The following is a 115343-nucleotide window of genomic DNA, read 5'->3' as shown; positions in this document are numbered from 1 at the left end:
GCCGGACGGTTCGCGAGATCATCAGTGCCGTTCAAGCGTTTGGGCATCGCCTGATCGTGGGCGCACCCGAGCAGATCGCGGATTCGATTGAGGCATGGTTCCGCGCCGGTGCGGTCGATGGTTTCAATATCATTCCGGACGTGCTGACGGATGGCACTCCGGCCTTTGTCGACAATGTGGTGCCCATCCTGCAGAAGCGCGGACTGTTTCGCAGAGAATATCGGGGGCAGACACTGCGAGAGCATTTCGGGATTTCGATTCCTTTCGAGCCGGCAAGAGCCACAGCTGGCTCACCGCTGTGACATTTCCTCAACACCAATGCTCCGGAGCCTGGATATGCTTTTACCGACTGCGCGACCCACGAGGCGCTTCACTGGCCAGTCGAGCCATCTAGCAAGAAAGATGGCGGTTACCCTTGCCGTGCTCTCAGGCCTGTCTCAATGGGCACCCAGCGTTCGTGCTCAAGAAGGGGTAGCCGTGAAGCGGGGAGGCGTTATCCGTTATGGGCATTTTCAAGAGCCTGCCTGCCTGTTCGGCGGGTGGGTGCAGCAATGGTACCTGCAACGCCAATACAGCGACAATCTGGTTGCTCGCAGCGACGACGGCAAGATTGCGCCATGGTTGGCCGAGTCCTGGACCATCTCCGACGACAAAAAGGTGTACACATTCGAGATAAAGCCGAATGTGAAGTTCACGGACGGGACTGCTCTCGATGCGCAGGCCATCGCTGACAATATCAACGGGTGGCTCAGCAATGACCCCGATCTTCGCAATCCCACTGCTGCTCCCTATCTTAGCGACAGCTTCGAATCGGCAAAGGCAATCGCTCCTCAGAGGCTGCAGGTAACCTTGAAGACGCCGTTCCAGCCCTTGCTCAATGTGTTCGCCCAATCCTCACAAGGCATTCTGTCGCCATCCGCGCTCAAACGTGGACTTGCGGTGAATTGCGAGAATCCGGTCGGCTCGGGTCCTTTCATCGTCGACAAGTGGCGCCATGGGCGGGAAGTCACCTTCCGCCGCAATCCTGACTACAATTCGGCGCCGGCCACCGCGAAACACCAGGGCCCGGCTTACGTTGACGGAATAAGCTGGAAGTTTCTGCCAGATCAGACTGTCCGATACGGCTCGCTGATCACAGGCGAGACCGATGCCATATACGATATCCCGGCCATTGCATGGAAAGACGCTAATTCCCGCTTTGGAATATTGCGGCATATTACCGGCGGCACTCCTCTACGCCTTGCGTTGTATGCGGCCAGGCCTCCTTTTGACGACGTGCTCGTCCGCAAGGCTTTCGCTTATTCTACTGATCGAAAGGCCGCGGTTGACACATCCTTTCTTGGCTCTTTGCCATTTGAAGGCAACGGTGCGCTAAGTCAAAGCTCGCCGGAATACCTGCACGAGCTCGGGCGGGCGTATACGTACGATATTCGGCAAGCCAATCAGCTGCTTGATCGGGCGGGTTGGACTGAGCGCAACCGTAACGGCATCCGTGTCAAGAACGGCAATTCACTGACGGTGCGCATTTCCTATTCGAACGCTATTCTGAAGCCCGATGGCGAGCAAGCCTTGCAAGTAATCCAGCAGCAGGCAAGGGTGGCCGGTTTTGACGTACGTCTTCAACCCACTAATCCCGCTGATTTCTTTGCCGGACGAAATCTCGGCCCCGACGATTATGAAATCGTGCTGCTCTATTGGGTTGCACCCGGCGCCGAGATCTTCCGGATTTCATGGAAGCCGGACCAGAATGGTGAACCCAATCGATTCAATCCGTCGCGCTTCCAGGATTCGGCGCTTTGGGAGGTGATCCAAAGGGCGGAGCAGGATTTTAGCAGCGCTGAACGTGCCGGTCTTTATCAGCAGGCGGAATGGAAGATCGTGGATGAGGCTCCTGTGATTGGCTTCACGGTGCTGGACGTGACTTTGGCCACCAGCCCCAATCTGAAAGACGTATGGCTGGACCACGGGTCGGTGGGCGAGCCCGTCTTCTATGACGCTCATTTTGATGAAAGGAAATGAGGCCGTGAAGCTCGTAGCCCAAAATCCGCTTGTTTGGTTCGCGCGCCGCATACTCTCCGGCGTGGTTGTCGTGTGGGCTGCAGCAACGTTTGCGTTCCTCACGCAGTGTTTGCTGCCAGGCGATCGCGCGCAGATCATCATCAATGTACGGAGTGGTAACGTTGGGCCGGCGCCTCCGGCAGAGCTCGCAGCTGTCAATGCGCAATATGGATTTGATCAACCGCTCGTGGTTCAGTATGCGAATTACATATGGCGAATCCTGCACGGAGATCTTGGTGAATCATACCAGCAGCATCGACCCGTCGTAGGAATCATCGCAGAGCAGATTGGTCCGACTATTGTTCTGGCGATCGCCGCGCTGCTGACGGCATGGGCTATTGCCATCTTGGCCACCCTGTTGATCGCCGGCAGAGACAACATATGGTCGAAGCTGCTCAGCGGCGCGCAAATCTTCCTGGCAACCGTACCGCCTTACTGGCTAGCTACAATTCTGCTCGTCGTCTTTGCGGTGAACTTGCGGATCTTTCCCGTTGTTGGGGAAAGTACTGCCATGGGACTCGTTCTCCCAACCCTTGCGCTGGCTCTCGAACTGTCGGGCTTTTTCGGACAAGTCGTTCTGAACGAGTTCACGCGCGTGCTCGAGCAGCCCTTCGTTACGTCCGCGCGAGCTCGAGGTATGAGTGATTTCGGCGTCAGACTTCACCATGTCCTGCGTCATGCCGCATTGCCCGGCATTACGTTGTCAGGTTGGGCTCTTGGCAAGCTTCTGTCGGGGGCGATCTTGATAGAGATCGTTTTCGCCCGCCAAGGCCTGGGTGGAGTTCTCGTCGCAGCGACGTCCTCGCGGGACGTTCCGATTGTCTCGGGAGCTGTTTTGATCTCGGCGGGCCTATTCGTTCTTCTTAGTGTGATTGTCGATCTAGCTTACCGGATGCTCGATCCGAGGATGAAGCTGACATGAGCAGGTTCGCGGAAGTCACGGTGTCTCAGCCGCTCAGAGAAGTCTTGGAATTCATCTGCAATGTTCCCTTCCGGGTTGCTGCCTCGCTTGCCATCATTGGCTTCTTTGTCCTCGCGGCCATCGCGCCAAAGGTGCTGCAGACGCACGACCCACTCGCTATCGATTTGAGCTCGTCATTGCAGTCGCCTTCGACCGTCCATTGGTTGGGTACAGATCAATTGGGCCGGGATCTCTACTCCCGTGTGCTGGAGGGGGCTGGCCAATCGCTTGCCATCGGACTTGGTGCGACCGCGCTGAGCATATCCGTTGCACTCATTCTCGGCGTCGCAGCCGCACTTTTCGCTGGCGTGGTCGACAGCATTCTCACCCGGATTTTCGACGTGCTCTTCGCAATTCCCACGCTCTTGCTCGCCCTGGTGTTCGTCACGGTCTTTGGGCCGTCGGTGCTGACTGAGGTCATAGCCGTCGGAATCGCCACGGCGCCAGGCTATGCGCGCATGATCAGGGGCCAGATGCTTTCTATCAAGGGTACCGGGTACGTGGAGGCAGCCAAGGCGCTCGGACATCCGTTTCCCCGTATCGCCTGGAGGCATATTCTTCCGAACACGATGAACCCCCTGACAGCTATGATGACAATCGGCGTCGGTCAGGCGATTATCTGGGCGTCGGGGCTAGCCTTTCTAGGTCTTGGCGTTGCTCCCCCGGCCCCTGAATGGGGCGCGCTGCTCAATGCCGGGCGCAACTATGTGATCTATTCCTGGTGGCTTGAGGTCATACCCGGACTGGCCGTGACGATCTTTGCCCTTAGCCTCACCATTGTCGGAGGCCACCTGCAGGACCGTCTGGAAGGAAAGGCTTGAATGTTGCAGGCTCCTCCCAGGCCGGTCTCGCAGCAGGCAGACCTCCTCACGGTCGATTCGCTGCGTGTCTCCTTCGGGCGCGACATCGCCACGAAAGTGGTCGTGCGCAATGTATCTTTCTCCTTACAACCGGGGCGGTGCCTCGCGATCGTCGGTGAGTCCGGCTCAGGAAAGAGCGTGACCGCGCGGGCTCTCATAGGCCTAGCCGGTCGCCACGCCAGGGTCCATGCACGCCAACTGAGCTTCGATGGGACGGACCTGATCGGCCTTAACGATCGTGGCTGGCGGCGCATTCGCGGCAGCGGGATTGGCTTCGTACTACAGGATGCACTCGTTTCGTTGGACCCGCTTCGCCGGATCGGCAAAGAGATTGGCGAGGGCTTACGCCTGCATGGTGCCGTATCATCACGCCAGGAACTCGCACAGCGCGTGATTGCTCTCCTCAAGCTCGTCGGCATCCCTGAGCCCGAGATCAAGGTTCAGCAACTGCCGCATCAATTGTCCGGCGGTCAGCGCCAACGGGCTCTCATCGCTGGAGCACTTGCGCTCGAGCCACGCGTCCTCATCGCCGATGAGCCGACCACCGCTCTAGACGTGACAGCGCAAGCTCAGGTGCTGGCACTGCTTGAGGAAACCAAAACCCGGGGTAAAGCTCTGATCCTGATCAGTCATGATCTGGCGGTGGTCTCCCGCGTGGCGGATGAGGTCCTCGTTATGCGTCAAGGCGAGGTCGTCGAACGCGGTACCGCCGCTCAGATATTTGCAGATCCACGACATTCCTATACTCGTCAGCTGCTGGATGCCGTGCCATCAGGCCGGCCGCGCGGCTCACGCCTCTCACCATCGACCATTGGCGGACGAACGCACCCACCCGTGCAATTGCTGCCGAGATCTCGTCCCATCGTGCTCGAAGCCACAAGCCTCGTGAAGCGGTTCAGCGGCCCGGATGGCGCTTTACGGGCGGCCGTCGACGGTGTCTCCTTCGAATTGCGATCCGGCGAGACATTGGGCATCGTGGGTGAGTCCGGGTCGGGAAAGTCCACGATGGCGCGCATGGTCCTGGCCCTCGAGGAACCCGACGAGGGCGCCGTTCAGTTTGAAGGAAAGGCTTGGACCAAGCTTGCCGAACGTGAACGGCGGGCTCGCCGACGGTCGATATCGATCATTTATCAGGATCCGCTTGGCTCGTTTGATCCACGTTGGACGGTCGGCGGCATCTTATCCGACAGCCTTTCGAGCAACGTCGAGACGTCGACCAAGCGTCAGGAGCGCGTCATCGAGCTGCTCGATCTAGTCGGATTATCCCAGAGCCTGCTCGACCGGCGACCGATCGAGCTCTCGGGCGGTCAGCGCCAGCGCGTCGCGATCGCCCGCGCGATTGCACCAAATCCTGCCGTGATCGTCTGCGATGAGCCGGTTTCGGCGCTAGACGTCTCGATCCAGGCCCAAGTCCTGGACTTGCTCGGCGATCTGAAGGCTCACCTCGGCATAAGTTATCTCTTCATCTCCCATGATCTCGGCGTTGTTCGTCATATCAGCGATCGCGTCATCGTGATGCGCCAGGGGAGAATTGTCGACTGTGGCGATACTGAAGAGATATTTCTCAATCCACTATCTGAATATACTAGGAGCCTTATCGCCGCCATGCCCCGTCTTGTGCGCGGTCCTGAGATAAGTCGTTCGTCAACGATTCTCGAAAGAGGCATCGCGTGAATGCTGCCGAATTCGACTTTCTGGATCATAAATAGCCGATCTTCGATCGCCGAAGTATTACCATTTTGCGCGCCAGTTTGATCACGATTGCGGGCTCGTTCATCGCTCCGCCGGCACAGTGTGTGGTACGCGGTGGGTCGGCCGGCGCACGGAGCTGGCCAGTCGCGCTCGTACACTCCCTGTTCGCGAATCGACGGTTGGAACGTGCCGAATCCCTTGACTATGTGCCCCTTCTCGGCCATCGCGCGTCTCGCGAGCGAGCTCGGAACTTGGTTTTTCGATATCCTTGCGAACCTGGTGCGATCCCCGACAAGAGACGGCTTTTGTCGGGTTCAAAACACTTGGCGTCGATCCGATGATCTCGATTTCATCGCATTTATTCAGCCCCTTATTACAGCTGATCGGGTGGCACGGTCATTGCTCAGGTAATTCCGAGTACGGCGCTACATAAGCGATCACTTTCGGCCCCAAGCCGTGGCTTCATTTTGAGAAAGAAGCAAGAACGAGAACTTCGCGCATTCGGTTGACGGATGCATTTGCCGGGAGAGAGCCGTATCAAGCCAAATCGCGTCTTTGGGCATATTTGCATAGTCGTTGAGCTTGCGTCGTTGACGTTGGCGGGCCCGGTGAATCATCGCAACAAGCAGTGGTGGAGGGGCCATGGTACATTCTGTCGACGCGCGCACCACCGCGGCTGCGAAGGCCCGCCGCACAATTGCTGCGTCATCGACCCATCGATTCGCGGTTTGGCAGACCCCCGGTGTGACAATCGCTTAAGCTTACCCGCACTTGCCGAGTGACAAGAGCTTCACAACGAGAAGCCGACTCGCAATCCGGGCAATATGGAATCGTCGACATGTCGCAAACGATCGACGCTAACATCGAGTGCAGCGCAAATGAAGAATCAGAGAACTGGGCCGGGCCGATAAAAAACGTTTCATCCGATGGAGAATTTGTTCGATACTGGAGCCGAGCTTCTGATCGGCCGCGCGCAGTGGCGGCCGTTGCGAGGCGAACTGAGGAGGCTATCAGAAGAACGGGGATTGGCCTGCAGCTATCCTCCGAGAACTTCAGTGGTCTCGACCTATCCGATTTCCCCTTGCGGCGCTGCACACTCAATCGCGCGCAACTCTACGGAGCAACGTTAGATCGGGCAGACCTTTCAGGGGCGAACCTTATCTGTCCCGGGCTAGAGAGAGCAAGCTTCCGTGGCGCCAAGCTCGATTGTGCGTATATGCACGCGATTGCAGCACAAGTCTGCAACTTCGATGATGCCAGTCTGCGCAATGTAGTTGATGCGACCGGCAGTCTGTTTCACGGTTGCAGCATGAAAAGAACGCGTTTTGATAACGCGATGCTCAGTGGACTTCTCGCCTATCAATGCGACGCGAGTTACGCTGTATTCGATGGGGCGGAACTGCAAGGCTCGACTATTAATGAGTGCTTCCTTTCTTCCGCTTCTTTTCGCTTTGCCAAATTGAGCCAGGTCACGATCACGAAGACGTATCTTGCGGCTTGCTCTTTTTTTCAGTCAAAGGGTGACTGCTTATCGATCGTGCGTCCCACGTCGGTCGACGGCCTTGTCCTGGAAGGCGCTCATCTTCCGTATCTGAGACTCTCAAAGGTGAGCGGCCGGATTACGGCGAGAGCACTGAGCGCCCCATTTGCTGATCTGCATCTGTCAAATCTTTCCAGGATGGAGCTTGAACAGGCAGAATTGACCGATGCACGGCTCCTGTCCGTAAACTTGTCCGACGCGAACCTCGTCGGTGCCGTGTTGAACGGTGCATCTATTCGTTCCTGCCAGCTCGATGGAGCGGACCTGTCCCGGGCATCAGGCGAAAGCATTTCGATAATAGAAAGCACCATGCGAGCCGCCAAGTTTGTGGGCTTTCGTGGCCGCTGTGCGTTTATGCGCGACTGCGATCTTGAGAATGCAGACCTATCTCAGGCTTACCTCTACAGGTCGATACTTACCGGTGACCCCCCGCAATCAATGGCATTGGATCGCGCAAATCTCGAAGGATCCAATCTAGTGCAGGCATATCTCGCTGCGGGAATGACCGGCAGTAACCTCGAGGCTGCGCGCCTGGCATACATTCGCATGAATCAATCTTCCTTGCGCGACGCGAACTTGAGTGGAATATCCCCCTTTCAGGCAAGCTTCGTAAAGGTCGATTTTGCGGGCGCAACGATAACCACATTCGAGCCGCCGTTCTTTGCAGATAGATGTCCGGGACTACAGACCGCTCTGAAGGATGGTCCGCCGCGCGAGCCGGAAACCTATCTGGCTGAGTTGTCGTCGTTGATGAGACGTGGTCGAGCTGGATCGACCTGATTGTTTCAGAGGGCGCGAAATGAAGACCTGGGAAATACAATGTCAGGCAGACTGGGTCGATTGGGACCGAGCCCTTTTGTGAGGTGAGACATGAAACTCTCGTCGATGTTAGCTGACCGTGCGCGGTCGATGCGGCGCTCAGGCCAAGTCTTCCGTAGTCTGAGCGATGGGACAAGGCCGTCCTTGTGTTCAGAAGAACTGGATCAAGTCACATGCATCTAGATTCCCTTTCAGCAGGCAGGGCCTTCCTCCGGGAGGTCGCGAGAACAGGCCAGACGATTGGCACGGTGCACACTTTGGGCGCTCTGCACCGCGGCCATGCAGAACTCATCAGAAGGGCGGCAATTGAGAATGACGTTGCAATCGTCACGGTCTACCCGAACAAGAGCCAATTTGAACCCGGAGTTAGCTACGAGTTCAATCTGGACGACGACATTGGGCTTGCGCTACGCGCGGGAGCAACCGCCGTGCTTTCGTCCAGCGATGCCGAGATGTTTCCGGCGGGCTATCGAACGTTTCTAACGCAAGACGACTATGATCTGCGTCTGGACGGGCCCGAGGAACACTTGAAGGAAGCTGTTACCGGTTCCATCCGCTGGATCTGCTATGCACGCCCCACTCGCAGCTATTTTGGCTTGAAAGATATCGGTCAGGCGATCTTGGTAAAGCGCGCCGTCGCAGACCTGCTTCTTGACTGCGAAATACGATTTGTGCCGACGGTGAGATATAGGAACGGAGTCCCGATTTCGTCGCGGCTACGACGCTTTAGCCGCTCTGAGCTCGATGAGCTTTCGTGCCTCTTCATGGCACTGAACCATTTGAGGAAAGAGATCGCTAAAGGGACGTCCTGCATCAAGGATCTGATAGCATCAGCCGCATCTCTGATCACATTCCGACAGTTTAAACTCGATTTCGTTCGGATCGTAGACGCTGATAGCTTCGAAGATCTGGAGCAGGTCAAGCTCCCTTTCATAATCATTGGTGCGGCAATGGCTCATGGCCTCAGGGTCTTTGATAGCATCTACGTTCCCAATCAGGATACGCTCCTGGAAGGTCCCGCGGATATTTGGATTGATTTGCCTGAGGAGCCGTAGCCGAACCATCCTGCGTGGAAGCAGCATGCGTCGCCATCGGCGCGTTGCAAATCGACTCAATCGAGGTGATCGAGCCGAATCCGTTCGCTCTCTCCTCTCGGATCCTGGTCATGAACGCGCCGCGACCCACTCGAGCCATGCTGGAGCGCAGGGGGCTGTGTTATGAGTGCGCATCCTGGCTTCGCCGGCGAATTGGCGCCACCAGATGGTGAAAGACGCGCGCTTGAAGCACCACTCGGGTGGAGTAAACGCCTCGTTCTTGGCATTCTAATCGAGTCCGGGTTTCCTTGTATTCGGCCTCGAACACGTCGGATGGCTTGTGAGGGCCTATTGCGGCGAGGTCCCCGAAAAGGTCTCCAGGTTCTTGTATTCACCAGCTAGCCGCACGGCCGTCGGCAGATGCTCATCCAGCTTCAACGCCGCGTAAACCGCCGGCACGATGCCGGCGACCAGCGCCGTGGTGGCCGTGAAGTATTCGTACTTGTTGTCGCCTTTTAAGATTTCCCAACTTGCAAGCGCGCCAAAGATGATCGGCATTACAAGGAACACAATGCGCGTAGCGCCAGCGCGCGCTAGACCATGAGGGTGTTTGACGTATAGGCACCCTATTCCTAGTATTTGCTGCACGCCCCACTTCGCGGCGAAGCGCTCAAGTGCCGCCGGATGAAGGACAGCCTAGCTCTGCACTTGACGGAACCCTTCCGTCCACTTGACTTGCCCCCGCAAGCGACCGGGTTCGCACTCGTCGTGCTACGGACCAAGCGGATCCGGATCCAGCGTCAGGAATCTATCGTCGACCTCGATGCCGAAGCCGTCGGGCGTCTTGCCGTCGGTAAAGTTCTCGGCCGCATGCGCCATCCAACCCAACGAGATGTCAAAGAGGCGGGCTTCGTTTTCCGGATAGCTACCGCTGACATCGGAGTGGTTTCCGGCGAACCACACCTGCTGCAGCCAATCCGGATGCTTGAAATGTCGCGCAAGGGCTGCCCCGCACATTCAGTGCGAGAGCGGGCCTTTGTCGGCACTTGCTGCGCCGATTGTCGGTATTGAGACTCAACGCCAGAAACCTGACACTACGCGCCGCTACGGAGTGCCTGCTGGGCCTGCGAATTCACTTCGGCACGCGATTTGCTCTGTTCACGCATCATCACCAATCGCAGTGCGATGGTCTTCGGGACGGACACGGCGCTGGCGCTGGTCAAGCTGGAGCTCAAGGCGGTGTTCGGTTCGATCTTCCAGCGCTTTTCCGCGCTCCGTCTGACCGTGGCGCCTGAAGAACTGAAGTTGCGCAAGGAGATCATCCTGGCGGATTCGAGGAGTTGCCGGTGCTCTGGTGATGTGGTGGACGCCCCCGGGAATCGCGATCTTCTCCGCAATTTGCCGGCGCGCATGGCGCGCGCCGATCAGCCAGCCAACAGGTAACCAGGATGGACGTGCAAGAAACCACGGCAACATGCGGGGACGCATTCGCTGAACTAGCGTCGCCAGCGTGCATGCACGACCCGTATCCGTTCATGCGCTGGTTGCGCGAGCACGATCCGGTGCATCGCGCGGCGTCGGGCCTCTTTCTGTTGAGCCGCCACGCCGACATCTATTGGGCGCTCAAGGCCACGGGCGATGCGTTTCGGGCTCCGGCGCCGGACGAACTGGCGCGCTATTTCCCGCGTGCGGCGACCAGCCTGTCGCTCAATCTGCTGGCGTCCTCGCTGGCGATGAAGGACCCACCGACGCATACGCGTCTGCGCCGGCTGATCTCGCGCGATTTCACCATGGGCCAGATCGACAACCTGCGGCCAGGCATCGCGCGCATCGTCGCCGCGCGCCTGGACGGCATGGCGCCCGCGCTGGAGCGCGGGGAGGCGGTGGACCTGCATCGGGAATTCGCACTGGCGTTGCCCATGCTGGTCTTCGCCGAACTGTTTGGCATGCCCCATGACGACATGTTCGGGCTCGCCGCCGGCATCGGTGCCATTCTGGAAGGCCTGCGCCCGCATGCCAGCGATCCCCAGCTCACCGCGGCGGACGCGGCCAGCGCCAGGGTGCAGACCTACTTCGGCTACCTCATACAGCGTAAGCGCACCGACCCGCGCCACGACATCGTGTCGATGCTGGTCGGCGCACATGACGATGATGCCGACATGCTGTCGGATGCGGAGTTGATCAGCATGCTGTGGGGCATGCTGCTGGGCAGCTTCGCCACCACTGCTGCGACCATCGACCATGCGGTCCTGGCGATGCTCGCGTATCCCGAACAGCGGCACTGGCTACACAAAGACGCCGTGGGGGTGAAGGCATTCGTCGAAGAAGTCCTGCGCTGCGACGCGCCCGTCATGTTCAGCTCCATTCCGCGTATCGCCCAGCGCGACATCGAACTGGGCGGCATGGTGATCCCGAAGAGCGCGGACGTGCGCATGCTGATCGCGGCCGGCAATCGCGACCCCGACGCCTTCGCCGATCCCGACCGCTTCGATCCCGCGCGGTTCTACGGTACCAGTCCTGGCATGTCGACCGACGGGAAGATCATGCTGAGCTTCGGCCACGGCATTCACTTCTGCCTCGGTGCGCAACTAGTCCGGGTGCAGTTAGCCGAGAGCCTGCCGCGAATCCAGGCGCGCTTCCCCACGCTGGCCTTGGCCGAGCAGCCGACCCGGGAGCCCTCCGCGTTCCTTCGGACGTTCCGCGCGCTGCCGGTGCGGCTGCATGCGCGGGGGAGCTGAGATGCGCGTCGTGGTCGACCAGGACCTGTGCGGAACCAGCGGGCAGTGCGTGCTGACGCTGCCGGGCACCTTTCGCCAGCGCGAACCAGACGGCGTGGCCGAAGTGTGCGTGGCGACGGTCCCGCAGGCGCTGCACGCCGCCGTGAGGCTCGCGGCGAGCCAGTGCCCGGTCGCCGCCATTCGGGTCATCGAAAGCGACGCTGGCGATGGCGAGCGCGCCGGTGCCGACCCTGCGCCTTCTCCAGCGGAGGGCCGAGCGCCATGCCGCGAGAGACCAATGCCATCCAGGAGGACACGATGGGACGGTTTGCAGACAAGGTGGCCGTGGTGACCGGCGCAGGCATCGGCAAGGCATGCGCCGTCGCTATCGCGCGCGAGGGAGGCAGAGTGGTGGTCGCCGACATTGATGGCTCGGCGGCCATCGCCTGCACTGCGCAAATTGCATCCGAAGCGGACCGCGCGCTGGCCTCGGCCACAGACATCGCCGACGCGCACGCGGTGGCAGCGCTGTTCGAAACGGCGGAGCGCCACTTCGGTGGGGTCGACCTGCTGGTGCATCTGACTCCGCGCGACCGCGGGATCCTCGACCTGGACCTGGCGGTCTGGGATCAGACAATGGCGACCAATCTGCGCGGCACGTTGCTCTGCTGCCGGCAGGCCATCCCACGGATGATCGGCCGCGGTGGTGGCGCGATCGTCAACACGTCGTCGTGCCAGGGGCTCAGCGGTGACACCGCGCAGACGTCCTACGCCGCGTCGAAGGCGGCGATGAACATGCTGTCCGCCTCGCTCGCCACCCAGTACGGTCATGCGCAGATCCGCTGCAACGCGGTTGCACCGGGTCTCATCATGACCGATCGTCTCCTCGCCAAGTTGGACGAGTGCACGCAACGGCATCTGCGGCGGCACCAGCTCCTGCCGCGCGTCGGCCGCCCCGACGATGTGGCTGCGCTGGTGGCGTTCCTGCTCTCCGACGATGCTGCGTTCATCACCGGCCAGGTCGTGTGCATCGACGGCGGCATGCTGGCGCATGTGCCGACGTACGCCGACGGTGGCAACAGCCGCGCCGCGCGGCCTTCCGGCGAGACCGCCGAAGCGGACACGTCGCCGCGCTGCTGATGGACATGATGCTCAACCCGCTGAACCGTCGGCATCGGCTACGGCACGACATCCCGGTCGTGCCCGGCGCTTTCCCCTTGGTCGGTCATCTTCCCGCCGTCGTCTGCGACCTGCCGCGCCTGCTGCGGCGCGCGGAACGGAGGCTGGGCAACCACTTCTGGCTGGATTTCGGCCCTGCCGGACACCTGATGACCAGTCTGGATCCGGATGCTCTCGCACTGCTCCGGCACAAGGACGTATCCTCGGCGCTGATCGAAGACATCGCGCCCGAATTGTTTGGCGGAACGTTGGTTACCCAGGACGGCATCGCGCACCGGCAGGCGCGCGATGCGATCCAGGCGGCGCTTCTGCCCAAGGGGCTGACCCAGGCCGGCATCGGCGAGCTGTTCGCGCCCGTCATCCGGGCGCGCGTGCAGAGGTGGCGCGACCGCGGCGACGTAACCATCTTGCGCGAAACCGGCGATCTGATGCTTAAGCTGATCTTCAGTCTCATGGGAATCCCCGCGCAGGACCTGCCGGGATGGCGTCGCAAGTACCAGCAACTGCTGCAGTTGATCGTCGCGCCCCCGGTCGACCTGCCCGGACTGCCCTTGCGGCGCGGCCGCGCCGCCCGTGACTGGATCGATGCGCGGTTGCGCGAGTTCGTCCGCGCCGCGCGCGAACATGCCTCGCGCACCGGGTTGATCAACGACATGGTGAGCGCCTTCGATCGCAGCGACGATGCGCTTTCCGATGACGTCCTGGTCGCCAATATCCGCTTGCTGCTGCTTGGTGGTCACGACACCACCGCCTCGACGATGGCCTGGATGGTGATCGAGCTGGCGCGGCAGCCTGGGCTGTGGGACACCCTGGTCGAGGAGGCGCAACGCGTGGGCACGGTGCCGACCCGGCACGCGGACCTGGCGCAGTGTCCGGTCGCCGAGGCGATGTTCCGCGAGACGCTGCGCGTGTATCCGGCGACGCCGCTCCTAGTGCGTCGCGCACTGCGTGAATTGAGACTCGGCCAACGGCGCATTCCCGCGGGCACCGATCTGTGCATCCCACTGCTGCATTTCTCCACCTCGGCGCTGCTGCACGAGGCGCCTGATCAGTTTCGGCTGGCGCGGTGGCTGCAACGCACCGAGCCGATCCGGCCGGTGGACATGCTGCAGTTCGGTACCGGCCCACACGTCTGCATGGGCTACCACCTGGCATGGCTGGAACTGGTGCAGTTCTGTATCGCCTTGGCGCTGACCATGCACGAGGCCGGGGTGCGGCCGCGGTTGCTAAGCGGCGTCGAAAAAGGCCGGCGCTATTACCCGACCGCACATCCGTCCATGACGATCCGCATCGGATTCTCATGAGCTGGCATCGCATGCCCCTGTGGCGAGCCAACGGCGCCGGCGACGCGCAGCATTGCTGCACTCGGTGCGACGCCGACAACACCCTGGCGGCGGGGCTCGCCGTGGCGGTCTCCTGTCAAGGACAAAAACAACATGCAGACCGGTTCCAGGCCACAGGACGACAGAACTGATGATTCCGCGCCCGGCGGATCGGGCACGCAGGCGCGCGGCGCATCCGGCTTGCTGCTCCCCGAGATCTGGATGCAGGACGGCGCAAAGCGGGTCGAACTGGAGCTGGCGCGTCTTCTCTGCGCCGAACATGACGGTGAGACCGAGCTGATGGCGGCGATGCGCTACGCCACCTTGCATGGCGGGAAACGTACCCGCGCCTTGCTCTGTCTGGCTGCCGGCGCATTGGCCGACACACCGGCGCACATGCTCGACAACGTCGCCGCCGCCATCGAGATGATGCACGCCTGTACCCTGGTTCACGACGATCTGCCCGCGATGGACGACGACGTGCTTCGCCGCGGCCGTCCGACCGTGCACGTCAAGTTCGGCGAAGCGACTGCGATCCTGGTCGGCGATGCGCTGCAGGCGCACGCCTTCCTGACCCTGGCGAGCCTGGATGCGCCGGGCGACAACCGTATCGCGCTCGTGCGCGAATTGGCGCAGGCGGTGTCCGCCGAGGGTGCCGCAGGCGGGCAGGCCATGGATCTGTCGCTGGTTGGAAAGCACGTCGAGCTGGACAGGATCGTGACGATGCACCGGATGAAGAGCGGAGCGCTAGTGCGCGCGTCCGTTCGCATGGGCGCGCTATGCGCAGTCGCGGATGATGCCGCGCACGCTGCGCTGTACTGTGCGCTCGATCATTACAGCGCTTGTTTCGGCCTGGCGCTGCAGGTGATCGACGACATTCTCGACGTGACAGCGGATACCGCGGCGCTGGGCAAGACCCCCGGCAAGGACGAGGCGGCGCAGAAGCCGACCTGCGCGTCGTTCATGGGGCTGCAGGCAGCACGCCAGTTCGCGCTGGATCTGTTGCGCGATAGCGGGGAGGCTATCGCGCCGCTGGGGCCGCGTACGGAGCGGTTGGCGCAAATCCTACAGCGGACCAACGCGTATCTGTTCAAGCACGCGCCATCCGCATGAGCGCGCCCGTTCGCATGGAGGCGCCCCCGTGGCGTTGCGATCGGCCGGCGGCAGCGGTGCATGCTGCACTGTGTCCCGAGTTCGCGCCGCTGATCGCAGCGGTTGGCCAGCATTGCCGCGGCGCACGTGGCGCGCGGCGCGCAAGCCTATGCGGCCGTCCGGCGCTGCTGAGGCGCCGGACCGCGACGGGCCTGCGGCGACGTGCGCGGCGTCTGCCCGATTCTGGTTCCCGTCAATCGTTTGCAGAAGGAACATCCTGCGTGAATGCGCTGTCCGAACAGATTCTTTCCGAATTGCGCCGCCTGCTGAGCGAGATGAGCGATGGTGGCCGCGTCGGTCCGTCCGTCTACGATACGGCGCGAGCGCTGTGGTTCCACGGCAACGTCACCGGTCGGCAGGACGCATACGCGTGGCTCCTCGCGCAGCAACAGGCCGACGGCGGTTGGGGAAGCGCGGACTTCTCGCGGTTCCGCCATGCGCCCACGTGGGCGGCGTTGCTGGCATTGCAGCGCGCCGGTTCTCTTCCCGGCGTTGCAGACGCAGTCCAGGCTGCAACCCAGTTCCTCCAGCGCCAGCCCGATCCCTACGCGCATGCGGTGCCGGAAGATGCGCCCATCGGCGCGGAGCTGATCCTGCCGCAGCTTTGCGGCGAGGCCGCATCCTTGCTGGGCGACGTGGCGTTTCCGCGCCACCCGGCGCTGTTGCCGTTGCGGCAAGCGTGCATGGTCAAGCTGGGGACTGTGGCAACGTTGCCGAGCGGCCATCCATTGCTGCACTCCTGGGAAGCCTGGGGGACGTCGCCGACCACCGCATTCCCGGATGACGACGGCAGCATCGGCATCAGTCCGGCGGCCACCGCCGCGTGGCGTGCGTACGCCGTGACACAGGCGAGCACGCCGCAGCTCGGGCGCGCCGATGAGTATTTGCAGATGGCATCGCGGGCGACGCGCAGCGGCATCGAAGGTGTCATTCCCAATGTCTGGCCGATCAATGTGTTCGAGCCATGCTGGTCGCTGTACACCCTGCATCTGGCCGGGCTGTTCGCGCATCCCGCGCTCGCCGAGGCGGTGCGCGTGATCGTCGCGCAGCTCGACGCCCGCCTGGGCGTGCGCGGTCTGGGCCCGGCCTTGCACTTTGCGGCCGATGCGGACGACACCGCCGTTGCGTTGTGCGTCCTGCGCCTTGCAGGCCGCGACCCGGCGGTCGATGCGTTGCGCCAATTCGAAATCGGCGAGCTGTTCGTCACCTTCCCCGGCGAGCGCAATTCCTCCGTGTCGACCAACATCCATGCCCTGCATGCGTTGCGACTGTTGGGAAAGCCCGCCGTCGGCACCAGCGCCTACGTCGAGGCCAATCGGAACCCGCACGGTCTATGGGACAACGAAAAATGGCACGTTTCGTGGCTGTATCCCACCGCGCATGCGGTCGCTGCGCTGGCCCAAGGCAAGCGCCAGTGGCGCGATGAGCGCGCGCTGGCGGCGCTGCTGCTGGCGCAGCGCGACGATGGCGGCTGGGGCGCGGGTCGCGCGTCCACGTTCGAGGAAACCGCCTATGCGCTGTTCACGTTGCACGTGATGGACGGGAGCGAAGAGCCGACAGGGCGCCGGCGCATCGCGCAGGCGGTGGCGCGTGCGCGGGAGTGGATGCTCGCCCGCCATGCGGCGCATGCATTGCCGCAGACGCCGCTGTGGATCGGCAAGGAATTGTATTGCCCCACACGGGTCGTGCGCGTCGCCGAACTCGCCGGGTTGTGGCTGGCGCTTCGTTGGGGGCGGCGCGTCCCGGCCGAGGGAGCGGAAGCGACGCCATGATCCAGACCGAACGCGCGCTGCAGCAGGTGCTGGAGTGGGGGCGTTCCCTGACCGGATTCGCCGACGAGCATGCCGTGGAAGCGGTCAGGGGTGGCCAGTACATCCTGCAGAGCATCCACCTGAGCCTGCGCGACACCAGCGCCCGCACCGGCCGCGATCCGCAGGACGAAACGCTGATCGTGGCATTCTATCGCGAACTGGCGCTGTTGTTCTGGCTCGACGATTGCAACGATCTTGGCCTGATCGCGCCGGAGCAGCTAGCCGCGGTAGAGCAGGCGCTGGGGCAGGGCGTGCCGTGCGCGCTTCCCGGATTCGAGGGCTGCGATGTGCTGCGCGCTTCGCTGGCCGCGCTCGCCTACGATCGTCGCGACTATGCTCAGCTTCTCGACGATACCCGGTGCTACTGCGCGGCGCTGCGCGCCGGACACGCGCAAGCGGCAGGGGCGGAACGCTGGTCTTACACCGAATACTTGCACAACGGCATCGATTCGATCGCCTACGCGAACGTGCTCTGTTGCCTGTCGTTGCTGTGGGGGCTGGACATGGCGACCTTGCGCGCGCGTCCGGCGTTTCGCCAGGTCCTGCGGCTCATCTCCGCGATAGGGCGCCTGCAGAACGACCTGCATGGACGCGACAAGGACAGGTCGGCCGGCGAGGCCGACAACGCGGCGATTCTCCTGCTGCAGCACTATCCGGCTATGCCTGTGGTGGAGTTCCTCAACGACGAGCTGGCCGGCCATGTGCGCATGCTGGACCGGGTGATGGCGAAAGAACGCTTTCCCCCGCCCTGGGGAGCGTTGATCGAGGCCATGGCGGCTATCCGCGCGCAGTACTACCAGACCTCGACCAGCCGCTACCGCGGCGACGCTGCGGGGGGAGGCTAGCGTGCGCCGGCTTCGTCAACGGCGAGATCAAGCGGCGGACCGAAGTGGTCGGCATCTTTCCCAATGAGGACGCCATCACCCGTCTGGTCGGCGCAATCCTGTTCGAGCAGAATGACGGGCGGGGCGTCGAGCGTGGACGCTACATGACACTGGGAACCATCGCCCCGTTGGGCGATGATCCCGCCGTGAGCCTTCCGGCTATCGCCACTGACCGATCCGGCCCATGCCGGCACCCGCACTCAGCTACACCACGCCACGGGGCACGATCATACAAGAAGGCTCAAGAACGCCCACAGAACCGTTCTTCGGGAGGTTCCTTATCGATTTCCGGCCATGGGGCAGCCTGCGTGTCCGCTGCAGGAAGTCGGCTGCTCCGCGTCAGGTTCTCGACAGATATCGCACATAGAGCAGGGTTTCCAGAGGCGATCATAGCTGGCGATCGCTGCAAGAAGACTGAAGCGCGCGGTCGGAGTGCTTCGACGCGGCATTTTGGGGCGTTCACGATAGTTTTCTGCTGGGTTCGATGCCGCCGAGTCGATTCCGTGGCAAATCACAACCGACCTCAGGCTTCAAATTGGCCTATAGTCCGAAAGTGAGAACGAATGAAGTTCGAATCCACCAACTGGGTGCGTCAACAATCGGACACCGCGTGCCCGAGCTCACCGGCTCCGTCCACAGATGCGGCGGCCTTTGAGCAGCAGCTGAGCGAGATCGCTGTCCCGTCTGCTCCCGTGCTCATGCAGGTCCGCGCCCATCAAGCGGAGGCATCGCGATCTGAGGCGCATGCCGGAAAGGATGAGGCGGTGCTGGGCGCCGCAGCGCTCCAGACCGCTCAGTCAAATTGGGTCTTGGTAGGTCGCAGCAAGGATCCGCTTTATGCTAAGGATGCGCGCCTTATTTCCGGCCTTAAGCAGGCGCTCCTGGGAGCCGCCGAGAGCACTGCCACGAGCTACGTCGGTTACCTGCTCAGCTTGAGCCGCTGGCTCTTTGCAAACAACAAGCCGGGCATCGCTGATCGGCTTCATGACGAGTCGATGGACAAGAATGTCGAGGAGTTCATAACCAAAGGTGGGGCGGCGAACGTCCGTTGGGCACTAGCTCATCTGCGGACCTCTCAATTGACGGGGGGAGTCGTACCGATCGCAGGCCGCCCTGACCTCACTCCTTATCCCAAGGACGGAACTCTCATCAAAGAATACAGACAGCAAGCAGTGGCGGCCGGAACTTCAAGCACCGCCAAGACCTATGCATCCATTCTCACGGATTTCAGCCACTACCTTCGTGCAAACAACAAGCCTGGCATTGCTGCTCGGCTTCAGGACGAGAAATGGAACGAGGACGAACCGCTCAATGAAGAGATCAAGCGCTACAAGGACGCCGGGGGTAACAAAAGTATCGGCGCGGCACTTGATCATCTCCGTAATGGAGCGAGAAAACTCAACGGTCCGCCTTTTCATCCCGAAGACGCGCCCTTGATTTCCGGACTTCAAGAAGCACTCGTTAAGGCTGGGTACGAGGAGATCACCGTTAAGACGAATTATGTTCGTCCTCTTCGCAGATTCAGCCAGTGGCTCTTTGCAAAAAACGAGCCGGGAGTGGCTGCTCGGCTTAACGACGAATCGCTCAGCAGCGACGCTGCGATCTTCGATCAAGGTCGCAGGCACCTCGTTCTTACCGCACTAGATCGTCTCCGCGCCTCTCAGTCGCCGGGCGGAGTCGCGTCAATCACTGCCCGGGCAGGGGGCATTGAGGCCGCGGCTAAGCAGGGCGGGTCGCAGCCCGCCTTCAGTTGGCCAGCGGCACTCGCTGAGGGGGATGATCGAGAGTTATTCTTTGGGACGGTCGACGAAGCCGGTGCATCGTCGTGTCTTCAGCCACCGCGGGATAGCCTGGCATTGAATCCTGCAGAGTCCCCTCATCCCGTGAACTGGCGCCACCAGGACGACGAGCTGACGAATGAACGTTACCGCGACATCCTCGTGCCAGGCGAGCAGATTCCCATCATGCGGGCGAGCGGGCAGCCATCTACGCCGCTTCCGCACGGTCAAGGCGGTGGAACGATGCTGAATGCCTCGGCGCTACCGCCCGGCCATGCAAAATTGGTTTTCGCAGGTAGCAGCCTAGATCCTGTTTATTGCGAAGATGCCTCTCTTATTGAGGGGCTGAGGCCGGCACTCATCAAAGCTGGGGCCTCCGAGAGCACGGTCGGTCGCAATCTACGTGGTCTTTTCAGCTTGGGGCATTGGCTCGTGAAGAACGACAAGCCGGGCATTGCTTCCCGGCTTTACGACAAGTCGCTGGACAAGGATGCCCAGGAGTTCGCCGAGAAGGAGGAGCAGGCCATCGCTGCCCCACTGGATTATCTTCGAGCCTCCCAATCGCCGGGCGGCATCACGCCGTTTGCAAGCCGGGTAGAGCAGAATCCCTATCCCCAGGATGCGGATCTCATCAAAAGGTACAAGGAAGAAGCACCCCCGAGCACCGCCAACACCGCCAGGAGCTATGCAACTCTTCTTATCGATTTCAGTGATTACCTCCGTGAAAACGATAAGCCCGGCATTGCTGCTCGGCTTGGCCACGGCTCGCTGGATAAAGATGTCAATCGGTATAAGGAGGTGGACCCCCATGGCCGCAGTAAAGCCGGAGCCGCACTGGCTCATCTCCTGAAGTCGCCGGCGGGTGCTACAGCGATCGAACTCCTGCGTCATATTCGCCCCCTGCCTGATCTCGAAGACGCGGTTCGCGCCGAGATGAAGCCGACCCTCTCCGCGGCTGCGCAGCACAGCGGGTCGAACGGAGCTGTCAGCTGGCCGAAGATTCTGCCTGCGAACCAGCAGGATCTGCCTTTAGAGACGATGGACGGACCCAGCCCCTCGCCGCCTCCGCAGGGCGACGCGGTTGAGCGGCCGCTGATGCAGATCCCATCCCATCAACTGGCGACGTCACCAGCGCAGAGACAAGCTCCGGCGTCGTCGCCGGACGAGCTGATCGGCGAGCAGCTTCCGGCCGAAGACGCGGAACTCTTGACGAGGTTTCGCGTGCACGCCGAGAGGCGCAAGCTTACCCCAGGGGCCATCAACAACAATGTTTCCGGACTTGGGACTTTTGTCCGCTGGGTTAACGCAAGTCATCGGGGCCCTGTAGCTTCTCGGCTGCGAGACGGTTCATCGCTCGATGAGGAAATAGCGAAGTACAGGAGCTTGGGCCGTGACCCCCAGAACCGCATTAGGTCGGCTGTGGACGTTCTCCGGCGGCTGCTGCGTGGGGGGGAAGAAGTCGAAGCACCCGAACCCCGCGTCCTCGGTGCCCCCCGTCGCCTAGTTCCTCATCCAGAAGATGCGCCCCTCATCGAGGGCGCGCTGAGCCAAGCTCTGAAAGATCTTAAAACTCCGACTGCGAAGCTGAGGCAGTCCGCGCAACAGCGGGCGAGGCGTCTTCGTGCGCTGAGTGCGTGGCTGAGAGGAAATGGCAAAGGGAGCATCATCGGGCGGCTAAACGGCTCCAGCAGGCAGCAGGTATCCCTCGACAATGACGTAGTAGCATTCCAATGGACTGGAGGCAGAGTACACGGTCCCGATCTGTCGCATCTTCGCAGCTACTTGAAACTCGTCGAGGCGAACCGAGAGCTGGGGCTGCCAGGCCCTGAGCAGCCGAGCTCGCCGGCCGCGCAGGGCGATCGGTTTTCCGGCTCTTCGCGGGATCTTCCCTCAACGCCGGCCAGCCTAAGCGCTGGAGCTTGGGTTTGGTTGAGTGAACAGTTGCAAGAACCAGGATCACCATCCAGGCCCGCGTCAAATGCTAAGGGCAGGCTTGAGCCATTTGTTGATCTGAATGCGCCACCGCCGTCCGAGTTGCGCGAGGATGCTCAGTTTGCGCCAGCCGATCCTTCCAGGGTTCGCTCAGACACCTACGCTGGTCTTGAGCCATTTGTTGATCTGAATGCGCCAACGCCCTCCGAGTTGCGCGAGGATGCTCAGTTTGCGCCAGCCGATCCTTCCAGGGTTCGCTCAGACACCTACGCTGGTCTTGAGCCATTTGTTGATCTGAATGCGCCAACGCCCTCCGACTTGCGGGACGATGCTCAGTTTGCGCCAGCCGATCCTTCCAGGGTTTGCTCAGACACCTACGCTGGTCTTGAGCCATTTGTTGATCTGAATGCGCCAACGCCGTCCGAGTTGCGGGACGATGCTCACTTTGCGCCAGCTGATCCTGCCAGGGTTCGCTCAGACACCTACGCTGGTCTTGAGCCATTTGTTGATCTGAATGCGCCAACGCCGTCCGAGTTGCGGGACGATGCTCACTTTGCGCCAGCTGATCCTGCCAAGGTTCGCTCAGACACCTACGCTGGTCTTGAGCCATTTGTTGATCTGAATGCGCCAACGCCGTCCGAGTTGCGGGACGATGCTCACTTTGCGCCAGCTGATCCTGCCAGGGTTCGCTCAGACACCTACGCTGGTTCTGTATCATTTGTTGGTCGGGATGCGCCCAGACCGCAGGTGATTGATCTAAATCCGCCCACGCTGCCGGAGCTGCGTGATGATGCTCGTTCTGCGCCTTTCCCGCGCACATCCGCCGATGCTCAAATCGGGGCTATGGATCCGACAGCCTCCTCCTACGGCCGCAGTAGACTAGAGCTCGGTGCCAAGGAATGGCTGGGCGACAAGCATATCAACAGGGATTACGAGCTCCTAGCGGAGGAGTTGCGGCGGAGCCGTCCGGAACTCGCCGCCCTGACGCAGTTCGTGGACCCCCTGATAGCTCACTATCGACTGCGCTTCGGCGCCGAGCCCGACATGCTCCGCGCGTTGAAGCGCATCGGCTACGATCCAAATGGTAATGGTCCCGACTTCCTGTTCCTGCCAGTGAACGACGCTATGGATCCTAATCGCCCCGGCACGCATTGGTCGCTGCTGCTCCTTGATTGCCACACGCAAGGAGAGCCGGTTGCCTATCACTACGACTCTGTCCGGGGACACAACCACGAGGCGGCAGCGCAGCTCGCACGACGGCTGCGTGCCCGCCTGGAGTCACCCAGCATGGCCCAGCAGCGGAACAGCTATGATTGCGGCGTCTTTGTGGTGGACGGCACGCGGGCGCTGGTTCGACGATTGGCCCAAGGAGAGCGGCCAGCGCACGAGCCGCTGCACCTTGACAACCTCGTCGCCAATCGGCGGTCCCTCCAGATTCGACTGGCTCATCCCGGCTTGGGCTAATGGAGCTGGCTGGAGTGGCTCTCCCGGACACTACACCGGGGGGCTCGCCCAAGCGAGCCGCCTGTTTGGCCGCGGAAGCCGAAGCCCAGGGGGCCTTGCTGATCGAGAAGCTCAAACTCACGATCAAGAAGCTCCGCCACGAGCAGTTCGGACAGTCCTCCGAGCGACGCGCATTGCTGGAGCAGCTCGAGCTAAAGCTCGCCAAGGTGGAGGAGACCGCGGCGCAAGCTAGAGCATTCGCCGATCATGTTGCAGCGTATCCTGCGGCGATGAAGTAGTTGCGGCATTCGGTTGCTGTGAAGCGATCAATGATGCCACCTTCGCGGTCCAGAGGCCTTCGACGGTTCGTTTTGCGGCCTGACGCAAGAGCGCTTTGAGCTTGGCGAAGGCATTCTCGATCGGATTGAAGTCAGACGTACGCATCCGGCGACGGCCCTGGTCAGGTCGCTTTGGGCGGATCGCCGATTGCGATTAGGCGGCGTGAGCGATGCGCGGAGGGCGCCAGTTCCAAGGCAGGAGTTCGTGGATATGCCTGGAGGGATGATCTGGCAGGCGGGCCAGTAGGGAATCGAACCTTTGACGGCGGTCTGAGGCCTCTATCAAGGTCCATCTCCCCGTGCGGAACTCACAGCCGCCTTGATCGCGCTTGCGACACGCGCCACATCGGTGCGCTTCAAGCCGGCGACGTTGATGCGGCCAGATGTCGGCATGTAGATGCCGTGCTTTTCCCTTAGTTTCAGCACCTCGGTCTGTGAGAGGGGCAGAATGGAAAACATGCCCTCTTGCGAGCCGATGGCGACGGCATTCGACCATCTTCCTCCCAATGCGTCGACGAAAGATTTTCGCAACGCGAGGAGGCGATGACGCATCGATTCCAACTCTTCACGCCAGTCCCGGCATAGTTCGGGGGAGCAGAGGATGGTCTTCACGATTGCGGCGCCGTGATCGGGCGGCATTGAGTAGCTGGCGCGGGCGATAGCAACAAGATTGGACCGAGCAGTCTCTGAAGCTGATTGCAAAGACGCGACCGCAAACACCGCGCCCGTACGCTCGCGATATAGTCCAAATGATTTCGAGCAGGACACCGCGATAAGCGCCTCTGGAACGGCAGAAATTGTCGAACGAAGCGCGGCGACGTCTTCGTCGAGCCCGGCACCGAAACCCTGATAGGCAAGATCAATCAACGGCGTAAGCCCGCGCGCAGCGATCATCGCGGTGATCCGACGCCAGTCGTCCGCCGTCAGCACAGCGCCGCTCGGGTTGTGACAACAAGCATGGAGCAAAACTGCGTCGCCGGGCTCGGCCTGTTGTAGTGCATTCATCATGCTGTCAACTAGAATGGTCTGCGAGGCAACATCAAAGAATGGATAAGTCTCGACCGAGAGACCGGCACCCGAGAAAATTCCTGCATGATTTGGCCAACTCGGTTGACCTAGCCAGATCTTACCCTGTCCGGTCCCGCGAATCAGATCGGCAGCGAGCCGCAAAGCACCCGAGCCACCGGGTGTCTGCACACCAGAGGCGTGGATGGTTGCCGTATGCCCGCCAACCAACGACCACAGCAAATCAAGGAATGTTTGATCACCCTCCGGCGCCACGTACGCCTTAGTGTTCTGGGTCTCGCAAATCAGGTGCTCCGCAGCCTTTACGGCACGAAAGATCGGCGAATGACCGGCCTCGTCGCGATAGACGCCGACCCCAAGGTCGATCTTGTCTGGTCGGGGATCTGCGTCAAAGAGCCCAATCAGCGCAAGCAGGGGATCGTTGGGTTTACGGCTTAATGTTTCAAACATTGTCGGCTTTCTTGATCGAGCGGAAACCGGCCGCATTTGACCGGATGGTTGGCTGCGTTCAGAAGTCAGAGAGTCGCGGCGCAAAGCCACGCGTCATAGTCGCGCGTACTCCTTGGCGCGACGTCCGTTTTGCAGGACGAAGTTTTCGAGTTCTGGCCGCCCAGCGCCCGCGCACGACAACGGTCCCGGCTTGCGACGGGCTGGGTCGCGATGGCCCACCACGCATCAGTTCGGGTTCAAGGTGTTGCCAAATCGAATCGCTGCCGAAATCGGAAGCTTCCGCAGCTCGGGATGGCTCTGCCCGCGATGGCGCGGGTGCGATCTCCTGCCAAATCCGATCCTGGTCGTAATCGGGGGCTTCGGCCAGCGCCTGCAATGCGCTCGGCTCATGCTCAAAGCCCGCTGAATCGGAGGACCGTGGTGCGTCGGGCCGTGGGCTCGTGTTCGCTGGGTCTGTTGGGTTGAAATCCATGCTGTCTATCCTCTCAAATGACTGAGCCGCGCGAGCCCTCGTTCGACGAAGGTCGTTCGCGTTGCGACCTGCGGAAAACTATTTCAAAGGCTCGCGTTGAGCGCCGGCCTCCGAGTTACGGCCAAATGGTGCCAAGCACGCTTCCGGTCGAGCATCGAGTACCCCGAAAGGTGCACGTCCACTGCGTTCACTGGACGGCATCGCCGTCTAGGCATCCGCGCTTTCATGGTGTGGCGCTCAGCTTTCCAGAAGCTGACGGGCAGATGGATTTAGGCCGATAGGACAAGACTGATTTTCGTCGTAAACTGCGCAGTGCCACGGTGAGTAGGCCGGGGAACTCTTGCCACCGGCACCGGGTCACCGGAGGCGGTCGTCCCGCCCCCGGTTTCCAGAACGTGGCGTATGGATTTACCGTACCGACGCTCTTCGACAGTTGGGTCACAGCACTGCAAGCGCCTGCAGCTCCCCACAAGGGAGGCGTAGCCTTCCGCCACTGGCATGCACGGCGCCGATATCGGTATGTTGCACTCGATCGATTGTAAGAATCGATTTGTTGCACACTTCAATCCCTGATCGCCGCGTAACTAGCCTCGGCATCCTAGAAGAGGTGCCGTTCGCGTTTTAGATTTCATTTCGCGGAGGTTGCGCCTCCTCGTAATCACCGATCTTGCGTAGCCCAGAGTGCCTTCCAAAAGCAAAGCCGGAGTGTCAAACGCCATCCGGAACTGCTCCCTCATATTGCCTTAGATGAGAATGTTACCGAAGCGCACCCTGGTGTCTTCTGGATCGCGTGACGCGAGTCGGAGCAAGCCGCTCGCGAAGCGCGCCCTCCAGATCGCCCGGAGCGAGCGGCTTGCGGTGATTCGGCGAAAGAACCTGTCGGCATTAGATAGTAAGAGACGAAGCTTGGACCGATAGTTTGATCTCTGTGCTGCTGATGAGCTGTCGAGCGGAATTTGATCGCCAGTTCTTCACCAATCGCTGCACCGTACGCCGCTGATGGCGGCCGAACCGACCGGGCGCATGCGCTTGCAGGCGGGTGAGAAGATCGACCGCGGACAAGTGCGGAGCCGCGGTGAGCCATTCCTCAATGATGGGAATGTAGGGGTCGAGCATCGATGGCCGACGTGGCACAGGTTTGCGCCGCACGTAGCGGCGCCGATGAATACCCCGCTGCTCACCCTGTTTCCAACATCGCCGAGCTCGCGGGCAAAGCCCGCCAAGTCGCTTTGCACCGGCGCGACAGCCATCGTTAGCTTTCCAGCCCGCTGATCAACGCGCTTGCGCGGCTCATTTTGAGCATCCCGCGTCTGTGCCAGCAATGCCACCGGATCAGGCGTGCGGTAAATTTCCCGCAGCCGACGTTTGAGTGCCTCATCGAGCCGCGGGTGGACCAATGCTCCCTATGGGAGTCGAATCGGTTGATGTTGGATGACGTCGCCTCTTCAAGACCTCTTACAAATAGCAAAGGCCTTCTCGAATTGCTCTTCTTGCCCGGTGGCTTGCTCGTCATACTGAATGTGAGGTGCGGGTACTTCTTTCATCTTCGCATCATCCGCTTGAAAAGATCGGCCGCGAGACGTCGGAAGATGCTAGATATGCACGAAATACCTCGCGCGAACACGACTTGTATGATGGCTATCAGATCCTGCAGTATCATCTCAAGCAAATGCGGTACAGATCGTACGTAGATCCATCTGGCTCAACGGGACCGAGTCTTCTCTGAGAAGCTCCAACGATACGCCTGCGCTATCAAGATCGACCTTTGAGCTGTCGATTCCGCGTATATTTATTTCTTGCAGGCTAAGTGGACTTCGCAGTGCCATTGCCCTCGGCGCTGCTGCCTTGGCGGCGGCCCTGTCGTGCTCTCTACACAGCAGGCCGCTCGCCTACTCGACGCCGATGCTGAAGGGGCAGATTGGCGGGAAGTTGCGCGCGTTGTTCGCCGCGAGCCTCACAGCGGTGCGCAGCGCCCGCAGGACCGTCGCCACGCACCACTTCGGCCACGTCGTCCGGTTCGCGCTGGCGAAATTCTTCGCGATCACCACGCCACCCAATTCGATGTCGCGCTGGCGATACGCGGAATGGAGCTGAACATCGCGGGCGCGTCGCACGGCTTTTTTGCCGCTGTCGCGCCTGGACGGACTCAAAGAAAACGGCCCCGGCGGGGCGGGCCAGGGCCGTCAACTTGGAAGGTGCGTCAGCCAAGTGGGGTCAAGGAAGACGCGAAAACAGTTGTAGCGATCAACCGACCTCATGTTCAACTATATCAAGGTTTAGAGCTGGTGTAGAGCCGTAAGCCTCCTGTGCCGGCCGGCCTGCCGTCCTTCCTCAGGCGGCGTGATGGAGAGCCCTGTCGACGTGCTTCTTGACTTGCCCGCGCATGTCTGTCGTAACCCTCTGGCCGAGCTCCCACAATTCCTTGTTCTGGTCGAAGGCCTTGCGGGCTCGCTCGGTGGACAAGGTCAAGACCTCGGACGCCGATCCGCTGCCAAGCAGATGGGCGAACAAATCGAACGCGAAGGCGGTATTGGCGTGAGAGATTTCGAGCACCTTGAGCCCGTAATCGGTCGCGACGCCCGCGTTGCGCGAGTACGTTTCGCTCAACGCCTCGGTCATCTGTTTAGAGGCTGTGCGCGCTCGAGCAAAGCTCTCCACAGCTAGATCGCCGACCACTCCGGGCAATGCGATCTTCGAGAAACCCAACAACGGCATTCCGAAGATGTTCGTGCCGTTCACCGTGACTTTCATTTCACTTTCACTCAAGGCGCAGTCCCCTTCTCGCGCGAAAGCATCGCTCGCAACGCTTGCATGCGTCACGACAGCGCTGACGCTCCGTGTTAGATTCTGAGTTTTGGGTGAGCTTCGATCCCGCCCCGACACTATTCTGCGGGACGAAGGCGCCACTGTCGGTTCGGTTTGCGACTCTCGCGGAGAATTTCTTGAAATTGTCAAATCAAGCCAACGTATATTTATGGAGAGTGTTGTGCATAACGTGCGTGCTGTGAGCAGCGGAAGGCTCCTGTATCGGCGTGAGGTTGTGCGAAGTATCATCGGCATTGGCTGCGCTACCAGGCAGTTTGCGCGCAAACAAAAACCCTGGCATCGCTGCCGGGGTTTTGCATTTCTTGGATCGCTTGAGCGCGGACTTTAGAAGTCCATGCCGCCCATACCGCCGCCCGGAGGCATCGCGGGGCCGCCGGCGTTCTTCTTCGGCAGTTCGGCAACCATCGCTTCCGTGGTGATCAGGAGCGCGGCAACCGAGGCGGCGTTCTGGATCGCGGTGCGTACGACCTTGGTCGGATCGATGATGCCCTTGCTGACGAGATTGACGTACTCGCCGGTCTGACTGTCGAAGCCGAACGCGTACTGATCCTTCTCCAAGATCTTGCCGACGATGACGGAACCATCCTCGCCCGCGTTGATCGCGATTTGGCGGGCCGGAGCCGACAGCGCCTTGCGCACGATCTCGACGCCGGTCTTCTGGTCGTCGTTCTTGGTGCGGATGCCCTTGAGGTGCTCGGAGGCCCGGAGCAGGGCGACCCCACCGCCCGGCAGGATGCCTTCCTCGACGGCCGCGCGGGTCGCGTGCATCGCGTCATCAACGCGATCCTTGCGCTCCTTCACCTCGACCTCGGTCGCGCCGCCGACGCGGATCACCGCGACGCCGCCTGCGAGCTTGGCGAGGCGCTCCTGCAGCTTCTCACGGTCGTAGTCCGAGGTGGTCTCCTCGATCTGCGCCTTGATCTGGGCTATGCGGGCGTCGATGTCGGCCTTCTTGCCACTTCCGTTGACGATCGTGGTGTTCTCCTTGTCGATCATCACCTTCTTGGCGCGGCCGAGCATCTGCAGCGTGACGTTCTCGAGCTTGATGCCGAGGTCTTCCGAGATGGCCTGGCCGCCGGTCAGGATCGCGATGTCCTGCAGCATGGCCTTGCGGCGATCGCCGAAGCCCGGAGCCTTGACGGCCGCGACCTTCAGGCCGCCACGCAGGCGGTTGACGACGAGGGTGGCGAGGGCTTCGCCTTCGACGTCTTCGGCGACGATGACCAGCGGCTTGCCGGTCTGCACCACGGCCTCGAGCCGCGGCAGCAGCTCGTTCAGCGACGAGAGCTTCTTCTCGTTGATGAGGATGTAGGCGTCGTCCATCTCAACGCGCATCTTGTCGGCGTTGGTGACGAAGTAGGGCGAGATGTAGCCGCGGTCGAACTGCATGCCCTCGACGACGTCGAGCTCGGTCTCGAGCGACTTGGCTTCCTCGACCGTGATCACGCCCTCGTTGCCGACCTTCTTCATGGCGTCGGCGAGGAACTTGCCGATCTCGGCATCGCCGTTGGCCGAAATGGTGCCGACCTGGGCGATCTCCTCGTTCGAGGTGACCTTCTTCGAGTTCTTCTGGAGGTCCGCAACGACGGCTTCGACCGCGAGATCGATACCGCGCTTCAGGTCCATCGGGTTCATGCCGGCGGCGACCGACTTGGCGCCTTCGCGCACGATAGCAGCCGCAAGCACGGTCGCGGTGGTGGTGCCGTCACCGGCAGCATCCGCCGCCTTGGCTGCGACTTCGCGCACCATCTGGGCGCCCATGTTCTCGAACTTCTCCTCGAGCTCCACCTCCTTGGCGACGGCGACGCCGTCCTTGGTGATGCGGGGCGCGCCGAACGACTTCTCGAGCACCACGTTGCGGCCCTTCGGACCGAGGGTGACCTGCACGGCGTTGGCGAGAATGTCGACGCCGCGCAACATGCGGTCTCGCGCTTCTACGCCGAACTTGACTTCCTTGGCTGACATAATCGAACTTCCTCAGTTTAATTTCTCATCCTTCCTTCGACGCGCCCGGCAAGGCGTTCGTCAGGGGGAGTGGTGGCGAGCGCTGGACTAGGCGGCTTTCTTCTTGGAAAACACATCGGTGAGAACACCCATGATGTCGCTCTCCTTCATGATCAACAGCTCCTGACCGTCGACCTTGACCTCGGTGCCTGACCACTTTCCGAACAGCACGCGATCGCCGACCTCCACGTCGATCGGAATCAGCTTACCGGTCTCGTCACGGCCGCCTGGGCCAACCGCGACGACTTCGCCCTGCGAGGGCTTTTCCTTGGCTGTGTCGGGAATGATGATGCCGCCAGCAGTCTTCTCTTCGGCGTCGATACGCTTGACCACGACGCGGTCGTGAAGCGGACGGAAATTCATGCGATCCTCCTTGGCTTTTGTGATTATTGTTGGATTGGCAGTCGCAATAAGCGAGTGCTCACCGCTTCTCACATAAGTCTGTGACACTCCGGCGCAAGAGCTTGGACCATGTCGCCTGTTCGCCCTTGGTGTCTGAACCGTGCCCCTCACTTTGCCGGGGCTGTTTTGGGCAGGATCGGACGTGGCTGCGGGCATACTAAATCGACGCACCAACGCGGAAGTAGGTCCTAGCCCAGCATAGGCCCAATATGCTTTGATGCGCCGGTTGGGACTGAGACGCATGGGTGGCTGATGTACATCTTCATTCGAACGTACACCAAGGTTCGTTCGGTTGCGGATGCTGCTCGCCGCGCCAAAAGCGGGATCGGTCAGATCCTAAGGGAATCGCACGGATTCAGATCTTATTACGTATTGGATGGGGGCGATGGCGTCGGTGTCGCTGTGATGATATTCGAGGACCGCGAAAGCGCCAATGCTGCGAACGATAAAGTGCTGGATTTCGTTCAAGCAAGCCTGCATGACCTTAATCTTGGAGACCCCGAAATCATCGCCGGGGAAGTTTTGGTGAAGATAGAATCTGATGCGTAAGTCTTTCGCGTTTCGGTTGTCGCGAGAGGACCGGACTTCTCCGTGTGCGGTCCTCTACCGCCGCTCGTGACCCGAGGCGACAGCCGGGAGGCCGATTCATTGGTGCAAACGACGCATTCTTTGAAGCGACGCTCCTCGGTCGTAGGGGAGGCCTAAGAGGCGGCGGGAGTTCACAAACTTGTCGATCGACCGGAGCAAGTGGTCGGCAGGGACGTGTCTTTCGACCAAGAACTCATAAAACAATGCAGCCTGTTCCTCCGTCCCGTCGACGTAAAAGTTGACCCTGAAACGGCGACGTCGACCGGCATGGCCGGTTCTGTTGCGGAAGGTGACAACATAGGCAGGTGGGGCAGCGTCGGCCCGTCCAGCCGCGTTCCGCCGAACTCGAGTTCCTGGTCCGGTCGTGCAGGACCGCGAGCGCGGTATAAAGGGATCGCCGCTACGTCCGCGGTTGTCCCGGACTGCGTCACCTGTTCCAGCGCTCTTCCAACCTAGGGCGTCCTATCCATGCCCTGTTCAGACACCGGGTTGTCCAGCCCAGCTGCGGCGTTCCCTGCAGTCGTGCTCGAGCTTCCTGGTAGGGGCCGACGTAGCGAAGCTGGGTCGGTATTTTGGGATAGATGCGACGTATTCGTGCAACGGCACGCTCTGCGGCCTTCCTGTCGCGCTCGTCACAGGCAAATCCAAAGCCGGTGCGCAACCGGTCCGGTAGCAGCTCGGCACTCAGGGTTTGATACCAGCGCGGCGGCCGCAACCATGGTCGCCCGCCGGCGAAGATCTGTCGGGCCACCTCGCGCGCGGCGGTGCTGACGGACAATGTATCCGATTGCATTATCGCCGCGGTGTAGGCGGCGAACGCGTCCCAATCCGCCGGCAAGTCGCTCGACGTCAGCCCGAACAATGCCCCAAACAGCCGGCTCTCGGCCCAATAGCGCTCGCGCTCTTCGACCGTGAACGGAGGCAGGATCAGGTCATGGACGGCCAGAGCGGTGTCGACGAGGGTCGCGTGAACCCAGCGCAACGCTGCGGCCTCGTTGGCGCGGTAGGGCGAGCCGCTCTCGAACGGACCGATTGCTTCGGGCAGGCGGCCGACGATCATGGTATGGCGGTGGTGCAGGTGCCGGGCTGCGGTAAGGGCCGCATCGAGCGAGCCGAATACCATCGTAAACACTACGTCAAAGGTTCGATGGAAGCGACCGATCGGATCCGCGAAGGTTCGCGAGTGCTCGGCCACGGCGGCGGCGACCCAGGGATGCGCCAGCTGAAGCAGCAAGGCACGACCGGCGCCCAAAAAGGTGATGGCTTCTCGGTCGATCCGCCAGGTCATCGACCCTGGACCAAAAATGCCCTCGACCGGTCCGGCGGCCCGAGCCCGGACGAAATCAAGAGCGAGCTCAAGGTCGCTTTCGGAGACCAAATGCGCACCTTCCGAAGCAGACAGGGGGCATTCCAGCGGTCCGTGCAGTCTATCGCAATTCAGCAAGCCATAGCTCTCTCAACGTTGTCGCATGATGTCCACCCGCGCGGAATACGGGGGCCTGACATTTGGTCGAACCCCATGCGGGTAAGACTGAGCCGGATGCAGCGGCTGCTACGGCTCGTTTGCTGAAGAAACTGCCCCGCCGCCGCCGTCTTTCATACTTCCTCTCGAAAGCGTATTGTTTCGATCGAACGAGCTCACTTGGCAGCGCTGTCGTTCAGAGTATCTTATTCTTACGGGGCGCTCGAGAGCGTTTTTGATCTGCTCGGCGATTGGTCGTCAGGCCATATTGCAGGTTGATGCCTGCGCGTGCTGCGCAGGAAGCTGCCGCAGGTAAGCGGCCGGCGTGCTAACCTGGCTTGCAAGCTGGCCGAAGCTCCAGTGGGGCGGCGCGCTGGCGTGTCCGATAGGTCCCAGGAACGAGCTTTCGTTGTGGACGTAGACCAGCCAGAACATCCGATGCCCTCGTCGATAAAAGGCCTCGCGTGCGTTGCGTTCGTCCTCGCTGATCGAGGTGTGCTGCAGTTCCAGAATAGCGGCCATAGTGGTGCCGCTACCGACTAGTACGTCGGCGCGATGAAGCTCTCCGGTCATCGCATCGCGCAAAGCGATCTCGCGACACGATATATCGAAAAGTTCTTTCCAGCCGAGATGCCAAAGTCCTTCCGGCTCACTCCAGGGGTCACAGTCGCCCGCCTTGTGCCGCCAGTGGGGGTGTTCTCGACCGGCATGACGGCGGTGAGCAGACCGCCGCGGTCGCGGCACGTCGTGCGCTCTCCCTTCGTGATGGGTGCGCGTTTCTGGTCGCCGACCCAGGCATAAAGCATGGCTATCGCTCCCCGTTACGCATCGGCTGCTTGAACCCGAACCGCTTCGAAGCCGCCGTCACAGAAGTCTTCGTTGCCAGCTAAGGCTCGATAGAGCTTGGTGAGCCAGTAGTTCGGACCAGACACTTCCTCGAAGTCTTCTGCTCCCTCGATCAGCTTTTCCGCGACGCGCTCCGCATCTTCACCCGTGCCGTAGGCGCGGCGAAGCGCCGGATATTGGCCTCCCAAATGCTCGAGGCCCACCGGCGCGATCGAAGTCTCGCGATCTCATTTGCGGCATTGGGTGATGCCCACGGAGCATCACCCCGAGCGCGCTTTGTTCGAAATCGTGCTGCCGTTGAACCGCTGACCATTTGCTCCGCCGGTGCATTCGGAATGCGCCTTTTTGACCGTAAAACAGCCATTTCCCTGCATTCTCAAACAAAAATCATACGAGACGCGACGCGCGACAAGGCCAAAACTGCTTGCCGCTGGAGCATCACGGGTGCTTCCTGCAAACCGACCCGATCGGAACGAAGGGGCCGTATCAATCTCTATGCGTATGCTGGGAATGATCCCGTAAATGGCGTCGATCCATTGGGGCTTCATGCGATCTCCCCTGAGAGAATGTCTCATATCAAAGACGGGCACGGGGCCAATACGCCAATCTCAGCGGAACGTCGCCGCAGCCTTTGTGACAAAAAAAGGCAACCTGACCTCCGACGGAGTGTGGACCTATACTGATCCGGCTAACGCCCTAGACATCCCGCTTTCCCATTGGCCGGCCTTGTCGAGGGGGACTGGTCGCGTCGACCTCAGTACGCTGCACAGCGCAAAGGGAATCTGCGACCCAAATCGCGTGCCCCTCGCCTGGAAAGAGGATGTTCTCCGGCCTGACGTCGCGGTGGATGATGCAGGCCGCGGGAGCGGCCTGAAGGCCACGGGCGATCTGGATGGCGACCGTCAGCACGTCGTCGAGCCTGCCCCGGTAGCGGTCCACGGCTTTGGTAACCTTGCCGCCCTTGGCGCGCGGCATGACAAGGTTTTGCTGCGCGTCGTCACCGGGAACGGCATCGAGCGCGGAGTGATCGAGCAGCGGCACGATGTTAGGGTGCGAGAGTATCTTGATCGCGTCGACCTTGTCGCGGAAGCGCTCATGGCGCTCGGCGTTGAACACGCGCTTGAGGGCACAGGGCCCTTGGTATTGTCCCATAAGATCTTCGACGAGAATAACCTGGGTCTGGCCACCCTGATCGAGCGTGTCGCCGCTGTTCCATCGGCCGCCAAGGGCCCTTTGTTTTTCCCATGGGCTTGTTCCCGCTAGACCAGCCCCAAGGCCTTCAGCCAGGCCTGCACCTGTCCGAAAGCGTCCTGTTGCCATTGATCGGGGGTACGGTCTCCGAGGAGATTCGTTTCCTCGACGAACTTCCGCACCGACGTTGGGCCGTAGGCATCTTCCTTGACAAACTTTCCGGCGATGTGGGCGTAGCCTTGTTTGCCTTCCGCCAACTCGAGCAGCGGCTTGCAATCCGCGGCGAGCGCCTGCAGCCCGCCGGGGTAATTGCGGATGCAGTAATAGATATCGTAGGCGTCCTTCTGCTTATGCCGGTTTTGGATGGCATAGCCCTTCATGGCCAGAAGAGCCGAGATCGAGGCGATCGCGATCTCGACGCGGTTCTTGCCGCCCGAGGGCATCGAGCCGTCGATCGCCACCATCTGATAAAACTGGAGCGCAAGATCGGCGCCGTCTGCGCGCTGAACGGCCAAATTCTCAATGAGGGCTGGCTTGTTCTTGGTGAGCTCGACATGGCGCGGCATCAGGAAATCGACGATCACGTCGATGGGCGGGCTGCCGTCGTTGGGGACGACCTGTCGCACGAGCTGAAACTTCTTGAGCTCGGTGCGCTGGTCGTAGCCGTTCTCCATTAGGCTTTCGATGAGCGCCTTGTATTCGGCGTCGTCCTTGAGGGCTGCGGCATCGAGCGCGATGTCGATATCGAGCGTGCCGACATGGGCCATGTCCTCGTTCTCAAGCAGGAGCCAGGGCACAGCGCCGCCGATGACCGCGAACTTGCCCTTGAAGCTGCCGAGGATCTGGCCCATTTCGACCAGCACGGATTTCACGGCCGCCGTGGTGCGCTCGTCGTAGTCGGCAGCGGACTGCGGCTCGGGCTTCACTTCTTTTGCCATTGGAGCTTTTCCTCGCGGAGATGCTCGGCGGCTTCCCTTCCGCGCTCTCCGGCTACGTAGAGGTCAAGGTAGGTCTGGACGGGGCTCGTGCACCGGACATACGGCGCGGGCTCGATGGAATCCCGAAAGAGTCCCTCGTCCTCGACTTGCAGGACGCTAACATTCTCACCGCGTGCCGGGGAGGACAAATCAAGGCGCTCTTTGAGTACCGAGAGGCCCTTCTCATCGGCGTAAAAATAGTTGGTACTTATACGGGCGTATGGCGCGAGCCACTGCGCCGCCGAGAAGGAGGCCAGCATGGCCTCACCCTTGCGGCTGGCCTCTTCGAGGACGTTCGGCAGGCGCTGTTGCAAGGCGCTGCCGTGTGAGGTGGTGTAAAAGAGAAGCTGCTGGCCTGGTGGCTTTTCATAGACCGCCCGCCAGCTATCGAGCAGCGCGTCGGGACGAATAAGGCTAAGCCCTTCGCGGTCGGTGCTTGCCCATTCGCGGTCAATCAAGGCATGGCGGACATTGCTGACATGGCCGAGGCTCACATTAGCTTGTTCGGCAAGCTCGGCGACCTTCCAGGCACGTTTGGGATCGCGTAGCAGCAGACGGAGAATCTGGGCGGACTTTGGTGCAAAGATCGATTTGATTTCGCGGCGCTCGGTCGCGGGCTTGAGAGGAACCGCGCGTTCGATGAACACGCCCCCGAAGACCAGACGGCAATTGCCTTCAAAGTCTAGGAAGCCAATATTCTCTTCACGGCAGAGGCCCTGCGCGGCGGGCGACAGGTAGGGCGCGATGACGACGCCGTACGCGCCCTTGTCGAGGCTCTTTACGTAGTGCCGGAGCTGGTCAATCGCGGCCCGCACGATGCGCGGCTGGCCATTGCTCTTGAACTCGCAAACGATCTTCTGGGGGCGTCCATTCGACTTGACTTCAACGAGCAGGTCGAGCTCCCGGCGATGATCAAGGTCAATGACGTTCTGCTTGACGGCCACCACGGAGAGGAACGGGACTTCGGCCAAAACGGCTTGCAGCCGGTGGGCGGCTTCCTTCTCGAATTTCACTGTGGGGTATGGTTTCAGCATTTGCTGAAAATAGGTATACCAGTGAAAATAGTCAAGCAATTTTCACTGAAAGTTTATTTTCAGTATTCGCTGAAATGGCGATTTCGAATGAAAATTAGTTATAACCGATTGACTCTCTTCGACTCCATACGCACTCAGATCCTCCCCCGTCACCGCGCGATCGAAGCCCAAAGGTTCGAGACGACGGCTCGCGTGAGCCCGGTCCCGCTCGCGGGACGCGCCCGATGGCTCGGAACCCACAGAACTCGCGGAAACGGTTTCCCTTCGGCCCTTCGGGTGCCGGATCGGCAAATCCATCCCGCGCGGCCGCCGCTGCCGGCTTCGCTTCCCTTAGCTGCCTCCCGATAAGGTCGAGGTAGATGTCCGCCAATCAGCGTGCCGTTATCGAGCGAATGCTTGCGAGCGGCGAAAGCTGCAATCAAGCCTCGTCCGGACCCGCTTTTCTTTCGCTAAGCGAAGGCGAATTCGGACACCACCTGAAGGCAATTGATAACAATCTCGGAGAGCAGACGGCCATCGTTGCCGACGCATTTTCCAAGTACCTGAAGATGGGCGAAGTCCCGGCGCCGTACTATCCCTGGCGCATTGCCATCATTCTACGGCGCGAAAAGAGATTTGATTTAGAGAAGCTGTTCCTTGCCGCGTGGTGCGGGCATTTCTCCGACGGAAACGGTGTCCGGTGCGCTCAACTAGCCGATCGACTCCGAAAACTGACATAATCGCATCTGCGATTAGCAGTGTGGCTCCGGAGCACCAGCTGCTGCAGTGCTATCCTAGCTTTCGCTCCAGTTCGCTGTCATTTTCCAGCAATGGCACCTCCAAACTCGGAATCTCCGGCATGGCTTTTCCAGCGATGGCCTGAAGGTCGCCGATCATTCCCACCGTGGAATCGATGACGGCCAGTATCTGGGTCTCCCGCTTGGCCCACTGGCGTCCCATAAATTTGCGTTCCTTGTCGAGATCTTCGCGCATGTCGTTGAACTTCTCGACTACGGCGTCGACACGCTGCCGAAATTTCGTTCCCGTCAGGTAGTGGTAGACCTGCTCCATTTTGGTCTGTTGACCTTGTTGGACGAGGCGCGAGGTGCTCACGTCGATCAGCGCTTGGCGGAGCGCAACCGCTACGGGCAATGCGCAACGCGGATGAGCCACCCAGATGCCGTCGACCAGGTCGAACTGCTCGATATGTTTAGGCAAGACATGGGAGATGATCAAGGCGACGTCGGCGCCGGAGCGGCGCTGGTCGTCCCGCAACTTCGCAAGCCAGCCGTCGCTCCACGCCTTGGTACGCTTCGTCTCCCAGAGAATAATGCCAGCAGGCTGGCCAATCGACCCGTTGACCTGCTGGATCACGTCGGCGCCAAGCTCGCCTTTTCCGACCGGCTCAATCGTGTCGGTCGGAAACCGGCCGCGAAGTAATTCCTCCAGCTCAAGCTCCAGCACCTCGCCCTGGGACTGCTGCGATCCTTGTTCAGCCTTGCGTTTCAGCTCCTCGATGGTGCGCGTCATTGATTCAATGGTCTGGTCCTTTTCGGCGACGCGCAGCCGTGCCGCCTCGTCGGCCTCCTGCCTGGCCTTGATCTGGATCGGGTCAATCTGCGCCTGAACGCGTTTCTCAATGGTCAGGTCAAGCTCGCGCTTCTCTTCATCGAGTGCGCGTTGCTTGCGGATGAGTTCGGCCTGCGCCTGCTGCGCCTCCGCCAATTTGGCGTTGTTCGCGTCGAGCATTTGGCGAAGCTCGGCCGCTTCGTTCGTCCGGGCCTGGACTTCGGCCGCGGCTGCCTCGCGCGCCTTTTTCGCTTCTGCGGCGACGAGTTGGCTTCGCTCCGCCGCCAGTCGGCTGGCGACCTGGTCCTCGACCTGTTCACGATCCTTTTGAAGCTTCTCGCGCTCCTGTTGGAGTGCTTCGGTCTTTCGTGCGACCTCGGCGTCCTTGCTGGCGAGTTGTTCCTGGAAACGCTGCCGGGTATCCGCGAGGAGGGGAGCGGCGAGCGATTCGGTGAGCCGAATCTCGTGGTTGCAATTGGGACAGCGAAGGGTAGGTTCATGCGCGGCCCCAGCCGCGGTCGCTTTGAATGTCATGACCCCTCCCGTTCAGCAGTTGTACTAGGCCGGAATGAATGTGATCCGGCCGACCTCGCCACGCTTCCGATGTGGCTTTACCGTTATTTCGACATCCTGATCGAACGCTGTCAGCATCCGCAGCAGCTTTTCCACCGAAACCAGCTTGAAATGCCCCCGAAGCAGTTTGGACAGGTCCGGCTGCTTCATCTCGACGAGTTTGGCGGCTTCGGTCTGGGTAATCTCCCGCTCCGCCATCAACCGCTTCAGCTGGACAACGAGAGCAGCCTTGAGCTGGTGCTCCTCGGCGTTCGGCAGGCCGAGATCGGCGAAAATGTTGCCGGAGCCCCGGCTATGGGCGGGCAGCTTCTTCTTCGTGCTCATCATCGGTCTCCCTTTGTTGCCCTGTGAATGGCCTCGGCGTCGCGTAGGCGCTGCCGGACCAGGTCAATGTGTCTTTGCGGTGTGGCAATGCCGCTGGTGGACTTTTTCTGGAATGCGTGCAGGACGTACAGGACGCCCTCTAAACGCGTTGTGTAGACGGTGCGGTAGGTATCACCGTCGAAATTGTCGCGAATCTCCAAAACCCCGCCAAAGCCTTTAGAGGCTTCGCGTTGCGCGGGTATTCGCCAAGCTGCGCTTCGAAAAGGGACTGGCCGATCTCGCTTCGGACGGCCGCGGGAAATGCCCGCAGGTCTTTCTTGCTCGAACCCACGAATACGGTGGGTTTGATCGTGCGCAGTAGATCATTCACACAATTATAGTAATATACCTATAGTCGCTTGTCAACATCCGCCTACGAAAGGAGCCATCAGGGGGGCGTGCAATTGCCGTCGCCACTATCGGCACAGCCGGCGTAGCCCAGCCAAGTGGCTGGCATCGACGATCTCCATCATGTTGATCAGCGCTGCTGCAGCTGCCCTGCGCTCTTCCAGCCTCATGGACGAAAACCCGATGAGGTCGTCTATGCTCAGGACCATTCAGATGGATATCGATGAGCTGAGAGATGCAGGAATACGGCTACATGGGCTAACCAAAGCCGACAGCGTTTATACATCTTATCACGATGAAACCGATATATCCGCAGATTGCATCTCGTCGATGATGGTCGCCTGAATGTTGCGGAGCTGAAGGTATTCGTCTTGGGCGGTGCTGTGCATGAGGGCGAGCCGCGTCCCATAGAGATCCAGTCTCTTCGCGAAGCAATGCGCATTCAGAAATCGGCGCCTGAAATCAAGCTGGAGCATGTGGCCAGCCGACACGTTGGCCGGAGCAATTGAGGCTCTACGGCGAACCGTGCCTTTGAACTATGCATTCTCACTCTGGACAGGGGTATCCCACCCAAGATCGGTGAACCGAGCGATTTCGTTAAGCAAAAGGCGCCAGACCGCGTCGATCTCGACAATCCCTTCCAGTGTGACAGGCCCAAGCAGGTCTTCGATCGGAACACGCGCGACATCGCGGCGTCACGCAGATCACGCGGCAGTCTCCTGGAGGAAGGAAGAAGTTCCCTTAAGCGGGTCTCGAGCAGCAACAGATCAGCAAAGCGACCGCCGTCATGGGGAAGGGATCAAAGGTCGATGTCCGCACGCCACACCGCATCGAGCGCCTGATGAACGGCGCGGGGCATCCCCGGCAGGCTCGGGACGTTACCGAGGTCCTGGAAACTTCCGGCGGCCAATGCCGCCTGAATCGCAGGATAGAGGTCTCCAGTCGTTACCGGGGGTATAAAACCGCCGGCGAGACCTGGGGCGACAAGTGGAAGGGTAAGGATTTCACGTCCGATGTTTCCCTGGCGCGCCGCCGCAAGACGCTGCATTCGTGTCGCCGATGGCCCGTGTACGACGAGGGCAGATCGGACGATCATCGAGCCAGATCCTGTAACAAGTCGTCGGTCAGGCTCTCTTCGGCGATCGCAAGACCGTGGGTTCGCATCGATGCTGTCAAAGCATCGTCCCATAAGGCGTGGACCTCGAGGCCGGCTAATGCAAAGCCGGGACGCGGCGCTCGTGCCACTGCCGCCTCATATTCCTTGGCCTCGAACCGCCAGGGTACGGCCCCAAACTCACGGATGACGTGATTGGCGATGCGCAAGCCCGGCCAATCAAAATCTCCATGATAGTGCAGGCGGGCGCCCGCGATTACGAGTTGCTGCAATATAGTGCGTTGGGCGGCGGCAGGCATTCCCTCAGTGCACACCATGGGCGCACAGTTCACGCCAAGTTCGTCGGCTGCGATCGCGAGAACATTCGGGTTTTCACAAACGTAGATGTCTTGTCCTTTGGCCATCCAGAGGGGATCGGACCGCAACAAAAAGCGCAGTGAGGCGTAAGTTGGCTCGCCTGACGGCAGCGGCAACAAGCGGCCGCTGCTGATCTGGAGGTTCAAAAACAGGGCAGGCCGTGCGAGTTCATTGACCAGAATTCCGGCCTTGGCCCAAATGTCACGAATCCGCTCCTCGCCATTGTCGCGAACCCTGGCGCTCTCAAGCGCTGGCGCGTCGTCGCAAATGTCCCGGTCAAGATTCACCTTGCGCCAAATCGCGAGTACCAACGTCGCTACGGCTTGTCCCGTGTCGAGCGCGTGCGCGTCGCCAAGGCTTTTCGCCGCCAGCTGTGCCCGGGTCATACCCTTGGCTGGTAGAAGCTTGAGCACAATATCTGCCTGCGAGCAAAGTCGGGTGGCGGCGTCTGTGTCACCGTTCGAGAGCCGCTTCACCAGGCCCATCCCGAAGGGCGTTTGGAGAAAGCTCGAAAGATCCTGATGGGTTGCGCCAGACAGCGCCTTCGACCATCCTGCTCTCAACTCGGCCCGAGCCGTCTCTGCGTGAATGATCGGACCGTCTATTGATTCCAGCGCGTCGCGTAGTGATGGTGCGACACCTGCTCGGCTCAGGGCGGCGTCGATCATTTGCACATCGACCTGCATGGAACTTGAGAAACGAGCCGGTCGACCCATCAGCCCGGCAAGTGCCGCATGCTCGGCGCTGCTGAGATTCGAAAGCCGAAGCCCCTGTATCTTTCCATCCACGGGGCCTCGCTCGAAGCGCTGTCGAAGACGCTTTCTAAGTGGAGCCAGCGCATCGCCGCCGAGCAGACGCTGGAGACGGCCGTCCCCGTCAATCATGCGCCTGCAAACCTTCGATTTGGATCATTTTCACGCTGCTTGGCGCGGCCATCCCAGGTCCAACGGGAGACGTGTACTGCATCGATATTCTCAATTCTCTGAAGGTGGCAGATCGAGACGCCGGGTAGTTCAGCATAGCACCCCCACTCGCGTTCGCTTGTTACGACGAAATCGAGGTCGAACTCACGAATCAATGCCATGCAGTGGGCCCGCGCAGAATCGTCAATGCCGGCAAAAACCTCGTCGAGCAACACGAGGCGCGGAGAGTGGGGCGAGCCGCTCTGGCTATAAAAGCTGGCGACCGCCGCGAACAACGGGACCGTCAGGCCAAGCGCGCGTTCGCCGCTCGATGCAGGCCCGGACAGCTTGCGCCACTGCTTGTCCTGCCAACGTTGGACGGTGAACCGGTGCCAATGACGATAGTCGAGAGCTCGGCTCAATTGATCGAGAAGGCTACCGCCCGTCGTCGAATCCGCATTCGCCCGCTCGATATCGATTCGATCCTGCAACATGGCTCCGACCACGCTGCGGTCCTCGGGACTCCAAAGATCCGTGCTTGTGTTCAACAGCCGCTTTCGGGCAGCATCCAATCCAACGGGCGCCCCCTCGGCCCCCTCGGCCAGCGGAAGCCACTGCAGCCTGAAGCGGACTCCGGTCGACGTTGGTCGCTTGTACAGCTCCTCGTTGATGGCATCGACTTTCCGAGCTGCATCCTGCATCAATCGCTGGATCGCCGCGGCAATCTCGGCCTGGAGGTGATTTTCCAGTATCTCTCGCTCGCGTGCCGTCAGCAGCTCTCGACGCTGAGCAATTTCATACTTGAGCCGTTCCGTAAGCCGATCCGGCCTTTCCGGCCGATTTTGATAGACGACAGTGACCACCAGTCCATAGTCGGCCGTTTGGTCCATTTGCGCCTGGTGACCGAGCGCGCTAAGGGCGCGGCTGAGTTCGGTGTAATCCACAGAGAGATGACTTTGGATCCGCTTCCACGCCTCATCATCATGCGGAACGTCTGATAGGGCCTGTTCGGCTCGGCGCGCGAGCGTCAGCGCCGGCTCAATCGTCCACGCTGCTCGAGAGTCAGGTAGGTCAATTTCAGGAAGGGCGATCGGCAGAAGGTCGGTTGCAGCAAATCCCTGCAATCGAGCAACGGCTTGTTGACGCCCTGCAATCCGCTCCTGCAATAGCTCGTCGGCTGAGGTCACTTTTTGCTCCGCCCGCGCCCGTTCCTCACTCGCGCTTCGGGCAATTGCTCCCTTTCTCTTCAAATCAGCTTCGCTGAGCTCGAGCGCGGTTCGGGCGGTCTCAAGCTTGGCTTGTAATTCGGCAACCTTCGCGCCTACGGTTTCTTGCAGCGTCTCCAGCCGTATCCTCGCCTCGCTGGCATTGCGCCCCTGCTCGATTGCGTGCGCAATATTTGCGTCCGCTTCTTGTTTGGCATCTCGTTCACGGTTCTGTTGTTTCAGCAATTCCGATTGAGCCTGGCGCAACTCGCGAGCCGCATGAGCGAGCGCAAATACCTTTTCCGTCAGCTGCGCAAGCGTGGTGTCGACGGCGTTCAATTGAGCGTAGTCGTCGGGAAGATGCAGGTCCTGAGCGTCCTTATGCAGGATCGAGCGCGCACTGCTTCGGCGCTCGACAGATTCCGCCAGTCTTTGCGCGGCTTGCTCGAGCCGACCGGAAGCCGAGGTAAATTCACGGGCAGCCGATGTTACTTCGGCGTGGCAGGCTCGCAATGAATCGTCTCCAGGGGCACCACGCCACTCCTCCGCGGCACGCTCTTGGTCGCGCGCTTGCTCCGAAAAACGATCTTCCAGAGCAGCTCGTGCTTGAGCGAGCTCCTCAAGCCTGACCGAGATAGCCTCAAGCCGGCGCGCGCGAGCCGCGGCGCGGGCAGCATAACCTATATAGATTGCAACGGGTTTGGACCAGGCGCCGGAGAGCGCGCCAATTCGGAAGCATCCGGTCGGCGATAGCCAGGTCTCCGCCTCGCCGCTATCTTGCTCCGTGCAGCTCATGCCAAGTAGCAGGCTTGTGACAATGTCCGCCGAGACTTGATCTCCCGCAGGCTGCAGCCAGTGCGCCAACGTTTCCACCTGACACGGACGTCCTACCAGTTCCGTATCATGGAGCCGTCGCGGCCCACTCGGAATGTGCACAGTTCCGTCAGGCTCGACCCATGCATCGAGAAGTCCCGATGCCTCAAGTGCGGCTTCGAGGCCGGCGCGCTCCGAGGCATCAAGACGCTCGTGGAAATCAACCAGCTGCCACAGAGGCGCGCCACGGCGGTCAACTCGAACCCCCGCCGCGCGAAATGGCGGAATGGACGGTACAGCGTCCACGCCTTTTTCAAGGCGCTCACGCTCGGCCGTTAGATCCGCCTCTTCGTTCTCGATTGCCCGTCGTTCAGCGACGAGCGCCGAACGGCGCGTGGCGAGGCGCTCGCTGGCGACCTGCTGAGCTTCTTGCAACGAACCGCGCGCCGGGTTCTCCCCCTCCAGGGTAACAACCCACGTCGCGAGCAAGTTCAGCGATCCTTGTGCATCTCGCAACGTCAATTGCTGCAGCGTACCAAAGTGCGTCGCCCAGGCATCAAGATGTGCACGTCCCTCACTTTCCACGGCCTGATCCGCTGCATCACGTCGGGCCTGGGCTGCCTTCGCTTCCTCCTGCCGCTCCTGATGTGACCGATCCTTCGCGTCATGATCCCGCTCGGCCTCGTCGACGGCTCCCCGTAGACTCCTCACATGCGCAACCTGTCCACGACGTCGCTCAATGATTTGCCGCAGATCGCTTTTTGCAGCTTCGCAAGCCAGCTCGTTCAATTCAGCGAGCTCGGCGATATCCGACCCGGTCAGAAGTCCCTGGTTCCACTGTTGGTCGGTGCCACTGAGCTGAGCGAGCGGCAAGGCGGCCTTTCTAACGTCAAGTACCTGGCCGCCTATGCTGGCGAGGCGTTCGCCCCGTTCAAATGTAGCGCCTTGTTCGCTGACAAAGCGGCTCTTCGATGCCGTTGACCTTGCGTCGGCCTGTTCGGCCTCACGTTTGCGATCGCTCGCTTCTCTTGCGGCAGAATCCAGTCGATTTGCGTCCTTGTTCGCCGGGTCAGATAGCAGCACTTCCCAGCGCGTTCGGTTTGTGGCCACGATCTCTTCTGCAGCGCTATGGGCGCCATTAGCCTCTTCCTCCGCCGCTTCTAGAGCTGCGAGCTCAGAGCGAGCTTCATTAGCTGCACGACTGGCATTGTCGAAGCCTGTTTGCGCGCTACGCAGGCCTCGCGCCTGTCGTCGTGTTTGCGTCCTAGCGTAAGTCCGATACCGATCCGTAAATTGACCGACATAACGAGCGAGCGCTTGGTAGTCCTGCAGCTGGCGACGGTCTTCCTCAAGTTGATTGAACGCATCGGCCACGTCGGTCAAAAGATCGGTGGACAGGGGAGGGAGTGCTTCCGTCAACGCGGCCGACAAACTGCCTTCATCCGGCTTTTTCGATAGCTGCGGTTGCCGAAGCTGGATCAGTGTGTCCATCAACGCCGAATAGCGCGCATGACCCAATTGGAAGAGATGTTCGTCCACCGCACGGCGATAGCTGGCCGCCGTGTCGTAGACTTGCCCATGATCGGCCAGCGTCTCTCGAAGCTTCTCCTTGGTCAGCACAACACGCTGCGGGCTCGTGAGCCACACGTCTTCACCAATGCGCTGACCGTCAAGAATGAAGAACCAGCTATCGACGTTCGGCCGTGCCGCGACCGCCAACAAACCACTGCCCAGAGTGAGATACCGTGGCTGTCCGTCCTCTGACAAGCGCCCGAATTCAATCCAGGTGTAACCCATCCGGCGCTCGTGCTTCCCGAGCAGCAGATTCCAGGCCATCTTCTTCGTCGCGTCGCCGTCCGGTTCGACTCTGGACGATTTCAGCTGGGCATCAAACAGAAATGGAAGCGACAAGGAGAGCACCTTGGACTTTCCGGTCCCGTTGTTCCCACGAAGCAGCAGGTGTCCATCGCGAAACCAGAACTCCTCGCTGTCGTAGTGAAAGAGATCGACCAATCCGAGGCGAAGCGGCTGCCACCGCTCGCGGGCGGGAGCGGGCAGGTCCGGCTGGGCTCCGTTATTGCGCATCGTGATCTTGCTGGCCGGCTGATTTGCGCGCCGTGCCGGCCTCCCGAATCTCCGCCTGTCCGACGGCGAAGCGACTTATTGCAGGCAACGGACGGACACCGTTCGCCGACATAGAGATCAGACGAAGCTTGCGCAACCGCTCCAATGCGATACGTGCCAGTTCACGCTGCGTGCCTGGTTCCCGTGCAGATTTTCGCCAATAACGGCCATAGCGTTCTCGCGCCCTCTCTATGAAATTCGTGATGTCGACTTCAGTTGAGATCTGATGTTCAGGCTCGCCTCCATCGCGGAGCGTACCCGCAAGATGCTCGGCTACCAGGAGCGTGACGTGCGCCTCGGTGCCTTCCGCCGGCATGGAAAGATCGGTGAGCGTTCCGGTCTCGTCAGCAAGCGCCAATCCCTCCGCGCGCTGTTCGGGAACGAGACCAGCAGCTTCCGCAAGGCGAGCTCCCATCGGGCCACGCTGATTTAAGAAGTACGCGCGCGTCACTGGATCGAGTGAGTCGGTGTACACGACCGGATCGTCGAGGAGGCGTCGCGACAGGTCACGCCGTGTAGCGGTCCTGCGGCCGTCGTCGCTGTCCGGCACATGTTCAGCGGTAAGGGATTGCAACCGCTGTTCTACATCCCGCGGCGCTTCTTCTGCGGCCCATGTTGAAGGACCGCGTACTGCGGCAAGAATCCCGGCAAGGACGCGACGCTGGATGTCATAGAGCGCATCATGCAGATGTTCGGAAGTCTCGGAAATGTGATGCACGAAGCCCTCTTCCTCACCCGCGACGCGAACGAGAACACCAATGTCTAAAAGATGGCGACAGACGGCCACAAGTTCGCGTCGTTCGTGGTGCGTCTGCAGCGTAAAACTGAAGGCAAAGGCATTCAGTGAAGGCTCCGCGGCGAATGCAAGCAGCCGATCGCCAAGAACGCGGAGCGTGATCTGCGGATCAGCGCGCTCAAGGACGGCGCACGCCAAGCAGAACAGGATATAGCGGCGTCTATCGTAATCCGGGAAGCCACGCGTGGAATCGAGAAGATCAGCAGGACGCTTGAAAAGACGAGCGCAGTCGCGCTCGACATTCAGTATCCATCCCGTTTCGCGCGCGAACCATTCTCTGAGGGTTTCGGAATGTCGACGTACAGCCGTGAAATCAGGATGCGCTGACGTCATCAGCGGTGTCATTAAGAGAGCGCGAAGCGCGGTTGAAATCTCCTCTCGCACGTAGCGTGCTTGATGCAGTCCAATGTGCTGGCTCTGGACGCGGGTCGCCTTGCCATCCGGGCGTCCGGCGTCGCCACGCCGGATTTGACCGTCCTGCTGTTCCGTCACGCTACTCATGTCGCGCTTCCATGGACGTCACGGTGAGAAGGTGGTCGCGACCGGTGAACAGCCCTGTTTCGGTTGCGATCTCTGCAGTCGAGTCTGCGTCGAGCGGCTCCAGGCGAACCCGCAACAGGCCGTCGCCAGTTTGTCGTTCGACAACCTCGTCGGGGTGCGTCTGCGCTGGAAGCGTTTCACCTAGCAGGGTGAGAAACAGCTGGAACCCGTGACGATCGAGCTCGCCGAACTCGGACAGACGCGTGGGCTCGCCGCTCGCGAGCCGCGCGCGCGCCTCCTGGATTTCACGATCTTCTTCCGTCAATTGCGCCTGGAGTCGTTCTCGCTCGGCTTGACGGTCCTGCACGCGCGGGAGCGGGCCACGCGGAGCCATCTCGCCATATTCGCGCAAGCGCGGGTGTATGCGCACGGGCGGAGCATCATTCCAAGGCGTCGTAGCCGGCAGATCGCTTGTTTCCGCGCCGATCAGGAAGTGCCGGGCCGGATTGAGTGCGAACGCAGCGCGGGCAAGCCGATGTGCCTCGTCCTCGCTGGCGCAATCCGCAAACCAATGGGCAAGGACACGAAAGTCCGCGGATCGATCGCTGCGACCGCTGCGGCGTTCGTTCAATGCAGCGATGACCGCGAGCAGATGCGGGATAGCAGATCGAGCCCTCGATCTTAACACTTCGCCTTGCGGCGGATCATTTCCCGCGCTGACAAACCATCCTCGCAGTCCCTTCCATCGCTCTGTCCAAGCATCAAGCGACTGCGTTGAAGGCTTTTCCTGTTCGTTTTCTTGTACAGGAGCCGCGTCTCGCGATTCGCGTTGTGACGCCTGCTGCAGAAGGGGGCTAATGACTGGGTCAAGCGCGACAAGATGCTGCGCAATACCACCCGAGCGGCTGACAAGGTCACCGATGAATCGATCAAGATAGTCAATCAATCTCTTCTTGTAGGCGATAATTGCGTTTGTATCCGAATGTTGAAGCTCGATGCTGCGTCCGATGCTAACCATGAACGCTTGGGCGTTTTCGGCGAGACCTTCGAAGACTCGAACCAAATCACGCAGCGTCTCATGAATTTTCGCGGCGTCGAACACCGGTTCTTGCGCGAGGTTTCGTAGAACCTGCAGCTGCTTTGCGATGTCTTCGAGCGCAACGCTCTGCAGCTCGGCTCGCCGCCTTAGTGCTTGGCTGAATACAGCAAGGGCTGACTCGACCGCCTCCCCGCCTTCAGAAAGACGATAGAGGAAACGCGCACGATAGAAATCGCTGATGCTAGCGACACGGGCCGTGTCAGGCTGCGACTCGAGATTGCCCCATTCGGTTAGTTGCGCCAATGCGCCCTGAAGATCTTCGATCCTGGGAGGTGCGGCATTCCACTGCGCTTCACCAAGAACTTCGTCGGGTCTGAGATGGAGACGGAACTGTCGCTTGGCCGCGGCGAACGCATCCATGATCTTCCGATAGAGTTCGGACTTTTCGGCGGTGACATGTTTGAATAGCTCACGTGCATCAACTCTCATGGAATGCCGCTGCAAACAGAGGGGGGACTTAGTGGTGATTTAATCAGCGAGGAACAATAAGTGAACGGCTGTGTAGGTCAACCGGGAGAGACGGAGGGTTGAATAAGTCTAGCATCGCAATTTTTTGTGCGGTGCGGCAAAAGCCGACGACATCGCTGTTTTTGAGACCTGTTCTGTCGGAACCGGGTTTAGATAGCCGTCTTGAATTTTAGACCCGCCCCGAAACGGAGTATCGAGTTCATGGCGCCCCGTGCCAACTGGAAAGGCTTTCTGCGTCCGTCTCCCGTCAAGTGTCCCGCCGCGCTTTAGGCATGGCTAGGAAGCTGAAGACTTACCAAACCGCGCTCGGCTTCTTCGACTTGGCGATCGCGGCTCCGTCGATGAAGGCTGGCTCTGAAAGCCTGGGGCTCGGACAGCAATCTTTTCCATCAGGGCGCGGCAAAGGAAAGTGAGGATCCAGACGTCATCGCAGGAACCACGGCGGCACCGGGCGTCGTTCTGAAGCGTCCCGTGGGCTCAAGCGGGAAGTTCAAGGAAAACGCACGAACTGCCTGCTGGTCTCGCCATAGACGACAGTTGGAAGAAGGCATACCGCAAGTCGCCGAGCCGCAAGGCGCAGAAGCATCTGAAGAGAACCGCCGACCGGAAGGCCGCACTCGCTTTCGAGAACGAACGAGAGTATCGCGATCGCGAACGCGCCAAGGAAGAGGCTATATCAACTCACATGTTCCGCGCGCGATTCAATTCACGATTGATGCGATCTTTGACCCGACGAACCGCAAGAAGCTCCAACCTCGTTCGGGTTCGGCCACTGATCGTCTTGCCATCGAGTTCAAAACTGTAGCGCCACTCGCCCGACAATACTTCTCGAATGCTGAATTGCACACCTCTATGCTGCATAAATAGTTTCAATCCCGATACACAATGGCCCCCAGCGCCGTCGTCGTCGAGCTCCAGATTGATCTATGATTCCCTCAATCCTGAAAGCGTTGACCCGATACCGAAGTGAGCCGCCGATCCATAGGACCGGCGGCCAAGTCAAGGGAGGAAACGCCCGTTAGGGCAGCGGTAGGAGAGTATACCGCTTAGGCACCGCCAATCTCCTGGCGGATCTCGCAAAACAAATTTGCAATTTGGCTAGAAGATGATCCCGATTCACCGAATGAAGGTGATGCGAGGTCTACGCGTGCTGGCTTCAAGTAATTCAATTCAGCCTGTAGCAAAAGCAAAAGTTGCGTACGCGGCGTACAAACCGAGCTCTTCTTTTCGGTTACACCTTCAACAGGTCGAAGCTGTTTCGTCGTTTTACAGGGCTAGATTCGAAAGGCACGCAGCCTGCCATTCGATCTTGCGGAGTAGGCGCCACTTGCGCGATAAACTCTCCGGCTTCACGCTCGGAAACTCTCCGCTAAGCGCAAGAAATTCATAAGCAGCGCGTCACCTTGATCGGTAAGTACTGACTCCGGGTGGAACTGCAGGCCGTGGGTTGGGTGATGCCGATGGGACAAAGCCATAATTTCACCTTCATTTGAACGGGCTGTCACCGCGAGAGGCGACGCGTCCGCCTCACCGAGTTCAATCGCCAGAGAATGGTAGCGTCCAACAGAAAGTGGAGACGGGAGCTCTTTGAATAATCCTCGGCCATCGTGAGCTATGTCGGAAGCCCGGCCGTGCATCGGACAACGGGCGCGCACAACCCGGCCGCCGAAAACGCTCCCAATACACTGGTGCCCAAGACAGATGCCGAGAATTGGGATGTGGCCCGAAAGTTCGCGGACAACCGCTGTGGATATCCCGGCCTCCATTGGTGTGCAGGGGCCGGGAGAGATGACGATCGCCCGTGGCTTGAACGCAACAAGATCGGCGCAGCGGATCGCGTCATTCCGGACAACTTTGGTTTCTGCACCAAGCTTGCGGAAGTAGCGCGCAATATTGAAAACGAAGGAGTCGTAATTGTCGATGATGAAGATCAAAATACACCGGACGGATCGGCATTAAAGGCATCGAACAGTCGCTGGGCCTTGGCAAGCGTCTCTTCATATTCGGCTTCCGGATCCGACATCGCCGTTATTCCGCCCCCTGCATGAAACACAGCCTGGTCGTCGTCAATCATTACGGTGCGGATCGCAATGTTGGTATCCATCTGTCCACTGAATCCGATGAAGCCAATCGCCCCGCAATAGACCTCTCGCGCCACTTGCTCAATGTCCGCAATGATTTCCATTGCTCGCACCTTCGGAGCTCCGGTCACGGAGCCGCCTGGAAAGCAGGCGCGAAGCAGACCGACGGCGTCTTGATTTGCAGCAAGTGCGCCCCTGACAACCGAGACGAGGTGGTGCACTGAAGCGTAGGATTCGAGGTTGCATAATGCCGTAACCTCGACCGAATTGTCCGTACAAACGCGAGACAGATCGTTGCGCAGCAGGTCGACGATCATGATATTCTCGGCGCGGTCCTTTTCGGATGCAAGGAGGATTTCGGCGCGGCGCCGATCTTCCTTCGGATCCACGGCGCGCGCGATTGTTCCCTTGATGGGGCGAGTTTCGACCTGTCGTCCGTCGAGCTTCAGAAACCGCTCAGGAGAGCTCGATGCAATCGTCATCTTGTCGTAGCGCAAGAGGGCAGCGAATGGTGCCGGGTTCGATAACCGCAGCTGGCAATAGAAGGTGAGGGGATCGAACAGGGGCGATATCTTGGCACTAAAGCGTTGTGCGATGTTCGCTTGGAATATATCCCCGGCCAGAATCAACTCGACGACGCGCTGGACCGCCGCGATGAAGCCTTCTCGGCCAAAGTTCGAATGCCATGCGCCCGCAGTGCTGGGAATGGTGAGCGGCGGCAACCTTGGCCTGACTAGCAGCGCCGCAAACTCGTCGGCGCGACGGCGCGCACGCTCGGTTCGCCGAGCGGAGTCCTGCTCCGGCCATCCGGTCGAGACGATCCAGCACTTGCGGTCCCGGTGATCGAAACTGACCACCACGTCATAGAAATTTAGTACCGCTTGAGGCAATTGCAGACCGACAATCGACGGCCGCGGCAGCCGCTCCAGCGTTCGGTTCAGATCGTAACCAAGGAAGCCGGCAGCGCCGCCCTGGAACGGCGGGAGATCGGGGCGATGCGCCTCTCGATATCTGGCTAGAAGGTTGCGGAGGACGGCCCATGGATCACCAGCAACGATCTTCCCGTTCCAACTAGCCTGTCCATCCGACACAAAATATGTGCTGAACGGCTCGCAGGCCAGATAGGAGTAGCGCCCAAGCACCTCATGCTCTGCCGCACTATCGAGAAAGGTAAGGTGCGGCCGCTGCGCAAAGCATCGCAACGCCTTGACTGGATCAATCCACGGCATCTCCAGGACGTGCATGAGGTTATCTGTTACCGAAGGGCAGCACGTTGTGAAGCCCGCACTAAAGGTGATGCCGTCCTGAAAATGAGCAGTTTTCGTCCCGTCGGCGGCGCGCTTAGACTACTCATCGGGTTATCCGCGGCCAGGTGGTCGCCTGGGCCGTGCTATCTGGGCTAACCCTGACATCCCGGCGAAATGCACATCTGTTGATGGCTCGTAGTCAGCGGCAAGCCGCAGCTCCCGGAGTGGTCGTACGCGCCGGATCGCTTCTCGATACAAATCGTGCGATTTGTATGCAGCCAGATCGCTCTCGCTGTCGAACTCACCATACACAACGACGTCGATATCGTTGCCGAGTTGATCGCTCTTGCGGTTGAGCGCAATCTCGAGCCGGCGCGCATAAGGTATTGAGGTGAGTATCGACAGACCTTCGACGATCTGGTCGATACCGGCCTCATCCTTGGCTGTGAAGAAGACAATGTGACGAATCATGATGATCGATAAGCGTGACGCAGTAGCCTCGGGGCGTTCCTATAGCGAGATCAAGCCCCACGCAATGCTGTGAAGGCGACAGAAAGTTTGCTTTGGCCTCGCGCGCCGTATTCTTTTGGGCGCAGGCGGGTAGCTCTTTGCGGGGACCTCCGCGGCAGCTGATTCGAGGAACCAGCGAGCCGGCTTGGCCTCTTCATAGGACAGTGCGTCGCGCAGAAGCTGAGAACGAGCAACAAATCCCTTCGTTGAGCCATTGCGAACTTGTGAATGTCAGGGCCATGCAGCACGTCTTCGCTATTAGAGCAGGCGAACTCAGCCATTTTCGCGCGGGACTTATGTCCGAAGCGTACCGTTCTGCATCTGTAAGGACACATCCTGCCTGACGTGGATGTCTTCGTACGATCGGGACAATATTTGTAGGCCGATAGCAATCTTAACCTGACACAACACAGCAAGTTCAACTCTGGGAAGAGGCGGTCTACGCGCGACAAATTTCGAAGCTCAATCTCTGTCATACGGGGAGGCCCCTTTTGGCCCAGTGCGATGGCCCTAACTCCGCGCCGCTGTGCAAATCAGTGAGGCGAGGTGAAAGGGCGACTGAGCCACCTGTGCTCCATTGGGACCGGATCACCGTACCGCGATTGTAGGCTGCCGGATCGTCACAAACGACAGGCGGCCTTCTCGATTGGCCATATTTTTGAGTTTCACCGACGCTGAATGTCATGGGGAGGAGACGTGAGGACCATACTGAATATTTTGGACGAAGGGACAAGAGGTCAGGCTCGATGAGCCCGCAGCGGATTGTGGTGGCGGGTACGGGCGCCGGGATTGGAAAGACGGTTTTCTGCGCAGGGCTCGTTAATCTCCTCGGTGCGAAGTTTTGGAAACCGATTGAGGCTCGCCTGGAAGGAGAGACCGATACTGAGTGCGTCGCTCGGCTCGGTGGTCTTTCAGCCGAACGAATCTTGCCAGAGCGTTATCGCCTGCATGCGGTCGGCTCGTCCGACGGTTTCTCAGAGGTCGACGAGGTTCGTATCGACACGGATTCGCTCGACGTGCCGGCCTCCGGTGAGCAGCCGCTGGTGATCGAGGGGACCGGCGGACTGATGGAGCCGCTGAACTGCGGTACCCTTTACATTGACGTCTTCGAGCGTTGGCGGCTCCCTGTTGTGCTCTGCGCTAGCACGGCGCTCGGGACGACCAATTCCGCGCTCTTATCCATAGAGGCTCTCCGAAGACGTCAGATCGATGTGCTCGGAATTGCCTTTGTTGGGGAAAAGAATCCGGATGCTCTGAGAGCAATTTGCGAGGTTGGCCGGGTGCGTTGGTTAGGGAGACTGCCCTGGATTTCTCCTCTGTCGGCCGAGACGCTGCAAGCTGCGTTCGCGGCTTCCTTCCGCCGCGATGATTTCATGCCACATGTCCGCAGCGCCACCTACTAGGCCTCTCGGCCGGGTTTGCAGCTTCGCCGCATGCTCTCGCCGTTGAGATCGATCCGGTGGGCCTTGTGGACCAGGCGGCCGAGGACGGTGTCGGCGTAGGTGGGATCGCCGATCAGTGCGTGCCATTGATCGACGGGAAGCTCGCCGGTCACGATGGTGGAGCGGCGGCGGTAGCGATCCTCGAGGATCTCCAGGAGGTCGTGGCGGGCTGCCGCTTGTCTCGTCGCTGCGGAAGACCCATCCAAATGCTTGTACTGGCGACGATGGAGCGGGAACGTTCTGATATCATTGATAGGTTTAAGAAGGCATCAAATGCTGCGCGCTGAATTACGCCGGTCAATCTCCAGGTCACTGACTTACTTGAGTGAAGCCAGAGCCCGACGCGGCGCATCTGTTCTTCCAGCTGGTCGGCCGTCGCCACGAAATCGGCGCCATGCTAGCGTTGCCGAAGGAGGCACCGTGTTCGCTGATCCGAGGTTGCCGTCGACTCTGGACCGGCTCTTGCACCACAGCTACAGGATCATTATCCGCTGCAACAGCTGCTCGCTCTGCGCCAAGCGAAAGAGGGGCCTCATCGGGGCGCCCGCCGCTGAGGCCGTCCGCTCGGCTCTGCCTCCCTTCGTCGAGTCAGCGGCGTAGGCATTTCCAGAACCAAACAATTCGGAGAACGTCTTGCCAATTGTGGCAGAAGAGGAAGAACAGCGCCTGCTACAAATGATCCGCGAAGCTGAACTCGCGCAGCGCGAGATCGCTCAGAAACTTGGCCGCACCGCTAGCGCTGTTGGCTCGTGTTTTGTTGGCACGTCAGCGAATGCTCAGAAATCCACTTTGTCGCGTCATGCTCCGTGACAAACCCCTTGATGACTTCAGTTTCGCCGTCGGCCCACAGAATATCGATCCTCCAGCCGGAGCCGGGGTTTTTACAAGCCATGAAAGCTGGTCGTTGCTCGATCATTGCGTGACTATGCGCCGAGGGGCGCCAGCTTCAATCAGTAATCCTGCCTTACTTTGCTCTTTTTTGGCTTTCCCGGGCCTGTCCGCGCCGCTTTCCTGCTCGGCTGCTCTTCAAACAGTCAGCGGATCCGATTGATCCCCTTCATCACCGGCAGTCAAGAAGCGCTGAGCGAGGGGGCGCGCCTCTAAAGCGCGATGTGATTAGGTTGAATCGTCATCGCGCTTTAGCTCTTTGTTTGAGCGTGATCTTTTCGGAAAACCGCTTCGCACTTTTCCGGATCATGCTTTAGCGGTCCGATCGCAGGCTTTTCGTACGCATGCACTACGCGGCTTTTTGGACCGCACTCGACCGGCCTCGGGTCGTCATCCCTCCATAATTGGGTGGCCGAGGAACGCATTGCAGGCACGTTCGGCTTCAGCAAATGCTCCGAAGGGCGATCCGGGCACCTGAGCCGCGGGCTTATTCAGAAAGTCTGGCCGATATGACGCAACAAAGCCGGGTTCTCCACGCAAGCCAGGTCCGCTTCGGCTCTCGTCGCTGATAACGAATGAATAGTCGTCACTGCTTGCGATCCATAGCTTCAGATCGCCGGTGTCGACGCGGCTGAAGTGCAGGGCCATACTACCCTCCACATTTGCTCGGCTAAGCTACAGATCAACTCAATGGGTTCATTTGTGATGCATCTCGGATCATGCGGCACCCTAACCGCCTTGCTCTCTATAGGCGGGCATGCGCGCCCCAATTTTTACGTCGTGTGTTCTCGAGGGCATGAATTTAGATGTCATTGAAAAACAAGCCGAGCAACTGCTCAGGACACTGGCTCGGCTCTAACCCGGAGGACGCTGATCAAAATCACCAAATCTAAGTCCAACGCCAGGCAGACCCCCGGTAGCCCTTCTGCTACTTGGTGGCGCGGGAGCCCGTTACTTCTTCTGCGGCTGGCGCAGCTCTTCAATCTTCGCACCGTGGCCGGCTGCATCAGTTGCGTGCGGCGCAACTGCCTCAGGCCTACATCGAGTTGCGGGCGGATTGCCGCATATGCGGCCTATCTCAGCCCATCCGACGCATTTGCCATTCGGGCCACGATAACCGGGGCCGCCCCGTTCTCCGCATTCGGCGGCTGCCGGGCCCGCAACACAAAGCAATAGGGAAATGGCGGAGATGAGCGGGATGGTCATGGCGCGGCGTTCAACTCGGCGGGTGCTCCGCGTGGGGTGTCGAAAAAACGGACTGCGTTAGGTTGTTCCCGGCGGCGGCTTATTCTGAAACTGGATATTGCACTTCTTAGCGATCGAGGCTTGTTCGATTGCGACCATCTGATCCTTCATCTGACCGAGCTCGGCTGCGGTCTGCTTGTCACGGCCAACTAGGAACGCTGCGGGCCAGAAAACGATGACTGCGGCTGTCGTCGCTATTGTATCCTTTGTGCGCTGACTGTCCTGAGCACCCGAGAGGGCAGCTGCGCGCGCAGATACGCCCTGCGCCTCCAGGGCGAGCTGTTGGCGGGTGTAGGACTGATACATCACAGGTGAAACGTAGTTCGGCGTGATATCGGCAGCCGACGACGCACAACCATCTAAGGTGGCGGCGAGCGCCACTATTCCCAAATTCCTCATTAAAAAGCCTCCCCAGCCCGTCCGTTACTAAGCGCAACTACTGGTGGAGAGCACGTCCGTGGGTCTCCGGATAGCCAAAAGTAGTGTGCACGTCGACGAGACGTCTTTGCCTGTGGCATGACTCGCGCGGCAGCGCCCGGAACGCTTGTGCGTGGAGCGGCCATCAGGGCAATAGGACGACCTCGGCGAGCTTGGCAGCGACGTCCGCCATAGGTGCTTCTGCGGTGTCTAGGCCGGTTCTCGAAGCGAGCAGAGGGCTAACCTCGCGGAGAGCTTCATACGTCGTCTGGTGCACGACGGGAACGAGACGCTCACCAGCGAGGAGCGCCGAAAGTTCTTTGTCGGCGATGCCTTCTTTTGGGAGGCGGAGCAGCAGCGCGGGGGTGACCAGCACGATCCCAATCCGCGAATTCGCCAAGCCCTTGTCGATGGCGCGGAGCAACGGCACGCCGAGGTCTACGTCCTTCTCGCTGAACCAGACCTTGACACCGCGCGCTTCGAGCAAATCGTGCAGTTCCTTGGCAGCACCCTGCCGGTCGTCCCACGCATGGCAGAGAAAGACGTCCCGACGGTCAAGGGACGCTTGTTTCTCGACGTTCTCGCGGATGGGCGTGAGTGCCCGCACTTCGGCGGGCGTGTACAACACGGACGAACCGGGGCGCGACCATCTCGCTCGTACGCGGCTGCCGGACCCGCCGCCGCCGCTGCTGCTTCGGCCGCTGCCGCTGCCTCCCGGCGAGGGGTAGGACGGGGTGTAAGTCGGAGTGGAGGGCGGGGAATACGACGGGTAACTGAAGCCGCGATAGCGGCCACTACATGCAGGGCACTCTGCTGCCGCGCTTGCTGTGCGATGACCTCGTACCGGTGCTGTGCATCTAGCCATGGGCCGATTTCCTTAGAGAGAAGTTCAAGGCTCGCGAATCAACGCAAGCAGGTTGCCTTGAAATATTCGCACCCACGGCTTCGCACCTCGTCAATGGCATTTGGGACAGGAGAGCGCCCCTATATCAACTCATATGTTCCGTGCTGCGATTCAATTCACGTTTGATGCGATCCTTGACCGGACGGACCGCGAGAGGTTGAGGCTTGGTTCGGCTCTTGCCACTGATCATCTTGCCATCAACTTCAAAACTGTAGCGCCACTGGCCCGGCAACACTTCTCGAATGCTGAAATGCACGCCTCTATGTCGCATAAATAGTTGTCAACCCACGATGCACAATTTCCCCTCCGTCGTCGTCGAGTTGCAGATTGATCTATGATTCCTCAGTCATGAAAGCGTTGATCCGATACCGAAGAGAGCAGCCGATCCATGGGACCGGCGGCAAGGGAGGAAACGCCCGTTAGGGCAGCGGTAGTGAGAGCATAGCGGTTAAAGCACCGCCAATCTCTTGGCGGCTCTCGCTAAACATATTTGCGATTTGGATAAAAGATGATCCCGATTCACGAAATGAGGGTGATGCGAAGAGGTCTACGCGTGCTGGCTTCAAGTAGTTCAATTCAGCCTGCAGCTAAAGAAAAAGTTGCGTACGCAGCGTACCAACTCAGCTCTTTCCGCTTTTCGATTGCGTCTTCAACATGTCGGAGCCGTTTCATCGCTGTACAGAGCGACCTTCAAAAGACGCGCAGCCTGCCATTCGCTCTTGTGGAGAAGGGGTGCACTTGCGCGATAAACTCGCCGACTTCACGCTCGGAACCTGCCACAACGGACTGCTTTTGCCGCGCCACTGTCGAGGGATGCAGCAAGGCATCGAGTGCCGCCTTCACAAACGCCGCTCTGAAGCGGTGGGAAGTTAGGCAAGTGCAAGGGCGGACATAATGGGTTCGAAAAGCAAGAAACGGCTGTCGCCGAGCGTCCGTGATGCAGTTCCCCGACAAGCGCTTGCGACCATCAACGAATCCGCGAGTAGCCATTCGATCCTAGGCGCACTGATTGTTTCAACATCCGCTTTGTGCGCAACGCGCGGTGCTGTGTCGGGCACGCAACAGGGGTTGCACCAAATCGTGAAGGTTTACTTTTGCGAGTTGCACTCTCAGGTCGAATGGCGTTCGATAACAACCAATTTTGGTCAGGTTGACCGGAGGGACCCTCGCTCCTCTAGAAACCTGCGCAGCTAATTTTTGAACCCGGGGATTTGGCATGTTGAGGCCGGGAATCAATTTGATCGCACTTGTCGCTGGTTGTGCGCTTGCAGGATGTGGGTTGCGCGTCCCAGAAATTCGCGATTTTCCTAATGGTGGATCATACGCCTCCAACAATGCTTTGGTGCAGGCAATCGTTCGAAGCGTTCATTGCGAACTTGAGGATGCAGTTACCAGAGTTATCAATGCAAGAGCCGGTTCGTCCGATGCTCTATTCTTGCGTAAGTGGGGAGCTCAAGTGGCCCTCACTATCCAGCTTGAAGAGAAGTCCACGGCTAATCCGACGGCTGTTTGGTTTCCTCCCTCGCCACCTTCGTCAATCTTCACGTTGAGCGGATCATTCAATGGATCAGCAGACGCAACTCGCGTGGATAAGGTAAATTTCTATTACAAAGTAAGCGAGCTCTATCTTGGGCCAAACGGAAGGTGTGAGCGTGACACCGCGGCGCCGACCGACTCATTACTGATTCAGAGCGACTTGAAACTGGCGGAATGGCTCGACGCTATGGTCAACGGCGTCGCGACAGGGCAAATCACAAGCGTCGCGAAGCAAAATGTGCTTTCGCATCAAGTAACTTTCGAAATCGATACTAGCGGAAGCATTACTCCTGCATGGAAGCTCGTGAGAGCAACATTCAATCAAAGTGGCAACTTGCTGTCCGCCTTGCGCAATCGCAAGCATGACCTCGTGGTTACCTTCGCGCCGCTCGACAAAACGCAGAGCGGAAACTTCCTCATCCCAATCGGCGAAAGTACGCATATTGCTTCGCAGCTGACCAGCGGCATTACGACCGGCTTCAAGAGCGCCCTGGGGCAATAGATTCTCTAAAGGTTGTTTGAGTGGAGGACAATGATGACCAAGAAGACGAAAAGGCGCCCTGCGAAGGGCGGAACGAAGGCTGGCGCGAATGTTCTGTTCGCAACTCTGTCGGATGATCCAGCGACGAACGCTATCGCTGACCGAGTTGCGCGTTGTAATAAGCCGCCGCTCAAATGGCTAAGGCAGGCTGATGGGTCGTGGCTGGAATGCTCCCTTCGTTCAGATTGCACGTACGGTAACTGCCATGAGGTAAGTGCCAATGAGGTGCCAGCTGAAATCCGCAATGCCTGAACCACACGGCGCGATCGGATTTTGAGAGGCGCGATCAGTTCGCAAACCGAGCGAGCTCACGGCCCGGTGATGTTCGTGATCTCAAGGGCCGCTTGGGAAGCCATCGATCAGACTTTAGCGAAGAGATCCTCCCATTTTAGTCCCGAGCGGATGCTGGCCGTCGCTCCTGAAACCAACTCCTCCTTGGAGCATAACGTCACCTGACTTCTAGCCCATGCAGAATGCCTTTATTGAGAGCTTCAAAGGCCGGCTGCGGGATGAACTGTTGAAGAGACGCTATTTACCTCGCTGGCCCAGGCCCGCGTCGCGCTCAGATGCTGGCGCGCCGATTACAACGATGCACGGCCACACTCGCGGATCGGATGGCAGACGCCATCCGAGTTCGCTATCACCTGCCATCCCGCGCCGGGATCTGGCGCTGCGCTGTGTCGAGGGCCCCGCGCCAGCTCCGTCGCTACCACCGCCCAACCGGGCAAATCCAACAGCCGGGACGAACTCAGGACTGGATAAAACTTGGGGGCAAGGTCACCTCGACCGGCTCTTGCACCACAACTACGTGCTGACCATCCGCAGCGGCAGCTACCGGCTCCGCACCAACCAAAAGAGCGGCCTCATCGAGGTGCCCGCTGCTGACGCAGTCTGTTCGGCTCCGCCACTCTCTATCACGTTCGCGGCGGAGCAAATCTGCAACCAACATCATGAGCCCGAGAATGCGGGTGGTTCTCCATGACGGGGGCAGTTCCGGATGGCGTTTGACAAAGCGGGTGTCATCGCCATCTGTCGCTACGCTGTACGTTAGCACATGTGTCGGCGAGTGGCGCGATCCGATGCAAAATTGTGATCGAGGTGATTTCGTGCGCGTTGACGGCGAGTTTTCTGGCGCTCGAGTGGCGGACTGATATTATGTGGCGCGGTGACTTGGTCCGTAGACGTGTCGTTGCTGCTGCTGCAGGCGGAGGCGTACAGGGTGTACGGGATGATTTGCTATGGTCGCCTTCGACAGTCATGCGGTAGAAAGGCGCGGCGACATGCGCCGCCGCGCAGAATCATCTACCTACCGATCCTTTGGCTCGGCATTGATCCATAGTCTGTGCTGCGTGGAAAATTCGCGACTTAGCCGAGCTTCTTGCAATCATCGCAACGCGGCCTATTACCTTGACCGGCTTTGCGGTGCCATTGCTTGATCTGTTTTCCGGCCGGGCAGTTGTCGTGGTCGTGATAGACGTTGCGATGAGATGGCGGATATTCGAGCGAATCCGTGTGGTAGGCAGCAACCCTTGACATAATTTCCTCATTTGTCGGTGGTTGAGTGTAATTGTATCAATCAAAAGTTGATATTCGCAATTGGTATTCTGTAATTGGTATGCGGGCAGACGCAGTCGTAGTCCCGTGAGGCGCGCGAGCGAACGCAAGGGATCGCCGCCGCCAGCGATGCCGCGGCAGCGCTCGAAATTGACCAATGCAAACGTGCGGCGCGCGGCGATCAACACAGATCCCATTGCTCCCGGAAAGAGTTGCGAGGGTTACCGACACGGTAGGCGGCGTGGATCGCCAGGAGCGGGCGCCGAAGCGAGTGAAGTGCAAGCTACAGCTGCGCGCCGCCAGCAGTCACGCGGCATCACCTGAAAACTGATCTGCTGTTTGACGTCAGGTCTGCGTGCATTGTTGCAACCAGCCTCGATCCGCCAAGTGTGGCGCGCTGGCACAAGACGCCCCGCCAGCCGTGTTCCCCGTATACCGCGCTCGTCGCCGCAAACTGCGTCGCCCGGTCCCGATGATGGCTTCCAAATGTCTTCCAAGGTACGCGCCAGCTTCATCGATTTAAGATGGCCTCTACCTCGCACAACGACGCTGGTGAAATTCGTCGAAAAACGCGCTCGACCGAGGAATTTGAGCGTTAACGTGACGATCCCGTGCGCTCTGTCGATGGCATGTGTTGCTTGAGTTCAGCCACCCTGCGAAACACCATTTCGGTTTGAGTGACCGCAGCCAATTTCGCTGCCGCCATTGTTTCGGCGTGAGGCCATTCAAAAGCTTGAAAGCCAAGCAGAACAGCGCGAACCCTGACGATTGGGGTCAACGATTCTTGGATGCATATAGTTGGACTCGAATTGACCTCAATTAATGCTCTTGTTGTTGATGGGCAATTGCTCTTGTGGATGTCAGGGCTCCGTTGGATTCGGCATTACACCCCGGCCGGTGGATTCCCGACGTCCGCTCTCGGGGGTGTAAGGATCACATATGAAGACCGCGGCTATCGTTCTGCCCACTATCAATGCGCCTCACAGCAAACAGCTGGACGCGCAGGCGATCGTTTCTTGTCTTTCCGGCTGCCGCTAAGACTGTGCCCGGACACATGGCAGCTTTCTTCGGCGGAAAGTTGAGCCGTCCATGCGGAAAAGAGTTCGCACATCAGTTCGGCATCAGCGATGCGGAGCTTGCTGCTTCTGCAAAAAGCCTTTTCCTGCTATTCCGGTGAGCATTATCCGTTGGCAGCATGATATCTTCGATATCGCTGCCGCAAGCGATGGTCATTCCGCTGCCCTGATCCGCGCATGTCGACCGAACGTGATCGAAACCGTCGTTCAGATCGATAAGCCAAATCCCGAATTTGTGCGCGACGCAATAGAAAGTCTAATTATAAGGGATAGCTATCAAGGAGTTGCCGCAGAAGCTCTCGACCGCGCGAAAGAGATACTTCGGGCCGTGTGATCGTCGCCGGTATCTACAAGATTATTTCCTTTAGGCTGCGGCTGGTTTCTTACAGATTCTTAATTGTGACGGTTGAGTGGTCGTGCTCGATATAATCTTTCGGCATCAGCCGCTTCGTGGCTTGCACCCGGATCAGAGACGATCTTCAGGGGGAATTGACCGGCCGGCCTTGCGAATTCCATCGCAACGTTCCCGCCGGCTTTCGCGACCAACGTCCTCAGTCGATCGAACTCGCCGCACCAGATCGTTTCCATGTCGCGGTCACGATTCTCATCGTGAACTTCGGCCGAACTGCCGATACCGACGACTCGGACCTGGAGGAGATCAGATCTCGATCCGCCCAACAGTTCTACCCCGTAGCCAGCATTGGCCGCCTTACGCAGGACGATCTGGCCGTTCTGGACCCAGGCGGTCGCCATTCCCTCCGATACCTCGTATCCCAGGCTGGCAAGACCTTCGAGCACCGCACGCCTGCGTTCCTCGGCGGCCATCGCCTTGAATTCTTCCTCGATGAGAAAGTCTGCGCGCTTGACGAGTTCTTGCCCGTTGCTGCTAGCTGGCGAGGTGAGGGTCTGGTCGATTTCGCTCAGCAGCGAGGCCGCCTGCGGTGACTTCATCACAGAAAGTTCGGCGCGTCGCGCACGAAGCTCGTCTGCTAGTTTCGCACGGGCGCGGCCATCCTTCACGGCCGCTGCCAGGTCCAGCAAAAGGCTATCCGCGACAAGCGGTCTTCTCGTCGGCGGCTCTGCTTCCAGGAGCGCGACACGGTCTGCGAACGGGGAAGAATCGATGCCAAGGCCGCGCAACTCGCCCAGGACCGCATCGACGCGCGCCAAAGCGGGATCCTCCATCTCCTCAGGTTGTCGAGAAATCCATTCTCGCAACGTATCACGACGTTCGCCGGCGCCAAGCTGACTGGCAAGCTCGCGTTGGCGGTCTGTCGCGGTATCCGGCGCCGCCTGAGAAGGCAGCAGCAACAACGCTCTTGCCATAGCCGCTTCCAGGCGCTCGGAAGATGCACTCGAACCACTGAGCTCGCTTCGAATGTCGGCGGGAATCTCGACTTTCAGAGCCTGCAGCCTCTGCAGCAGCGCCTCGGCTGCCGCTCTCGAGCGTCTCAAATCACGCTTCGAGCGCGCCGCTATTTCAGCAGCTCTTTCGACGCGGCGCTCGGAGTCCACCTGAAGGAAGCCGATCTCAGCTGCGACCTGCTTCTGTAGTTCGACGAAACGATCGGCGTCGAGTAGGCGGCGAAGCTCGTCTCGCCGGGCTATGACCTTTTCGATATCGTTCTGCTCAATCGTCCCGTTGCGTCTACCCGCGGAGGTCCAGCTTTCGACCGCGGCGTCGAGCCGCGCCAGGTTGCGACGACAGATGGCGATGATCTCGGCTCGGGTAACGATCCTGAATGCTTTGGGCCCGCTCATTGTAATCCTCCCCCACGGAGCGCGTATTCTACAGCGTTCTTGAGCCGCAGGCGTTCGGCGTCTCCCGCATGAGTCCAAGCATATGACGAAACTCTGTGAACGTATGGGACGGCCCTCCCTAATACCTTCGGACGCCAGATCTCACGAGCACGCGCTCTCTGAAGCAATCGATGTCGCGGCGCGTCGCATTCGACGCCGATCGCGTAGAGGCCGGTCCGCGGATCGGTTACGGCGAAATCAAGGCTGAATGCGCCGCCATCGCGAGCCCGGCTGGCCTTGTAGCCATTCGCCTCCAGGAAGGCTTCGACGGACCTGGTGAAGCCGTCGTCCTCGTGATGTCCGGCTTCGTTGTGGGGACGCTGTTGGGTGACCATCCGCTCCAACAGAGTCTTGCCGGAGTCTGCAAGGCCGTCGGAGACGGTCCTGGCATATTCAAGGTAGCCTTGCAGATAGTCGCGCGGCACCCTGGGACCGCTCCGTCTCGTCAGCAGGTCCGATATCTCAACCGTCGGCATCGATGTGGCGATGACCACCTTTTCTCTTGCGCGCGTCACCGCGACGTTCAGGCGGCGCTCGCCGCCTGCGTGTCCGAGCGCGCCGAAGCTCTTGCGGAAGACGCCGTGCTCGTTGCGGCCGAAGGTCGTAGAGAAAACGATGATGTCACGCTCATCGCCTTGTACGTTCTCCACGTTCTTAACGAAAAAGCCCATATCCTCGCCATGCTCCATACGTTCGCGCTCGCGCATCAGTGCCTCACGGAATGCTGCATCGTTTTCGGCGCGGTCTTCCAGAGCATCTTCTATGGCGTCGGCCTGCTTGCGGTTGAACGTGACGACACCGACCGACGGCGGCGATGAATCCTCCCAAAGCTCGGATAGGTATGCCACGACATCGCTGGCTTCCTTTTGGTTCGTCTGGGCCTTGTAAGTGCCGTCCGAGCGCACCACTTCGATTGGTTTGAGTCTACGGATTGTTTCTTCGGGATGGCGAACGGGGACGCTAAGACCGTTGCTGTAGAATGAGGCGTTCGAGAATGAAATCAGTTCCCGATACTTCGAACGATAGTGCACCTGCAAAGTACGGGTGCGGAGTGCGGAGCGGGCGAGTTGGAGGAGGTCGGGACAATCCTTGATCTCTCGGCGGTTCCATGTCTCTGCGAAGGCCTCGCGCTCCTCCTCGCTCGCTCCTTCTTCTGGTTCTTCACCGTCGAATATCGCCGCTTCGTCGTTCTCGACCTTGCTCGCAAAGAATGAGGTCGGCGGCATCTGCTTTTCGTCGCCGCTGACGACAACAAGCCTGCTTCGGAATAAAGAGGGCAAGGCATATTCAACGGGCATCTGCGAAGCCTCGTCAAAGATGACGGTATCGAACAATCCGGCGCGAGGTTGCAGCACGCGGCTGGCGACATCGGGTGTCATGAGCCAGACGGGGCGGAGCGCGAACAGACCGAGCGGAGCGGCGCGATCGATGAATTCGCGCAATCTTAGTGCTCGCGGGCCGCGCAGCTTGGTGATCGCATCCCACTCGACCGTCGCACGCACTTTGCTGGCGTCGATACCTTGGACGAGAAGGTCCCTGTTGTATTGCCGGATCTGCGCGTCGGCTTCCGCAAGCGATTTGACCTTGGCTTCGACCTCATCGCCATCGAACAACACGTCAGGACTCGCACCCTCCATACCGGCCTTCCATGCCAAATGCGCCTCGCGGCGTATGGTGGCGCGAACGCAGCCGTCGAGATCTTCGGAAGCCAGTTTCGACAGCTCGGACTCCGTGGACCTGAGTGTTGCGAAGATGGCACGCTCCTTGTCACCAAGCCGCGAAGATCGAAGTCGATATTCCTGGTAACTGCTTAGCATCGGCAGAGCCTGCACGATCTGGTCAATGGCATTCGTATTGGAGCGACCATTCTCGATCGCCGAGCGTCTCGATCCGAGCCACAGTTCGTCGAAATATGTCCTAAGCCGGTCCAAAGCGGCGCGGCTCTGCTCTCTTATGTCATGCCTTTTGAGCGCGAGATCAGCCCGCTCAAAGAACGATCCGAGCTCTTCGGTGTTTCCGGCCGAGAGCGCCTTATCGAGCTCAAGCCGGCTCGGGCACCGATCGATGAGCGAATTGTGGCCCCCCAGACCCTCGAGGAACGAGCCAAGGCGCTCGGCGAAATCGGCGAGCTTACCAGGCGACAGATCCAGATTGGGGGCTCGCCCGAACAGGGTCGTGAAATAGTGCTCGAGTTCGCGCCTCGGCTGGCGCATGGCCAATTCGAGCTCGACCGCATAATACAGTGAGCTGATAGCGTCGTTATCCTGCGGGAGTTGCAGCGACGCAAGAAACTGGCGTACACGACGCGTTCGCAGCCAATGTAGCGGGTTGATCCATTGTAGGGCACTTGCCGGCAGGCGAACCTGGCCCGCGAGCTCTCCAGCGGAGCGCAGCTCATCCTCATTCAAGGCGATCAGCTTGGAGCAAAAGTTCGGCTTGTAGGCTGGGCCATTGAGCGATGAGAAGATTTCCTTAATCGCCGATAGGCCCTCGAGAATACGCGCAGCTTCCGATGCCCCATCCTCGACGCTGCGAAACAGCGGCCGCAATCGAGCGAGATTTGCGCACACCGAATCGCTGATCGAACGCAGCTCGCCCGCTTCGACGAGCCAGGATCTAAATTCCGCCGCATCCGGTATTGTCAGGCAGTTCGAGGTCTCAGCATCGGTCTGTTCGCGCCGGGCATCGGCTTGCAAAAATGCTTGCAGAAGCGAGGCGAGTGCAGCCGCGGTTCCTCGGTCGGGATTGAACGGCTTGAGGGCGGACAGGGGATTGTCTTCGAATTTCGACGACAGCCAGAACTTCGCGAGCGGAGCGCAATTCTCCTCGATCGTTGCCACATCTGCGGGATGTAGATCCGACAGCAAAGGCCGGAGCTCAGGAGCCTCGATCGGCTTGGCTCTGCCTTCTTCGATCGCGAGCAGTTCGCCGAGCAGCGCTCGATAGGACAATCCGGTCCGATCATCCACGGAATGGAGCGCGATTTGCCGGCGGTCCAGCTCCATCTCGAGCGTCTCGATGCGCGCCGCGAGGCGCTCTCGCTCTCGCTTCCAGGCCGGAGACCCTCCGGGGGGCAGATTGTGCAACGCCTGGACCTGCGAACGGACCGCACCCACGATCGCCTCGCGGTCGCGATTGGCGTCGGTGATCATGACGAAGCGATCGCTCAGGCGCTCCTTGTCCAAACGTTTGCGCACGACTTCGAGAGCGGCTTGCTTCTGACAGATCACCAGGAGTGATTTTCCCGTGCCGATGGCGTCCGCGACCATATTGACGATGGTTTGGCTCTTGCCAGTTCCGGGAGGTCCTTCGATGACCAGTCCCGGGGCCTGACGCGCTTCCAAGACGGCCGCCTCCTGCGAAGGATCGCTGTCGGCCGTGAAGTATCGCTCGACCTCCTTCACTTGCGGCGATGCAGAAGGCTCCGGCTGCTGTTCGTTCAGACGGAGCGCGGCCTCGAGCGCTGTCGCCGTCGGAGGTAGGCCCCGGAGGGTCTCGAGATCCTTCATGACGGCCTGACCCATGAAGGCCAGATGGAAGAGCACGGCTGCAGGTACCAATTGGCGTTCCTGCGCTGCGACCTCGACGTCCTTGCCCGGAAGCGCCGTCAATTCGTTGCCGACTGGCTGGGCCAATCGGCTGAAGGCGTCCATCACCGCCTGGACGGACAAGCTTGCATGGGTAAGAAGCTCGTTGGCCGCTTCTTGCCAACGTCTCGCCTCCGGGATGCCAACCATTCCTTCGAGAGCCGGATTGACGAGAACGTGCTCGATCTCCGTGTCTGGGTTTCTGTCACGTCCGTATCCCAACGTGACATGACCGCGATTTCCGACCTCGGGACTGACGCGCACCGGCCACAGCAGTACCGGCGCAATCCGCGGTCTCGCATTCGGCCGATGATCGCGCATGATCAGGAATGGAAATCCCAGATACAGGCCATCGATGCCGGTATCGCGCTTGTAGAGCAGCGCGTGGGAGTGCAACGAGCGCAACCGTCGCTCAAGGCTATCATCATCGGCAAAAGCCGCCGGATCGAGGTTCACGATCCGGTTCGTGCGGCCAAGCAGCTGATCGAGAATCTCGCCCGCCGGCACCCTGGACGTATCGAGTTCGGTGAGATCGATCCTGGCCGATTTGCCAATCAGCATCCGCGTCAGCGGCCCGCGCAATACTCCGCCCGAAATCCGCTTGGCGAAAAAGTCCAAGATCGTCGAGACGTAGCCTTGCTTTGGAAGCGGTTTCCACGTCTCGGGGGGCACACAGAGAAGGGCGAGCGCGCGCCCAAGAGGCATCCGTCTGTCCAGACGGAACTGGTCCGCCCACTCGTCGACTTCCTTGATGCCGCATCTGGCAAAGTTCTGAATACGCTCGTCGATCGCCTGATAGATCTCGCGACGTGGCCGGCCAAGGAGGGTCGTCGTTTCCTCGGCGGAAAAGTTGCTAAGACCGGCCGCCGACGCTTCCTTTTCGGCTTCTTCGATGACCTCGGCAACCGAGCGGAACTGGTTCGAGGTCGCGCTGAGCAGGATGAGGAGATCTTCTTCCGCCGAAATGCGGCGCTCAGTGAGCGCGGCCACGCCGGCGTGATCGGTGTCGGGGAAAAGCTTTCGCCGTTCTTCCCAAAGCGCGGCCAGGCGGGCCATAGAGGTCGACAGAAGGTGGACGCGCAGAGCATCTTCGTCGACCGCGATTTCCAGCTGGTCCAACCGCTTTCGCACCGTGTCGGAGCGGACCTTCAGGCGCCAGAGCCAATCGTCCGGATCAATCTTCCGGAGCAGATCGGGTGCCGGGCCGGTGATCAGACTGTAGCCGTCGCCCGGGTGATCGAGCAGCCAACCCGGTGTGACGATATTACCTCTGACGATCAGAGGCATCGACGGGTTGAGCGTCTTAAGAGAGATGGAAAGCTTCAAATCCTCCTGAAGATCTTCGGTGCGCAGGATTTGCCTCAGACCCGCCGCTATCGCCGCTTCGAAGCCGGCTTCGGCAGCCCAACTTGCAACCGCGCCTCTGAGGACGAGGGTCTTGGCTTGGTCCCAGTTCGTAGCTTCAGCCGCTGCCAATGCGAATGTGTTTGCAGATCGATATTGCTTGCCACCCAGCGAAATCGAGGCGTGGCCCTCTGTGTCGCCCGCTCGGTCGGCCGCTGGAGCCGAGATGGTCTCTCCGCGCAACCAGGCTTGAACTTCCTTCCACTGCCAGCGCTGGCGCCTGTCACGGGCCAACAAGCCGCGAAGCAAGGTGTTGATCCGCTCATCCAGACTTTCAGGCAGGTGTACGCCGTTGGTCAGAACGTGGATCAGAAAGGCCTGCTCGTTGATACCTGCGAAGCACGCGCCTTGGGTGATCTTTTCCAGCAAGATCATCCCCATGCTCCACCAGTCGGAAGCCGGCGCGACGCCGCCGGCTATCGCCTCGGGCGCCATATAGCGGGTGGTTTCGAGCGGAGACACGATATCGAGGTCGAATTCGGAGAGCCGTGCCGATCCGAAGCCACTGATGACGAGGTCAAGCGGGTCCCTTGAGCGCACGAAGATGACGGAAGGGCGGAGATCCCTGTGTCGCAATCCAGCTTCAGTGAGGGCGTGAACGGCCTGCGCTAGCTCGCCGACCAGCTTCGCTACGGCCGCCGGATCTGTCGGATCGACGGCGAGATCCGTCAGCGTGCCGCCCTTGAATTCCTCCGCGACCTCATAGGCGCGCTCTTGCCAGCGACCGGTGGCGAAGAATTCCGGGACGTGATCTCGAGGGAGCTTTAAGAGCAAATCATAGATCGCTTGATCCGGCTCCGCGCCTATCGCGTAAAGCGTGAGTATTCCCCGTTGACCGTCCGAGCCGCGCGTGGCGACGAAGCGTTCGCGGACTGCACTGGATGAGGCGATCCGGTCCTGCAGGCGCCAGCCGTCCACGATGGTTTCGCCCTCGGGCGCGAGCTCCGGCCCTGGCATGGGTTCGGCCGCTGAGGGCGCTTCCTGCCGTTCGATGATCGGCTCGCCGCAGACACTGCAGATCAGGTCGCCGGGAGAGCCCTGATGACCGTTTCGGCAGATCGGAACGCTCGCAGAGGGATTTACAGGTGGATTCGGCTTCAGTCTCGTCGCACCACGCGGCGTGATATCGACCGTCGACAGGTCCCAGCCGCAGGTTAGGCCATTCAACGTGCCTTCGCAGAAGATCTCGGTGACGGGACGTTCGGTGGTGCAGTTCGGACAAAGTCTGATCATCATTAAATTCTAAAGAGAGGGGAAACGGGTATCTTCCGAAATTCCAAGCGTCGATCCGCTGCCTTCGAGCATATGTTGCAGGCGCCGGAAGTCGCCGCGCGCGGGAATGCCCGCAAGCCAGACGTCTCCGTTATCGTCGAACATCACGTCGAACGCGCGATCTTTTTCGCCGATGGGGCGGTCGAAGCTCTCGAACCGAGCGCGGCCTAAGGGAGTCAATAGATGCAGCTCCTGATTGTCGCTGCCACGAAGCGCCATGGTCTGCGCCTCTTCGATCTCGAACGGTCCGGAAACGATCGCGTCGATGAGCGATGGTGAGGCCGCGAGCGCATCGCAGATCGTGGGCCAAGAATACCCGGTAAAGACCAGGATATCGGCGTCCGTTCGAGTTCGCAGGCCTGTCAAAAGATCGAACAAGGCCTCGCGCTGGTCGAAAGGCTCTCCACCCGAAATCGTAATGCCATCGGCTATCGAAAGCCATGGGGAAACCGCCTCGACGACCGCCTCTACGACCGTCGTTCCGCGTCCGTGCACCCAAGTGTCCATGGAGATGCACCCTGGGCAGCGGATCGAACAACCTTGAAACCAGATCCCGATCCGTCGGCCGGGACCCAACGTCGTGACCGGGAAATGGATGCGCGACAGATTGACCATCTTTTTCATGGGGGCGGCTCGCTTACGAGCTCGATCGTCGTCGATGGGCCAGGGCGGACGCTTTCGATCCTGTATCTGCGGCCGGCTCCTGCTCCGTTATCGAACAGAGCCCGCGAGAGCGGGTTGATGAGATGAGATTCCACCTGGTTGCGGATACCTCGGCCGCCATTCGAAAGATCAGCCACGCACAGGCCGCGAAGCACCTCCCGGGCAGCGCTGCTCAACGTGACATCATAGCCGAGCGAATTGACGTCCTTGAGCAAATTGTCGACCATCTGATCGAATATCTCGTTTGCGACCTCGGGACGAATGAAGTCGAAAACGATGACGTTCTCTCCGATGCGGTTCAATATCTCGGGCCGGTTGAGAACCTGTTTGAAGTGCCTTTCGATCTCGCCTCGGACCTTGCTGCGCACCGCTTCGAACGTCTCGTCGGGCGTGACGTCGGCAATTCTTTCGCCGGACGGTCCCGGTACGTAGATGCCTAAATTAGACGTGAAGACAATGAAGGCTTCTGAAAAATAGACGCGATCGCCTCGTCCGGAGGTCAGGACGCCGTCATCGAGGACCTGGAGGAATTTGTCGAGAATCCTCGGATGAGCCTTCTCGATCTCGTCGAACAGGACGACGCTGAAGGGCTTTTCGCGGATCGCGTTCGTAAGCTCGCCTCCGACGTCATATCCGATATAGCCGGGCGGTGCGCCGATCAGCCGCTGATCGGAGTGCTCGGCGCTAAACTCCGACATGTCGAAGCGGATATATGCAGATTCGTCGCCGAACAGCAGGCTCGTGATCGTTTTCGCCAGTTCCGTTTTGCCGACGCCGGTGGGCCCAGCAAGGAAGACCACGCCCCTTGGCCGGCCGCCCCGCGGCGATTGGCCGATCCCGGTCACCGCGCGCTTGACGATATCAAGCATATGCGTGACTGCGTGAGACTGTCCCTTGACGCGTCGCCTGACGAATTCTTCGCCCGAGCTGATCTTATCGCGGCTGATCTTGCGCCAGGGATCCTCGGTCACGCCCACTTTGAAGCGCCGCACGGCATCGCCGATCCGATCGAATTGGACGCCCTCGCTGCGGGCGAGCTGCGCGACCGCGCTCACGTCCAGTAACAGAAGGCCTTCGGTCTCATCCACGAATGCTTGAGTGCACTTCTCTAATTCCGATTGTTCCGCGTCCTGCGCACCCGGAAGACCGCGGACAAGAGAGCGGATCATGCTTCTTCTCGCAAGATGATCCGGTCGTCCGATCGGGATGTGTCTGATCTTCGGGTTTCCGATCAGGAACCAGTCGGACAGATCGCCCTCCTTGTCGACGATCCAGACCACCGTATTGAAGAAGGGCAGGCGCTTGTCGCCCGCCGGACGCGCACGCGCCGCATGAGAGAGGATCAGCGCCCGGGAGAAAAGCTGGTGCTCGGCAGGTGATAAGGCGTCGTTTCGGGCGACCAGTCTGGAGGCAAAGTCGACGATCAGGGCCGAGGGTTGTCCTTCAGCGGTGACGTGCCGCTCAAGCGTCGTCGATAGAAGGTCGATCCCGCCTGCCGCAGCGCCACCCGTCGGCATCAGACCCAATCGCGTGAGGCAGCTTCCGTCCCCCGGCTCGATATCTCTAAATCCGTTCAGAACATCGAACCATGCGATCTGGGCGTAACCAGCTGCCTTCAAGACGTCCGGCAAGACCCTGGATAGGGGCGCTGCGGTCACCTCGCCCGGAACAATTTCGTGCATCTGAAGGTCGCGGGTATTGCCCGAGAGCACGAATTGGCTGCGCAGAGGCAGAAAGCGCCGCAAATCGCGGAGCCATCTGGCTTTTTCGACCGATCTGTCGTGCAACGAGAACGCCCCCTTGTACCCGTGTTACGCGATTATAAGCTATCCTACTCGCCGATTTCGAGAGGATTTCCCAGGAGTCCATAGGGAATTGGGATAAGCCGGTAAGAGGAAATAGGCAGAGCGGCCGAGATCCCGCGGCTCGTAAATGGGGAGCATCGAAGCGGAGCATTCGTCAGATGCCGGCGATTTGGCCAAGTGATTTAAGCATCTATACCCGGCAAAAACGCGATTTGAATGTCGCTGCTGCCGACCTCGAAGATCATTCAAGGAGATCTGGCTCCATTCCATGCGCGCTGACTGCTGTGAGGCAGCATCGTTGGCGACGGCGAACGACCGATCGGTGGGAGCTGAGGACACAGATTTCGGCCCAAGATGCAGGTTTCGCAGGCATCGGCTCGATCGCGAACTGATCGCACCTGTCGATCATCTTGAAGTCACCTAGCGCGCGCAAATGACCGAACCGGCTATGGCTCCGCGGCGGAAAGAATTCGCGACGGCAGGCAGCACATCGTTACCCTCAGAAGAGATGAGGGACGCGCTGCGGTACGGCTGAGGAGATGCGCCCGACGGTCCAGCGCGTCCAAGTTCGTTTCGACCTGACCTTGAAATACGCTTAAGGGATCTTCAGGCGTTCATGAACAGCAAAAAGAAGCGCGCCTCCGGCACGGACATCACGCTCTCCTCGATGGTGGAGTTTATTACCGAAAGGGTTCTGGAACCTAGCCGCGTCATCGTCGATAGGAATCTTCTGCGGCTCTATCTATCAGCCGATGGAATGATGCACGATGAGTTTTGGTCGGCATGGGTGGAAGGGCGCTCCATTGGTCTAAGGCGGCCCGCGACGTCCCAGATACGGCGCGACTTCACAACACGGTCTACGAACGGCTTGCTATGAAATCTGTACGCAACTACACGAGCTTCGGCCCGTATCGACCGGTTGCCTTGCAGAACCATCTCAAAGCGAAAAAATACTTCGAAGATGACGTGAGCCATCAGGAAAAATCCCCTGACGCAACCCTGTAAGCCGGACCCGTAGTCATGCGACCTTCAATGTTGATGAACCTTAGGCGCGTTTCGTGAAGACTCACCAGGATCTCGCACAAGCCTCCTGGGGCTGGTGCCAACGCCACTGCGCTCTTATTTCAAGCGGGCGCGTTGCTGTTTGCAACTGAGCCGGCCGAGTCCCTGCTAGCTGTTGAGTGTTTCCGAGCGGTTCTTCGAGAGCTGGCGTGGCAGCGGTGCCATCCGGGATCGCGAGCTATCGGCCAATTGCTATTCTTTTTGGCTGTCATCTGGACGCCGTCGTCGCCTCTTTGCGATCAGGCCGAGAAGCACGAGTACGGACCCAGCAGCTATCATGAGAACCGCGATGATTTTCTCCCAATCCACGGTTAAGGCGTTCACAGCTATTGCTCTCCTCCGATAAGCGCACGCTGTTTCATGGCGCCAACCAGTGCCAGAGCTTGATCCTTGACGAGCCCAGGACCCAGCTCCAACGGTTCGATTGTGGTCGAAATGACGAGAAAGAAACGCCCCAGCGATACAGGCTGAGGCCAGAGCAACTTGGTCCGCCGATCATAGATCAGCGCTCCGACATGGGGGATATTTATGGATATGCCGATGATCGAAGCTTTGGCGACGCTTTCGCGAGAAGGCGTCGGGTCGGCACGGCAACAAGCAGGGCGCATACGAAAGGACCAAGCGTCTCACTTACAATACGTTTGCTCCGTTCGCTCTCGTAGAGCACTATCGGTATCTCATGCTGTTCGCTAGGTCACAGGTACTTGCATGAGCACTAGCTGAATCGGGAAGCCATGAACGAAAAAGGTCTGTCCGAAGCGTGCCGAGCGTGTCTTCTTCCGTCCGGAGGCAATCACAAGCGGACATAAAATCAGTTATGTTTTCTACGGCTACTCTTATTTCAGATGGCTCTGCGTGCTATGTGATTGCAGTACTTATATGTTGCAACCAGCGCCTTGATGCAAATCATCTCAGTTCGCGTAAGGAATTTTCGTGCGTTCGTCGATGAGACGGTTACTTTCGAGCCGAGCACCTGCCTTGTCGGTCCGAATGGTGCAGGCAAGTCGGCGGTTTTGGCAGCGCTTAACATTCGCTGCTCTCGATCTTGTCTTTGAGAACGGTCCGGCGTCCGATTGGTACGGGTAGTGGTGTGGCATAATCAGAAGCCTCCCGGGCTAGCACAAAATCGGATTGCACGGCTGTGATCCCATCTCTATACGCGAGCATTACGCCAGATCGGCAATTTCAGGTAGTCGCGCATGCCTCGTCCACTTCGCAAGACTAAAGCAGACGGAACGTTTTATCAGAGACGCCCAGAGATCGAGGCGTCCCTTGACGGGCTGCTCTCGCAACCGAGGGCGTCGATCGTCGATCGATGCTCCGTATCGGATCCGACGGAGTTCGGATATCTCCCGTCCGAATGCCTGCTTCACCTGGTGAGGGAGGCCAAGTTCGACAATTCCGATGACCACTTTGAAGCTCTCTACAGGGTGCTAAGGCGGCGGGTATTGGCGAGGCTGCCACGACCTGAAGTAGGACACATGCCGGAAGGAAATTCATTGGAATCTCAGACTAAAGTCGATACCGGTGAGGCCGTCATGTTCTGGTTCGAGGAACTTTTGATGCTGGATCGTCAAGGCTACGAGGAACGGCTCGATTATTTGGAGGTCAATTTCGATCACGCGGTAGCGGCTGCGAGGACGACGGCGAAGCGGAGTGCTCAACGCCGCGAGAATCGGGCGGTTCCGATGACCTACGACGATGAGACGAGCGAATTGAATGCCGAGATTGAGAAGGCTGCCGCCGGTCAAAATCCGATGTCGGACTCGAAACTTGACGATCCCGGTTACCGGTCGAGGCTGTATGCTGCGATTGAACGCTTACCGGAGCCGCTACGTCTAGTCGTGGTGTTGCTGCTGAAGGGCTATCCGATCGAATCGAAGGAGCATGGGGTCCGCGATATCGTCAGCATTCTCGGATGTGCCGAGAAGACCGTGCGAAATCGCAGAAAGAGGGCGTTCGAGGTGCTCCGGCAGGCACTTGACGAGGAAGAGACATGACTACCTTGAAACCGGACATGCCTTTGGAGGAGGTGCTCCTCGCATTCTCCATGGAGCCCGCACATGACAGGTCAACGCTCGATCATTACCTCACTCTTTATCCTCAATACACCGCGGATCTGCTCGACTTGTCGCTCGGCCTCTGCATCAAAGGTCGAGGAATCTCCGACGCCGTCGAGGACGAAGACACTTTTCAACGCGCCTTGAAGCAATTGCGAGGTGGCGGCCCGGCCGCGACCCGTAGCTCCGCGAATCCCTTCGACGCATTCCGAGGAGCTTCCTTCGTCGCCTTGGCGGACAGATTGCGAGTTCCCAGGTCAGTACTCATCGCGTTTCGCGATCGCCTCGTGGTCGCGTCCTCCGTGCCTCAGCTCTTTCTGGCTCGGATCGCTCGCGCCGTTCAGATCACAGTCGCCGATCTGCTCGCGTACCTCGCCCTGCCGCCAGCGGTGGCAGGCGCCGTTAACTACAAGGCCGATGCCAAGCCGGCTTCGTCGGAGAAGGTGACGTTCGAGGCGCTCCTCGATTCGTCCGGCGTCACTCCCGAGCAGAAGGCGGACATCTACACGTCGTCCGAATAGCATGGATTCGATCGAGCTCGCGCGTCAGACCGCGGAACGGCTCCATTCGGAAGCCGTCGCGCGCGGCGCCGACCCCTGGAAGCCCTACGAATTCGCGACCGCCGAAGCGAAGAGGCGTGGCATCGTCGTCGAAAAGCTGCCGAAGGGCGACGTCCGACTGCGTGGCGCCCTCGCGTTGTGGGATCCCGATGCGCTGACCGTGCTCCACGAGGACGCCGGCGAAGATTTCGGAAACGCTTTCCTCGTAGGTCATGAACTGGGTCACATGGAACTTGGCGGGGCGAGTGAGGAAAACCTCTCGCTTGCAGCCGACCCTTCGCGGCCTGCGGAGGCGGCCCCGGTCGGCGCCGACCGGGTGATCGATTACGGTCGGCGCGAGCGTCGCGAAGTCCAAATGGACTTGTTCGGCCGCGAATTCCTTCTTCCCCGATCTGCCGCCCGGCGGCTCCACGTCGAAGAAGGCATGAGCGCGTCCGCCATCGCGTCGCGGCTGGGAGCTCCGTTCGGCGTCGTGGCGCAGCAGTTGTTGGACGGTCTGCTGCTGCCCGCCGTGACCGTCGACGTGCGTCCGCGCGAAGAAAAGCCGCTCAACGACGAACAGAAGGCGGCGGCGCAGCATTGGGGCTCTCCTTTTCTACTGGAGGCCGGGCCGGGCACCGGCAAGACGCAGACCCTCGTCGGAAGAGTCGAATGGTTGCTCGACATCAAGAAGGTGCCGGCTGACGAGATTCTCGTGCTCACTTTCTCCAACAAGGCAGCCGGAGAACTCGCGGACCGGATCGCGGCGAAGCAGCCGCGGGCCGCCGCGGCGATGTGGATAGGTACCTTCCACTCGTTCGGGCTGGACATCATCCGCCGGTTCTACGAACGCTTGGACCTGCCGCCGAACCCCCGCATGATGGATCGCACGGAGGCCATCGATCTGTTGTCCGACGGGTTTCCTCGACTCGACCTGACCCACTATCAGAACCTTTGGGATCCCTCATTCGAGATCAGCGACATCCTCGCGGCGATTTCGCGCGCCAAGGACGAGGTTGCGGATGCTACCCGCTATGCCCAACTCGCCGACGGCATGTTCGCCGCGGCGTCGTCCCCGGAGCAGATCGAGGCGGCGGAGAAGTGCAAAGAGGTCGCCAAGGTCTACGCTTTCTACGAAGCCTTGAAGCGCGAACGGAAGTGCTTGGACTTCGGTGACCTCGTATCTATGCCTGTGCGGCTCGTCGAGTCCGACGGCGTGGTTCTGGAGCACCTCCGTGGCCGGCACCGCCATATCCTGGTGGATGAATTCCAGGACGTGAATCGTGCCAGCGTACGCCTGCTCAAGGCGATCGCCGGCGATGGCGCGAACCTGTGGGTGGTCGGCGACGCCAAGCAATCCATCTACCGGTTCCGCGGCGCTTCCTCCGTGAACGTGGCGCGATTCGGCAAGGAGGATTTCGCCGGGGCGAAGCGCGGCAGATTGACGGTCAATTATCGATCTACCAAAGAGATCGTCGACACTTTCGTCGAGTTCGCCAGCCGGGACATGAAGGCCGCCGCGGGTGATGAGGTTGGTCTGAAGGCGGAGCGGGGGCGTTCCGGTGTCAAACCGCAATACCGGGCGGTCGACGTCGCCCCCGACGAGATCGTGGCCGTCGCCGAGGCGATTGCCGAGAACAGGGCTGCCGGCATTTCCTACCGGGACCAAGCGGTTCTCTGCACGGGAAACGAACGTCTTGGGCGGCTTGCTTCCGGCTTAGAGAGCCTCGGCGTTCCGGTGCTCTACCTCGGCAGCCTGTTCGAGCGGGACGAAATCCAGGAACTGCTGTCCTTGCTCTCGATGCTGACGGACCGCCGGGCCATGGGCCTCGTCCGCGTGGCGACCATGCCGGAATTCCGCATGGAGCTTTCGGATGTCGGCGCGGTCATTCAGTATCTGAAGACCGCCGATGACCAGCCGGTGGAGTGGCTCGAGCGGATCGTCGATATTTCGGGCCTGTCGCCCGCCGGGCAGGAAGCACTCACGAAGCTTCGCATCGCATTTGATGGATTCGACTCCAAGTCCGATCCTTGGTCCGTCGTCGCGAAATTTCTGCTCGACCGGACGAGAATCGCCGCGGGAATTTCGACGTCCGATCTGATGTCGGTCAGGGCTCGCGGCGTCGCGATGTGGCAGTTCATGAATTTTGCGAGATCGCAACCCGCTGCGGCAGGCTTGCCGGCGCGGCGTCTGCTCGATCGCATCCGGCGGCTGGTCCTGCTCTCGGATGAGCGGGACCTACGCGAATTACCGGCCGCCGCGCGGGGCATCGATGCCGTCAGACTCATGACGATCCACGGCAGCAAGGGCCTCGAGTTTCGCGCGGTACATATCCCGGGCATGAACGCAGACACTCTTCCCAGGTCGCCCAACCATGTCAGGGGGTGTCCGCCGCCCGACGGGATGGTGGAGGGAAGTCAAGGCACGGGCCTCGATGTCGTCAAGGCGGGTCACGTCGAGGAGCAGGAATGCCTGTTCTTCGTAGCGCTATCTCGAGCCCGCGACCGTCTTCTGCTGTACTCGCCGACCAGAACGGTCAACGGAAGAGCGCGAACGCGGTCTGCCTTCGTCGATAGACTTGGCGGCACGATCGAGAGCGGATCGGTCGATCCGCGCTCCTCGCTTCCTGCCCCTTCGGATGATCTTCCCGTCCCCGTTGGATTTCCGACCGGAATTCTGCTGACAGACCACAAGCTGGGGCTATTCGAGCGCTGTCCAAGGCGCTTTCTCTACACGCACGTGCTCGACGTCGGCGGAAGACGGACCGAAACGCCCTTCATGCGGATGCACGGAGCGGTGCGCGCGGTCGTCGAGGGGCTCATCCAGGATGAGTCGACCGACCCGTCGTCCGCCGAACTTGACGATCGGCTCGCGAACGCCTGGGATCTTCAAGGTCTCGACGACCAAGGCTATTCGGGCGACTTCAAGCTCGTAGCCAGGCAGCTTGTCGCGTTCTTCGTAAAATCCCGATCGGGATATGACAATCAGCCGATCGCCGAAATGCGTTTGACCGTGCCTGGCGGCGAGATCGTAGTCAGACCAGACGATGTGTTAATCTCCCGGGACGGGCGAACGCATGTTCGATCCGTTCGGACGGGGCATGCGGGTTCCAAGGATATGGAGTCAGTATCCACGGCCGTTTTCGTATTGGCGGCGCAGGGCAGCTTTCCTGGCTGCATCGTCGATCTGGTTCACCTGAGCGATGCGGCCGTCAATGCCGTGTCGATGAAGCCCAAGACCTTGGCCAGCAGGAAGGCGGCCGCCGGCGTAAACTTCGACGAGATCCGGGCTGGCCGGTTCCCGAGGAAGGAATCGGTCCGAACCTGTCCCAGATGCCCGGCCTTCTTCATATGCGGCCCGGTGCCCGGCGGGACCTTCGAAAAGCATTTCGAAAAATAACCGGCCGAACCGTTACCGGTCGGCGGATCTTGCGGCGATTGGTCAGTTGAAGGCGGCCCACCGGGGGCGCCGGCAACGGAGATCAACCCATGAATTCCCACAACAATCAGTCGACGGAGGGGAGCCTCGTCGAAGAGGCGGTCCACGTCGAGATCGAAATCGAGGATCGTATCGAGATCTTGACCTTGCCCGCGAGCGGCGAAGTCGAGCTGGTCGAGGTGATCCGCGAAAAACTCGCGATCGGCGAGGATTTCCATTTCTTCGAGCGCGGGCGCGACGAGCCATTCAAACATCACGATCGCGGCCGCAAGCACGTCCGCGTGGTCGCCCACCGCTGTCACGAGGTGAAGCTCGAGGTCCGCTTCGAACAGCATTCCAAGCCGCACCACTTCAAGCCCTCGACCACGGTGTTCAAGGCGCTGCAGTGGGCGGTCAGCAAGCACGCCTACGACCTCGATCCGACGAATGCGGCGAAGGCGAACCTGATCCTCCCCGACGCCGAGACGCCGCTGCCGCGCGATGACGTGCTCGGCAAGTACGTCAAGCCGGGCCACTGCACGCTCGTGGTCGACCTGACGCTCAAGGACTTCAGCAATGGCTGAGGAGACGAAGTCCGCCTCGCAGCGCTCGCTCGAAGATCAGCTCGGCTCCGTCCGCTTTCAGGCCGGAGCCGAGGAAGGCCGCTGGAAGGTTCTCCGCTACGCCTATCCGACGCTCGAGGTCGAGGTCACGGCCACCGACCCCTTCGGCGGCCGTACGGCGAGTTTCCAGTTTCAGCTCGTGTGCGACAACTTTCCGGCACAGGGCCCTTTCGTCCAGTATTGGGATCATGCGACCCGCTCTCGACCGGCGCCGCCAACCAACAGCTCTCCCGGGGTGGTCGATGCCTTGAAAAACTGGGAGCACGTTCCCGGCCAGCACGGCGGCATCTACCGGGCGTGGCAGCGTCACGCGGCTATGCACAACGCCTGGGCCACGAAGAGGCCCGACGAAGCCTGGCGGCGCGACCGTCACATCAACTTCATCATGGAGAATCTCTATGCGCTCGTTGCGGAACACGCTGCTTGGTTGGCTCGGTCTAGCGCCGCCTAGGCTGCGGTGCCGGCGCAAGGCGTGGGATGCCGGGGTCGTCGAGCTGGAACGCCGCACGTTGAACGGCCGCCGCGAAAGCGGCGCCTACTTGCTCGGAAACCACCGGCCGGATGGCAGCCGGGAGATTTCGGAGTTCGTCTTCTACGACGACATCGACCCGGCTGCGCTCGCGACCGGCATCGTGACCATCCGTCAGACGGCGTTGCCGCGGCTGTGGCAGGTCTGCCGGTCTCGAGGGCTGGGCGTGGTCGCCGACGTGCACGTTCATCCGCATGGCTACAGCCAGAGCGACTCGGACCAGGCCAATCCCGTCATCCCGCGCGTCGGCCATCTCGCACTGATTCTGCCCAACTCGCGCGCGGGCGGCCACTGCCGGGCTCGATCGGCATATACGAATTCCTAGGCGCCGGAAGGTGGGCTTCGCACAGCGCCGAGGGCACGCGTTTCTTCAAGTTGGAGGGCGGATCATGACGAAGTTCTGGAAACGCTCGCGCATCACCAAGGCATTCGCCGACGCCTCGCAGGTCGAATCGTTTGCGGAAGCGGAAGCGCTCCTGGATTCCGTCAGGCTGGAAATCGTCGTCGGCGACGACCAGATCGAGACACCGGCGGGGCAGGCGGCGGCGCTCACGGCGGTAGCGACCGGCAAGAAATGCTTCGGCAGCGTCAACATCGTCGCCGCCAAGGACGCCGCGTTAGTCGCGAAGTTGCCGGTCGGCAGATCGGTGCTTGCGGCCGCCCAGTGGCTTGGTGCGCGACGGGCGGATGCGCCGAGTCCCAGGGCGACACATCGCATCTGCATCGGTGACGTGCCGGCCGCCGCGGTCTGGAGCATCGCGTGCTGGTGGAATCGATGGTTGGCGGGCATGCGTGCGTTCACGGACGACGCCGTCGGGGATTCGCGCCTTGCGCTCGCCGGCACGTTCGCCGGCGCGCTCGCGGTCAGGCAGGTATTCGCCTGCGCCGTCGCCGGTCGCAACGTCCTTCCGCGCGACGAGAGGGTATCGTTGTGGTCGCCTTGGACGGAGGCCAAGGACGAAGAAACCGGTCCTGAGCGTTTCGACGTGCCGGACAAACTCTGGCTGCTCGGGCTCGGCCATCTCGGTCAGGCCTTCGTATGGAATCTCTGTCTGCTCGGCGGCTCCGGAGAGAGACTTGCGGTGCTGCAGGACGATCAGCTCGTCGCAGAGGAGAACGAGGCGACGAGCCTGCTGGTGTCGCCGGGGGGCCGACAGCTCGGCCGCAAAAAGGCCAGAGCGGCCTCCGCCTGGCTGAAAGCGAGCGGCTGGCGGACCGACATCATCGAACGACGACATTTCGGCGACATCGCCTTGACGAAGGACGACCCGCCCTACCTCGTGTCGGGACTGGACAAGGTGGAGCCGAGACTCGTTCTCGCCAGACATGGATTTCCCTACATGATCGATGCCGGCATCGGGCACGGGCCGGGGGATTTCGAGGGAATTCAGATCAGGACGATCGCGAAGGGCCAGGCGATCGACGGGCTCTGGGGCGCGCCAACGGCCGGCGCCGCAAGCAGGGTGGAGATGCTCCAGGACAGTCCGGCGTATCGGGAGCTGGAGCGCCACATCGGCCGCTGCGGAACGTTCGAATTCGCCGAAGCAAGCGTGGCGGTGCCATTCGTCGGAGCGGCGACCGGAGCGCTGACGTTGGCCCATATCATTCGATTGGCTTCGCTCGAGGCCGTGCCGAGGCTGTTTCAGATCGAGCTCGGCGCTCCGCAGATGGTGACGTCGGCTGAGATGCTGCCGCTGCCGAATGTAAACCTCGGCAGCCACGAATACCTGCTTGGAGCTGCGCGCGACTCGGCCAGCCGCGACGCGGAGGATGAAGTCAAACGGCGTCGCTCGAGACGGCCCGCTATCCACAGCGGCGGCGAAAACGCTGGTTAATCAGGGAGAGCGGCGTCAACGTCCGCCGAAAGGGAATCACGTCATGCGAATCATCCATTCCGCCGACTGGCAGATCGGCAAAGTAATCAAGCAGTTCGGCAAAGGAGGAGACGCTGCGGCAGGCGCGCCTCGCCGCCATCGAACGCCTCGGCGTTCACGCGAGAGGCAACGGTGTGCGGCACGTCCTGGTCGCCGGCGATGTCTACGACAGCGAGGCGCCAAGCGCCCATACACTGCGCGCGCCGATCGAGCGCATGAAGGCGTTCGTCGATGTTCATTGGCACCTGCTTCCGGGCAACCACGATCCACATCGACCGGAGGGAGTCTGGGACCGCGTCGCGCAGCTCGGGTTGCCCGAGAACATCAACCTTCATCTGGCGCCGATTCCGGCGGCGCTTGACGAGAGCGTCATCCTTCTGCCGGCGCCGCTGCACCGCAAGAGTGAATTCGACGACATCTCGGCGTGGATGGACGCGGCGCAGACACCGCCCGGCGCGCTGCGGATCGGACTGGCGCACGGATCGGTGGTCGACTTCGGCAGCGGAGGCGAGGCCTCCAATCCGATCGATCCCGCGCGCGCGGCGAAGGCGCACCTCGACTATCTCGCACTCGGCGACTGGCATCGCACGCTGCAAGTGGGTCCCAAGACGTGGTATGCGAGAACGCCTGAACCCGATCGTGCGGGCGGCCAAGAGCAGGGGACCGCGCTCCTTGTCGATATCGCGGGGCCGGGCGCACCTCCTTCGATTACGCGCCTCGTCACCGGCACCTATCGGTGGGTCAGCCGCTCGGAGCGGATCGACGGCGAGGAAGCTTCCGCCGATCTCGATCGGCGGCTGCGCGAGGAGGCCGACCTATCGCGGTTGATCCTGCGCCTTAAGGTGGAAGGCAGCCTGCCGTTGGCCGCGTACGGAGAGTTCCGGCGCCGCATGACCGATCTCGACGCCGCGGTGTTCGATCTAGACCTGGATGAGGCCTCGCTGGCGGCGCGGCCGACGGAAGCGGATCTGGAGGCGATCGATTTTGACGGCGTGCTGCGGCGCTCCGCCGATCGACTGAAGAACGTTGTCGACGACTCCGCCGCCGCGCCCGAACTGCGGCGGCGGGCCGAGGAGGCTCTCGTCGAGTTGTATCTTCGCGCAGCCGGCCGCGCTCGCGAGGAGGCCGCCTGATGCTCATCAACGCACTCACCGTCGAAGGAATCGGTCGGTTCGGCGGCGTCGCGCGCGTCGATGGTTTCGGAGCGGGCGTCAACGTGCTGGCGGCAGGCAACGAGGTCGGCAAATCGACGCTCTTTAAGGCCATCCGCGCCTGCCTTTTCGTGCGTCACGACAGCAAGACCCAGGAGCTGAGGGATCTGGGATCCGACGACAGCCAGCTCCCCGCAACGGTTGAGCTGGACTTCGAACACGAGGGCAAGCGTTACGTCATCAAGAAGAGCTTTCTGCGTTCTCCCTCCGCTTTGCTGACGGAGAATGGTCGTGAGATTGCCCGCGCAGCCGAGGCCGACAAGGCCATCTGGGACATCTTGGGAATGGCACCCGGCAGCGGACGGAGCATCGACGAGGGAGCCTTCGGCCTCCTGTGGGTCGGCCAGGGGGCTTCTTTCAGCGCGCCAGTCCCGGGCTCGGGCGCCTCGTCGCTTCTCAATTCCGCCATCGAATCTGAAGTCGGCGTGCTCGTGGGCGGCGAGCGGGCGCGGTCGGCGATCGACGAGATCACCGGCGAGATACGGCGGAACATGACCGATAGCGAGCGCGCCCCGCGCAGCGACGGCCCCTTGTGGCGCGCGCGCGAACGATTGGAGCAGCGGCAGAAATCGGAAGCAGACGCTTGCGCGAAGGTCGCCGCTCTCGAGACGCAGTTCGCGGAGCTGGCCCGTTATCGGAGGCGGCATCGCGAGGTGACCGATCCGACCGCCTTGGCACAAATGATCCAAGAACTTGCGGACGCCCGAAACGGTCTGCGCGAGGCGCAGGCTGCCCATCAGGAGATCCGCAGCCTTGAAGCGGAGACCTTGTCGGCGCGGCGTGCGCTAGAAGGCGCGGCTCAACGCCTGCGCCAAATTCGCGAAATCGCCCAGCGCATCGATCGCAACCGTATCCTCGAAGCGGATTTGGGGGCAAGCCTGCCGGGGCATCTTGCGCGGGAACAGGAGGCGCGCATGTCGCTCGCGCGCACCACGGGGCTGTCGGCGGCGATGGAGAGCGAAGCCAAGGAATTGACCGTCAGGGAGCAGCATCTCGCGCGACTGGCCGCGGCGGTGCTTCGCGCCTCGCGCAAGGACGAATTGAATCGGCGGCTGGATGGGCTCGAACGGGCCTCCGGCAGCCTCACGGAAATCGACGCCCAGATCTCGCAGGTCTGCATTGATCCGGAAATCGTCGATCGGATCGACGATCTCGACCGCCAACTGGCGTCGTTAGATGCCCAGCTATCGGCGGCGGCGGCGACGTTGGCGATCGAAGTGGGCCCGGCGGGTGTCGGCCAAGTGCGGATCGGCCCGCTCGACGTCGACGGCAGTCACGCCGCGACCGTGTTGGCGCCGACCAGGATCACGATCGGAGAACTCGCGACGATCACGGTCACGCCGGCTCTTCATCCCCGGCACGAAACGCGGAATGCTCTTGATGCCCAGAGGTCGACGCTCCTCGCGACCGCAGGGGTGGGAAGCGCAGCGGAGGGGCGTGCGGCTCTCGCGCGCCGCCGCGAACTCGAGCATAACCGGCGCGGCATCCTCGCCGAGCTCAAAGGCCTGGAAGCGGGCCAGGATCCGGTGAAGGCTGGCGCGGTGATCAGATCCGAGCTCGCCGAAATCCAGGCGGCTATCGACGCAGTTCTTGCGACGACCGGCCGAGCGGCCTTGCCCGGTCAGGCGGAGATCGATGCTGAGAGTCTCGATTGCGAGCAGGGGCGAGCTTCGCTCGAAGCCCGACGCGAAAAGCTCGCGGCTGTCCGACAGGAGCATCAAAAGGCAGTGGAAGCCGCTGTCGAGCGACGCGCCGATCTCGCGACAAGGCTGGAATTCGTCCGTAAGAGCGTCGTCGAGGATCTCGTCCTTTGCCCCGACGCCGACCGCGCGGCCCGCGATGCCGCGCTCGTCGCCGAAGTGGCGGCATGCGAAACCATGCAGCAGACCAAGACCGCCACGCTTGCCGCCGTCCAACAGACAGCACCGGACTCCGCCGAGATCGAGCGCCGCGAATTGCGATGCGCGCGGCTCGAGAAGGCCATGGAAAACCACAATGCCGAGCTCATGTCGCTGGAGCGCGACATCGGCCGGCTCACCGGACAGATTCAGGCGGCCGGCGGCGACGGCGTCGGCGAAGCGTATGCCGCGGCCCAGGAACAACGCTGCATTGCCGAGCGCGAATACGCGCGCATCGAGGAACGCGTCTCCATGCTTCAGTTGCTGCGCGATACCGTCGGCGACTGTCTCGCCGAAGGCCGGGAGCGCTACTACGAGCCCGTTCGGCGGCATCTGCGGCCTTATCTCAACGAACTCTTCCCTGGGGCGGAACTCGAACTGGGCGAGGGCTTCGCGATCACTGGATTTAAAAGGGCGCGTTCGGAGAGTTTTAAGCGGCTCTCCGGCGGTACGCAGGAGCAGATTGCGGTTCTTGTTCGTCTCGCCATGGGCACCTTGCTGGCGGAACGCGGCGGCAACGTGCCGATCATCCTGGACGACGCGCTGGTCTATTGCGACGACGAACGTATCAACATGATGTTCGACGCGCTCAGCCGGGCCGGACGGCACCAGCAGATCATCGTGCTCACCTGCCGTCTGCGTTCGTTTGCTCCGCTTGGAGGAAATTTGCTGCGGGTACAGACGAGCGGCGAACTCCAGTAACGGGAAAGCTCGTCCTGCTGGAAGGTCTTGGGTCACGGCCCGTCCTCGCATTAATGGCGCGCAACCCCGAACGGCTCGTGCGGGATCAAGGCGCCGAAATGTCAAAGACCATGGCCCGTCTCGCCAATCTGCGCCGACAGCAGGTTTCGCTTCAAACGCCGGACGCCTTTGGCCGTTTGTTCGCCTTTGTCGCCGAATGCGATGGCGAGGTTGCCTCCCGGACGTGGCAAGAATTCCGTTTTGCGCTGTCCGTCTCCCCGGATACGGTCGTTCTGGCGATCGTGGGTTTTGCGATCGCTATGCGCTGCTCCTAATCGCCTCGAACAGACCAGGGCGCTTCGCGACGACATAGAAGCATTCGACGGTCGTGTTCCCACCCACACGCGCATTCGATTGTTTGCGGGACTGCCGACATGTACATGCGCTCGCGCCCGCTATCGATCCCGTTTCTTGGATTGCAGCCCCGCAAAGGTCGCTCTTCGAGATCAGGCGTCGTCTCAAGTTGGCAGCCGGGTCGGTGCGGCCCGCGGGTTCCGCAACTCGCCAGGCCTCGGTAGTGGGTCAGTTTGATTGTGGCGAGGTTCCCCACTGGTATGTTGACTGTCAACGTCGCATATTGCGGAAATGACCAAGGCGCTCGGCATCAAAGAACAGAAGATCATGGACTATCTCCATGAGCATGTTTTTGACCCGATTTTAGTGTCCCCGACCGCCTCCAATAGCCTTAAGCAGGGCATTAGGCTGACCATTATCCGTATGACGGAGCGGGATGCCGTTGGCATGGTCGACTATTTCTGGGCAGCCCTGAAAGGTACGCCAAGAAGCGTAGGATTCGCCGCCAAGATGAAGAAGGAAGGATTTGAGCGCTTCGAGGAGAAGTTAGAGGAATTTCGGGATCGCTTCGGCAACGATTTTTTGAGGCGGCCATGACCCCCAAGCGCCCCAGAGACCCCAACCAACTCGCCAAGCGGATCCTTGATATCGCGACAGGCGAGACGCCTGACCGCGATCCTACGCCAGAGGAAGAGGGTAAGGACCCGGCTGCGGTCGCGCTAGGGAAGAAGGGCGGTAAGGCGCGGGCGGACTCTATGACCCCGGAGCAGCGGGCGGAAATTGCTCGGAAGTACGCCATCGGCAAGGGCCACTCGGTTAGTGTCCTGTGGCGCGGCGGGGAAGTGGATAGCATCTTTGGTTTTGCCAGCGAGCATGAAGCACTGGAATGGATCAGGGATAAATCGCAGGGCTGGCTGCTAGAACAGGTCTAACCCCAAGCTTCGCTCTCAATGAGAACCAATAGGTTTTGGCGAAACCGGGTGAGATTTTGGAGCGCGTTATTGTGCGTTTTGTTTATTGCTCCGAAGAATTGTCCCGCCATCATTCCGGTTCTGTCTAGGAAACGTTCTCTCGCCGCTATACCCATGTGATTGCCGATCCAATCGGCGCATGAGTTCACCCAGGCGTCCACTTCATCGATGTACCGATCGAATTCGCTTTCTGGAATGTCCTTCGGCAATTTGCGGTCAATAATGGGGCCGACCGAAACATAGAAACCTTGGAGAGCTTGTTGCTTGAGGCTCTTTGATGTCCTGAACCATCGGCGGACATAGGCGAGCGCAAACCAGACCGTCAGCGGCGCCAGCGCCCACGCGTATGATAGATCGCGAAGCCAATCTATCGGCACGGCGAAGGCCTTCGCGAGAGTGTAGATAAGCGAAAGAGGGGCCGCGACCCAGCCGACCACGGCAAAGCCGTCGTTTCCAAGGTCGGAAAGGAATGACCGGAATCTCTTCCACATACCGCGAATGTAGGCGGTGGTTCCGTTCCGGGCGAGTCATAGCTAAGCGCTTCCCGAATTAACCAAGAGATTTCTTTCGGGGTCAGTTTCAAACTGACCACTACCCAGGCGTCCTGCTGGCGCCGTGAAAGTTCCGCCGTTCCTACGGGTGGGCGGCGATTCGACCTTTTCTAGAAAAAAACTCCAACGGCTTTACCGGTCGAGCCTTCATCGATCGATTGATCTCATGAAGGCAGGTGCAGGGCCATGCCTTCCGGTAAGCCGCCGGCCGCCGGACCAGTTGTAGCGTGCCTCAACGGGGCGACCTGCGAATGCGAAAGGAACAATATGAATACGACAGCAGCGAAGCGTGTCCCGATCGGGACCAGAGCGCGCACCGGGGAAATCTGCCCCGAAAGCGGAGTCTGGAAGGTCGAGAGCACGCCCAGCACGACGGCCCCGATCGCTAAGAGCAACCGCATGCCTCCCTACGACGGCAAGGCGGTGACCTGGGTCCTTTCCCAATACGCATGACCGGGCGCCCGCTACGGCGGGCGTTCACCCTTTCCTCTCTCAGCGGTACCGTTTCGAAATTTACCTACGGGTCGAAGCGGCTGACGTGCCAGAAAACGTCCCCGCGAGAAGCACGACGCTTTGCGTCAGACAGAACTCGCGCTCGCTTCGCGGCAAAACCAGTCAAAGAACCTACTGACGCGACATCGTCGCCGTGCCGACGCGGTGCCCGCTTATGCTCGCAAGCCATCTTGAAGGCCAGCAAAATCAAACACCGCGGAGGTCGGCGCGCGCCGGCGTCGCCCACTAGGTAGCGGGCGTGGCTACTGGACGAGGAAGGAGGGCTCGATCGACGCCTTCGTAACGACGCCGGCCGGGCAGATATCCATGGTGGTCAAGCGGCCTACATGACCCGCAGCCGCAAGGCGGCCGCCCAAATTTGTCCAATACATCGCGGTGCACGAGGTCGGCCGTGTCAGATCAGTTGCGGCGATGGCGTCAACTCCGTTCGCGTCCGTGTGATGTCTTCGGTGACATAGGGGAGGACCGGCCTGCTGTGGAAGCCGTTTTTTCGTCGAAATTCAAAGTCAGCGCTCGCGAGCCATGGGTTGCATTGAGCAGGGTCGACAATGCGCTTGCACGGCAAGCGGTTGAGGATGTCGGGTTCGGACGGGTGATCGAACCAGGTCCAGGAAGAGATCGCAGGGCGTCTGGGACATCGACCTGTACACTTTCCCCGTTTCCAGGGTGCTCGCGAGATCTGGCCACAGACGGGCGCCGCTGACGCGGATGAGTGCATGCTATGGTTGTGGGGATGCCGGCGCGAGCCGTTTTGGGGCGGGGGCTGGAGCAGGCGCCGCCGGTGGAGGGGAGGGCCGGGACGAAGGGCAGCCGTTTGCGGCCTCGGACCCCGGCTCCGGATCGCCCGCACCGGAGGGGCACTTCCGCCGGCGTGGGGCCGGTCGGCGCCGTCGGCGGCATCGGTCCGCCGCTCCAAATTTGCAGAGGCGGCGCGGCCCACCGACACCGGCGCCGCTGCGTCCGCGCCCTTGCTCCGCCCAAGTCTCGACGAATCGACGTGCTCGAAGGACCTGCTTGGCCCACGACCTTCGGCCCGCGGATGGCCCACATGACCTCGCCGGCTTCCTTGAGCAGGCGGCTCGCACAGACTTTGTAGGATAGCCCGATCTTGTGTACCGAGCACTCTTGGCGCGCTCGGCAGGCTGATCGCCAGAAATGCGTAGCAGCCCTTGGCCGCCTGAAAATCCGACGACATTGTGCCGCCAGCAGGAGCGACGCCTCCACAAGAAGGCGGCTCTACGGAAGTAGCTTCTTCATCAAATCGCTGAGGAGCGGACTAGCCTGGGTCAGCGCATAGGCGAAGCTTGCTAGCAGCAGCTTGGCGATGATCGATTCGATTACAGTGATTGAGCGAAACAGGACATTGGTGCTGTTGCTGTAACCATACTTCAGCTCCCAGGCTGTTCTAACGCTGAACATAAGGGCCGTACTCGCACGAGCAACGCTTCGCGACACAGGCCCTTTTCCGCCTGCTGGGTTCGGTAACTGGGTCCAATAGATTCCGGAAAAGACCAAGACGGTGACAACAAACCAGAACAGGACTCGAAGAGGGCGCAGGCCGTAACCCCAGAACCAGCGCGAGGCGACGCTCGTTATTTTTGCGAATGGCTCGTCCTCTGACCCTTGGCCGATTTCCTCTGAAACGCGAAGTTTGTATTCGGCATAGTTTTTGAGCTCGACATTCTGAGCAAGATCAAAGGCCCGCACCAATTGCCGCCAGACCCGACGATCGTCTCTCGTCCGGCGATCGTTGGCGTACAAGCGCGGCGTGTCTTCCCTCCAGACTGCCCACCAAGGTGGTCTGACGAGGAACTGTTTCGCATCAATGTAGAGCCCCCTATTCAAGGTAATGTCTTCGATGTTGATCTCGGAATTACCCTCATCGCCGGATTCGTCCGCGTTGGGCCCCATACCCGGCAACTTCACGTCTTCGAAGTGCAGGTCCCCATCGAATGAAACTGTCCGAAATTTGAGGCTGGAGCGAACTTCACAGCTTTGGAAATCGACGGAATTTTTGAACGCCGTGCGGATGAATATCAGCTTGTCAAATGCTGCGCGCCGGAAGACGGCTTCGCCGTCTACGATCATTGAGCCTCCAAAATTATTGAATTCAAGCTCTCTGATCGATCTGGCGTCGTCAAATCCGAGCCGCCCCGAAAAGGCGACGCCGTAAAATTGAAGTCGCTTTCCCGATGCGCCGCGGAAGTCGGCGCCTGCGCGGAAAGTGCTTCGAAGAAATCGAAGGCCGGTAAAGTGGGCAGTTCGGAAGTTGGCGAAGCCCCCGAACTCCGTGCCATAGAACGGGCCAGAGGCGGGACCCACCACGCCAGTTGACGCCAACGTGGCGCCACTGAAGCTGACGCCGCTGACGAACTGCACGTTTCTGAAGTCCATGCGGTTCATGAACATGGTGTTGATGAAGCTTGCTTGACGACTGAAAACGGCTTCTCGAAAATCCGCGTTTCCTTCAAATGTCGACTTGCGTCGGATCATTCGAGTAAATTCCAGGTTCCCAACGAACTTTGCGCGCCAGAAGCTGGTGTTCGACTTGAACTCGGAACCAAGGATCGCGGCGCCGGTTTTGAATTCGGCGCCGACAGCCGACACATTTGCTTGGAAGGTGGCGGAGCGGATATCGATGCCGCTTTCAAAAGTCGATCGGCTAAGATCCATCGGGCAGGCAACCCCGAGAGAGTCGAGCTGAAAGCGATCGTTTACGATGCTTTCCTTGATGAGCAATGGAATCGAAAGCCAACGTTCCGGTCCGCCTGTTGTATCGTCGGTTTTTGTGTTGTCCGTATCCTCTTCATCTGGATCTTGGGCGGTCGGTTTGGAGGGCGACGTCTTGAAGTCGAGCTTCACATCGCCCCGAATGACGCCTTTTTCGATACGCAAGCCTGCGTTTGGTAGGCATTTGCTATCGGACGTTATCCACGTTCTGAGAACTGCAACTATGTCCTCACCGTCGATCTCACGGCCAATGATCGTTTCGCCCTTCTCGACGGCGTTCTTCAGTTCAGCTCGCGTGATCGATTTGGAGGCGGGTAGAGGGTCCGGCTCGGCGGCGAGTGTCGCGTTCACTTGCGAAAGACCGAGCGTCAACGCAAGGACGAATAGAGGCGCTGTAATCCGCAGTTCTTTGCAGTTGATCTCGACGCGACGACGTAACCTTAGTCCGCACATCCGAGTGGTGCCCCCTTAATCGCAGCAGAACTGTCAAGTAGATCGACGCTCGGTCCTATTCTTCGGCAATAGTGTACGAGGTCCCGTGATTGTCGAAACACCTCCACGCCTGACTGTCCTTGAACACGATTGCATCCGATCCGGTAGCTCGTGTTTCTCGCGTCTCGTTCGCTCGTGATCATTACGTGCAAGTCTTTGAAGCTGTCGGAGACAGGATGAAGGACGTTAGATAATGAAAGAAGAAGCCATCTTAAATAATCCGTCGACAGAGTATCGGGTAGATGCGCCTGCCAGCGAGGCTTCACCCAATGCAAAGCTAAAACCGCAGGGTGGCCTTCAGCGGACAGTGGTCCGAGATCGCCAGCAGCGGGTCCGGGTGGTTTTGGCTCGCTGGTCGCGTCCCACCCAATCGACCGATCGCCACCTTGGTGGCGGGGGCAGCAGCAGTCAGGCTGGTGCTGATAAGCATCTGGTCCAAGCCAATCGGATTGCGGCAACCCAGGCTGTCTGCGCGCCTCAGCGGCTTCAATGCGTCCTGGTCGAATAGTTCACGCTTCGATCGCTCGCAGATTTGTTTCGCAACAGCATTCACCGGACATTCGGGCTCGAGATGAGTAAGTGCGCTATCCGCCGGTGCCCCATCATTCACTTCGCCGTATAGGCTGCGCACGAGAACGCCCGCCGGTAGGGGCGAGACAGGGTCGCTGCCATCGGAGCGGATCGCAGATGGCATGATCTTGTTCTTCTCGTGAGAGAGGTGGCGATTGAAATCTCCCATGACGATGACCGAAATGCCGGAGGATCGCGCCTCGAGCCACGCTTCGAGAGGACTTATCTGTTGCTGCAAGATCGGGCATGCGTTGCCCCCGCCATCGAGCTTGCCGCGCTCTTCGAGCGGGCTGACACATGACGATTTGAGGTGCACGGTCAGGATCCTCAATGGCTTCCCATCTATCTGCAATGTCATCGACAATCCTGGTCGAATCTGATCGGTCGGACCGAGCAGCGGTAGCGATAGCGGCTTGTCGACCATGCAATCGGATGAAGTGCCCAGGGCCCGCTTCCAGGCGATCGCAAGCCGCTGGACCTTGAAGCCGTCGAACGAACAGATTTCGAAATCGGCGCCGTTGTTCGGCAGCACCTCTCTGACGGCAGTCTCGCCGCTCACTTCCTGAAAGGCCAGGATATCGGCATCCAAATTCGCCCCAATGAAGTCTCTGATCTGTTGCGCGCGCTTTTGATAGGCAACTTCGGTGACCGGGACTATCTTATGAAAATCGGTCTGAAACACATCGCAAGGTGGCTTTTGTGCGATGTCCCACTTTATCTTGGCATCGCGTCCCCATTTGAGCTCCCAACCAGGCTTGGTTGCTCCCGTTGTCGAAGGCTCGAAAAGACCGCTCGACTGGTTAAAGGCGAACGGCTGCCCGCAGTCCCTGATCCATGCCTGGGCTTCTGCCTGGCTTAGATGCCATCCGAGATTCCACGTCGCGACGGTGAGGTCTCGAGCGTGTGCACCATCTGTGAGTCCTACGAGTAAAGCTGCTGCTACAAAAATCGCTCTTTTGAGTATCATCATCTGCCCCATAATCGCTGCGGCGGGACGAATTACTTATGAACTGTGCTCTGACACAAGGCACACCTTCGTCGTTCTGTAGGTGGCTATTGTGCATTCATGCGCATCTACTAGGAAAAGCGGACTCCTCTAGCGTATTCGCGATTATCATGCACGATTAAGACGCTCGCGCAATACGTGCATTGAGTCTGTAGCGCGCGCTCATTTGTCGCCGCTCCAAGGCAGCATTGCCACCCGTATCCGAAAACCTGGTGCCGACCGGGTTGAAGCTTCTGGTCGTTTGGCTGCGCGAGCGGCCAATCGGTATCGCCATCCAGCCACCGCTAAAATCGACATTCTTTGGTTGGAGTCGATTCAGCCGGTCGTCCGTGGCTCCCGGTTCGAGCGGAAGCGCAAGCCGAAGCCGCGCCACGCGAAGGCCTCCTGAATCTTTACGTCACCAAATCAGCACCCCGGGGACTCCAAGACGTCAGCGATCCGCTTGTTTACCTTGTCGAAGATAGCCTGGTATTGCGCCCAGATCGCATCGCCGTCCGGGCGCTGCTTCGCGTATCTTGCACGACGAGAAGTGCCCGGTTTAGTTTCGTCCGGAACGGACCGAATCCCGCGGACTATTTGATCCCGAAGTGTCCTAGCGCCCAACGTCCAGTCGTGAGCTGCTAATGTGGGAACGCGATCGAGTTAGGCTCGCTTCGGCAGCAGTTCGGCTGTCCGGTCCGCGCCCGAATTCTCGCTTCTTTCAGCGAGTAGCGTACGGTTCGGACGGTGTCGAAAGAATAAGGCCCGCGTTCGCCTCTTCGATTTGTCAACCGAGCTTGACCGTGCACGCGATCTATGTACGATCGGCAATCAAAGATTGCAGATGAATTTTCGATCGGAATTTGTTGCTGAATAGGTATTGTCGCGGCACCCGGAGAGGGCGGCGCTTTCATGGCATCGCGAGCATTCGAGCGAATCGGCGGCTTGTTTCCCGCGCGATCTCTGATGGACCGCCGTATGCAGCATGCTGGGATTTGTGACCTTGGCGTGACGTCGGGACGTTCGGACATGTGGAGCGCGGCCGCGTCCCGATGTCCGCTCCACGTGCTTTCGAGGGGGATGGGCTGACTTATGGAAATAGATCAGGCGCGCTTCCGCAATGTCGTCGAGCAGACGCGCGAAGATCGCGATCGCGTGCGCAAGCTCGTAGAAGGCAAGCAGTGGCGCCAAGCCGAGCCGGACCGGACGCGCATGGCGATGTTCAGCTTGCGGACCGCACGACAAACCATGCCGCGAGGCGCTGAGGCTGTGCAGGGGCCCGACGACATGCAGGCTTCGTGGTTTCTGCCGGGTGGCGCGACGGCACGGCGGGCGATCGCATTCGTCGAAGCGACGGGCGGAGGCAAGTGGACGGCAGGCTCCGGCTTTCTGATAAGCCCGACGCTCTTCATGACGAACCAGCACGTGGTCCAGGACGAAGCGGCTGCGCTTTCGGCCCAAATCACTTTCGACCGGGAAATGGGAGAAGACGGTTCGATGCGGCCCACCACCGCCTTCCGTTTGGCGCCCGACCGTTTCGCCCTGTTCTCGCAACAGGAAGAATTGGACTACGCTCTCGTCGCGCTCGGGCAGAGAGTGGCCGGCGACGGCGATGCGCGCGATTTCCGATATTGTGTCCTGTCCGATCGGCCCGACAAGCATGCGATCGGCATGAACATGAATATCGTGCAGCATCCGAATGGTCTGCCGAAGATGATCGCCATTCGGAACAATATTTTGCAGTATCGAACCGATCGTACGCTTCTGTACGAGACGGACACGGATCACGGTTCGTCAGGCGCGGCGGTCTTCAACGATGCCTGGGAGCTCGTCGCGCTTCATCATTTCGGAGAGCCGTTCCTCGAACGTAAGGACGAGAACGGCAATCCCATTCCGACGAACGTTAATGAGGGGGTGCGGATCAGCGCCATCTATCGACATCTCTCGGAAAGGCTCGCGAGCCTCGACGGGGAGCGTCGCGACCTGCTGCGGGCCGCGCTCGATCTGTCGAAGACGGCTCTCGTGCAGACGGGCGGAAAGCGACTCTCGCCGCCCCATCCTTCTTCGGATGCACAAGAGAGTCTGGTGATCGGGGAGGAGGGCGTGATGGCCAGCGAAGCCGGTGGAAACGAGATCAAGGTGACTATTCCGATCGAGGTGAGCGTTCGGGTGGGGGGAAACTATGTCGCTGCCGCTCCAGTAGCGCCCGCGCCGCAGAAGACGCTCACGCGCGCGGCGGAGAAGATATCGGTCGACCAGGACTATTCCAACCGTGACGGCTACGACCCGCGGTTCGTGCACGGCGTGACGTTTCCGCTGCCCACGCCGGTCGGCAAGCTTTCGAAGCAGGTCGCTCCCCTGCGGGCTGGCGAACGGGACGCCGAGGCCGGTGAACTGAAGTACGAACACTTCAGCATCAAGATGAACAAGGCCAAGAAGATGGCTCTCTTCACGGCCACGAACATCGACGGCAAGAGTTTCCTGAACGTGGATCGCTCTACCGGCGAGGTTACCGATGGCGCCGAGGGAGAGACCTGGTACGGCGACCCCCGCATCAGCGCGAGTTTCTTCATCGACCAGACCTTCTATTCGGGGTGGTCCAATCTTTTCGACAGGGGCCATTTGACCCGCCGCATGGACCCGGACTGGGGAAGCAAGGAGCAGGCCGAACGCGCGAATGCCGACACCTATCATTTCACCAACTGCACCCCGCAGCACTTCCGCTTCAACGAGAGCACCAAATTCTGGCAGGGCGCCGAGCAATATGTCCTGGAAAACGGAGCCATTTCGGAAGAGACCGCGAACCGCATCTGCGTCTTCCAGGGACCGATTTTCGACGACAAGGTCGATCTTTGGGCTGACGACATCCAGATTCCATCCTCGTTCTTCAAGGTGATCGCCTGGAAGGGCAAGAACGGCGTGAAATCTGTTGGGCTCGTCGTCGATCAGCGTCAGTTGCTGTCCGAGCAGCGCAAGGGAGGAATTCCGCCGAAGCCGCCGGCTTTCGTCGACGTCTCGCAATGGCGGGTCGCCATCACCGAGATCGAACGCCGGACCGGCCTGGATTTCGGCGACCAAGTTAGGTCGGCCGATACGTTCGAGACCAAGGATCAGCCCGTCATAGGCGAGGCGCGGCCGGCGGTTCCTGTGAAATCCGCGTCGGATCTTCTGCCTCGGAACCTATGACGATGGCGACGCCTGACGCAGGTCTTGGAATACTGCTGACGTTAGTGCCGGCTGCCGCGCTTGGATTCTCGCTCTACCAGTATCGTATCAACAGCTTGAGCTCCGAACGCCAACGCATGCGCGAGCGCGCGATCAAGGCCGCGGACGAAATGGCCATCCTGCGCAGCGATGGCGACGTCTCGCTTGCATTAAAGCTGCTTGACTATGGAGATGTCTCAATTGAGGTGGTCGACAGGAGTTCCGGTAGCAAGACCCAGGTCAACGTGAACCGGCAGCAATTCGCGCAGGCTCTCGACTATCACGGCAAGCGCGAGAAAGCATCGGGTACGCAATCAACGGAAGACAAATTCGGGCCGTTCGAGATCAGAATTCGGGATATCGTCGATGCGCTCCTCGTCTATCTGGAACGCGTCGACGCGCTGATCGCCGCGGGCGTGATCGACAAAGCCGAATTTGGCGATCTGTTTTCCTATTGGCTCAAGCTGATGGCCGAGCAACCGCTTCCACAGGATTCCAAGCTCGATCATTTCGACGACGTGAGCCGCGCTGCGCTGTGGAACTACATACGCAAGTATGAATTCATCGGCGTCGTACGGCTGTTTCGCCGGTATGACCGTGCGGCGGTCATGAACGCGGCGTCCGAGGACGCGTTCAAGCCCAGGGCGGCGGCAGCTCTCCTCAAGCCCTGAGATCCTCCCGAGCCAAGCCCGGTCATGGTCATTGGTCGCTTTTCGGCGGCTTCTGCGATGCCTTCGCCACCAGATAGGTGGCATGGCTGAGACCGAGCAAGGCGGTGAAGGAATCGCTCACGTCCGGCATCGCCGGAAACAGCGGATTGCCGGTGTTCAGTGCCGACACGACCGACGCGGCGGGAATGTTCCGGACGCGCGCGAACAGCAGCCCGGCATAGGCGACGACCAAGATTGCCGTAATGATCAGATTTTGCACCCTGGAGATATCGATCTCGTTCGCGTTCCCGGCTTCTTCGCCCGTGAAAAAATCCATCACGGTGGCGTAGGCCGGCGAAGGATTCTTGACGAGCGGACTAGCAGGCTGTTGAAAAAGGTGCTCGCCGCCGACCAGCGACCGTGATTCATTGGCTCCGACGAGATTCGGAGATGGGGCGTGCGCGGCGGCGACAATCGAATGGGCGAGCTGTTCAGCTACGTCGATCTGGAGGCGCGGGTGCGGCGTGACCATCCGCTGCGAGCGATCCGGACGATCGTGAACGAGGCGCTGTCGACGCTGGAGCGCGAGTTTGCCGCGCTCTATTCGCCGATTGGGCGGCCGTCGATCCCGCCGGAGAAGCTGCTGCGGGCGATGCTGTTGCAAGCGTTTTATTCGATCCGCTCGGAGCGGCTTTTGATGGAGCGGCTGGAATACGACCTGCTGTTCCGCTGGTTCGTCGGAATACTGGAGGCTTCAAATAGGTCCCGCGTCGCAGATCTCGCCGCAAGTCCAGCGCGGGACCTATTTGAAGCTGGATTGAACGAAGCCGCGTCTTGTGAGCGCGGACCTATGGGGGCTCGATCTAGGCGCCGGTAGGCGCGATTGATCCGGTGTCGGGCCCGCGAGCGAGGGTGGCCGCAGATTGTCGCGGATGTTGGCAGCAAAGGATGCCGCCGTCGATAGCGTCGAACGGCGCGTCAAGCCCAGGCGGCTGACTATCGCCCGTTCGCCGGGCGTTGTGAGCATGCTTGATCGTTCCGACGGAGAACGTCGGCAGGACAGCGCGTGCAGTGGGAACGAACGATCGAGGTCGTCGGTCATGATGTATCGCAGCGAGGTGCTGCGCGTCGCTGAGTTGGCGCACGCGGCACAGGCCCAATCTCGACCATGCGGCCTCCGCAGATGGGGCACAAGTCGAGGCGGTGACCAAGGAGGATGGCGCAGCGCTCACGATAGTCGACAGCTTCGGCAGGCGGAGGTGGCTGCGGCGCCTGAAGCGCCGCTCGGATGCGCGCAAGTTTGGCGGCGCGACAGGCGTTCGCCAGGAAGCCAAAATGACGGATGCGGCGGAACCCCTTCGGCAATATGTGGAGCAGAAAGCGACGAATGAACTCCTCAGTGTCGAGCGTCATCACTTTGGATTTGTTGCCGGCGCGATAATCCTTCCACCGAAAGCGGACGTGGCCCTGCTCACAGGTAAGGAGCCGGCCGTTGGCGATCGCAACGCGATGGGTGTAGCGCCCGAGATAGGCCAGAACCTGTTCTGGTCCGCCGAAGGGACGCTTGGCGTAGACGACCCACTCGATCTTGCGGAGGGCGTTCAGATGGCGGCTGAATGCTGCCGGTTCGACGAGGTGCGCGAGGTGGCCGAAGAACTGGAGCTTGGCGCTATCGAACGCCGCCTGCAGGTGCTCCAGGAATAGCCGACGATACAGTCGTGACAGGACGCGAACGGGAAGGAAGAAGCCGGGGCGACAATGAACCCAGCTTCCATCAGGGGCGATCCCGCCGCCCGGCACGAGGCAATGGGCGTGCGGATGATGCGTCAGGGTCTGGCCCCAGGTATGGAGAATGGCGATCATCCCGGTCTCGGCACCGAGATGCTTCGGGTCGGCGCTGATGAGACGGATCGTCTCGGCTGCTGCCTTGAGCAGGATGTCGTAGACCACCGCCTTGTTCTGCAGCGCGATGGCGGCCACCGGCGCCGGCACGGTGAAGACGACATGGAAATAGGGGACCGGCAGCAGGTCGGCCTGGCGCTCGGCGAGCCATTGGGCGCGCGCGAGCGCTTGGCACTTTGGACAGTGCCGATCGCGACAGCTGTTATAGGCGACGCGGACCAGGCCGCAGTCGTCGCACCGCTCGACGTGGCCGCCGAGCGTCGCTGTGCGACACGCCTCGATGGCCGCCATCACACGGCGCTGATCGGAGGACAGCCGAGGACCTTGCGCGGCACGGAACGCAGCGCCGTGGCGACGGAGGATGTCCGCCACCTCGAGCACGGGGCGCATATGCGCAGCTCAGTCGGGTGGGATCACCCTGACGGAGAGTCCATCGAATGGGCTGGTCGTGCGGGCGAGCAGATTGGTCGCAACCTGAGCGTACCGCGCGGTCGATCCCAGGTTGGCATGTCCGAGCAGAACTTGAATGATGCGAATGTCGATCCCGCTTTCCAGGAGATGGGTCGCAAACGAGTGCCGGAGCGTATGGACAGTAATCGGCTTGGCAAGCCGAGCGCGGCGGCGGGCGGCGCGGCAGGCCGCCTGGACGCAGCGGACGCTGACATGTTCACTTGGGTCTTGGCCTGGAAATAGCCACAGCCCCGGTCGGGCTCGCATCCAGTACGTACGCAGAATCTCCAGCAGTCGCGGAGAAAGCATCGCGTAACGATCCCTGCCGCCCTTGCCGTTCTCGATGTGGATCAACATTCGCTTGCTGTCGATCGAGCTCACCTTCAGGCGGACGACTTCACTAACCCGTAAGCCAGCCGCATAAGCCGCCGCCAGCACGACGCGATTGCGCACCCCTGTAACCGCGTCCAGGAAGCGTTCGATCTCTTCGGCACTAAGCACGAGCGGGAGCTTGTCGGGCTTCTGGCCACCGATGATCCGCTCGAATGCCTCCGTCTGCCCGAGTGTGACGCCGTAGAAGAACCGCAGCGCGCAGGCCACCTGATTGATGTGGGACCACGAACGCTTTTGGCCGATGAGATGCAGTTGGTAGGCGCGGACCTGCTCGAAACTCAACCGGTCCGGAGCGTAGCCGAAATGGCGGCTAAACTTTGCGATCGCATAGATATAGGATTGTTGAGTCGACGGCGACAGATTGCGGACTGTCATGTCCTCGATCATGCGCTGCCGAAGAGGGCTTATCGTAGCCATCTGGATCTCCTGTCTTGAGAGGGGTGGTGCGAAGACCAACATCCTCTCAGACAGGACACCTCAGTTCAGCAGGCTTGCCCCCACTCCCGCGTAGCGGGTTCGTTCAATTGGCGTCGACGACGCAGCCTGGGACCATTCGGTGTTCTCGAAGAATCGCGACCGGTTGCTGGAAGGCGACATCGCGGCCAAGTTCCTGGCGGCGGTGCTGGCGCAGCCCAAGGTGAAGAAGCTGCTGTCGAGCGATCACTTCTCGGTCGATGGCACGCTGATCGAGGCCTGGGCCTCGATGAAGAGTGTGAAGCCGAAGGATGGCTCTGGCGAGCCGCCGGCGCCAGGCGGCGGGCGCAATGCCGAAGCGGACTTCCATGGCCAGAAACGCTCAAACGACACCCATGCTTCGACCACCGATCCGGATGCCAGGCTCTACCGCAAGGGCAAAGGCAAGGAGACGAAGCTGTGCTTCATCGGGCATGGGCTGATGGAGAACCGCCACGGCCTGCTGGTCGACGCCTGCCTGACGCGGGCCGACGGGCATGCCGAACGGGTGGCCGCGCTGCACATGATCGAACCGCGTGCCGACCGGCCGACAGCGATCACGCTTGGCGCCGACAAAGCCTACGACGCCGAAGACTTCGTCAACGAGCTGCGCTCGATGAACGTGACGCCGCATGTTGCGCAGAACACCAGCGGCCGCAGCTCTGCGATCGACGGGCGAACGACCCGGCACGGCGGCTATGCCGTCAGCCAGCGCATCCGCAAGCGCATCGAGGAGGCATTCGGCTGGATCAAGACGGTCGCCGGGCAAGAGAAGACCCGCTTCCGTGGCCGTGAACGCGTCGGATGGGCCTTTACCTTCGCTGCCGCCGCCTACAATCTGGTGCGGCTGCCCAAGCTGATCGCGGAGGCCGGCTGATGGCCAAGGTGCCCGGCTTCGCCAAGGCCTTTGCTGGCCGCTGGCGCATCGTCGAAATGGACAACTGGGACGGCGACTTCCTCGACCTCGTCGACGAGGCGCATCTCACCTTCAAGGGCAAGTCCGACGGTGAAATTGCCTTCGGTGCGCTAAACGGCTTCCTCGATGTCCGCTACGGCGCGCGAGACGGTTCGGCCTGCGCGGAGTTCTCATGGGAAGGGCACGATGAGAATGACCCCGCCTGCGGTCGCGGATGGGCTATGATCGGCACGGCGGGCAGGCTCGTCGGTCACTTCTACATACACAATGGCGACGATTCAGCCTTCGTTTGCGAACGCGGCTGAGTTCTTCAACAGCCTGCTAGGTGCGATCATGCCACCAGTGAAGCGTTGGACGTCTCCTTCCCGGCGCAAGCCGCCCTCGGCGAGGCTCAATTGAGTGTCGCCTTCCTTGGCCTTCAATATCAGCTTCGACGCCATCGGCGAAACGAAGGAGATGCCGAGGGCAAGAAACAGCGTCTGGTTCATGGCGGGAAAAAGATCCTTGTCGCCCACGCCAAGAAAAGCCACGTTGAACAGCGAGAGGATGCCGTAGCCGCCGAGGATCGTGAGCGTCCATACGCTGACCTGCGCACGAGCGAGCGACATCCTGTTCTGTGCATTGATCCACAAACCCAGGACGTGGTTCTTCAATCCGAGACCCGCGGCCATCACCAGCAGCGTGATCGCAAGCATCATGCCGGCCATTTGCAGACCGAGCGATAGCTCTCCGGTGGAATTCGCCATGCCACGGAGATGGCTCCCGAATATTGAGGAGAGGATCCATTCGACTGTTCCACCAGCCGAATCCGCGGCGAGCAGCGCAAGCCGCCATGCGACCGCGCATTCCTTCTCCAGTGGCGGGATCGGCGCTCCGGCCGCCGGCGGCGCAGTAGGGGTGCATTTATTCGTCCGGATATCTTGAGACCATCCGTCGAACTTCTGACATGCGGCGGCGTTGGCCGCATTGGCTTCGCATATTTTCGATTTCTTGAGGTCCGCCGCAAACTTCTCACTGCCCGTCGTAATTTGCCCGCGCAGCAGGGCATGAGCCTCGGCCGCGGATCGTCCGGTCCACATCACCGTTCCCCCCACGTAGGTGAACAGCAGGATGGCCAGATAGAGCACGAGGAAGGGGGCACCAAGCAGGTTGGGCTTGCGTAGGACCGGCGCGCGGCCGTTGCCCGTCACGTCGGAGATGAAGCGCACTTCGCCCGCAGCAGGCTCGGTCGTCCGTTCGTACAGTCCGAACTTGCGCCCGCCGCCGTCTTTGCGCTGCGAGAAGATTGGCGCTTGCGGCGTATTGTCGATGATCCTGCGTTGCCATTCGGAAAAGCCGCCGGGCGGTAAAACCGGGCGTCCGGCCGCGTTCAACTCCAACAGCATGACGATGCCTGGAAGATCGCGGCCATTGTACTGGCCGTTGCTACCGGCCTCGGCCGCCGTCCGCATTCGATCGAATGCCTCACGGTCCGCCGACACGATTGACGGAACGAACCGTGATGGGAAAGCCGCGGCGCGCTCGTCAATGGGCGTGCGGTCCGCGATCCGTGCCACTGCGGCCTGCAGGCGCGTCAGCATCGGCGCTCCGTCTTCGGCCACGAGATCCCCGGTCTCCGCCCAATCGATCGCGAGGATTTCTGGACTGAGAGGCATGTCGACCCCCATGCAAAATTCGCATCGGCATTGCGCCGACGCAGATCATCAATTCTGCCGCCACCAGGGGCGAGGAATGAAAAAAGAACGCAGTTGTTGACTTGCAACGAAGATTACTGGAAGTTGATATCTCTTAAACTAGTCGTCAAGTGATTTTTCGGTTCATTTCGGGCGCGCCGCCTTGGTTGACCTAGTTGTTTTCAACGAAGCCAATTTGCGGCTCTGGTTCACTGCCGGACAGGCAGCGGACGGCCTCTTCGACGTCACAGCGCTGCATGCAAAGGCTTCACCCGACCAGTCGCTGGATCTGACCTTCGCGCAGAGCGTCAAGCTCGTGCTTCCGGAGCAGCTTTTCTCGACTGACGGCGACAACCGGACACTCAAGAGCGCTGCGGCGCTGAAGGCCGAAGCGCAACTGATCGCGGACGAAATGCAAGCGGCCGCGAGCGCAGCCTTGAAGGAAGAAAAGGCGCGCCGGCTCGAAAAGCTGCGCGAGTCCTTGTCAGTGGCGCGACAGATCGACATGGCGCTTGACGCCTCCGGCGATATCTTCGGGATTACCGGGATCGCCGGCGCCACCTCGCTCACCGCGAGAGCCTCGCTGGACCTGTCGCATCTCTTGCCGACCGACACCTTCGACGATCCGCCCTCACCACGCACACTCGCATTGAGTGTCGTGCTCGACGCCGATGCGCAAGCCAAGGTCGGGGCCCTGAACGCGGACGTGTCGGTGCACGTCGAAATTGCCCTCGATCTCGCCCTCGCAGAGTTTCACTGCGATTTCGGTCTCGATCTGCCGCGGTTGCCGCGCCTTCCGCCGTTGCGATTGAAGCTGCCTCACTTCACCTTGCCCAAGTGGCGCTTCGGAGCGATCGCGCTGCCCAGACTGAGGGCAGAGTGGCTGCGCTTCCTGCGGCTCGATCTCCACGTTCCGTTGGATGTCGAGATCTCAAACGACCCGCAGATGTCCATCGACGTCTCGCAGGGCAAGCTGACGATCGGTACGACGACGCCCGTCGACGGCCGTCTCACCTGCAAGGACGACGCGAATAACAACGTCGAGATCCTGGGCTTTACCGGAGTTGGGATCAGCGTCCCGTCCGGCGGAGCCATTTCGTTCACGGGCATCCTGCAGACGCCAAAACTCTCGCCACCGAAAGTGACGATCCCGCCGCGTGATATCGACGCGGCCTTCCTGCCGTTCACGATTCGGATTGCGGCCGCCACGGTAACAATCGGCGCAGGCGCGGCAGCGAGCTTCGATCTTGCCGCCGGTACAGGCGAACTCTCCGCCAAGAACGTGGTGGACTTTCCGCGGATCGAGCTGAGATCGAAGGCCGATCCGTCATTGACGATTGCGCTGGCCGCCACCTACGAGGTGGACCTGAGCACCCGGGGCGGCGAGCACGGCAAGCTCACGCGGCTCGAGATACTGACCCCTTATCCGCTGGCGCTGATCGCGCGGGCGGGCAAGGAGGTCATCGCGGGCATTCTGCGTCTGGCCTCGATGATCAAATTGCCGGACGCGCCCGATGGACCGGACTTTCCGCCGATGCCGAATCCGGCGCCACTGCTCGAGCATCTCGGCGCGTTCCTGCTGTCCTGCGTGCGATGGCTTGCCCGCCAGGCCGGCGGCGCAGCCAATGCGCTGTTTGGCCTCGTCGAGGCCGCGCTCGAGGCCGTCGGTCGAATGCTGGAGGCGGTTCGCCATGCGGCCAGCGAGGCTGTCAGCCATGTCGTTGTCGAAGTCCGGCTCGATGCGGACAGCCTGGCGCTGCGGCAGATCGTCATCACGCCGCTGCACCGCGACGGGGCGGCTACTGCGGCCAAGAAGGACATCGTTTTTGCCGGGTTCACCCTGACGCTTCCAGGCGATGCGCGCCCGTCGCTGGTCGTCGATCTGTCGGAGCCGCGCGCCGTGGTCGCGCTCGTCGTGACCCCGACATCGGACTGGGCAACGCTGTCGACTGATCTGTGGCTTAATCGAACGTCGGGCACCGAAGCCGTGCGCGACAAGGCCGACAAGGCACAGACGGACAAGGACAAGCGGCCTCTGCTTGCCGTCGACGTCAAGAATCCCAATCCCATCGCGCTGGTCGCGCTCGCCGGAGAGAAGCCGCGGTTCTTCCAGGAGCTTGTGGTCGACGGTCCGCTGGACGAAACCGAAGTTGTCAGCGGTAGACAGTACAGGATGATGCTGCTGAAGGGCCGTCCGCGCTTTTCGAGCATCAAATTTGCCGGCGCGCTCAATGTCTCCCTCAACACGGACAAGGTCGCGCGGCTATTGCCTTTCCTGTCCTCGCCGACCAAAGAGTCAGCCGGGGACGATTCCATCTTCAAGGGGTTGGGCCAGTTCATCCGGATCAAGCATGAGCAGAACGAGGCCACGATCGACGGGCGGGTCGCGAAGGTGCCGATTGATGTCCAGATTGTCGTCGGAGGCGACGACAAGAGCGGCATCGAAACCACTCTGCAGGTCGTCCTCGACATCGAAACGCTGGAATCCCGCATCGAAGGCGGCCGCACCATTACGATTCAGGGTACTGACGCGCCCCGCGATCTCCTCGGGCTGCAGCTCCAGATCAAATCTCTGGATCCGCAAGTCGGGCACAACCCATTTCCGCAGTTCGTTCTCGATTTTTCCGGCGGCGATGCGCGTATGGCACTCGCGCCGGACGCCATCGCGGAACTCTCCTATACCCGCGTCGCATCGCGGGGCCGGGGCATTCTGTTCAAGGTCGACCAGTTCGCAATCACGCGCGAGGGGATCGATCTCGACGCTACGGTCAACGCGGACGAGCCGGTGCAACTCGCCGGCGTCGATATGCCGTTTCGCTTCTCCAGGGGACAGCTGTCGATCAAGCGCGGCGAGGTGCAAAGCTTCTGCATCGATGGTGCGGGGCAACTTCCGCCGGCGTTGGTCGGTGAGGCCAATGCGAAGATATCCATCGCGATGGGACGTGACGGATCGGGCAGGCTTAGAGTCCAGGCGGCCGATGCGGAGCTCGAAAAGGCCGGCAGTCCGCTGGTTTGCAAGACGACCCGGTTCACGTTTTCGATCAGCAAGCTCGGACTTTCGTTCCACGATTTCGGACCCGACGGCACCCACTTCTTCTTCCTGCTGACCGGGACAGCGCGATTCACGCCGGGAAGCGGCGAGTTCTCATCGGGTCTTCTGAAATATCTGCCAGACCTGACGATCACTCTGGATAAGGCGCCGCTGGCCGGCGATCCGCGGATGTTGCTGCGCCGGATGTCATTCCAGGTGGCGGTCACGCCGCCGCGGCGGATCAAGTTCTTCGAATTATTTGACTTCGAATTGCGCGGGATCGGCTTTCATCCATCCAGCGATCTCTTCGGGGGCAAGCCGGCGCTTTCGATCTCGGGGCAGGTCAGCTTCATCGAAGCCGGCGACGCCATCAGCACGACGATCGACTTCCATCAGCTCTGGATCGCGCCGCCGAAGAACCGCGAGGCACTGCCGCAGGTTCGTTTCGATGGGCTGACGGTGGCGCTGGGCCTCGGCGGCGTCGGCTCGGTCGAGGGGACGGCGATCACGGTCGACGGCCAGATGCCGACCCTCTACAAGCCGGACATACTGCCGTCCGATGTGACCGCTCGCGGATTTTTGGCTTCCGGCCGGCTGAACATCACGGGCTGGGCACCGCTCTCCGCCGCCATGGGTTTTCTCGAGATGGAGAAGGCAGGCGGCGATCTACGCCACGCCTTCTTCCTTTACGGACAGCTCAATCGCCTGAGTGTGACGATCCCGACCCCGATCGGCTCGCTCTACCTGCGCGAAGCGGGCTTCGGCTTCGGATTCCGCTATACGCTCGCCGCGCTCGCGCAGGCCGATCAGGTCACCGATCCCAAGGCGCTGGTCAAGGTTCTCGACAGCGTCAGCCGATATCAGGGTGAACTTGCGAACGTCCGCGCATGGCAGCCGGAGCCTGACGGCGATCGCGTGACCCTGGCCATGCGCGCGATGTTCTCGATGTCGTCGCTGTCGAAGAGCGGACAACTCGACGAACGGGAAGAGAAGCTGCCGAATCCCGTATTGTTCGATGCCACGGTAGCGCTGCGTTCCGACCTCACTCTCCTGATGACGGCGCGCGCCTGGATTGCCGTGAACTACTGGACCTGGGATCACAGCATCTCCACGGCCCCTCTGCGCGATCATCCCAGTCTGCGCGGCTACATGTACGTCTCGGTCCCGCGCCAGGAATTTTTGGCGCGGCTCGTCGCCTCGCGCGACGGCATCATCGGCGACACACCGCCGCTGCATCCAGCCTTGAAGATGATGCTGCAGGCCGTGGACTGGTCCTCCACGCTGTTCATCCGGCCGGGCTTGTTCCATCAGGAATTCGGCTGGCCCTACGAACTCGGCTTTGCGCTGAAAGACGACAACGGGAATTTCGGGGTCGACTGCCGGGGCGGCATGATTCTGCGTATCGAGGACGGGGCCGTGCTGCAGGGTGTGGCGTTCCGTGCCTCCGGCTTTGCCCAGTTCGGAGGCTCGGTCGGCGGCGGCTCGCTCGGCGCTTCGGTCTATGCGCGAGCAGACTTTGCGATCGATGCGAAGTTCATCAGCTATATTTCGCTGAAGCGGATCGATGAAACGCTCTTCTACGGCTCGCTCGCCTTCAGCATCACTTTGCGCGTCAGCGTTCGGGTCTGGCTCGATCTCGGGTCCGGCCCTTTCCACATCCACCTCGAAGTTGGATTCAGTGCGTCCTTCTGTCTGACGGTGGCGTTGGAGCTTGCGGCCTCGCCGCAGGGGCTCGCGGGACGGGGGGCCGCGCATCTGTCGGTCTCGGCATTTGGCCGGTCGCTTGGGCTCGGCATCGGATTCGGCTTCAACGAGGGTATGCTGCAGGGCGCACGCGGCCGCGTCGACCGCTTCCTGTCGCTTGGTCTTGCATCCTCGGTGCCGGACCCAGCGGCCGGTTTGACACCGACGCCACCGCCTCTGGTCCAGGCACCGCAACAGGCCGCGGCGGATGCGGACCAGGCATCGCAAGATGCGATGCGGGCGCACGATACGCTCAACGACGGCCCGCAAGACGATTCGGGCCTGGTCGAGATCGGACAGTCGCGCTTCTGGGCGATGATCCGTCCGGCGGTGCTGGCCGATGGTTACGTGATGACCCTGATCCCCCGCGATCGGACACACCACGCCTCGGAAGGCTTGCCGACCCTCTCTGACGGCGACGGCGCAACCTATTTTGGCGACAGCGAGTTCTATGCCCCCGATCGCACGGTCTACGAGTTCGCGCTCGAATCGACCCGGGCCACGCTGTGGCACCTGATGCCAACGGCGGCGGCGCCCCTGGCAGCCGGGCCGACGAATATCAGAGCCGACTACGCCAGGGTCGTTGTGCAGGGAGACGATCCGACCAAGAGCGCTTCGCTTGCGGATATCGTGGCTCAATGCTTCGTCAGGGACAGGCTTGGAAATCTTCGCCAGCTCAAGTCGCCATTGCGCACCAACGCCGCCAAGCAGCGGCTGCCGCAGGATGCGGACAAAGCCAACGCCGAGTTGCGCAAGGCCGCCGAAAGGCTGGCCAGCGCACCCGACCGCGTGCAGGAGATGATCGCGGCCGAACAGAGGCGATCGAGCCTCGTCGCCGCGGTCAATGACAGCGTCGCCGACATCGCCGCCCGCATCGTCATCGTCAATGGCATTCCGACTGCGCCCCCGCCGCCAGAGTCAGTGCCTGGCCGCACGCCGGTGATCGACGCGCGCGATTTCGGCCTCACTTTCTTCGTGTCGCGGACGGACATCCATGAGCTCTTCGAACCCGAAGCGCAGCCGAATCCCGAGAAAGGATTCCTGCCGGGTCGTTCGAAATTCACGGTTAGATCGATGGATGCACCCGGCGTGGCCGGCGTCGCCTATCTTTTAAACCCGCCCGAGCGTTTCTTCGCCAACAAGTCGCCGGCACTCGCCGGAGCCAAGGTCGCAGCCGAGGCCGACGCGATTCGCCTCGACTGGGACCTCGAGCCCTGGCATGCGCGATCGCGCGGTGTCTACGATGATCCGGAATTTCATCTCGTGCACTATCGCGTCGCGCGCACGATTGTTGCGGATGGTGCCGTTCTTGCCAATTTCCCCGCCAGGCCCGTGACGGTGAAGGCGGCCGCGCCGCTGCATCTGATCGGGGATTCCTGGACCCCGATCCGTCCGGCCGCGCAGTACACGGACCGGCTGGACGACATGCCGGAAGCCAGCCGACGCGCGTTGCTCGGCTCGGGTGATAATCCGGCCGAAGATTGGACGAAATCCTTCGCCGCCGACAAGATCGTCCTCACCTATACGGTCGTGCCGGTCGATCTCGCCGGGACCGCAGGCACGACGCGAATACTTACCCTCGAGATCCGAAAGCCGGCAGCGCAGACGAAGCCGCTCGCCTCGGCCCAAATTGTCTTCACGTACCCGGCGTTGCCCGCGCTGGGCGAGAGCTCAATCAATCCATCGGTGCTGCTGTCGATCGTCGATCCGCAGCCAATCGTGTCCGACCCGACCTACACGCTCAGGCTGCGCCGCGAACGCGGCATCTTTGGCGGGCTCTATGGCGCAGATTCGGTGACCGAAGGCATGCAGCGCCCGCAACCGTCCAGCTTTGCGAAAAAATTCACCGACGACCAGGACTACGTGGTTACGCTGAAGGGATCACTCAAGGCGCTATCTGCCGGATCCGACCCGATCGAAATCCTGGATCGCGATCCGGGCGGAGGCCGTGCCTGGTATCAGCTGCGTGATAAGAAAGTCGCCGATCTGCAGGCGGAGCTGCTTAAAGGGGCGGCCGGCCGCGATCCGTATTCAAGGCGAATTGGCGTTCTTCGCGGCCGCTATGTCGAGGGGGTGAAATCCCCAGCCTGGTGCGTGGCCGATCTGGCGGTCTCGATCAAGGCCGCGCCCAAGCAGGGCCAATCTCAGGAATCGCCCGCTGCGCTCGTCTCGGTCGAAACCTTCGAGCATCCGGTGCGGATTTCGTTCGATGCCCTGCATTTCGACGACCTTAATGGCTTGGCGGGCCGTGTACGGATCCTGCACCCGACGTGCGGCGGCACGATCCAGGATTTGATCCAGGGTGACGGTGCCGCGTTGTTGCGCGACCAGAAGCGTCGGGTCGGCGCGCGCCTGATCTGGAACGCGCGGCCGTCCAGGGGAACAGGCAATGCCGGTCTGACCCAGGCATCGGAGCGGCCCGGCTTCGTCGGCGGCTTCGACGTCTTTTCGATCGATCGTACCTCGCTTCTCACCGCCGAGCGTTCCGCAGCGGAGGCGCGTCGCGTCGCTCGCGTCCAGGCGCTGCCGGCGCGCATGCGCGCAATCGATCCCGCGCAGATCGACGACTTCGGCGCGATCGAATCCTACTATCCCAGCCTGACTGCGCGGATGACGTTTCCAGGCGCCGACCAGCATGCGCAAAGAAGGTCCGCAGATGGTCTGCGGCCGTGGTTCTCTCCCGCCGAGAGCCTGTTGGCGTGGCCGAAATGGGGCGTCCGTCGTTCGCTGGGCCTGGATTTCGAGGAAGCCGACCTCACTCCGCTGTTCGCCAAGGGCACGCCGACCGCGTTCCGCTTCGAGCTCGATCGGCCCGACGGATTGCCTGCGCTGAAACTGATCGGCGACGCCGGTTTCGTGGGCGTGGTCAAACTGCAGGATGGAGACAAGCCGCAGTCAAGGTTGCGCCAGGCGTTACGTGCGCTGGTGTTCGATCGAGGTGGTTGTTCGGACGTGGACGAGCGAATCCGCACGGCTCGCGCGGCCACTCCCCTGCCGGACGCCGCACCCGACCCGCTCAAGTCGGTCAGGCTCAAAATTACCAGCTTCAGGGAGAATCGGGAGCAGGGCACAGCCTTTGTCCCGCTCGATCTGCTGCCTGTCGTTCATCCCGTCATCGCCGACGTGATCGACTGGATGCGATGGGCAGGCGACGCCGCGGGAGAGGTTCCTCATCGCCGCTTCACGCCGGTGATCGATGCCCCGCCGCAGACCAAGGCGAAGACGATCGGCGCCTTCCTCGACGAACGGCCGGAGCCACGCGATCCGTATGGCTGGGCGGTGCTGCGCACCTTCGGCCTCGCCACGGGCTTCAAGTTGTTTGACATGGAGCGTGCCGACTATTGCTCGCCGAAAGAGACGCTCACCAAGCTGAGGAAGGCGTTGGAGGCGATCCTGCCGCGCTATGAGGGTCTCTGGCTCGGTGCCCCCTTCGTCGACGTGCTGTCACGTCCTGACGGCCTGATCTGGCTCGAATCCTTCGACGGCAACACGCGCTCGAATGCACCGGAAGCCAGCACGATGCTGGAAGACGAAGCGCTCTCGCTGGTTCAGGTCGCGCTGCGGCCGGTGCCGGAGATCATGACGGGAGCTCCAGAGGACGTGCTGGCGGTGCGATACTTCCGTATCGCAGACAGCGCCGGTTCCACCATCTCGATTGACCTCGACCGCCTCGACGCGCCGGCGGCGATAATAACCAGATCGCCCAGCGTGCTGGTCGAGGTCATCGACTTGACCACGGGGCTCGCCGCTTCGCGTCCCACTGCGCTCGCACGGAAAAACGACTACGTCGCCCGCTACCTGCTCTCCCGCAACAAGCCTGCCGGCGCGAAACTGGCAATCAAGCAGCGCGGCCAATCAGCGGCCTTTGTGCGTGTCGTTGCCCTTCCGCCGGATGGCGCGCCGGTCGATCTGGAAGCGTTGCTGCGAAGCTGCATCGAGGTTACGAAGCCAGGGAGCGAGTCCGCCGCACCCAATGGAGTCGCGCCTGATCACGTGGTGGTTGCGATCGACCAGCCACGCGCCACGCGAAACGACGTCTTGGATCAGGAGCGCGAGCCGTTCGGCGCGTTCGATCCGCTTTCTGCCGGTTGCGTGAAGGCGCTGATCTTCGGGACTTCGCTCGAGGATATCGAAGCGAGACGTGACCCGCAGGACAATCCGCCGGCAGAGGATCAAGTCAAATATCCGCCTCATTCGGTGGCGGTGTGCTACTACAATGCTCTTGTTGCCGCGGCCAAGCCGCAATTCGCCGACGGCTGGCCCACACCGACGGCGGCGGCGACTGCGCAACTCAATTTTGCTGAGCGGGTGGTAACGCTCTCGCGGCGCTTCCTCGCACATGGTCCGGTTGGGCCGGCCCGCGTCGATGCGACGCCGTTCTCGCTGACGTCGCTGCTGCGCGTCGATCCCTGGCGCGTGGCACCCACGCCGGACGGACAGATGGAGATCACGCTGCTGTTCGAGGACCGGTACGCGTTGCGGCAACGCTACGTGGTCCGGCCGTTCGGGCGCTACGAGAATCTCGACGCGGCGCTGGCGCAGCCCGCAGAAGGCGTGGCCAAGGCCTTTGGCCGCCAGCCTGTGCTTACCGACATCGCCGACAATGATGCGGCATTTTCCGCGCGCTCGCTCGATATCGTCGTGCCGCGCACCCATCCCATCGACCCGCCTGTCATCCTGTCGACAGGACGGCTCGATTCTTGGGCCAACCCCGACGAAGTCGGATCCGGCGCCGTCGCTCCGATCAGGAAGCTCGGCGCAGTCCAGGAGATCGTCCTGTCGCGTCATCCCGAGGAGATCCTCAGCGAGGCAAATTTCGACGTCGCCGATCGGCTGTCCTTTGCGCATGTCGGGGTGGGGTTCCTGCGGGGGTTCGCGTCTGTCGCCTGGGGGACATTGTTCGCGCGCGACGCCGTCGACCTCGAGGAAGGATTTGGAGACGGCATGATCGGGAGCGTGCCGGCGCTGAGCTTCGAGGCGGATTCCTTCAGCAAGGATGCGGCCGTGGGCGAGAGCCAGACGCATTTCTCGCTCGCCGAACGCATTCCCGATGGATGGCGGGGATTGACGGCGCTGCGGATTCGACAGACCCCGCATGCCATCAGCCTGCACGCAGTCGCCTATGCGGCAGCGGGCGTCGTGGTGTCGTCCCCGGTCGCGGCGCCGGTGGCCCAATCGCGCTACACGCTCGCGTTTCCGTGGGGACGGGGAGCGCCACTTCCGCTCGACGAGCCGGCCTGGTCGGTGAACGACGCCAGAATGATCGAACTCGTCATTCCATTGGTGCGCTATCTGGACGGCATGTTCCCCGAGGATCGGCGCGATTGGTTCGGCAACGGCGATCCTCCCAGGCTGTTCAAGCTTCCGGACTACGACGTTAGCTTCGCGCTCGAACTTGCGCGCGCGATCTCCGCTCAGGGCGCCGGATCGATTCCCTCCGCGCCCAGGAGTGTTGCAACCGAGATCGAGCTGGCGCCCAAGCTTATCGATCGGGCAACCGATCCATCTTACGCTGCAAGGGCCAAAGGCTCGCGCTTCCAGGTGGAAAAGAGCAAGGTTGAGCTCGATCCCAGCGCGAAGGGCTGGACCCTGAAGCTAGAAATCGCGCGACAGCCGCTTGCGCCAGTCAAGCCGCCGTCCGGTCTGCTCTCACCCGGTGACTATGATGGTCTGAAGGAGCTGGAAATTGCGGCGTTGAAATGGGCGGCCTGGAAACCGCTCGCGCCGATGTCGTTGGCCAACGTCACGATCAGGCGGCCCGATGACGTGCCGGCCCCGGGACAGATCGACTGGGCACCCTTCAGAACCGAGACCGGCGCCGCGGCTGACTTCTACCTGGCCTATACGGGCTCGCCCGAGGCGCAAACGCTTGCGGCCGACCTGCAGCGGTTCCGCAACGTCGCCTCGCTGAGCGACTGGCTCGCACTCGAGCCCAATTCGAACGAACACTCGTCAGCAGTGCCGGCACTGCCCTATGGCCTGCCGTGCCCCGGCGGGACCTTGCTGCCAGCCGCGACGTTCCTGAGGATCAAGCTCGATGAAACGAAGCGGACACCGCCGCCGGTCCCTGTCGATACCGATGGCGCATCACGCGGCAATCGCAGCGTGCTTGGTCAGGATCCCGCCGGTAGCATCTACCGCAAGGCATTGCGCCGCCTCGATATGGGCGCGCGCGCTGCGATCGAAGCGCAGCCGAGCGCAAGCACCCATTACGCGGCTTTGTCATTTGCCCTGCCGAACTACGACAGCCCCGCAGAGATGGCCCAGGCGGCACTGGCGCTCGCCGGTGCCACACTGCCGGACAGTCTTTCCGTCCTGATCGAGACGGACATCGACGCTCACGAATGGACCGGAACGGGAGATCCGGACGCCGGCGCGCTTGCCGACCTGATCGACGCGCTCGAGGCGAAGAGTGGAGCAAACGGACGGCTGCGAAAAGGAGTAGGCGACGCCACTGCCGTACTCGCCTCCCTGGCCGACCGCGGCAAGGCCGATGTTCGGCTGACCTTGCCGCACCGCCTGACCGCGGACCCATCGATTGCAACCGAGTTGCAGGCCTTCCGAAGCAGCGTCGGTGATGGCGGGGAGCCACGCCAAAGAGCGGCCGGACTCGTGCTGCACGAACCACCGAGCCAGACGGAGCTGGCCGCGATACGACGCGCGTGCGACGATCTGGCGGCGGCGAAGCCTGCGTTGCGGCGCGCCGTCGAAAGGCTTCGCCTCGAGATCGAGGCGCGTGCACACGAGCAGCTCTTCGGTCCCGACCGCGAGTTGCAGTGGAGCGCGTTCCATGGCTTTGCCGATCCCGTGCATCAGATCCTGGCGAGGAAGTCATGAGCGGCAACAACGGCCTGCGTGTGATCCGGCTCCATGGTCCCGCCGTCAAGGGGCAGCCCAGCCTGTGGAG

Annotated in this window: 80 protein-coding genes and 11 pseudogenes (1 of these 91 cut by a window edge); 47 read left to right on the top strand and 44 right to left on the bottom strand. The window is 60.8% G+C overall.

Translation table 11 applies throughout. The features are described 5' to 3' along the window. From JEY66_RS35125 to JEY66_RS35095, 7 genes are all read left to right on the top strand, one after another. Positions 1–302, top strand: partial view of an NtaA/DmoA family FMN-dependent monooxygenase gene (locus JEY66_RS35125; RefSeq protein WP_016846346.1) — the final stretch only. Its footprint begins 1039 nt before the window's first position; 302 of the gene's 1341 nt are visible here — the last part of the coding sequence; its start codon lies beyond the left edge, outside the window; the stop codon is at positions 300–302. Positions 303–402: 100 nt separating this feature from the next. Beyond that, on the top strand, positions 403–2019 hold the full coding sequence (locus JEY66_RS35120) for an ABC transporter substrate-binding protein (RefSeq protein ID WP_240537166.1): 1617 nt from the start codon (positions 403–405) through the stop codon (positions 2017–2019). Continuing rightward, the gene (locus JEY66_RS35115; protein ID WP_100213639.1) at positions 1991–2980 is read left to right on the top strand and encodes an ABC transporter permease; all 990 of its coding nucleotides are present in this window, start codon (positions 1991–1993) and stop codon (positions 2978–2980) included. The genes JEY66_RS35120 and JEY66_RS35115 overlap by 29 nt, the downstream gene beginning before the upstream one ends. Continuing rightward, positions 2977–3840, top strand: a complete 864-nt coding sequence (locus JEY66_RS35110; protein WP_016846349.1) for an ABC transporter permease — start codon at positions 2977–2979, stop codon at positions 3838–3840. Before JEY66_RS35115 ends, JEY66_RS35110 begins: the two co-directional genes overlap by 4 nt. Further along, complete coding sequence (locus tag JEY66_RS35105) at positions 3841–5553, top strand: dipeptide ABC transporter ATP-binding protein (protein WP_018270008.1); 1713 nt, start codon at positions 3841–3843, stop codon at positions 5551–5553. Between the two features lie 856 nt (positions 5554–6409). After that, positions 6410–7891 carry a pentapeptide repeat-containing protein gene (locus JEY66_RS35100; protein ID WP_026192339.1) on the top strand — a complete coding sequence of 494 codons (1482 nt, stop codon included), beginning with the start codon at positions 6410–6412 and terminating at the stop codon, positions 7889–7891. Positions 7892–8103: 212 nt separating this feature from the next. Further along, positions 8104–8985: a pantoate--beta-alanine ligase gene (locus JEY66_RS35095; protein ID WP_016846355.1), complete on the top strand. Its 882-nt coding sequence runs from the start codon at positions 8104–8106 to the stop codon at positions 8983–8985. Positions 8986–9312: 327 nt separating this feature from the next. Here JEY66_RS35095 and JEY66_RS35090 read toward each other — a convergent pair whose 3' ends face one another. Both JEY66_RS35090 and JEY66_RS35085 read right to left on the bottom strand, forming a co-directional pair. Next, on the bottom strand, positions 9313–9522 hold the full coding sequence (locus JEY66_RS35090) for a hypothetical protein (RefSeq protein ID WP_016846356.1): 210 nt from the start codon (positions 9520–9522) through the stop codon (positions 9313–9315). 213 nt (positions 9523–9735) lie between these two features. Further along, positions 9736–9927, bottom strand: a complete 192-nt coding sequence (locus JEY66_RS35085) for a phospholipase effector Tle1 domain-containing protein (protein WP_240537164.1) — start codon at positions 9925–9927, stop codon at positions 9736–9738. Between the two features lie 249 nt (positions 9928–10176). Here JEY66_RS35085 and JEY66_RS35080 point away from each other — a divergent pair. From JEY66_RS35080 to JEY66_RS35030, 11 genes and pseudogenes are all read left to right on the top strand, one after another. Continuing rightward, positions 10177–10322, top strand: a pseudogene (locus tag JEY66_RS35080) (cytochrome P450); the annotation flags it as partial. A 90-nt stretch (positions 10323–10412) separates the two neighbouring features. Continuing rightward, on the top strand, positions 10413–11702 hold the full coding sequence (locus JEY66_RS35075; RefSeq protein WP_026192341.1) for a cytochrome P450: 1290 nt from the start codon (positions 10413–10415) through the stop codon (positions 11700–11702). A 1-nt stretch (position 11703) separates the two neighbouring features. Next, positions 11704–11992: pseudogene (locus tag JEY66_RS35070) on the top strand (ferredoxin); the annotation flags it as partial. 7 nt (positions 11993–11999) lie between these two features. After that, positions 12000–12821, top strand: a complete 822-nt coding sequence (locus JEY66_RS35065) for an SDR family oxidoreductase (RefSeq protein ID WP_026192342.1) — start codon at positions 12000–12002, stop codon at positions 12819–12821. Then, on the top strand, positions 12821–14164 hold the full coding sequence (locus JEY66_RS35060; RefSeq protein ID WP_018270011.1) for a cytochrome P450: 1344 nt from the start codon (positions 12821–12823) through the stop codon (positions 14162–14164). The genes JEY66_RS35065 and JEY66_RS35060 overlap by 1 nt, the downstream gene beginning before the upstream one ends. A gap of 132 nt (positions 14165–14296) precedes the next feature. Next, positions 14297–15295 (top strand): polyprenyl synthetase family protein, encoded by a 999-nt coding sequence (locus tag JEY66_RS35055; protein WP_018270012.1) that lies wholly within the window; start codon positions 14297–14299, stop codon positions 15293–15295. Between the two features lie 260 nt (positions 15296–15555). After that, a complete protein-coding gene (locus JEY66_RS35050) occupies positions 15556–17106 on the top strand; it encodes a hypothetical protein (protein WP_018270013.1) in 1551 nt (516 codons plus the stop codon). Then, positions 17103–17990, top strand: a complete 888-nt coding sequence (locus JEY66_RS35045; protein WP_016845990.1) for a terpene synthase family protein — start codon at positions 17103–17105, stop codon at positions 17988–17990. The genes JEY66_RS35050 and JEY66_RS35045 overlap by 4 nt, the downstream gene beginning before the upstream one ends. Before the next feature lie 14 nt (positions 17991–18004). Next, positions 18005–18196, top strand: a pseudogene (locus JEY66_RS35040) (transposase); the annotation flags it as partial. Positions 18197–18592: 396 nt separating this feature from the next. Further along, positions 18593–23203, top strand: coding sequence for a Ulp1 family isopeptidase (locus tag JEY66_RS35035; RefSeq protein ID WP_248887578.1), 4611 nt, complete (start codon positions 18593–18595; stop codon positions 23201–23203). Positions 23204–23268: 65 nt separating this feature from the next. Continuing rightward, a complete protein-coding gene (locus JEY66_RS35030) occupies positions 23269–23481 on the top strand; it encodes an IS66 family transposase (RefSeq protein WP_157183419.1) in 213 nt (70 codons plus the stop codon). Here the strand turns inward: JEY66_RS35030 and JEY66_RS35025 are convergent. The 6 genes and pseudogenes from JEY66_RS35025 to groES all read right to left on the bottom strand — a co-directional run. After that, positions 23448–23614: pseudogene (locus JEY66_RS35025) on the bottom strand (IS630 family transposase); the annotation flags it as partial. The gene JEY66_RS35030 and the pseudogene JEY66_RS35025 sit on opposite strands and share 34 nt — an antisense overlap. A gap of 188 nt (positions 23615–23802) precedes the next feature. Next, entirely contained in the window at positions 23803–24996 is a 1194-nt protein-coding gene (locus tag JEY66_RS35020) for an amino acid aminotransferase (protein ID WP_018270017.1), read from the bottom strand. Between the two features lie 2361 nt (positions 24997–27357). Further along, complete coding sequence (locus tag JEY66_RS35015) at positions 27358–27582, bottom strand: hypothetical protein (protein WP_026192343.1); 225 nt, start codon at positions 27580–27582, stop codon at positions 27358–27360. A gap of 217 nt (positions 27583–27799) precedes the next feature. Beyond that, on the bottom strand, positions 27800–28219 hold the full coding sequence (locus JEY66_RS35010) for a phasin family protein (RefSeq protein ID WP_244620918.1): 420 nt from the start codon (positions 28217–28219) through the stop codon (positions 27800–27802). Positions 28220–28618: 399 nt separating this feature from the next. Next, entirely contained in the window at positions 28619–30259 is a 1641-nt protein-coding gene (groL, locus tag JEY66_RS35005) for a chaperonin GroEL (protein ID WP_018270021.1), read from the bottom strand. Between the two features lie 87 nt (positions 30260–30346). After that, a complete protein-coding gene (gene groES / locus JEY66_RS35000) occupies positions 30347–30661 on the bottom strand; it encodes a co-chaperone GroES (RefSeq protein WP_016845959.1) in 315 nt (104 codons plus the stop codon). 291 nt (positions 30662–30952) lie between these two features. Here groES and JEY66_RS34995 point away from each other — a divergent pair, with 291 nt between their 5' ends. Further along, complete coding sequence (locus tag JEY66_RS34995; protein WP_018270022.1) at positions 30953–31249, top strand: hypothetical protein; 297 nt, start codon at positions 30953–30955, stop codon at positions 31247–31249. Between the two features lie 466 nt (positions 31250–31715). On the opposite strand, the gene JEY66_RS34990 is transcribed toward JEY66_RS34995, so the two are convergent. From JEY66_RS34990 to JEY66_RS34960, 7 genes and pseudogenes are all read right to left on the bottom strand, one after another. Continuing rightward, a complete protein-coding gene (locus tag JEY66_RS34990; RefSeq protein ID WP_018270023.1) occupies positions 31716–32666 on the bottom strand; it encodes an oxygenase MpaB family protein in 951 nt (316 codons plus the stop codon). A gap of 331 nt (positions 32667–32997) precedes the next feature. After that, positions 32998–33122, bottom strand: a pseudogene (locus JEY66_RS45575) (DUF932 domain-containing protein); the annotation flags it as partial. 449 nt (positions 33123–33571) lie between these two features. After that, positions 33572–33799 (bottom strand): hypothetical protein, encoded by a 228-nt coding sequence (locus JEY66_RS34980; protein WP_018270024.1) that lies wholly within the window; start codon positions 33797–33799, stop codon positions 33572–33574. Between the two features lie 57 nt (positions 33800–33856). Next, positions 33857–34144, bottom strand: a complete 288-nt coding sequence (locus JEY66_RS34975; protein ID WP_141382003.1) for a hypothetical protein — start codon at positions 34142–34144, stop codon at positions 33857–33859. Positions 34145–34292: 148 nt separating this feature from the next. Continuing rightward, a complete protein-coding gene (locus JEY66_RS34970) occupies positions 34293–34916 on the bottom strand; it encodes a protein kinase domain-containing protein (RefSeq protein ID WP_080586168.1) in 624 nt (207 codons plus the stop codon). Further along, positions 34856–35725, bottom strand: a complete 870-nt coding sequence (locus JEY66_RS34965) for a hypothetical protein (RefSeq protein ID WP_026192345.1) — start codon at positions 35723–35725, stop codon at positions 34856–34858. Before JEY66_RS34965 ends, JEY66_RS34970 begins: the two co-directional genes overlap by 61 nt. After that, positions 35710–36837, bottom strand: a complete 1128-nt coding sequence (locus JEY66_RS34960; RefSeq protein ID WP_018270027.1) for a type IV toxin-antitoxin system AbiEi family antitoxin — start codon at positions 36835–36837, stop codon at positions 35710–35712. The genes JEY66_RS34965 and JEY66_RS34960 overlap by 16 nt, the downstream gene beginning before the upstream one ends. 320 nt (positions 36838–37157) lie before the next feature. On the opposite strand from JEY66_RS34960, the gene JEY66_RS34955 reads away from it, so the two are divergent. Then, positions 37158–37517 (top strand): hypothetical protein, encoded by a 360-nt coding sequence (locus tag JEY66_RS34955; protein ID WP_026192347.1) that lies wholly within the window; start codon positions 37158–37160, stop codon positions 37515–37517. Positions 37518–37566: 49 nt separating this feature from the next. Here JEY66_RS34955 and JEY66_RS34950 read toward each other — a convergent pair whose 3' ends face one another. The 9 genes from JEY66_RS34950 to JEY66_RS34910 all read right to left on the bottom strand — a co-directional run bounded on the left by JEY66_RS34950 (position 37567) and on the right by JEY66_RS34910 (position 48949). Further along, the gene (locus JEY66_RS34950) at positions 37567–38880 is read right to left on the bottom strand and encodes a DUF2130 domain-containing protein (protein ID WP_018270029.1); all 1314 of its coding nucleotides are present in this window, start codon (positions 38878–38880) and stop codon (positions 37567–37569) included. A 24-nt stretch (positions 38881–38904) separates the two neighbouring features. Beyond that, complete coding sequence (locus JEY66_RS34945; protein ID WP_018270030.1) at positions 38905–39246, bottom strand: helix-turn-helix domain-containing protein; 342 nt, start codon at positions 39244–39246, stop codon at positions 38905–38907. Beyond that, positions 39243–39443 (bottom strand): type II toxin-antitoxin system RelE/ParE family toxin, encoded by a 201-nt coding sequence (locus JEY66_RS34940; RefSeq protein ID WP_018270031.1) that lies wholly within the window; start codon positions 39441–39443, stop codon positions 39243–39245. The genes JEY66_RS34945 and JEY66_RS34940 overlap by 4 nt, the downstream gene beginning before the upstream one ends. A 477-nt stretch (positions 39444–39920) precedes the next feature. After that, positions 39921–40106, bottom strand: coding sequence for a hypothetical protein (locus JEY66_RS34935; RefSeq protein ID WP_018270033.1), 186 nt, complete (start codon positions 40104–40106; stop codon positions 39921–39923). 323 nt (positions 40107–40429) lie between these two features. Beyond that, the gene (locus tag JEY66_RS34930) at positions 40430–40678 is read right to left on the bottom strand and encodes a hypothetical protein (protein WP_018270034.1); all 249 of its coding nucleotides are present in this window, start codon (positions 40676–40678) and stop codon (positions 40430–40432) included. A gap of 44 nt (positions 40679–40722) precedes the next feature. Further along, entirely contained in the window at positions 40723–41985 is a 1263-nt protein-coding gene (locus JEY66_RS34925) for a TIGR02679 family protein (protein WP_018270035.1), read from the bottom strand. Further along, complete coding sequence (locus JEY66_RS34920; RefSeq protein WP_018270036.1) at positions 41982–46106, bottom strand: TIGR02680 family protein; 4125 nt, start codon at positions 46104–46106, stop codon at positions 41982–41984. The genes JEY66_RS34925 and JEY66_RS34920 overlap by 4 nt, the downstream gene beginning before the upstream one ends. Next, a complete protein-coding gene (locus JEY66_RS34915; protein WP_080586169.1) occupies positions 46096–47442 on the bottom strand; it encodes a TIGR02678 family protein in 1347 nt (448 codons plus the stop codon). The genes JEY66_RS34920 and JEY66_RS34915 overlap by 11 nt, the downstream gene beginning before the upstream one ends. Further along, positions 47435–48949, bottom strand: a complete 1515-nt coding sequence (locus tag JEY66_RS34910; RefSeq protein WP_018270039.1) for a TIGR02677 family protein — start codon at positions 48947–48949, stop codon at positions 47435–47437. Before JEY66_RS34910 ends, JEY66_RS34915 begins: the two co-directional genes overlap by 8 nt. A 311-nt stretch (positions 48950–49260) precedes the next feature. Here JEY66_RS34910 and JEY66_RS34905 point away from each other — a divergent pair. Next, positions 49261–49661: pseudogene (locus tag JEY66_RS34905) on the top strand (cell envelope biogenesis protein TolA); the annotation flags it as partial. A 676-nt stretch (positions 49662–50337) separates the two neighbouring features. On the opposite strand, the gene JEY66_RS34900 reads toward JEY66_RS34905, so the two are convergent. The 3 genes from JEY66_RS34900 to JEY66_RS34890 form a co-directional block, all read right to left on the bottom strand. Continuing rightward, entirely contained in the window at positions 50338–50922 is a 585-nt protein-coding gene (locus JEY66_RS34900; RefSeq protein ID WP_018270040.1) for an anthranilate synthase component II, read from the bottom strand. Next, positions 50919–52313, bottom strand: coding sequence for an aminodeoxychorismate synthase component I (gene pabB, locus JEY66_RS34895; protein WP_018270041.1), 1395 nt, complete (start codon positions 52311–52313; stop codon positions 50919–50921). Before pabB ends, JEY66_RS34900 begins: the two co-directional genes overlap by 4 nt. 114 nt (positions 52314–52427) lie before the next feature. Then, positions 52428–52787 (bottom strand): Dabb family protein, encoded by a 360-nt coding sequence (locus JEY66_RS34890; protein ID WP_018270042.1) that lies wholly within the window; start codon positions 52785–52787, stop codon positions 52428–52430. Positions 52788–53572: 785 nt separating this feature from the next. Here JEY66_RS34890 and JEY66_RS34885 point away from each other — a divergent pair. Continuing rightward, positions 53573–54229 (top strand): dethiobiotin synthase, encoded by a 657-nt coding sequence (locus JEY66_RS34885; RefSeq protein WP_026192348.1) that lies wholly within the window; start codon positions 53573–53575, stop codon positions 54227–54229. Here the strand turns inward: JEY66_RS34885 and JEY66_RS34880 are convergent. Next, positions 54226–54438, bottom strand: a pseudogene (locus tag JEY66_RS34880) (ATP-binding protein); the annotation flags it as partial. The gene JEY66_RS34885 and the pseudogene JEY66_RS34880 sit on opposite strands and share 4 nt — an antisense overlap. A 21-nt stretch (positions 54439–54459) precedes the next feature. Between JEY66_RS34880 and JEY66_RS45570 the strand changes: the two are divergent. Beyond that, positions 54460–54537: pseudogene (locus JEY66_RS45570) on the top strand (ArsR family transcriptional regulator); the annotation flags it as partial. Positions 54538–54901: 364 nt separating this feature from the next. Continuing rightward, positions 54902–55078: a hypothetical protein gene (locus tag JEY66_RS34875; RefSeq protein ID WP_155258911.1), complete on the top strand. Its 177-nt coding sequence runs from the start codon at positions 54902–54904 to the stop codon at positions 55076–55078. Positions 55079–55546: 468 nt separating this feature from the next. On the opposite strand, the gene JEY66_RS34870 is transcribed toward JEY66_RS34875, so the two are convergent. The 4 genes from JEY66_RS34870 to JEY66_RS34855 form a co-directional block, all read right to left on the bottom strand. After that, on the bottom strand, positions 55547–55804 hold the full coding sequence (locus tag JEY66_RS34870; protein ID WP_080586171.1) for a hypothetical protein: 258 nt from the start codon (positions 55802–55804) through the stop codon (positions 55547–55549). A 615-nt stretch (positions 55805–56419) separates the two neighbouring features. After that, entirely contained in the window at positions 56420–56800 is a 381-nt protein-coding gene (locus JEY66_RS34865) for a hypothetical protein (RefSeq protein ID WP_018270047.1), read from the bottom strand. A 163-nt stretch (positions 56801–56963) separates the two neighbouring features. Beyond that, positions 56964–57443, bottom strand: a complete 480-nt coding sequence (locus JEY66_RS34860; protein WP_307724581.1) for a toll/interleukin-1 receptor domain-containing protein — start codon at positions 57441–57443, stop codon at positions 56964–56966. A 364-nt stretch (positions 57444–57807) separates the two neighbouring features. After that, positions 57808–57978 carry a hypothetical protein gene (locus tag JEY66_RS34855; protein ID WP_155258910.1) on the bottom strand — a complete coding sequence of 57 codons (171 nt, stop codon included), beginning with the start codon at positions 57976–57978 and terminating at the stop codon, positions 57808–57810. A 981-nt stretch (positions 57979–58959) separates the two neighbouring features. Here JEY66_RS34855 and JEY66_RS34850 point away from each other — a divergent pair. The 3 genes and pseudogenes from JEY66_RS34850 (at position 58960) to JEY66_RS34840 (ending at position 62763) form a co-directional block, all read left to right on the top strand. Next, positions 58960–59760: a hypothetical protein gene (locus JEY66_RS34850; protein WP_233475652.1), complete on the top strand. Its 801-nt coding sequence runs from the start codon at positions 58960–58962 to the stop codon at positions 59758–59760. A gap of 502 nt (positions 59761–60262) precedes the next feature. Continuing rightward, a pseudogene (locus JEY66_RS45565) lies at positions 60263–60561 on the top strand (integrase core domain-containing protein); the annotation flags it as partial. A gap of 1965 nt (positions 60562–62526) precedes the next feature. Further along, complete coding sequence (locus JEY66_RS34840) at positions 62527–62763, top strand: hypothetical protein (protein WP_155258909.1); 237 nt, start codon at positions 62527–62529, stop codon at positions 62761–62763. Between the two features lie 59 nt (positions 62764–62822). Here the strand turns inward: JEY66_RS34840 and JEY66_RS34835 are convergent, their stop codons facing one another. The 4 genes from JEY66_RS34835 to JEY66_RS34820 are packed head-to-tail and all read right to left on the bottom strand — an operon-like array spanning position 62823 to position 72942. Then, the gene (locus JEY66_RS34835; protein WP_018270052.1) at positions 62823–64190 is read right to left on the bottom strand and encodes a hypothetical protein; all 1368 of its coding nucleotides are present in this window, start codon (positions 64188–64190) and stop codon (positions 62823–62825) included. Continuing rightward, on the bottom strand, positions 64187–70453 hold the full coding sequence (locus tag JEY66_RS34830) for an AAA domain-containing protein (RefSeq protein WP_026192351.1): 6267 nt from the start codon (positions 70451–70453) through the stop codon (positions 64187–64189). Before JEY66_RS34830 ends, JEY66_RS34835 begins: the two co-directional genes overlap by 4 nt. A gap of 9 nt (positions 70454–70462) precedes the next feature. After that, positions 70463–71116, bottom strand: a complete 654-nt coding sequence (locus JEY66_RS34825) for a 4Fe-4S cluster-binding domain-containing protein (protein ID WP_018270054.1) — start codon at positions 71114–71116, stop codon at positions 70463–70465. Continuing rightward, positions 71113–72942, bottom strand: coding sequence for an AAA family ATPase (locus JEY66_RS34820; RefSeq protein ID WP_018270055.1), 1830 nt, complete (start codon positions 72940–72942; stop codon positions 71113–71115). The genes JEY66_RS34825 and JEY66_RS34820 overlap by 4 nt, the downstream gene beginning before the upstream one ends. 634 nt (positions 72943–73576) lie before the next feature. Here JEY66_RS34820 and JEY66_RS34815 point away from each other — a divergent pair. The 9 genes from JEY66_RS34815 to JEY66_RS34780 all read left to right on the top strand — a co-directional run bounded on the left by JEY66_RS34815 (position 73577) and on the right by JEY66_RS34780 (position 83026). Continuing rightward, a complete protein-coding gene (locus JEY66_RS34815; protein WP_018270056.1) occupies positions 73577–73837 on the top strand; it encodes a hypothetical protein in 261 nt (86 codons plus the stop codon). A gap of 1084 nt (positions 73838–74921) precedes the next feature. Then, on the top strand, positions 74922–75077 hold the full coding sequence (locus JEY66_RS45560; RefSeq protein WP_080586173.1) for an AAA family ATPase: 156 nt from the start codon (positions 74922–74924) through the stop codon (positions 75075–75077). Positions 75078–75503: 426 nt separating this feature from the next. After that, positions 75504–76022, top strand: a complete 519-nt coding sequence (locus JEY66_RS34810; RefSeq protein ID WP_141382005.1) for a hypothetical protein — start codon at positions 75504–75506, stop codon at positions 76020–76022. Further along, complete coding sequence (locus tag JEY66_RS34805) at positions 76019–76603, top strand: hypothetical protein (RefSeq protein ID WP_018270058.1); 585 nt, start codon at positions 76019–76021, stop codon at positions 76601–76603. Before JEY66_RS34810 ends, JEY66_RS34805 begins: the two co-directional genes overlap by 4 nt. 1 nt (position 76604) lies before the next feature. Then, positions 76605–80021, top strand: coding sequence for a UvrD-helicase domain-containing protein (locus tag JEY66_RS34800; RefSeq protein ID WP_018270059.1), 3417 nt, complete (start codon positions 76605–76607; stop codon positions 80019–80021). 89 nt (positions 80022–80110) lie between these two features. Further along, positions 80111–80623, top strand: a complete 513-nt coding sequence (locus JEY66_RS34795; RefSeq protein ID WP_018270060.1) for a hypothetical protein — start codon at positions 80111–80113, stop codon at positions 80621–80623. Next, the gene (locus JEY66_RS34790) at positions 80616–81113 is read left to right on the top strand and encodes a DUF7665 family protein (RefSeq protein ID WP_018270061.1); all 498 of its coding nucleotides are present in this window, start codon (positions 80616–80618) and stop codon (positions 81111–81113) included. Before JEY66_RS34795 ends, JEY66_RS34790 begins: the two co-directional genes overlap by 8 nt. A gap of 58 nt (positions 81114–81171) precedes the next feature. Further along, a complete protein-coding gene (locus JEY66_RS34785) occupies positions 81172–81516 on the top strand; it encodes a hypothetical protein (protein WP_018270062.1) in 345 nt (114 codons plus the stop codon). Between the two features lie 10 nt (positions 81517–81526). Next, the gene (locus tag JEY66_RS34780; RefSeq protein ID WP_141382007.1) at positions 81527–83026 is read left to right on the top strand and encodes a hypothetical protein; all 1500 of its coding nucleotides are present in this window, start codon (positions 81527–81529) and stop codon (positions 83024–83026) included. Between the two features lie 86 nt (positions 83027–83112). Here JEY66_RS34780 and JEY66_RS34775 read toward each other — a convergent pair whose 3' ends face one another. Further along, a complete protein-coding gene (locus JEY66_RS34775; RefSeq protein ID WP_240536955.1) occupies positions 83113–83304 on the bottom strand; it encodes a hypothetical protein in 192 nt (63 codons plus the stop codon). Here JEY66_RS34775 and JEY66_RS34770 point away from each other — a divergent pair. From JEY66_RS34770 to JEY66_RS34750, 5 genes are all read left to right on the top strand, one after another. Then, complete coding sequence (locus tag JEY66_RS34770; RefSeq protein WP_240536953.1) at positions 83212–84198, top strand: metallophosphoesterase family protein; 987 nt, start codon at positions 83212–83214, stop codon at positions 84196–84198. The genes JEY66_RS34775 and JEY66_RS34770 overlap by 93 nt on opposite strands. Next, the gene (locus tag JEY66_RS34765; RefSeq protein ID WP_018270065.1) at positions 84198–86876 is read left to right on the top strand and encodes an AAA family ATPase; all 2679 of its coding nucleotides are present in this window, start codon (positions 84198–84200) and stop codon (positions 86874–86876) included. The genes JEY66_RS34770 and JEY66_RS34765 overlap by 1 nt, the downstream gene beginning before the upstream one ends. 53 nt (positions 86877–86929) lie before the next feature. After that, on the top strand, positions 86930–87190 hold the full coding sequence (locus JEY66_RS34760) for a DUF2937 family protein (protein ID WP_018270066.1): 261 nt from the start codon (positions 86930–86932) through the stop codon (positions 87188–87190). A gap of 310 nt (positions 87191–87500) precedes the next feature. Beyond that, positions 87501–87806: a hypothetical protein gene (locus JEY66_RS34755; protein WP_018270067.1), complete on the top strand. Its 306-nt coding sequence runs from the start codon at positions 87501–87503 to the stop codon at positions 87804–87806. Then, positions 87803–88141 (top strand): hypothetical protein, encoded by a 339-nt coding sequence (locus JEY66_RS34750; protein ID WP_018270068.1) that lies wholly within the window; start codon positions 87803–87805, stop codon positions 88139–88141. The genes JEY66_RS34755 and JEY66_RS34750 overlap by 4 nt, the downstream gene beginning before the upstream one ends. Here JEY66_RS34750 and JEY66_RS34745 read toward each other — a convergent pair. The 3 genes from JEY66_RS34745 to JEY66_RS34735 form a co-directional block, all read right to left on the bottom strand. Next, complete coding sequence (locus JEY66_RS34745; RefSeq protein ID WP_141382011.1) at positions 88138–88617, bottom strand: hypothetical protein; 480 nt, start codon at positions 88615–88617, stop codon at positions 88138–88140. The genes JEY66_RS34750 and JEY66_RS34745 overlap by 4 nt on opposite strands. 1863 nt (positions 88618–90480) lie before the next feature. After that, a complete protein-coding gene (locus JEY66_RS34740; RefSeq protein WP_157183422.1) occupies positions 90481–92325 on the bottom strand; it encodes a pentapeptide repeat-containing protein in 1845 nt (614 codons plus the stop codon). A 418-nt stretch (positions 92326–92743) separates the two neighbouring features. Continuing rightward, on the bottom strand, positions 92744–94006 hold the full coding sequence (locus JEY66_RS34735; RefSeq protein ID WP_026192354.1) for an endonuclease/exonuclease/phosphatase family protein: 1263 nt from the start codon (positions 94004–94006) through the stop codon (positions 92744–92746). Between the two features lie 1107 nt (positions 94007–95113). On the opposite strand from JEY66_RS34735, the gene JEY66_RS34730 reads away from it, so the two are divergent. Together JEY66_RS34730 and JEY66_RS34725 are read left to right on the top strand one after the other, a co-directional pair. Beyond that, positions 95114–97207, top strand: coding sequence for a DNA/RNA non-specific endonuclease (locus tag JEY66_RS34730; RefSeq protein WP_018270074.1), 2094 nt, complete (start codon positions 95114–95116; stop codon positions 97205–97207). Between the two features lie 2 nt (positions 97208–97209). Next, a complete protein-coding gene (locus tag JEY66_RS34725; RefSeq protein ID WP_141382013.1) occupies positions 97210–97896 on the top strand; it encodes a hypothetical protein in 687 nt (228 codons plus the stop codon). A 28-nt stretch (positions 97897–97924) separates the two neighbouring features. Here JEY66_RS34725 and JEY66_RS34720 read toward each other — a convergent pair whose 3' ends face one another. Continuing rightward, positions 97925–98407, bottom strand: coding sequence for a hypothetical protein (locus JEY66_RS34720; RefSeq protein WP_170198521.1), 483 nt, complete (start codon positions 98405–98407; stop codon positions 97925–97927). Between JEY66_RS34720 and JEY66_RS34715 the strand changes: the two are divergent. After that, a pseudogene (locus JEY66_RS34715) lies at positions 98333–98620 on the top strand (transposase); the annotation flags it as partial. The gene JEY66_RS34720 and the pseudogene JEY66_RS34715 sit on opposite strands and share 75 nt — an antisense overlap. 353 nt (positions 98621–98973) lie before the next feature. Here JEY66_RS34715 and JEY66_RS34710 read toward each other — a convergent pair. Continuing rightward, positions 98974–100167, bottom strand: a complete 1194-nt coding sequence (locus JEY66_RS34710) for an IS91 family transposase (RefSeq protein WP_018268884.1) — start codon at positions 100165–100167, stop codon at positions 98974–98976. Between the two features lie 9 nt (positions 100168–100176). Continuing rightward, positions 100177–101037 carry a tyrosine-type recombinase/integrase gene (locus tag JEY66_RS34705; protein ID WP_026191853.1) on the bottom strand — a complete coding sequence of 287 codons (861 nt, stop codon included), beginning with the start codon at positions 101035–101037 and terminating at the stop codon, positions 100177–100179. A 106-nt stretch (positions 101038–101143) separates the two neighbouring features. Here JEY66_RS34705 and JEY66_RS34700 point away from each other — a divergent pair. Next, positions 101144–101950: pseudogene (locus JEY66_RS34700) on the top strand (IS5 family transposase); the annotation flags it as partial. Next, the gene (locus JEY66_RS34695) at positions 101950–102294 is read left to right on the top strand and encodes a hypothetical protein (protein ID WP_018268887.1); all 345 of its coding nucleotides are present in this window, start codon (positions 101950–101952) and stop codon (positions 102292–102294) included. The pseudogene JEY66_RS34700 and the gene JEY66_RS34695, both read left to right, overlap by 1 nt. Here the strand turns inward: JEY66_RS34695 and JEY66_RS34690 are convergent. After that, positions 102268–103656: a hypothetical protein gene (locus tag JEY66_RS34690; protein WP_018270078.1), complete on the bottom strand. Its 1389-nt coding sequence runs from the start codon at positions 103654–103656 to the stop codon at positions 102268–102270. The two genes, JEY66_RS34695 and JEY66_RS34690, sit on opposite strands and share 27 nt — an antisense overlap. A gap of 169 nt (positions 103657–103825) precedes the next feature. Here JEY66_RS34690 and JEY66_RS34685 point away from each other — a divergent pair, with 169 nt between their 5' ends. After that, the gene (locus tag JEY66_RS34685) at positions 103826–115273 is read left to right on the top strand and encodes a hypothetical protein (protein ID WP_018270079.1); all 11448 of its coding nucleotides are present in this window, start codon (positions 103826–103828) and stop codon (positions 115271–115273) included. The last annotated feature ends 70 nt before the right edge of the window (positions 115274–115343 follow it).

The sequence above is a fragment of the Bradyrhizobium elkanii USDA 76 genome (genome assembly GCF_023278185.1).
Classification (GTDB): Bacteria; Pseudomonadota; Alphaproteobacteria; order Rhizobiales; family Xanthobacteraceae; genus Bradyrhizobium; species Bradyrhizobium elkanii.
The sequence above is the reverse complement of the archived record's forward strand: the minus strand, read 5'-3'. Positions and strand labels throughout refer to the sequence as shown.

What these genes read in the sequence shown, in the direction of transcription:
- JEY66_RS34720 (WP_170198521.1), bottom strand. Translation starts at nt 98,407, where the DNA reads ATGGTCACGCCGCACCCGCGCCTCCAGATCGACGTAGCTGAACAGCTC.
- JEY66_RS34965 (WP_026192345.1), bottom strand. Translation starts at nt 35,725, where the DNA reads ATGGCAAAAGAAGTGAAGCCCGAGCCGCAGTCCGCTGCCGACTACGAC.
- JEY66_RS35075 (WP_026192341.1), top strand. Translation starts at nt 10,413, where the DNA reads ATGGACGTGCAAGAAACCACGGCAACATGCGGGGACGCATTCGCTGAA.
- JEY66_RS34835 (WP_018270052.1), bottom strand. Translation starts at nt 64,190, where the DNA reads ATGAGCGGGCCCAAAGCATTCAGGATCGTTACCCGAGCCGAGATCATC.
- JEY66_RS34950 (WP_018270029.1), bottom strand. Translation starts at nt 38,880, where the DNA reads ATGACATTCAAAGCGACCGCGGCTGGGGCCGCGCATGAACCTACCCTT.
- JEY66_RS34755 (WP_018270067.1), top strand. Translation starts at nt 87,501, where the DNA reads ATGACCAAGGCGCTCGGCATCAAAGAACAGAAGATCATGGACTATCTC.
- JEY66_RS34830 (WP_026192351.1), bottom strand. Translation starts at nt 70,453, where the DNA reads ATGATCAGACTTTGTCCGAACTGCACCACCGAACGTCCCGTCACCGAG.
- JEY66_RS34815 (WP_018270056.1), top strand. Translation starts at nt 73,577, where the DNA reads ATGAACAGCAAAAAGAAGCGCGCCTCCGGCACGGACATCACGCTCTCC.
- JEY66_RS34765 (WP_018270065.1), top strand. Translation starts at nt 84,198, where the DNA reads ATGCTCATCAACGCACTCACCGTCGAAGGAATCGGTCGGTTCGGCGGC.
- JEY66_RS34775 (WP_240536955.1), bottom strand. Translation starts at nt 83,304, where the DNA reads ATGAACATCGACGAACGCCTTCATGCGCTCGATCGGCGCGCGCAGTGT.
- JEY66_RS34910 (WP_018270039.1), bottom strand. Translation starts at nt 48,949, where the DNA reads ATGAGAGTTGATGCACGTGAGCTATTCAAACATGTCACCGCCGAAAAG.
- JEY66_RS34955 (WP_026192347.1), top strand. Translation starts at nt 37,158, where the DNA reads ATGTCCGCCAATCAGCGTGCCGTTATCGAGCGAATGCTTGCGAGCGGC.
- JEY66_RS35060 (WP_018270011.1), top strand. Translation starts at nt 12,821, where the DNA reads ATGGACATGATGCTCAACCCGCTGAACCGTCGGCATCGGCTACGGCAC.
- JEY66_RS35105 (WP_018270008.1), top strand. Translation starts at nt 3,841, where the DNA reads ATGTTGCAGGCTCCTCCCAGGCCGGTCTCGCAGCAGGCAGACCTCCTC.
- JEY66_RS34760 (WP_018270066.1), top strand. Translation starts at nt 86,930, where the DNA reads ATGGCGCGCAACCCCGAACGGCTCGTGCGGGATCAAGGCGCCGAAATG.
- JEY66_RS34920 (WP_018270036.1), bottom strand. Translation starts at nt 46,106, where the DNA reads ATGCGCAATAACGGAGCCCAGCCGGACCTGCCCGCTCCCGCCCGCGAG.
- JEY66_RS34800 (WP_018270059.1), top strand. Translation starts at nt 76,605, where the DNA reads ATGGATTCGATCGAGCTCGCGCGTCAGACCGCGGAACGGCTCCATTCG.
- JEY66_RS34735 (WP_026192354.1), bottom strand. Translation starts at nt 94,006, where the DNA reads ATGATGATACTCAAAAGAGCGATTTTTGTAGCAGCAGCTTTACTCGTA.
- JEY66_RS35010 (WP_244620918.1), bottom strand. Translation starts at nt 28,219, where the DNA reads ATGAAAGTCACGGTGAACGGCACGAACATCTTCGGAATGCCGTTGTTG.
- JEY66_RS45560 (WP_080586173.1), top strand. Translation starts at nt 74,922, where the DNA reads ATGCAAATCATCTCAGTTCGCGTAAGGAATTTTCGTGCGTTCGTCGAT.
- groES (WP_016845959.1), bottom strand. Translation starts at nt 30,661, where the DNA reads ATGAATTTCCGTCCGCTTCACGACCGCGTCGTGGTCAAGCGTATCGAC.
- JEY66_RS34970 (WP_080586168.1), bottom strand. Translation starts at nt 34,916, where the DNA reads ATGGCAACAGGACGCTTTCGGACAGGTGCAGGCCTGGCTGAAGGCCTT.
- JEY66_RS34890 (WP_018270042.1), bottom strand. Translation starts at nt 52,787, where the DNA reads ATGATTCGTCACATTGTCTTCTTCACAGCCAAGGATGAGGCCGGTATC.
- JEY66_RS34710 (WP_018268884.1), bottom strand. Translation starts at nt 100,167, where the DNA reads ATGCGCCCCGTGCTCGAGGTGGCGGACATCCTCCGTCGCCACGGCGCT.
- JEY66_RS35095 (WP_016846355.1), top strand. Translation starts at nt 8,104, where the DNA reads ATGCATCTAGATTCCCTTTCAGCAGGCAGGGCCTTCCTCCGGGAGGTC.
- JEY66_RS34825 (WP_018270054.1), bottom strand. Translation starts at nt 71,116, where the DNA reads ATGAAAAAGATGGTCAATCTGTCGCGCATCCATTTCCCGGTCACGACG.
- JEY66_RS34885 (WP_026192348.1), top strand. Translation starts at nt 53,573, where the DNA reads ATGAGCCCGCAGCGGATTGTGGTGGCGGGTACGGGCGCCGGGATTGGA.
- JEY66_RS34915 (WP_080586169.1), bottom strand. Translation starts at nt 47,442, where the DNA reads ATGAGTAGCGTGACGGAACAGCAGGACGGTCAAATCCGGCGTGGCGAC.
- JEY66_RS34705 (WP_026191853.1), bottom strand. Translation starts at nt 101,037, where the DNA reads ATGGCTACGATAAGCCCTCTTCGGCAGCGCATGATCGAGGACATGACA.
- JEY66_RS35055 (WP_018270012.1), top strand. Translation starts at nt 14,297, where the DNA reads ATGCAGACCGGTTCCAGGCCACAGGACGACAGAACTGATGATTCCGCG.
- JEY66_RS34930 (WP_018270034.1), bottom strand. Translation starts at nt 40,678, where the DNA reads ATGCAGCGTCTTGCGGCGGCGCGCCAGGGAAACATCGGACGTGAAATC.
- JEY66_RS34790 (WP_018270061.1), top strand. Translation starts at nt 80,616, where the DNA reads ATGGCTGAGGAGACGAAGTCCGCCTCGCAGCGCTCGCTCGAAGATCAG.
- JEY66_RS35100 (WP_026192339.1), top strand. Translation starts at nt 6,410, where the DNA reads ATGTCGCAAACGATCGACGCTAACATCGAGTGCAGCGCAAATGAAGAA.
- JEY66_RS35035 (WP_248887578.1), top strand. Translation starts at nt 18,593, where the DNA reads ATGAAGTTCGAATCCACCAACTGGGTGCGTCAACAATCGGACACCGCG.
- JEY66_RS35065 (WP_026192342.1), top strand. Translation starts at nt 12,000, where the DNA reads ATGGGACGGTTTGCAGACAAGGTGGCCGTGGTGACCGGCGCAGGCATC.
- JEY66_RS34925 (WP_018270035.1), bottom strand. Translation starts at nt 41,985, where the DNA reads ATGATTGACGGGGACGGCCGTCTCCAGCGTCTGCTCGGCGGCGATGCG.
- pabB (WP_018270041.1), bottom strand. Translation starts at nt 52,313, where the DNA reads ATGCACGTCCTGGAGATGCCGTGGATTGATCCAGTCAAGGCGTTGCGA.
- JEY66_RS34865 (WP_018270047.1), bottom strand. Translation starts at nt 56,800, where the DNA reads ATGAGGAATTTGGGAATAGTGGCGCTCGCCGCCACCTTAGATGGTTGT.
- groL (WP_018270021.1), bottom strand. Translation starts at nt 30,259, where the DNA reads ATGTCAGCCAAGGAAGTCAAGTTCGGCGTAGAAGCGCGAGACCGCATG.
- JEY66_RS34795 (WP_018270060.1), top strand. Translation starts at nt 80,111, where the DNA reads ATGAATTCCCACAACAATCAGTCGACGGAGGGGAGCCTCGTCGAAGAG.
- JEY66_RS34945 (WP_018270030.1), bottom strand. Translation starts at nt 39,246, where the DNA reads ATGATGAGCACGAAGAAGAAGCTGCCCGCCCATAGCCGGGGCTCCGGC.
- JEY66_RS34695 (WP_018268887.1), top strand. Translation starts at nt 101,950, where the DNA reads ATGGCCAAGGTGCCCGGCTTCGCCAAGGCCTTTGCTGGCCGCTGGCGC.
- JEY66_RS35110 (WP_016846349.1), top strand. Translation starts at nt 2,977, where the DNA reads ATGAGCAGGTTCGCGGAAGTCACGGTGTCTCAGCCGCTCAGAGAAGTC.
- JEY66_RS35090 (WP_016846356.1), bottom strand. Translation starts at nt 9,522, where the DNA reads ATGCCGATCATCTTTGGCGCGCTTGCAAGTTGGGAAATCTTAAAAGGC.
- JEY66_RS34935 (WP_018270033.1), bottom strand. Translation starts at nt 40,106, where the DNA reads ATGCTCCAGCTTGATTTCAGGCGCCGATTTCTGAATGCGCATTGCTTC.
- JEY66_RS34995 (WP_018270022.1), top strand. Translation starts at nt 30,953, where the DNA reads ATGTACATCTTCATTCGAACGTACACCAAGGTTCGTTCGGTTGCGGAT.
- JEY66_RS34750 (WP_018270068.1), top strand. Translation starts at nt 87,803, where the DNA reads ATGACCCCCAAGCGCCCCAGAGACCCCAACCAACTCGCCAAGCGGATC.
- JEY66_RS35120 (WP_240537166.1), top strand. Translation starts at nt 403, where the DNA reads ATGGCGGTTACCCTTGCCGTGCTCTCAGGCCTGTCTCAATGGGCACCC.
- JEY66_RS34810 (WP_141382005.1), top strand. Translation starts at nt 75,504, where the DNA reads ATGCCGGAAGGAAATTCATTGGAATCTCAGACTAAAGTCGATACCGGT.
- JEY66_RS35020 (WP_018270017.1), bottom strand. Translation starts at nt 24,996, where the DNA reads ATGTTTGAAACATTAAGCCGTAAACCCAACGATCCCCTGCTTGCGCTG.
- JEY66_RS35045 (WP_016845990.1), top strand. Translation starts at nt 17,103, where the DNA reads ATGATCCAGACCGAACGCGCGCTGCAGCAGGTGCTGGAGTGGGGGCGT.
- JEY66_RS34730 (WP_018270074.1), top strand. Translation starts at nt 95,114, where the DNA reads ATGGAAATAGATCAGGCGCGCTTCCGCAATGTCGTCGAGCAGACGCGC.
- JEY66_RS34870 (WP_080586171.1), bottom strand. Translation starts at nt 55,804, where the DNA reads ATGGCCCTGCACTTCAGCCGCGTCGACACCGGCGATCTGAAGCTATGG.
- JEY66_RS34805 (WP_018270058.1), top strand. Translation starts at nt 76,019, where the DNA reads ATGACTACCTTGAAACCGGACATGCCTTTGGAGGAGGTGCTCCTCGCA.
- JEY66_RS34975 (WP_141382003.1), bottom strand. Translation starts at nt 34,144, where the DNA reads ATGAAGCCCCAATGGATCGACGCCATTTACGGGATCATTCCCAGCATA.
- JEY66_RS34725 (WP_141382013.1), top strand. Translation starts at nt 97,210, where the DNA reads ATGGCGACGCCTGACGCAGGTCTTGGAATACTGCTGACGTTAGTGCCG.
- JEY66_RS34690 (WP_018270078.1), bottom strand. Translation starts at nt 103,656, where the DNA reads ATGGGGGTCGACATGCCTCTCAGTCCAGAAATCCTCGCGATCGATTGG.
- JEY66_RS35115 (WP_100213639.1), top strand. Translation starts at nt 1,991, where the DNA reads ATGACGCTCATTTTGATGAAAGGAAATGAGGCCGTGAAGCTCGTAGCC.